The sequence below is a fragment of the Pseudomonas sp. WS 5071 genome, assembly GCF_012985765.1.
GTDB lineage: Bacteria > Pseudomonadota > Gammaproteobacteria > Pseudomonadales > Pseudomonadaceae > Aquipseudomonas > Aquipseudomonas lundensis_A.
In genome coordinates this window covers 1-114667 of record NZ_JAAQWY010000009.1, presented here as the reverse complement: position 1 = coordinate 114667, position 114667 = coordinate 1, and the positions used below count along the sequence as shown (strand labels likewise).

At 59.2% G+C, this 114667-nt stretch carries 100 protein-coding genes and 4 pseudogenes (1 of these 104 cut by a window edge); 78 read left to right on the top strand and 26 right to left on the bottom strand.

What is annotated here, in order from left to right; translation table 11 throughout:
* From HBN61_RS08025 to purT, 5 genes are all read left to right on the top strand, one after another.
* Positions 1-312, top strand: partial view of a CoA pyrophosphatase gene (locus HBN61_RS08025; RefSeq protein ID WP_047277378.1) — the 3' portion only. It extends 291 nt beyond the left edge of the window; only the last 312 of its 603 coding nucleotides appear in the window; its start codon lies off the left edge, out of view; the stop codon is at positions 310-312.
* Between the two features lie 41 nt (positions 313-353).
* On the top strand, positions 354-878 hold the full coding sequence (locus tag HBN61_RS08020; protein WP_047281170.1) for a gamma carbonic anhydrase family protein: 525 nt from the start codon (positions 354-356) through the stop codon (positions 876-878).
* A complete protein-coding gene (locus HBN61_RS08015; protein ID WP_083333286.1) occupies positions 875-1084 on the top strand; it encodes a DUF1289 domain-containing protein in 210 nt (69 codons plus the stop codon). Before HBN61_RS08020 ends, HBN61_RS08015 begins: the two co-directional genes overlap by 4 nt.
* Positions 1085-1170: 86 nt before the next feature.
* Positions 1171-1635, top strand: a complete 465-nt coding sequence (locus tag HBN61_RS08010) for a 7-cyano-7-deazaguanine/7-aminomethyl-7-deazaguanine transporter (RefSeq protein WP_047277372.1) — start codon at positions 1171-1173, stop codon at positions 1633-1635.
* A 99-nt stretch (positions 1636-1734) separates the two neighbouring features.
* Complete coding sequence (gene purT, locus HBN61_RS08005) at positions 1735-2916, top strand: formate-dependent phosphoribosylglycinamide formyltransferase (protein ID WP_083333287.1); 1182 nt, start codon at positions 1735-1737, stop codon at positions 2914-2916.
* A 55-nt stretch (positions 2917-2971) separates the two neighbouring features.
* On the opposite strand, the gene HBN61_RS08000 is transcribed toward purT, so the two are convergent.
* The 3 genes and pseudogenes from HBN61_RS08000 to HBN61_RS07990 form a co-directional block, all read right to left on the bottom strand.
* Positions 2972-4288: an MFS transporter gene (locus HBN61_RS08000; protein ID WP_170046468.1), complete on the bottom strand. Its 1317-nt coding sequence runs from the start codon at positions 4286-4288 to the stop codon at positions 2972-2974.
* Positions 4289-4544: 256 nt separating this feature from the next.
* Positions 4545-5399, bottom strand: a pseudogene (locus HBN61_RS07995) (transporter associated domain-containing protein); the annotation flags it as partial.
* A 33-nt stretch (positions 5400-5432) separates the two neighbouring features.
* A complete protein-coding gene (locus HBN61_RS07990; RefSeq protein WP_047277368.1) occupies positions 5433-6245 on the bottom strand; it encodes a cytochrome C assembly family protein in 813 nt (270 codons plus the stop codon).
* Positions 6246-6452: 207 nt separating this feature from the next.
* On the opposite strand from HBN61_RS07990, the gene ffh reads away from it, so the two are divergent.
* The 6 genes from ffh to HBN61_RS07960 all read left to right on the top strand — a co-directional run bounded on the left by ffh (position 6453) and on the right by HBN61_RS07960 (position 10537).
* Positions 6453-7829, top strand: coding sequence for a signal recognition particle protein (ffh, locus tag HBN61_RS07985; RefSeq protein ID WP_047277366.1), 1377 nt, complete (start codon positions 6453-6455; stop codon positions 7827-7829).
* A gap of 250 nt (positions 7830-8079) precedes the next feature.
* On the top strand, positions 8080-8331 hold the full coding sequence (gene rpsP, locus HBN61_RS07980; protein ID WP_047277364.1) for a 30S ribosomal protein S16: 252 nt from the start codon (positions 8080-8082) through the stop codon (positions 8329-8331).
* A gap of 5 nt (positions 8332-8336) precedes the next feature.
* Complete coding sequence (gene rimM / locus HBN61_RS07975) at positions 8337-8876, top strand: ribosome maturation factor RimM (RefSeq protein ID WP_047281167.1); 540 nt, start codon at positions 8337-8339, stop codon at positions 8874-8876.
* A 2-nt stretch (positions 8877-8878) separates the two neighbouring features.
* Complete coding sequence (gene trmD, locus HBN61_RS07970) at positions 8879-9631, top strand: tRNA (guanosine(37)-N1)-methyltransferase TrmD (RefSeq protein WP_047277360.1); 753 nt, start codon at positions 8879-8881, stop codon at positions 9629-9631.
* 45 nt (positions 9632-9676) lie between these two features.
* Positions 9677-10027, top strand: a complete 351-nt coding sequence (rplS, locus tag HBN61_RS07965; protein ID WP_003440273.1) for a 50S ribosomal protein L19 — start codon at positions 9677-9679, stop codon at positions 10025-10027.
* A 96-nt stretch (positions 10028-10123) separates the two neighbouring features.
* The gene (locus tag HBN61_RS07960) at positions 10124-10537 is read left to right on the top strand and encodes an acyl-CoA thioesterase (protein WP_047277358.1); all 414 of its coding nucleotides are present in this window, start codon (positions 10124-10126) and stop codon (positions 10535-10537) included.
* A gap of 15 nt (positions 10538-10552) precedes the next feature.
* Here HBN61_RS07960 and HBN61_RS07955 read toward each other — a convergent pair whose 3' ends face one another.
* Complete coding sequence (locus HBN61_RS07955; RefSeq protein ID WP_048376612.1) at positions 10553-12349, bottom strand: cation:proton antiporter; 1797 nt, start codon at positions 12347-12349, stop codon at positions 10553-10555.
* Between the two features lie 132 nt (positions 12350-12481).
* On the opposite strand from HBN61_RS07955, the gene xerD reads away from it, so the two are divergent.
* From xerD to HBN61_RS07925, 6 genes are all read left to right on the top strand, one after another.
* The gene (gene xerD / locus HBN61_RS07950; protein ID WP_047278332.1) at positions 12482-13378 is read left to right on the top strand and encodes a site-specific tyrosine recombinase XerD; all 897 of its coding nucleotides are present in this window, start codon (positions 12482-12484) and stop codon (positions 13376-13378) included.
* A gap of 146 nt (positions 13379-13524) precedes the next feature.
* On the top strand, positions 13525-14256 hold the full coding sequence (locus HBN61_RS07945; protein ID WP_047277353.1) for a DsbC family protein: 732 nt from the start codon (positions 13525-13527) through the stop codon (positions 14254-14256).
* Between the two features lie 136 nt (positions 14257-14392).
* On the top strand, positions 14393-15697 hold the full coding sequence (locus HBN61_RS07940; RefSeq protein ID WP_083333288.1) for a homoserine dehydrogenase: 1305 nt from the start codon (positions 14393-14395) through the stop codon (positions 15695-15697).
* 105 nt (positions 15698-15802) lie between these two features.
* On the top strand, positions 15803-17212 hold the full coding sequence (gene thrC / locus HBN61_RS07935) for a threonine synthase (protein ID WP_047281165.1): 1410 nt from the start codon (positions 15803-15805) through the stop codon (positions 17210-17212).
* A 119-nt stretch (positions 17213-17331) separates the two neighbouring features.
* On the top strand, positions 17332-19431 hold the full coding sequence (locus tag HBN61_RS07930; protein ID WP_083333289.1) for a transporter substrate-binding domain-containing protein: 2100 nt from the start codon (positions 17332-17334) through the stop codon (positions 19429-19431).
* 143 nt (positions 19432-19574) lie between these two features.
* Positions 19575-19982, top strand: a complete 408-nt coding sequence (locus tag HBN61_RS07925) for a response regulator (RefSeq protein ID WP_080960241.1) — start codon at positions 19575-19577, stop codon at positions 19980-19982.
* Positions 19983-20156: 174 nt separating this feature from the next.
* Here the strand turns inward: HBN61_RS07925 and HBN61_RS07920 are convergent, their stop codons facing one another.
* Positions 20157-21035 (bottom strand): TIGR02285 family protein, encoded by an 879-nt coding sequence (locus tag HBN61_RS07920; protein ID WP_082149871.1) that lies wholly within the window; start codon positions 21033-21035, stop codon positions 20157-20159.
* 48 nt (positions 21036-21083) lie between these two features.
* Complete coding sequence (locus HBN61_RS07915) at positions 21084-22283, bottom strand: CaiB/BaiF CoA transferase family protein (protein WP_083333290.1); 1200 nt, start codon at positions 22281-22283, stop codon at positions 21084-21086.
* 134 nt (positions 22284-22417) lie between these two features.
* Between HBN61_RS07915 and HBN61_RS07910 the strand changes: the two genes are divergently transcribed.
* From HBN61_RS07910 to HBN61_RS07855, 12 genes are all read left to right on the top strand, one after another.
* Positions 22418-22960 (top strand): YaeQ family protein, encoded by a 543-nt coding sequence (locus tag HBN61_RS07910; protein WP_047277342.1) that lies wholly within the window; start codon positions 22418-22420, stop codon positions 22958-22960.
* Between the two features lie 55 nt (positions 22961-23015).
* Positions 23016-24725, top strand: a complete 1710-nt coding sequence (recJ, locus tag HBN61_RS07905) for a single-stranded-DNA-specific exonuclease RecJ (protein ID WP_047277341.1) — start codon at positions 23016-23018, stop codon at positions 24723-24725.
* Between the two features lie 120 nt (positions 24726-24845).
* Positions 24846-25952, top strand: a complete 1107-nt coding sequence (locus HBN61_RS07900) for an NADH:flavin oxidoreductase/NADH oxidase (protein WP_047277339.1) — start codon at positions 24846-24848, stop codon at positions 25950-25952.
* A gap of 180 nt (positions 25953-26132) precedes the next feature.
* Positions 26133-26849, top strand: a complete 717-nt coding sequence (locus HBN61_RS07895; protein WP_070412528.1) for a tellurite resistance TerB family protein — start codon at positions 26133-26135, stop codon at positions 26847-26849.
* Between the two features lie 362 nt (positions 26850-27211).
* On the top strand, positions 27212-27481 hold the full coding sequence (locus tag HBN61_RS07890) for a hypothetical protein (RefSeq protein ID WP_047277335.1): 270 nt from the start codon (positions 27212-27214) through the stop codon (positions 27479-27481).
* A 1776-nt stretch (positions 27482-29257) separates the two neighbouring features.
* On the top strand, positions 29258-30880 hold the full coding sequence (locus tag HBN61_RS07885; RefSeq protein ID WP_083333291.1) for a methyl-accepting chemotaxis protein: 1623 nt from the start codon (positions 29258-29260) through the stop codon (positions 30878-30880).
* Complete coding sequence (locus HBN61_RS07880; RefSeq protein ID WP_083333292.1) at positions 30880-31395, top strand: chemotaxis protein CheW; 516 nt, start codon at positions 30880-30882, stop codon at positions 31393-31395. The genes HBN61_RS07885 and HBN61_RS07880 overlap by 1 nt, the downstream gene beginning before the upstream one ends.
* Positions 31392-32666, top strand: a complete 1275-nt coding sequence (locus HBN61_RS07875; protein ID WP_047281126.1) for a CheR family methyltransferase — start codon at positions 31392-31394, stop codon at positions 32664-32666. The genes HBN61_RS07880 and HBN61_RS07875 overlap by 4 nt, the downstream gene beginning before the upstream one ends.
* Complete coding sequence (locus tag HBN61_RS07870; RefSeq protein ID WP_047277282.1) at positions 32663-33349, top strand: chemotaxis protein CheW; 687 nt, start codon at positions 32663-32665, stop codon at positions 33347-33349. Before HBN61_RS07875 ends, HBN61_RS07870 begins: the two co-directional genes overlap by 4 nt.
* On the top strand, positions 33346-35643 hold the full coding sequence (locus tag HBN61_RS07865) for a hybrid sensor histidine kinase/response regulator (RefSeq protein WP_170046467.1): 2298 nt from the start codon (positions 33346-33348) through the stop codon (positions 35641-35643). Before HBN61_RS07870 ends, HBN61_RS07865 begins: the two co-directional genes overlap by 4 nt.
* A complete protein-coding gene (gene cheB, locus HBN61_RS07860; protein ID WP_047283006.1) occupies positions 35640-36653 on the top strand; it encodes a chemotaxis response regulator protein-glutamate methylesterase in 1014 nt (337 codons plus the stop codon). The genes HBN61_RS07865 and cheB overlap by 4 nt, the downstream gene beginning before the upstream one ends.
* A gap of 52 nt (positions 36654-36705) precedes the next feature.
* Positions 36706-37707: a response regulator gene (locus HBN61_RS07855; protein WP_047277277.1), complete on the top strand. Its 1002-nt coding sequence runs from the start codon at positions 36706-36708 to the stop codon at positions 37705-37707.
* A gap of 126 nt (positions 37708-37833) precedes the next feature.
* Here HBN61_RS07855 and HBN61_RS07850 read toward each other — a convergent pair whose 3' ends face one another.
* Positions 37834-38622, bottom strand: coding sequence for a class I SAM-dependent methyltransferase (locus tag HBN61_RS07850; protein WP_159434369.1), 789 nt, complete (start codon positions 38620-38622; stop codon positions 37834-37836).
* A gap of 327 nt (positions 38623-38949) precedes the next feature.
* Here HBN61_RS07850 and prfB point away from each other — a divergent pair.
* The 7 genes from prfB to HBN61_RS07815 all read left to right on the top strand — a co-directional run bounded on the left by prfB (position 38950) and on the right by HBN61_RS07815 (position 45668).
* Positions 38950-40045, top strand: a protein-coding gene (prfB, locus tag HBN61_RS07845) for a peptide chain release factor 2 (RefSeq protein ID WP_097191388.1) whose coding sequence is annotated in 2 segments (ribosomal slippage) — positions 38950-39021 and positions 39023-40045 — 1095 coding nt in all. Because the reading frame shifts where the segments join, the coding sequence is not laid out codon by codon here.
* A gap of 114 nt (positions 40046-40159) precedes the next feature.
* The gene (gene lysS, locus HBN61_RS07840; RefSeq protein WP_047277273.1) at positions 40160-41662 is read left to right on the top strand and encodes a lysine--tRNA ligase; all 1503 of its coding nucleotides are present in this window, start codon (positions 40160-40162) and stop codon (positions 41660-41662) included.
* A 105-nt stretch (positions 41663-41767) separates the two neighbouring features.
* Positions 41768-42484, top strand: a complete 717-nt coding sequence (locus HBN61_RS07835) for a TetR/AcrR family transcriptional regulator (RefSeq protein WP_047277271.1) — start codon at positions 41768-41770, stop codon at positions 42482-42484.
* 12 nt (positions 42485-42496) lie between these two features.
* Positions 42497-43045, top strand: a complete 549-nt coding sequence (locus HBN61_RS07830; RefSeq protein ID WP_047277269.1) for a hypothetical protein — start codon at positions 42497-42499, stop codon at positions 43043-43045.
* A gap of 23 nt (positions 43046-43068) precedes the next feature.
* A complete protein-coding gene (locus HBN61_RS07825; protein WP_047295153.1) occupies positions 43069-44346 on the top strand; it encodes a flavohemoglobin expression-modulating QEGLA motif protein in 1278 nt (425 codons plus the stop codon).
* A gap of 69 nt (positions 44347-44415) precedes the next feature.
* Positions 44416-45345, top strand: a complete 930-nt coding sequence (locus HBN61_RS07820) for an alpha/beta hydrolase (protein ID WP_186347841.1) — start codon at positions 44416-44418, stop codon at positions 45343-45345.
* Positions 45342-45668 (top strand): PA3694 family proteiin, encoded by a 327-nt coding sequence (locus HBN61_RS07815; RefSeq protein WP_047277265.1) that lies wholly within the window; start codon positions 45342-45344, stop codon positions 45666-45668. The genes HBN61_RS07820 and HBN61_RS07815 overlap by 4 nt, the downstream gene beginning before the upstream one ends.
* Positions 45669-45747: 79 nt before the next feature.
* Here the strand turns inward: HBN61_RS07815 and lptF are convergent, their stop codons facing one another.
* Both lptF and HBN61_RS07805 read right to left on the bottom strand, forming a co-directional pair.
* Positions 45748-46527 carry a lipotoxin F family OmpA-related lipoprotein LptF gene (gene lptF, locus HBN61_RS07810; RefSeq protein ID WP_047277264.1) on the bottom strand — a complete coding sequence of 260 codons (780 nt, stop codon included), beginning with the start codon at positions 46525-46527 and terminating at the stop codon, positions 45748-45750.
* Positions 46528-46590: 63 nt separating this feature from the next.
* Entirely contained in the window at positions 46591-47004 is a 414-nt protein-coding gene (locus HBN61_RS07805) for a DUF4398 domain-containing protein (RefSeq protein ID WP_047277262.1), read from the bottom strand.
* 416 nt (positions 47005-47420) lie between these two features.
* On the opposite strand from HBN61_RS07805, the gene ppc reads away from it, so the two are divergent.
* From ppc to HBN61_RS07780, 5 genes are all read left to right on the top strand, one after another.
* Positions 47421-50051, top strand: a complete 2631-nt coding sequence (gene ppc, locus HBN61_RS07800) for a phosphoenolpyruvate carboxylase (RefSeq protein WP_047277260.1) — start codon at positions 47421-47423, stop codon at positions 50049-50051.
* 286 nt (positions 50052-50337) lie between these two features.
* Entirely contained in the window at positions 50338-50985 is a 648-nt protein-coding gene (gene adk / locus HBN61_RS07795) for an adenylate kinase (RefSeq protein WP_047277258.1), read from the top strand.
* Between the two features lie 92 nt (positions 50986-51077).
* On the top strand, positions 51078-51755 hold the full coding sequence (gene tsaB / locus HBN61_RS07790) for a tRNA (adenosine(37)-N6)-threonylcarbamoyltransferase complex dimerization subunit type 1 TsaB (RefSeq protein WP_047277256.1): 678 nt from the start codon (positions 51078-51080) through the stop codon (positions 51753-51755).
* 211 nt (positions 51756-51966) lie between these two features.
* Positions 51967-52263 carry a hypothetical protein gene (locus HBN61_RS07785; RefSeq protein ID WP_047277254.1) on the top strand — a complete coding sequence of 99 codons (297 nt, stop codon included), beginning with the start codon at positions 51967-51969 and terminating at the stop codon, positions 52261-52263.
* Positions 52264-52266: 3 nt separating this feature from the next.
* Positions 52267-53136, top strand: a complete 870-nt coding sequence (locus tag HBN61_RS07780) for a DUF72 domain-containing protein (RefSeq protein WP_083333294.1) — start codon at positions 52267-52269, stop codon at positions 53134-53136.
* Here the strand turns inward: HBN61_RS07780 and HBN61_RS07775 are convergent.
* Positions 53133-53753, bottom strand: coding sequence for an energy transducer TonB (locus HBN61_RS07775; RefSeq protein ID WP_170046466.1), 621 nt, complete (start codon positions 53751-53753; stop codon positions 53133-53135). The two genes, HBN61_RS07780 and HBN61_RS07775, sit on opposite strands and share 4 nt — an antisense overlap.
* Before the next feature lie 93 nt (positions 53754-53846).
* Between HBN61_RS07775 and HBN61_RS07770 the strand changes: the two genes are divergently transcribed.
* Positions 53847-54629, top strand: coding sequence for a class I SAM-dependent methyltransferase (locus tag HBN61_RS07770; protein WP_047277248.1), 783 nt, complete (start codon positions 53847-53849; stop codon positions 54627-54629).
* Positions 54630-54677: 48 nt separating this feature from the next.
* Here HBN61_RS07770 and HBN61_RS07765 read toward each other — a convergent pair whose 3' ends face one another.
* Complete coding sequence (locus HBN61_RS07765; RefSeq protein ID WP_083333296.1) at positions 54678-55316, bottom strand: TetR/AcrR family transcriptional regulator; 639 nt, start codon at positions 55314-55316, stop codon at positions 54678-54680.
* 90 nt (positions 55317-55406) lie between these two features.
* Here HBN61_RS07765 and HBN61_RS07760 point away from each other — a divergent pair, with 90 nt between their 5' ends.
* Together HBN61_RS07760 and HBN61_RS07755 are read left to right on the top strand one after the other, a co-directional pair.
* Complete coding sequence (locus tag HBN61_RS07760; RefSeq protein ID WP_083333297.1) at positions 55407-56507, top strand: efflux RND transporter periplasmic adaptor subunit; 1101 nt, start codon at positions 55407-55409, stop codon at positions 56505-56507.
* Between the two features lie 5 nt (positions 56508-56512).
* Positions 56513-59578 carry an efflux RND transporter permease subunit gene (locus HBN61_RS07755; protein ID WP_170046465.1) on the top strand — a complete coding sequence of 1022 codons (3066 nt, stop codon included), beginning with the start codon at positions 56513-56515 and terminating at the stop codon, positions 59576-59578.
* Positions 59579-59634: 56 nt separating this feature from the next.
* Here the strand turns inward: HBN61_RS07755 and HBN61_RS07750 are convergent, their stop codons facing one another.
* Both HBN61_RS07750 and plsB read right to left on the bottom strand, forming a co-directional pair.
* On the bottom strand, positions 59635-60036 hold the full coding sequence (locus tag HBN61_RS07750) for a YbaY family lipoprotein (protein ID WP_047277239.1): 402 nt from the start codon (positions 60034-60036) through the stop codon (positions 59635-59637).
* A 93-nt stretch (positions 60037-60129) separates the two neighbouring features.
* On the bottom strand, positions 60130-62643 hold the full coding sequence (gene plsB / locus HBN61_RS07745; RefSeq protein WP_047278282.1) for a glycerol-3-phosphate 1-O-acyltransferase PlsB: 2514 nt from the start codon (positions 62641-62643) through the stop codon (positions 60130-60132).
* 239 nt (positions 62644-62882) lie between these two features.
* Between plsB and HBN61_RS07740 the strand changes: the two genes are divergently transcribed.
* Positions 62883-63092, top strand: a complete 210-nt coding sequence (locus HBN61_RS07740; RefSeq protein ID WP_047277236.1) for a cold-shock protein — start codon at positions 62883-62885, stop codon at positions 63090-63092.
* 99 nt (positions 63093-63191) lie between these two features.
* Here HBN61_RS07740 and HBN61_RS07735 read toward each other — a convergent pair whose 3' ends face one another.
* From HBN61_RS07735 to HBN61_RS07720, 4 genes are all read right to left on the bottom strand, one after another.
* Positions 63192-63572 (bottom strand): hypothetical protein, encoded by a 381-nt coding sequence (locus HBN61_RS07735; RefSeq protein WP_083333299.1) that lies wholly within the window; start codon positions 63570-63572, stop codon positions 63192-63194.
* 79 nt (positions 63573-63651) lie between these two features.
* Positions 63652-64461 carry a putative RNA methyltransferase gene (locus HBN61_RS07730; protein WP_047278278.1) on the bottom strand — a complete coding sequence of 270 codons (810 nt, stop codon included), beginning with the start codon at positions 64459-64461 and terminating at the stop codon, positions 63652-63654.
* The gene (gene dapE / locus HBN61_RS07725) at positions 64461-65612 is read right to left on the bottom strand and encodes a succinyl-diaminopimelate desuccinylase (RefSeq protein ID WP_083333300.1); all 1152 of its coding nucleotides are present in this window, start codon (positions 65610-65612) and stop codon (positions 64461-64463) included. The genes HBN61_RS07730 and dapE overlap by 1 nt, the downstream gene beginning before the upstream one ends.
* A 140-nt stretch (positions 65613-65752) precedes the next feature.
* Complete coding sequence (locus HBN61_RS07720) at positions 65753-68344, bottom strand: glycosyltransferase (RefSeq protein ID WP_170046464.1); 2592 nt, start codon at positions 68342-68344, stop codon at positions 65753-65755.
* Between the two features lie 277 nt (positions 68345-68621).
* Between HBN61_RS07720 and tcdA the strand changes: the two are divergent.
* Positions 68622-69416 (top strand): annotated as a pseudogene (gene tcdA / locus HBN61_RS07715) (tRNA cyclic N6-threonylcarbamoyladenosine(37) synthase TcdA); the annotation flags it as partial.
* A 90-nt stretch (positions 69417-69506) separates the two neighbouring features.
* On the opposite strand, the gene HBN61_RS07710 reads toward tcdA, so the two are convergent.
* From HBN61_RS07710 to HBN61_RS07695, 4 genes are read right to left on the bottom strand one after another with little or no spacing between them, the layout of a single operon-like run.
* Complete coding sequence (locus tag HBN61_RS07710; protein ID WP_083333301.1) at positions 69507-69914, bottom strand: SufE family protein; 408 nt, start codon at positions 69912-69914, stop codon at positions 69507-69509.
* On the bottom strand, positions 69911-71116 hold the full coding sequence (locus HBN61_RS07705) for an aminotransferase class V-fold PLP-dependent enzyme (protein WP_047277226.1): 1206 nt from the start codon (positions 71114-71116) through the stop codon (positions 69911-69913). The genes HBN61_RS07710 and HBN61_RS07705 overlap by 4 nt, the downstream gene beginning before the upstream one ends.
* A gap of 59 nt (positions 71117-71175) precedes the next feature.
* Positions 71176-72210, bottom strand: coding sequence for a 2,3,4,5-tetrahydropyridine-2,6-dicarboxylate N-succinyltransferase (gene dapD, locus HBN61_RS07700; protein ID WP_047277225.1), 1035 nt, complete (start codon positions 72208-72210; stop codon positions 71176-71178).
* Between the two features lie 42 nt (positions 72211-72252).
* Positions 72253-72624: an ArsC family reductase gene (locus HBN61_RS07695; RefSeq protein WP_047278272.1), complete on the bottom strand. Its 372-nt coding sequence runs from the start codon at positions 72622-72624 to the stop codon at positions 72253-72255.
* Positions 72625-72873: 249 nt separating this feature from the next.
* Between HBN61_RS07695 and HBN61_RS07690 the strand changes: the two genes are divergently transcribed.
* Positions 72874-74520 (top strand): Na+/H+ antiporter, encoded by a 1647-nt coding sequence (locus HBN61_RS07690; RefSeq protein ID WP_169836364.1) that lies wholly within the window; start codon positions 72874-72876, stop codon positions 74518-74520.
* A gap of 55 nt (positions 74521-74575) precedes the next feature.
* Here the strand turns inward: HBN61_RS07690 and dapC are convergent, their stop codons facing one another.
* Genes dapC through map form a run of 3 tightly spaced genes read right to left on the bottom strand, consistent with a single transcriptional unit; the run spans position 74576 to position 79343 of the window.
* Complete coding sequence (gene dapC / locus HBN61_RS07685; protein ID WP_048376659.1) at positions 74576-75775, bottom strand: succinyldiaminopimelate transaminase; 1200 nt, start codon at positions 75773-75775, stop codon at positions 74576-74578.
* 26 nt (positions 75776-75801) lie between these two features.
* On the bottom strand, positions 75802-78504 hold the full coding sequence (locus HBN61_RS07680; RefSeq protein ID WP_047277218.1) for a [protein-PII] uridylyltransferase: 2703 nt from the start codon (positions 78502-78504) through the stop codon (positions 75802-75804).
* A gap of 56 nt (positions 78505-78560) precedes the next feature.
* Positions 78561-79343 (bottom strand): type I methionyl aminopeptidase, encoded by a 783-nt coding sequence (gene map, locus HBN61_RS07675; RefSeq protein ID WP_047277216.1) that lies wholly within the window; start codon positions 79341-79343, stop codon positions 78561-78563.
* Positions 79344-79721: 378 nt separating this feature from the next.
* Here map and rpsB point away from each other — a divergent pair, with 378 nt between their 5' ends.
* The 23 genes and pseudogenes from rpsB to ispD all read left to right on the top strand — a co-directional run bounded on the left by rpsB (position 79722) and on the right by ispD (position 105745).
* Entirely contained in the window at positions 79722-80462 is a 741-nt protein-coding gene (gene rpsB, locus HBN61_RS07670; RefSeq protein WP_047277214.1) for a 30S ribosomal protein S2, read from the top strand.
* 206 nt (positions 80463-80668) lie between these two features.
* The gene (gene tsf, locus HBN61_RS07665) at positions 80669-81541 is read left to right on the top strand and encodes a translation elongation factor Ts (protein WP_047277212.1); all 873 of its coding nucleotides are present in this window, start codon (positions 80669-80671) and stop codon (positions 81539-81541) included.
* A 205-nt stretch (positions 81542-81746) separates the two neighbouring features.
* Positions 81747-82490, top strand: a complete 744-nt coding sequence (gene pyrH, locus HBN61_RS07660; protein WP_047277210.1) for a UMP kinase — start codon at positions 81747-81749, stop codon at positions 82488-82490.
* Complete coding sequence (gene frr / locus HBN61_RS07655; protein WP_047277208.1) at positions 82487-83044, top strand: ribosome recycling factor; 558 nt, start codon at positions 82487-82489, stop codon at positions 83042-83044. The genes pyrH and frr overlap by 4 nt, the downstream gene beginning before the upstream one ends.
* A 15-nt stretch (positions 83045-83059) precedes the next feature.
* Positions 83060-83815 (top strand): polyprenyl diphosphate synthase, encoded by a 756-nt coding sequence (uppS, locus tag HBN61_RS07650; RefSeq protein ID WP_047277206.1) that lies wholly within the window; start codon positions 83060-83062, stop codon positions 83813-83815.
* Positions 83815-84621, top strand: coding sequence for a phosphatidate cytidylyltransferase (locus HBN61_RS07645; protein WP_047277204.1), 807 nt, complete (start codon positions 83815-83817; stop codon positions 84619-84621). The genes uppS and HBN61_RS07645 overlap by 1 nt, the downstream gene beginning before the upstream one ends.
* On the top strand, positions 84618-85805 hold the full coding sequence (gene ispC / locus HBN61_RS07640; protein ID WP_047277202.1) for a 1-deoxy-D-xylulose-5-phosphate reductoisomerase: 1188 nt from the start codon (positions 84618-84620) through the stop codon (positions 85803-85805). Before HBN61_RS07645 ends, ispC begins: the two co-directional genes overlap by 4 nt.
* Positions 85806-85849: 44 nt before the next feature.
* Positions 85850-87202, top strand: a complete 1353-nt coding sequence (gene rseP / locus HBN61_RS07635) for a sigma E protease regulator RseP (protein WP_047277200.1) — start codon at positions 85850-85852, stop codon at positions 87200-87202.
* Positions 87203-87277: 75 nt separating this feature from the next.
* Positions 87278-89605, top strand: coding sequence for an outer membrane protein assembly factor BamA (gene bamA, locus HBN61_RS07630; protein ID WP_047277198.1), 2328 nt, complete (start codon positions 87278-87280; stop codon positions 89603-89605).
* 43 nt (positions 89606-89648) lie between these two features.
* A complete protein-coding gene (locus HBN61_RS07625; RefSeq protein WP_016781988.1) occupies positions 89649-90152 on the top strand; it encodes an OmpH/Skp family outer membrane protein in 504 nt (167 codons plus the stop codon).
* A 2-nt stretch (positions 90153-90154) separates the two neighbouring features.
* A pseudogene (gene lpxD / locus HBN61_RS07620) lies at positions 90155-91209 on the top strand (UDP-3-O-(3-hydroxymyristoyl)glucosamine N-acyltransferase).
* A gap of 109 nt (positions 91210-91318) precedes the next feature.
* Complete coding sequence (gene fabZ / locus HBN61_RS07615) at positions 91319-91759, top strand: 3-hydroxyacyl-ACP dehydratase FabZ (protein ID WP_047277196.1); 441 nt, start codon at positions 91319-91321, stop codon at positions 91757-91759.
* Positions 91756-92532 (top strand): acyl-ACP--UDP-N-acetylglucosamine O-acyltransferase, encoded by a 777-nt coding sequence (gene lpxA, locus HBN61_RS07610; RefSeq protein ID WP_047277194.1) that lies wholly within the window; start codon positions 91756-91758, stop codon positions 92530-92532. Before fabZ ends, lpxA begins: the two co-directional genes overlap by 4 nt.
* Positions 92533-92534: 2 nt before the next feature.
* Positions 92535-93665, top strand: a complete 1131-nt coding sequence (gene lpxB / locus HBN61_RS07605; protein WP_047277192.1) for a lipid-A-disaccharide synthase — start codon at positions 92535-92537, stop codon at positions 93663-93665.
* Positions 93666-93676: 11 nt separating this feature from the next.
* On the top strand, positions 93677-94294 hold the full coding sequence (gene rnhB / locus HBN61_RS07600; protein WP_047277190.1) for a ribonuclease HII: 618 nt from the start codon (positions 93677-93679) through the stop codon (positions 94292-94294).
* Between the two features lie 78 nt (positions 94295-94372).
* Positions 94373-97894: a DNA polymerase III subunit alpha gene (dnaE, locus tag HBN61_RS07595; RefSeq protein ID WP_170046463.1), complete on the top strand. Its 3522-nt coding sequence runs from the start codon at positions 94373-94375 to the stop codon at positions 97892-97894.
* Between the two features lie 184 nt (positions 97895-98078).
* Complete coding sequence (locus tag HBN61_RS07590; RefSeq protein ID WP_047277186.1) at positions 98079-99026, top strand: acetyl-CoA carboxylase carboxyltransferase subunit alpha; 948 nt, start codon at positions 98079-98081, stop codon at positions 99024-99026.
* A 57-nt stretch (positions 99027-99083) separates the two neighbouring features.
* Positions 99084-100400, top strand: coding sequence for a tRNA lysidine(34) synthetase TilS (gene tilS, locus HBN61_RS07585; RefSeq protein ID WP_047277184.1), 1317 nt, complete (start codon positions 99084-99086; stop codon positions 100398-100400).
* Positions 100401-100671: 271 nt separating this feature from the next.
* Positions 100672-102303, top strand: a complete 1632-nt coding sequence (pyrG, locus tag HBN61_RS07580; protein WP_047277182.1) for a CTP synthase — start codon at positions 100672-100674, stop codon at positions 102301-102303.
* Between the two features lie 5 nt (positions 102304-102308).
* Positions 102309-103154 carry a 3-deoxy-8-phosphooctulonate synthase gene (gene kdsA, locus HBN61_RS07575; RefSeq protein WP_047277180.1) on the top strand — a complete coding sequence of 282 codons (846 nt, stop codon included), beginning with the start codon at positions 102309-102311 and terminating at the stop codon, positions 103152-103154.
* 153 nt (positions 103155-103307) lie between these two features.
* Entirely contained in the window at positions 103308-104597 is a 1290-nt protein-coding gene (gene eno / locus HBN61_RS07570) for a phosphopyruvate hydratase (RefSeq protein WP_047277178.1), read from the top strand.
* 168 nt (positions 104598-104765) lie between these two features.
* Positions 104766-105044: a cell division protein FtsB gene (ftsB, locus tag HBN61_RS07565; protein WP_047277176.1), complete on the top strand. Its 279-nt coding sequence runs from the start codon at positions 104766-104768 to the stop codon at positions 105042-105044.
* Positions 105041-105745 carry a 2-C-methyl-D-erythritol 4-phosphate cytidylyltransferase gene (gene ispD / locus HBN61_RS07560; RefSeq protein WP_047277174.1) on the top strand — a complete coding sequence of 235 codons (705 nt, stop codon included), beginning with the start codon at positions 105041-105043 and terminating at the stop codon, positions 105743-105745. The genes ftsB and ispD overlap by 4 nt, the downstream gene beginning before the upstream one ends.
* A 117-nt stretch (positions 105746-105862) precedes the next feature.
* Here ispD and HBN61_RS07555 read toward each other — a convergent pair whose 3' ends face one another.
* Positions 105863-106768 (bottom strand): LysR family transcriptional regulator, encoded by a 906-nt coding sequence (locus HBN61_RS07555; protein WP_047277172.1) that lies wholly within the window; start codon positions 106766-106768, stop codon positions 105863-105865.
* Between the two features lie 108 nt (positions 106769-106876).
* On the opposite strand from HBN61_RS07555, the gene HBN61_RS07550 reads away from it, so the two are divergent.
* The 8 genes from HBN61_RS07550 (at position 106877) to rpoS (ending at position 114035) form a co-directional block, all read left to right on the top strand.
* Entirely contained in the window at positions 106877-107989 is a 1113-nt protein-coding gene (locus HBN61_RS07550; RefSeq protein WP_047277170.1) for an S-(hydroxymethyl)glutathione dehydrogenase/class III alcohol dehydrogenase, read from the top strand.
* 50 nt (positions 107990-108039) lie between these two features.
* Positions 108040-108885 carry an S-formylglutathione hydrolase gene (gene fghA / locus HBN61_RS07545; RefSeq protein ID WP_047277168.1) on the top strand — a complete coding sequence of 282 codons (846 nt, stop codon included), beginning with the start codon at positions 108040-108042 and terminating at the stop codon, positions 108883-108885.
* A gap of 62 nt (positions 108886-108947) precedes the next feature.
* Complete coding sequence (gene ispF, locus HBN61_RS07540; RefSeq protein ID WP_047281100.1) at positions 108948-109421, top strand: 2-C-methyl-D-erythritol 2,4-cyclodiphosphate synthase; 474 nt, start codon at positions 108948-108950, stop codon at positions 109419-109421.
* Positions 109418-110476, top strand: coding sequence for a tRNA pseudouridine(13) synthase TruD (gene truD, locus HBN61_RS07535; protein WP_047281099.1), 1059 nt, complete (start codon positions 109418-109420; stop codon positions 110474-110476). Before ispF ends, truD begins: the two co-directional genes overlap by 4 nt.
* On the top strand, positions 110464-111213 hold the full coding sequence (gene surE, locus HBN61_RS07530) for a 5'/3'-nucleotidase SurE (RefSeq protein WP_047278250.1): 750 nt from the start codon (positions 110464-110466) through the stop codon (positions 111211-111213). Before truD ends, surE begins: the two co-directional genes overlap by 13 nt.
* A gap of 41 nt (positions 111214-111254) precedes the next feature.
* Positions 111255-111890, top strand: coding sequence for a protein-L-isoaspartate(D-aspartate) O-methyltransferase (locus tag HBN61_RS07525; RefSeq protein ID WP_162199714.1), 636 nt, complete (start codon positions 111255-111257; stop codon positions 111888-111890).
* A gap of 207 nt (positions 111891-112097) precedes the next feature.
* Entirely contained in the window at positions 112098-112925 is an 828-nt protein-coding gene (locus tag HBN61_RS07520; RefSeq protein WP_047277158.1) for a peptidoglycan DD-metalloendopeptidase family protein, read from the top strand.
* 105 nt (positions 112926-113030) lie between these two features.
* Entirely contained in the window at positions 113031-114035 is a 1005-nt protein-coding gene (gene rpoS / locus HBN61_RS07515) for an RNA polymerase sigma factor RpoS (protein WP_047277156.1), read from the top strand.
* A gap of 504 nt (positions 114036-114539) precedes the next feature.
* On the opposite strand, the pseudogene HBN61_RS07510 reads toward rpoS, so the two are convergent.
* Positions 114540-114667: pseudogene (locus HBN61_RS07510) on the bottom strand (IS5/IS1182 family transposase); the annotation flags it as partial.

The window sequence follows — 114667 nt, the reverse complement described above, 5'->3', positions numbered from 1 at the left end:
TTGATCTCCCTGCACGGCATTCGTGTGACGCCCTTCGTCGGGGTTGTGCCGGACTATGTGGAATACCTGGCCAACGATGCGGAAATCGCGGCCGTGTTCAGCGTGCCCCTGGATTTCTTTCGCCAGGACCCGCGCGAACACACGCACCGTATCGACTATCAGGGCCGCAGTTGGTACGTGCCGAGTTACCGCTTCGGCGTGTACAAAATCTGGGGGCTGACCGCGATCATGATCGTTGAGTTAATGAACCTGCTCTACGACGACGTGAACATCAACCTGCACACCCCGCCAGAACGCTTTATCACCTTCTAGAACCCTGCTCACAGGGTCATGCCTGCCTTGAGGACTTTGCCATGAAATACCGTTTGGGCGACGCGTGCGTCGACACTCACCCTGACAGCTGGATCGCGCCCACTGCCACGTTGATCGGTCGCGTCCGGCTCGAAGAGGGCGCCAGCGTGTGGTTCAACGCCGTTTTACGCGGCGATAACGAGCTGATTCTCATCGGCAAGGACAGCAACGTGCAGGACGGCGCCGTGATGCACACCGACATGGGCTACCCGCTGACCCTGGGCACGGGCGTGACCATTGGTCATAACGCCATGCTGCATGGCTGCACGGTCGGCGACTACAGCCTGATCGGGATCAACGCCGTGATCCTCAACGGCGCAAAGATTGGAAAGCACTGCATCATCGGAGCCAATTCCCTGATTGGCGAAGGCAAGGTCATACCCGACGGTTCGCTGGTCATGGGGTCGCCCGGCAAAGTGGTCCGCGACCTCACTGACGAGCAGAAAGCGTTGCTGCAAGCCAGTGCGGCCCATTATGTGAAAAATGGCCAGCGGTACGCCCGCGACCTTGAAGAGCAGTCATCGTGAATGATCCGCAGCGCCCGGTGGCGTCCCCCTGCGTGAACATTTGCGCACTGGACGACGATGACGTGTGCACGGGCTGCCAACGCACCGTGACTGAAATCACCCGTTGGAGCCGCATGACCAACGCTGAGCGTCGCGACGTGCTGGTGTTGTGCCATGAGCGGGCCACCTCCCGTGGCGTGATGTGGATGCTGAACGGCCCGGTCTGAGCGGCGTAGTCGCTGCGCCAGCGACTACAAATACAGGCATGACTCAAGTACCCTGTGCGCCTTGCCCACAGGTGTCTCCCGTTACCATGTTGTTTCTCGTCGCTTATATCGCCAGCGTTGTGCTCATCAACTACGCGTTTTCCACGGCGCCGCACCTGGACATCATCTGGTCGGCCTGGGGCGGGCTGGTATTTGTCCTGCGCGACATGGTGCAAACCCGCTTTGGTCATGGCGCCATTGCGGCCATGCTGGCGGCACTGGTGTTGTCGTACGTCACTTCAGACCCTTCCATTGCCCTGGCCAGCGCCACCGCGTTTGCCGTGTCCGAGTGCATTGACTGGCTGGTGTTCAGCCTCACCAGGCGCCCGTTGCACGACCGGCTATGGATCAGCTCCGCGCTGAGTATCCCGATCGATACCTTCATTTTCTTCGGCATGATCGATGCGTTTACCCCCGGCGTGATCCTGACCGCCATGGGCTCCAAGTTCGCAGGCGTGACCTGCGTGTGGCTGGCCATGGCCTGGCGAATGCGCAAAGCAGCGGCCCGATAAGGTCTCGCGGCCCGGATCATGTAAAATGCCGGCCTTTCTCCCCCAGCAGGCGCTGGCCTGGCGAGCGCCTTCGATGATTTGTTTCCTTGAGGACCTGAAATGACCCGTATCGGAACTCCACTGTCGCCGACCGCGACCCGCGTATTGCTGTGTGGCTGCGGCGAGCTGGGTAAAGAAGTTGTCATCGAACTGCAGCGTTTGGGTGTCGAAGTGATTGCCGTTGATCGCTACGCCCATGCCCCGGCCATGCAGGTGGCGCATCGCAGTCACGTGGTCAACATGCTCGATGGTGCAGCCTTGCGGGCCGTGATCGAAGCTGAGAAGCCGCACTTCATCGTGCCGGAAATCGAAGCCATCGCGACCGCTACGCTGGTCGAGCTGGAAGCGCAAGGCTTTACCGTCATCCCGACTGCCCGCGCCACGGCGTTGACCATGAACCGTGAAGGCATCCGGCGTCTGGCCGCTGAAGAACTGGACCTGCCGACCTCGCCTTATCACTTTGCAGACACATTTGAAGACTACAGCCGTGCCGTGCAAGACCTCGGCTTCCCGTGTGTGGTCAAGCCGGTCATGAGTTCGTCGGGCAAAGGCCAGAGCCTGCTACGCAGTGCGGATGATGTGCAAAAAGCCTGGGATTACGCGCAAGAAGGCGGCCGTGCCGGGAAAGGTCGGGTCATTATCGAAGGCTTTATCGACTTTGATTACGAAATCACCTTACTCACCGTGCGCCACATCGGCGGCACCACATTCTGTGCGCCAGTGGGGCATCGTCAGGAGAACGGCGATTATCAGGAGTCGTGGCAGCCGCAGGCCATGAGCCCGATTGCGCTGGCTGAATCCGAGCGCGTGGCCAAAGCTGTGACAGAGGCGCTGGGCGGACGCGGCTTGTTCGGCGTTGAGCTGTTTATCAAGGGCGATCAGGTCTGGTTCAGCGAAGTGTCGCCGCGCCCGCATGACACAGGGCTGGTCACGCTGATTTCTCAGGACCTGTCGCAGTTTGCGCTGCACGCGCGCGCTATCCTCGGTCTGCCGATTCCCCTGATTCGTCAGTTCGGGCCGTCAGCGTCGGCTGTGATTCTGGTGGAAGGGCAATCCACCCAGACGGCTTTTGCCAACCTGGGCGCCGCCCTGAGCGAGCCTGATACCGCGTTGCGCCTGTTCGGCAAGCCAGAAGTCAACGGTCAGCGTCGTATGGGCGTAGCCCTGGCCCGTGACGAATCGATCGAGGTCGCACGCGCCAAAGCCACACGTGCCGCCAAGGCCGTGGTCGTCGAGCTGTAAATCGTTGGGGTCGCTGCCGCACCGGGCGGCAGCGACCCCAAGCTCCCAAGCTGCTTCACGCGACCTTGTTCAGGTCAGCTTCCCTCGTTTCCTTCAGGCACAGCACGGCGATCAGGCTGAGCAGCGCCGCACCTGATACGTACCCGCCAACCCAGCTCAAACCACCCATGCTGACCAGCTTTTGCGCGAAGAACGGTGCGGCAGACGCGCCGACAATCCCGCCCAGGTTGTACGCGGCCGACGCGCCGGTATAGCGCACGCGGGTCGGGAACAGCTCGGGCAGCAGGGCGCCCATCGGCGCAAAGGTCACGCCCATCAAAAACAGTTCAATACACAAAAACAGCGCCACGCCCCATGTGGTGCCGTGGGTGAGCAATGGCTCCATCAAAAAACCTGACAGCAACGCCAGTACGCCACCGACGATGAGCACCGGTTTGCGTCCCCAGCGGTCGCTGGCCCAGGCTGAGAGTGGCGTGGCGGCCGCCATGAACAGCACGGCAAAGCACAGCAGGCCGAGGAAGGTTTCGCGGGTGTAGCCCAGGGTCGACACCCCGTAACTCAGGGAGAACACCGTCGAGATGTAAAACAGCGCGTAACACACCACCATCGACGCTGTGCCCAACAGCATCGGCGCCCAGTACTGGCTGAAAAGCTCGATGATCGGCATCTTCACCCGTTCGTGTTGCGCCACGGCTTTGGCGAATACGGGGGTTTCTTCAAGTTTGAGGCGCACATACAGCCCCACCATCACCAGCGCCGCGCTCAGCAGGAATGGAATTCGCCAGCCCCAAGCGCGGAACTGCTCATCGCTCAGGGTCATGGCCAGCGTCAAAAACAAACCATTGGCCGCCAGAAAGCCAATTGAGGGGCCCAGCTGCGGGAACATGCCGAACCAGGCGCGTTTGCCCTTTGGCGCGTTTTCAGTGGCCAGCAAGGCAGCGCCACCCCGTTCCCCGCCCAGACCCAGGCCTTGGCCAAAACGTAGCACACACAACAGGATGGGCGCCCAAGCACCGATCGTGGCATAGCCCGGCAGCACGCCAATCAGCGTGGTGCACACGCCCATCAGCAACAGCGAGGCCACCAGTGTCGACTTGCGGCCAATGCGGTCACCGTAATGGCCGAACAGAAATGAGCCCAGCGGGCGTGCGAGAAAGGCGATGCCGAAGGTCAGAAAAGCCGACAGCATTTGTGCGGTGCCGGATGTCTGCGGAAAGAACACCGGCCCGATGACGAGCGCGGCGGCCGTCGCGTACACATAAAAGTCGTAGAACTCGATGGCGGTTCCGATAAAGCTGGCGGTGGCCACGCGGGCGGCTGAGTTGGCCGGTTTTTCGGATGAGGCTTCGCTGTAAGTGGTGCTGGAGGTCATGTGCATATCCCTGACAGTTATGTGCTCATGGCTGGCCTGGGCGGGGAGCGAGGCGAGGCTGAGCGATTGTTATGGTCGTTGGCCCCGAGGGATATCAGGGTGCAAGCGCCGTTCGGGATGGGAACGCACGCAGGTACTGCGAACAACAACCCGCCGGGGACGCAGCGCGCGGGTAGCACGCCTGTTGGCGGGGCTTGGGTAAGCGGGAGTGATTATAGGGAGCCCTGCCGGAATCGAACAAGGCCCGGCGCGGCCATCAGGCCGCGGGCTTGACGCTGTTGTGCCAGATCAGCACGCGGCTGACACGGTTATCTTCGGTGTCGAGGATTTCCAGTCGGTAGCGGCCAATTTTCAGGCATACCGTGGTTTCCGGGATGGTTTCCAGGGCCTCGGTGACCAGTCCGTTCAGGGTTTTGGGCCCGTCGCAGGGCAGTTGCCAACCCAAGCTTTTATTCAGCTCGCGAATCGATGCCGCGCCGTCCACCACGTAACGGCCATCGGGCAGCGGCTCAATGTGCGGGTTATCGACGTTTTGCTCGTTTTCGAATTCGCCCACGATCTCTTCGAGGATGTCCTCAAGAGTCACAATGCCGAGCACTTCGCCGTATTCATCCACCACGATGCCGATACGGCGCTGCTGTTTGTGAAAATTCAGCAGCTGCAAATGCAGCGGGGTGCTTTCAGGGATGAAGTAGGGTTCGTGGCAAACGGCCAGAATCGCCTCTTTGGTCAGGCTGGCGTCCGGCAGCATGTGCTGGATGTGGCGCGTGTTGAGGATCGCTTCAACCTGATTGATGTCGTTATGGAACACCGGCAGGCGCGTGCGTTTGGTCTGGCGTAACTGCTCGATCAGGTCTTCAATCGGGTCGTCGAGGTTAAGGCCTTCGACCTCGCTGCGCGGGATCAGGATGTCATTGACGGTGATGTTATCCAGCGCGTGGATGCCGGCCAGCAAGGGCGGGCGATGATTGGGTTCGTCGTCCTCGTGGGGCAGGGCGCTGTGAGGCGAGTGGGGTTCGGCACGCTGGACCACGGATCGCGACCTGCGCGACAGCAGTCCAATACAGAAGCCCAGTCCTGCAAACACCAGGGCCAATAAGGCCAGCAGCGGCCCGGGGGGCAAGCTATCCATAATCATCGCCCGTCAAATATGCAGAATGTATTCACGAACCAGCTTGCTACCAAAGTAGGCCAGCATCAGCAGGCAGAACCCGGCAAACGTCCAGCGGATGGCTTTGTGGCCGCGCCATCCGAGGTGATGGCGACCCCACAGCAGCACGCTGAACACGATCCAGGCCAGGCACGCCAACAGCGTTTTGTGCACCAAGTGTTGAGCAAATAGATTGCCCAGGAACAGCCAGCCCGAGATCAGCGACAGCGACAGCAACGTCCAGCCCGCCCACAAGAAACCAAACAGCAGGCTTTCCATGGTTTGCAGCGGCGGGAAGTTTTTGATCAGGCCCTTGGGGTGCTTGTGTTTGAGCTGATGGTTTTGCAATGACAGCAGCAGCGCCTGAAACACCGCAATGGTGAACATGCCGTAAGCCAAAATCGACAGCAGGATGTGGGCGAGGATGCCGGGCTGTTCATTAATGACTTGCACCGTGCCGGGCGGGGCAAATTCAGACAGCAGCACGGTCAGGGCGCCCAGCGGGTATAGAAGCAGCAGCAGGTTCTCGACCGGAATGCGGGCGCAGGCGACCAGCGTGACGGCAATCACGGCGACCGCAATCAGACTGGCGGCGCTGAAAAAGTCCAGCTCCAGCCCGGCGGGGGTCATCAAATGGGTAAAAAGGCTCGCGGCGTGGGTGATGACGGCAAGGATGCCGAGCGTCACCAACAGGCGTTTGTTTGCCTTTGCGCCGTGGCGCAAGCAATTGCCTTGATAGAAAGTCGCAGCGGCGTATAGACATGCGGCGGCGAGGCTGGGGAGCAAACTCGGTGACAAGGGGAGCATAAATCCTGTTAGGCAAGCCCGAAAGGGCTGAGTTTGGCATACAACCGCCTGAACACGAAAGCCACATAAGCTGACGGTAAGGTGTCCGCCGCGATCAGTCTTCGCTATAATCCGCGACCTGCCCACGCCGCAGGCTCGCCGAGCATCAGTTTTACACGGGCTGGGCCGCAATAACCCCGGTCTACTTTGGGCCTGAAAGGATCGCGCATGTTTGAAAATTTAACCGACCGTCTCTCGCAGACGCTGCGCCATGTCACCGGCAAGGCCAAGCTGACCGAGGACAATATCAAAGACACCCTGCGCGAAGTGCGCATGGCGTTGCTGGAAGCCGACGTGGCTTTGCCAGTGGTCAAAGACTTCGTCAACGCGGTCAAAGAGCGCGCTGTCGGCACTGAAGTGTCGCGCAGCCTGACGCCGGGCCAGGCGTTTGTGAAGATCGTCCAGGCTGAACTCGAAAGCCTGATGGGCGCGGCGAACGAGGATCTGATCCTCAACGTCACGCCGCCTGCCGTGATCCTGATGGCCGGTTTGCAGGGTGCGGGTAAAACCACCACCGCCGGCAAGCTGGCGCGCTTCCTCAAAGAGCGCAAAAAGAAAACCGTCATGGTCGTGTCCGCCGACGTGTATCGTCCGGCCGCGATCAAGCAGCTGGAAACCCTGGCTGGCGAAGTGGGCGTGACCTTCTTCCCGTCCGACATCAGCCAGAAGCCGGTGGCGATTGCTCAAGCGGCTATTAATGAAGCGCGGCTCAAGTTCATTGATGTCGTGATCGTCGATACCGCCGGTCGCCTGCACATCGACGCCGACATGATGGCCGAGATTCAGGAACTGCACGCGGCGGTCAAGCCAGCAGAAACCTTGTTCGTGGTGGACGCCATGACGGGCCAGGACGCCGCCAACACGGCCAAGGCCTTTGGTGATGCCCTGCCGCTGACCGGTGTGATCCTGACCAAGGTCGATGGTGACGCCCGTGGCGGTGCCGCGTTGTCCGTGCGCGCCATCACGGGTAAACCGATCAAGTTCCTCGGCATGGGCGAGAAGAGCGATGCGCTCGACCCGTTCCACCCCGACCGTATTGCGTCACGTATTTTGGGCATGGGCGATGTGCTCAGCCTTATCGAGCAGGCCGAACAGACCCTCGATAAAGAAAAAGCCGACAAGCTGGCTAAAAAGCTCAAGAAAGGTAAAGGCTTCGACCTCGAAGATTTTCGCGATCAACTGCAACAGATGAAAAACATGGGCGGCCTCGGCGGCCTCATGGACAAGCTGCCGAACATGGGTGGCGTGAATCTGGCGCAAATGGGCAATGCCCAGGGCGCAGCAGAAAAGCAGTTCAAGCAAATGGAAGCCATCATCAACTCCATGACCCCGGCCGAGCGTCGTGACCCTGAGCTGATCAGCGGTTCGCGCAAACGTCGTATTGCCATGGGTTCCGGCACGCAAGTGCAGGATATCGGTCGCTTGATCAAGCAACACAAGCAGATGCAAAAGATGATGAAGAAATTCTCTTCCAAAGGCGGCATGGCCAAAATGATGCGCGGCATGGGCTCGATGATGCCCGGCGGCGGCATGCCGAAAATGTAATTTACCTGCGCAAGCGCTCGCGTTTGCGCAGCTCGCAGCCCTGCGAGACCTCCAGCAAACCCGCACTGTGCGGGAGCTGACCTGTCGCCATTCGTGGCGGCCTTATAGCAGATCTGGATGTAACGCCACGTAGGCGCCAGAAAAAGACATTTGCAAAAGTCCGGATATTCCTTAGAATATGCGGCCTTTCGGGCACCTATGCCCGCTGTGCATTTAGATTTGCAGCACCGACTACAGGAAAGATCTACACATGCTAACAATCCGTCTTGCCCTTGGCGGCTCCAAAAAGCGCCCGTTTTACCACTTGACCGTTACCGATAGCCGTAACCCACGTGACGGTTCCCACAAGGAACAAATTGGCTTCTTCAACCCGGTTGCCCGTGGTCAGGAAGTTCGTTTCTCCGTTAAAGAAGACCGCCTCGCTTACTGGTTGAGCGTTGGTGCACAAATGTCTGAGCGCGTTGCTCAGCTTGTGAAAGTCAATGCCAAGGCTGCGGCCTGAGCAATATGAGCGTGACGCCAGAAATTGCTGATGATTTGATCGTTATCGGCAAGATTTTTTCGATTCATGGCGTTCGCGGCGAAGTGAAGGTGTATTCCTTTACGGATCCAATTGACAACCTGCTGGATTACAAGACCGCAACGCTTCGGCGTGGTGGCGATGTACGGCAGGCAGAGCTGGTCAGTGGTCGTTCCCAGAACGGCAAGTTTCTGGTTGTGAAGCTCAAGGGTCTTGATGACCGTGATGAAGCAGGCCTTCTTCGCGAATTCGAAATCTGCGTGCCCCGTAACCTGTTTCCTGAACTGACCGACGGCGAGTACTACTGGTACCAGCTTGAAGGCCTCAAGGTCATCGATACACAAGGGCAACTGCTCGGAAAAATCGATCACCTGCTAGAGACTGGCTCTAACGATGTGATGTACGTCAAACCTTGCCCAGGTAGCCTGGATGACCGTGATCGCTTGTTGCCCTATACAGAGCAATGCGTGTTGAGCGTCGACCTGGCAGCCAGCGAGATGAAGGTGGATTGGGATGCGGACTTCTAAGCGTGGCTAATTTGCGCGTAGAAGTGATCAGTTTGTTTCCCGAAATGTTTTCCGCCATCAGCGACTACGGCATCACGAGTCGCGCGGTGAAACAAGGGCTCTTGCAGCTCACCTGTTGGAATCCGCGAGACTACACAACGGACCGGCATCACACTGTGGACGATCGCCCATTTGGCGGTGGTCCGGGCATGGTGATGAAGATCAAGCCTCTGGAAGATGCACTGGTTCAGGCCAGAAATGCAGCCGGAGAGGCGGCGAAGGTAATTTACCTGTCGCCCCAAGGCCGCCAGCTGAATCAGTCGGCGGTACGCGAACTGGCGAATGAGGAAGCATTAATCCTCATTGCAGGTCGTTATGAAGGCATTGACGAGCGTTTTATTGACGCTCATGTCGATGAAGAGTGGTCGATTGGCGACTATGTATTGTCTGGCGGCGAGCTGCCGGCAATGGTTCTGATTGATGCGGTTACACGACTGCTGCCTGGAGCTTTAGGGCATGCGGACTCCGCCGAGGAAGATTCCTTTACGGATGGTCTGCTGGATTGCCCGCACTACACCCGACCGGAGGTGTATGCGGATCAGCGTGTTCCCGACGTATTGCTTAGTGGCAATCATGCACACATCCGGCGTTGGCGTTTGCAGCAGTCCCTTGGGCGGACCTACGAACGACGCGCCGATCTTCTGGAAAGCCGCTCGCTTTCTGGAGAAGAGAAGAAGCTGCTCGAGGAATACATCCTCGCGCGGGACGATAGTTAACAACGTATCGATGGTAGATCCGACGATCTACCTTAGGAGCACAGCATGACTAACAAAATCATCCTTGCACTCGAAGCAGAGCAGATGACTAAAGAGATCCCTCCTTTTGCCCCGGGCGACACCATCGTCGTTCAGGTGAAAGTGAAGGAAGGCGATCGTTCGCGTCTGCAAGCTTTCGAAGGTGTAGTGATTGCCAAGCGTAACCGTGGCGTGAACAGTGCTTTCACTGTTCGTAAAATCTCCAACGGTGTTGGCGTAGAGCGTACTTTCCAGACCTACAGCCCGCAAATCGACAGCATGGCTGTGAAGCGTCGCGGTGACGTTCGTAAAGCCAAGCTGTACTACCTGCGTGACCTGTCCGGTAAAGCAGCTCGCATCAAGGAAAAACTGGCTTAAGTCCAGCTTCCCGATGCAGAAAAAAGCAGCCTTCGGGCTGCTTTTTTGTTGCCTGAGATTTATCAGACCTTTGTCCAGTTGTAGGTAGTAAAAAGCATGACACCGCGTGAGCAAGAGATTCAACGCCGTACAGAACTGTCTGTTACCCGCATCACCAAAGCCGTATTCCCTTCGACCACCAATCACCACAACACCCTGTTTGGCGGCACCGCATTGGCCTGGATGGATGAAGTGTCGTTCATCGCCGCGACCCGTTTCTGTCGCCTGCCGCTGGTGACCGTGTCCACTGATCCCATCAACTTCAATCACCCGATAGCGGCGGGCTCAATCGTTGAGCTGGTCGGACGCGTGGTGAAAGTCGGTAACACCAGCCTCAAGGTTGAAGTGCAGGTCTACGTTGAAAGCATGAGCAGCGACGGACGTGAACTCGCGATCCAGGGCTTGTTCAGCTTCGTGGCCATCGACGACGACAAGCGGCCTGTTCCCGTATTGCCAGGGTTTGCCCAGTAACGGCGAGTGCCCCCTCTAAGCGGGCCTGATCAATGCCAGTAACGTCCAGCCTGGCTCGGGGCTCACGTCGCTTTGCGGCGTGATTACGTGTACCCAGCCTGACGTGTCCTTGGCAAACAGCAGGTTCGCTCGCTCCCCGTGGAGCGCCTGATAGTCTTGCCACGTGAACTCATTCGTCAGGTGCGTGCTGTACAACTGCGCGCCCTGATTGAACTCGCCCACCAACTGGCCGTAGGTCAGCGCCGGGTCGCCCAGTGCGCGGCCGCGATGCTCATGGCTGGCCCGGTGTTTATCCGTGCGGCGGCTCTCCTGGCTGTTGGCCAGCGCAAACAGGCGATGCGGCCCGAACTCATGACGAAAACGCATGGCGGCCAGCGCATTGAGTTCGCCTGAGGGGGACAGCCCTAGCAGATGCCCTAAACCAACCAGATCCAGGTGCGATTCGGCATGCTCCGATGCCGGGTTGCCGAAGTAGGTCGGCAGGTTTTCCATGCGGGCCGCGCGAATGTTTTCCCAGCTCGAATCCGTTAGCAGCACCCGGCTGCCCAACTGCTGCAAGGCTGTGCCGATCAGGCGGGCCGGGCCGTTGGCGCCGACAATCAAAAAGCCGCTGGGAGGCGGTTCCGCCACCTTGAGCAAGCGCGCGAGCGGGCGTGCCGTAGCGCTTTGCACCACGACAGTGCCGATGATCACGGCGAAGGTCAGAGGCACCAATAACAGCGCACCCTGGTGACCGGCTTCGTCCAGGCGAATGGCAAAAATGGCCGAAACCGCAGCGGCCACAATGCCACGCGGTGCAATCCAGGCGAGGAGGGTGCGCTCGCGCCAGTTGAGTTTTGAGCCAAATGTCGAGAGCAGTACATTCAAGGGGCGTGCAATAAATTGAATGATCAGCAGCAAAACCAGCACCGCCGGGCCCAGCCCGATCATGGCGTCCAGATCAAGGCGCGCGGCGAGCAGAATGAACAGGCCGGAGATCAGGAAAACGCTGAGGTTTTCCTTGAAGTGCAGAATATTGCGCACATCCACGCCTTTCATGTTGGCCATCCACATGCCCATCAGCGTGACAGCCAGCAGGCCGGACTCATGCATGACCTGATTGGAGGCAATGAACACGGCCAGCACTGTCGCCAACGTGCCAAGGCTTTGCAGGTATTCGGGCAGCCATTGCTTGCGCAGCACATGCCCGGAGACCCAGCCGCCCACGATCCCGAACAGGCTGCCGCACACAATCACACCGCCAAAGGTCAGCAAGCTGTGGCTCAAGCCATCGCCCGAAGCACGGGCAATGATGAAGCTGTAGACGACCACGGCGAGCAGGGCGCCAATCGGGTCAATGACGATCCCTTCCCAGCGCAAAATGTTCGCAATCGACGCCTTGGGCCGCACCACGCGCAGCATCGGCACAATGACCGTCGGCCCGGTAACCAGCGTCAAAGTGCCGAACAGCAATGCCAGGAGCCAGTCAAAACCCAGTAGCCAATGCGTGGCCACGGTAATGACGGCCCAGGTCGACAGAGCACCCAGGGTGACGAGGCGGCGCACAACCGTGCCAATTTCTCGCCATTCGGACAGGTGCAGCGTCAGGCTCCCCTCAAACAGGATCAAGGCCACCGCCAACGACACCAGCGGCATCAGCAGCGGGCCAAACAGTGTTTGCGGATTTAGCCAGCCGAGCACCGGGCCGAGCAGGATGCCCGCCAGCAATAAGAACAGGATGGCCGGCAGTTTCAGGCGCCAGGCCAGCCATTGGCAGCCCAGCGCAGCGATTCCGATGCCCCCAAACGCCAGCAGGATCTGTTGTTCATTCATAAGGAGCCCCTTGGGGGTGGGTGATGAGTGCTTTCTATTTATGCGGCGAGCCGGCTATGAAAGACTAGCGGCCACTTTCACTGTTCACTTTTTATTTGCGCGCGGCTCAGTGCCTGCGCGTTTCGAGCGCCAATGCCAGCTATCGATGACCCGCTTATTGACCGTTTTCTGGATGCCCTGTGGCTGGAAAAAGGCCTGTCCGACAACACCCGTGATGCCTATCGCAGTGATTTGGCACTGTTCAATGGCTGGTTACGCGAGCGCGGGATCGAGCTGCCCCATGCGGGCCGAGAGCTGATCCTCGACCATTTGGCCTGGCGTCTCGATCAGCATTACAAACCGCGATCTACGGCGCGCTTCCTGTCGGGTGCGCGTGGGTTCTATCGTTACTTGCTGCGTGAAAAATTGATTGCCGTTGACCCGACCTTGCAAGTCGACATGCCACAGTTGGGGCGGCCGTTGCCCAAGTCCTTGTCAGAAGCGGACGTTGAGGCGTTGCTGGCTGCCCCTGATTTGAGCGACGCCATCGGCCAGCGCGATCGCGCCATGCTGGAAGTGTTGTATGCATGCGGGTTGCGGGTGACCGAGCTGATCAGCCTGACGCTGGAGCAAGTCAACTTGCGTCAGGGTGTGCTGCGGGTCATGGGCAAGGGCAGCAAGGAACGCCTGGTGCCGATGGGGGAGGAGGCGATTGTCTGGGTTGAGCGCTACCTGCGCGACGCCCGGCATGAGCTATTGAACGGGCGTCCCAGTGACGTACTGTTCCCCAGCCAGCGCGGGGAGCAAATGACCCGCCAGACCTTTTGGCACCGCATCAAGCATCAGGCCACAGTGGCCGGTATCGACAAGTCGCTGTCGCCGCATACGCTGCGCCACGCTTTCGCCACGCACCTGCTCAACCACGGGGCGGACTTGCGAGTGGTGCAAATGCTGCTGGGGCACAGCGACCTTTCGACGACCCAGATCTACACCCATGTGGCGCGTGCGCGTTTGCAAGACCTGCACGCCCGGCACCATCCCCGCGGCTGAGGTGCTTTGTCAGCTGTTGCATCCGCCACAGTCGGCCTTGCGGGCCAACTGTGGTAGGCTTTGCCGGTTCAGAAAACGAGCCACTAAAACCCTTTTTGCCTTGGGGTAGTGAGGTTTGGCCGTTTTGTCCGCCTTCAGGAGTTCTCATGCGCGTGACCCAACTTTTCGCCGCCGCAGCCATTGCGTTGGTCAGTACCTTTTCGTTTGCCGATACCGGCGCCGAGCAAGCCATTCGTAAAAGCCTCGAAACACTGCAACTGGATGTGCCGGTCGAAAGCATCAGTGCCAGCCCGATGGCAGGCCTGTATGAAGTCAAACTCAAAGGCAGCCGAGTGCTGTATGCCAGTGCCGATGGTCAGTTCATCGTGCAGGGCTATATGTTCCAGCTCAAGGACGGCAAGCCGGTCAACCTGACCGAAAAGGCCGAGCGCGTCAGCGTTGCCAAGCTGATCAACGGGATTCCTGCCGCAGAGACCGTGGTGTACCCGGCCGTTGGCGAAACCAAGTCGCACATCACCGTGTTTACCGACACCACCTGCCCGTACTGCCACAAGCTGCACGAAGAAGTGCCTGAGCTGAACAAAATGGGCATTGAAGTGCGCTATGTAGCGTTCCCGCGTCAGGGCTTGGGCTCGGCCGGTGATCAACAGCTGCAAGCGGTCTGGTGTTCCAAGGACAAGAAAAGCGCCATGGACAAAATGACCAATGGCAAAACGGTCGACGCGCCCAAGTGCGCCAACCCTGTGTCCAAGCAGTTCGCATTGGGCCAATCCATTGGTGTGAACGGCACGCCGGCCATTGTCCTGGCCGACGGTCAAGTGATTCCGGGCTATCAGCCAGCAGCACAGGTTGGCAAGCTGGCACTCAGTGTTAAATAATCCTGCCTCGTCACAGTAAGCCTTTGACGAGCATGCTCGGGCCGTTCAACGGCCCGGGCATTAATAGAGAACCGTGGCAGACCACGGTTGTTTTCCACGGCCGACCTTGCGTCGGCCGTTTTATGGGGAGTTCAGCGTGAATCCGGTCAAAGTAGGCATCTGTGGACTAGGGACCGTCGGTGGCGGCACCTTCAACGTACTTAAGCGTAACGCCGAGGAGATTGCCCGCCGTGCCGGGCGTGGTATCCAGGTTGCGCAAATTGCAATGCGTACGCCAAACCCGCAGTGCGACATTACCGGTACCCCCATTACCAACGATGTATTCGCTGTTGCAACCAACCCTGAAATCGACATCGTGATCGAGTTGATCGGCGGTTACACCATCGCCCGGGAACTGGTGCTCAAAGCCATCGAAAACGGCAAGCATGTGGTCACGGCCAACAAGGCCCTGATTGCCGTTCATGGCAACGAAATCTTCGCCAAAGCCCAGGAAAATGGCGTGATCGTGGCGTTCGAAGCAGCGGTCGCGGGCGGTATTCCGGTCATCAAGGCAATCCGTGAAGGCCTGTCCGCCAACCGCATCAACTGGGTTGCGGGCATCATCAACGGCACGGGCAACTTCATCCTCACCGAGATGCGCGAGAAAGGCCGGACCTTCGAAGACGTTCTGGCAGAAGCGCAAGCGCTGGGGTACGCCGAAGCCGATCCGACCTTCGACGTTGAAGGCATTGACGCCGCCCACAAGCTGACCATTCTGGCGTCTATCGCGTTCGGTATTCCGCTGCAATTCGACAAAGCCTACACCGAGGGCATCACCAAGCTGACCACCGCTGACGTGAACTACGCCGAAGCGTTGGGCTACCGCATCAAGCACCTGGGCGTCGCCCGCAGCACGGCCAGCGGCATTGAGCTGCGGGTTCACCCGACCCTGATCCCGGCCGACCGCCTGATCGCCAACGTCAACGGCGTGATGAACGCCGTGATGGTCAATGGCGACGCCGCCGGTTCGACCTTGTTCTACGGGGCTGGCGCCGGCATGGAGCCCACCGCGTCCTCGGTCGTGGCGGATCTGGTCGACGTGGTCCGCGCCATGACCTCCGACCCCGAGAACCGTGTGCCGCACCTGGCCTTCCAGCCGGACTTGCTGTCTGATCATCCGATCCTCCCGATCGAAGCATGCGAAAGCGCTTACTACTTGCGCATTCAGGCCAAGGACCATCCGGGCGTGCTGGCGCAAGTGGCCAGTATCCTGTCCGAGCGCGGCATCAACATTGAATCGATCATGCAGAAAGAAGTCGAAGAGCATGATGGCCTGGTGCCAATGATTCTGTTGACCCATCGCGTGCTTGAGCAGCACATGAACGACGCCATCACCGCGCTGGAAGCGTTGCAAGGCGTTGTCGGTTCAGTGGTCCGCATCCGCGTGGAACATCTAAATTAATGACCAGCGGTACGCTGTAGGCGTCTGCTCCCCGTTAACGTGCCATCTGGCGTTGACGTGGGGGCCATCGCCACGGCTTGCCGCTCACCTCGAAGGTTCGCCCTAATGCGCTATATCAGTACCCGCGGCCAGGCACCGGCCCTGAATTTTGAAGATGTCCTGTTGGCCGGTCTGGCCAGTGATGGCGGCCTGTATGTGCCGGAAAACCTGCCACGCTTTACCCAGGAAGAAATCGCCTCGTGGGCCGGTCTGCCGTACCACGAGCTGGCATTTCGCGTGATGCGTCCGTTCGTGACGGGCAGCATCCCGGATGCCGACTTCAAAAAGATTCTCGAAGAAACCTACGGCGTGTTCTCCCACGCGGCGGTCGCGCCGCTGCGTCAGCTCAATGGCAATGAATGGGTGTTGGAGCTGTTCCACGGCCCGACCCTGGCCTTCAAGGATTTCGCCCTGCAACTGCTGGGTCGCTTGCTCGACTACGTGCTTGAAAAGCGCGGCGAGCGGGTGGTCATTGTCGGCGCTACCTCGGGGGACACTGGCTCGGCGGCGATTGAAGGCTGCAAGCACTGCGAGAACGTGGACATTTTCATCCTGCACCCCAATAACCGGGTGTCTGAAGTGCAGCGTCGCCAGATGACCACGCTGTTCGGTGACAATATCCACAACCTGGCCATCGAAGGCAACTTCGACGACTGCCAGGAAATGGTCAAGGCCAGCTTCGCGGACCAGGGCTTCCTCAAGGGCACGCGCCTGGTTGCCGTCAACTCGATCAACTGGGCGCGAATCATGGCCCAGATCGTCTACTACTTCCACGCAGCCTTGCAGTTGGGCGGGCCGCACCGTTCCGTGTCGTTCTCGGTGCCCACCGGCAACTTCGGCGACATCTTCGCCGGTTACCTGGCGCGCAACATGGGCCTGCCAATCAATCAATTGATTGTCGCCACCAACCGCAACGACATCCTGCACCGCTTCATGAGCGGCAATCAGTACGCCAAAGAAACCCTGCACGCGACCCTGTCGCCATCGATGGACATCATGGTGTCCTCGAACTTCGAACGCTTGCTGTTCGACCTGCACGGGCGTAACGGGGCGCTGGTTGCCGAGCTGATGGACACGTTCAAGCAAACCGGCCACTTCAGCGTTGAAGACGATCGCTGGACCGAAGCCCGCCGCCTGTTTGACTCGTTGGCCGTCGACGACACCCAGACCTGTGAAACCATTGCCCAGGTGTTCGCAGAGACCGGCGAAGTGCTGGATCCGCATACGGCCATCGGCGTCAAGGCTGCACGTGAGTGCCGTCGTAGCCTGGACACCCCCATGGTGATTCTAGGCACTGCTCACCCGGTCAAGTTCCCCGAGGCGGTTGAGAAGGCAGGCGTAGGAAAGGCATTGCAACTGCCAGCGCATCTTTCTGATTTGTTTGCACGAGAAGAGCGTTACACCGTTCTGGCAAATGACCTGAAAGCGGTTCAAGCCTTTGTGGGCCAGCATGGCAACCGAGGCAAAGCCTTGTAACAGGTCTTGTCCTACAGATATTGAAGCCCGTCGCCTGACGGGCTTTTTTGTTTGTGCGTGGCAAACTTGCGCCGTTCTCGCCCTCCAAGGCTGGCGAGTTGTCGGTCAAGGAAGCTGCAATGTCACGTACTTTTCAGGCATTTGGATCATGGATAAACGCCGTGCTGATTCTCGGTGTGCTGGGCTTTATGCCGTCTGCCGATGCCGCACACGGCTTACCCTTCAAGTTGCCTCCCAGCTTTGCCAGTTTTAAACCCCTGCGTCTGGACAGCGAAGAAAAACGCTGGCTGCAGGAGCGCGGCAAACTACGCGTGGGCATCACCCTCGATGGTTACGAGCCCATCGATATCACCAACGATCGAAACCGTTATCAAGGCATCAGTGCCGATTACCTGAGCATCATTCGTGACACGTTAGGGGTCCAGGTCGAGGTGCTTGGCTTTCGCAAGCGCGATCAGGCCGTAGCCGAGCTGCTGGCTGGCAAGATCGATGTATTGACCAGCGCCAGCGGGTTTGAGCGCGGGATCGAGGGCATCGAGTTCTCGCAGGATTACATGGTGGATCAACCGGTGATTGTCGGACGTGATATTGAGTCTGAATCCATAGATGACTGGTCGGGCAAAAAGATCGGCTTCCTGGACGGTTACATCGACATACCCGCCGCCCATGCGTTTTACCCTGACAGCGAAATCATCATCACCCCCACGATGCACAGCGCCATGGAAGCCCTGATAGAAGGGGACATCGATGCCTTCATCGGCAATGAGGTCATCGTCCAGGCGTTCAATAGCATTCGTCCTTATTCAAGGTTGCGCATCATCGATGACAGCGCCATACCGGTATCGGGCTTCGCCTTTGCGACGCGTCTGGCAGACCGCCAGTTGACGAGCCTGATCAATCAGGTACTCAACAGTGTGGATCAGACGCTCTCAGAACTTATTCTTTCTCGCTGGACCCAAGGCCTTGAGGGCAGCATTGCCCAGCAACACATCGACTTGCTCCCCGCCGAGCGCGAGTGGATCAAGGCTAACCCCGTGGTCACGGTGGTGAGCCAGCAATATCCGCTCTATACCTTTCGCAACGCCAGGGGCGAGTGGGAAGGCTTGAGCATTGACATCCTTGCGCGCATATCACGCATGACCGGGCTGCAATTCGTCCATGAAGAGTCGTTTTCGACCGCCCAAACGTTGGGCCTGCTCAAGAGTGGTCGAGGCCAAATGAACGCCACGCTGTCTATCAGTCCGGAGCGAAAGGAGTTTCTGAACTTCACGTACTCCTACGGCGGTGCGCCCTGGGTTTTCATCGTTCGCACCCACGACTCACGGCTCGGATCATTGGAGCAGTTGTCCGGCAAGGTGTTGGCACTTCCCGCCAGGCATGCCCTTGAAGCCATGATCCGGCGCGACCATCCGGAGATCGAAGTGCACACGGTCGCGAGTTTCGATCAGGCCAGGAGCCTGGTGGAAAAAGGCGAGGCCGACGCGACGATTCAAAGCGAGACACAGGCGTACCTGTATCCGCCGGGTCGTCTCAAGGTGGGCCGTACCGTCGAAGGCCGCTGGTCAGCCGATACGTTTTCGGTGCATGCAAAGCACCCCGAACTCTTGAGCACCCTGAACAAGGCGCTTGAAGCCATGACCATGACCGAAATCCGCACCTTGAGAAGCAAGTGGTTGGGCGGGGTAAGGAAGGCGCCGCTTGTTGAGAGGCCCCTTCATCACTCGCCATGGCTGTATGGACCAATGGCAGCTCTGCTGGTGGTGGGCCTGTTGTTGTTTTTGTGCAATCGGCGCCTGCATAACCAGATTGTGCTGGGGCATGCACGCGAAGCTCAATTACAGGAGGCTATCGAGTTTCAGCGCCGTTACCTGGACGGCATTCCCAGCCCCATTTTTGTAGTCGGTGTCAAAGGTGAAATAGTCACCTGCAACCGCAGTTATGAAGAGCGTTTATCCATCAAGCTGGAGCGCATCCAGGGTTTAAACAGCCTTGAAGCGAATCTTTATCCCCCCACCCTGGCCGAGCAGTTACATCGAGAGTTGCTGGACGTTATCCGCAGCCGAAAGCCGTTTTACATAAAGCGTGTCATGGAATTCAAAGCCTGCAGTACAGAGGTGTATCAGTGGACTGTCCCTTTTTACTCATCGACCGGGCAGTTGGAGGGGTTGGTGGGAGGCTGGTTTGACGGGTCGGAAGGGAGGAAGTGGGATATCCCTTGATTGGCCCCTTCGCGTTTCAAAGTGGCTGGTTTTCGTAGGAGTGTTCTTACCGTAATTCAAGATTTGTCTTATGTTCTGTTCAGTTTGAGCCTTCTACAGTGCGCTCCATTCGAGCAATCGTCCCGCAGCTGTAAAGGTTCATGATGCAAAACCTGAAAGTACTGATCCTTGAAGACAACCCTTTTCAGTTGATGACCCTGCATCAAATGTTGAATGCATGCCGCATTTTCGACGTGCTGACCGCTTCAAGCCTGGAGGCGGCACGTCACTCACTTGCGGTACGCGGTGCTATCGATATCGCCATTTGCGACCTTTACCTGGACACCACCTCGGGGCTTGACCTGATCACTGAGCTGGCCCAGCAGCGCCATGCATCGGCGTTGATCATCCAGACCTGCGCCGCGCCGCATGTTGTTGAAAAGGCCGCCAGCCGGGCGCGCCGCGAAGGCCTCAAGGTATTGGGCTCTCTGACCAAACCCGTCAGTGTGAGTCGCTTGAACCAGCTGTTGCAGGCCTACCAGGTGCCATGTTTCAACACGTTGGGCCGCTGAGGCAAATTGATTGCAGGCCTGAGGGAACCTTTTTTCTTACCGGCTTGTCAGATTTTTCATCGACGGGATCAAGCGTTTTGCTCCGATGCCTGACGCCCGTCGAGCGGATCACCTGATCCTGTTAAACCCCGAGTTGACTCCCCACTGCTCGGGGTTTTTTTTGAGCGCAATTTGTCAGCGTGGGCGCTTTGGCGGACTTGCTTGTCCATTCACGTAGTCGTCAGGGTGGCCGGGCTCCTGCCACTGAGCTTCAGCCTCACGCAACGCGTCCGGCTCCAACGTGGCTAATGCCCGGTTAATCCGGCCCAACGCTTCGTGGCCCGCAGGGGTGTCGGAGCACCCGATATAAATCGGCTGATACGTGGGCGCGCCCAAAATCCGGTAGAACAGCAGTGTTTCAAACGGCAAGCCTTGCTGCCGGGCCTTGGACTGAATCTCGGGCCAATACCCCAAAACACCTTCCAGCCGGCCGGCATGCTGCATTTGCAACAGGCTGCCCAAGGCATCATTGCCATGGTGAACAAACAGCTGGCGGTCCTCGCTATGCGCCAGCTGCTCATCGATCCACATGCCATAACTGCGTTTGGCCACCACCCCCAGCCGGACGCCTTGTGCATTGAGCATGCGCTTAAGGTCCACCGACTGATCCGTGACATAAGGCGCGATCTTCGGCTCATCGCTTTGGCGGATCACCAGCCCGTTGCTGTGTAAGCCCATGACCGGCGCCGAGTAGGCAATCGATTGTGCGCGTGAGGGATTCCACACCAGCGCCGGGTCGCACGTCAGCGTCGGGTCCTGCAGCATTTGCATGGCACGGGCCCGATTGACTTTGACCACCACATGTTCGTATTCGGGCAGGCTGGCGATCAGTAAGGGCATGAGCTGATCAATCACCCCCTGACCTTTTTGCGGGCCCTCAAAGACGGTTAGCGGCGGTAAATCGCGCATCAGCCATGTGAGTTTTTCGGCCCCGGAACTCATGCACGCCCAGCCCAGCATCGCCCAAGGAATGAATTGAGCCCAACGGCTTGGCCGCCATGAGCGAATCGTCATGGTGCGGTGTTCCTTCTACAGCGTTTGAAAAGGGGCCGAGCCCCTCTGCTAAATGGCACCGTCGTGTTTCAGTGCCGCAATGGCCGAGGCGTCGTAGCCCAACGCGCCCAGCACTTCATCGTTATGGGCGCCCAGCTCGGGGCCCACCCACTCGGCCGACCCAGGGGTCTCGGAGAGCTTGGGCACAATGCCCGGCATTTTAAAGTCGTTGCCGTCGGGCAATTTGGCACTCAGGAACATCTCCCGCGCCAGAAACTGCGGGTCGCTGAACATGTCTTGCGCCGAGAAAATACGACTGGCCGGCACCTGCGCGGTATTCAGTTGCTCAAGCACCGTGTCCAGCGGCAGCGAGGCCACCCAGCGATCAATCACGCCATACAGTTCATCGCGTCGTGCGTCACGCCCGTCATTGCTGGCCAGCTGCGGGTCGTTTGCCAAGTCGTCACGGCCAATCAGCTGCATGAACCGTTTGAAAATCGCATCGCCGTTGGCGCCAATCTGGACGTGCTTGCCGTCCAGGCTGGTATGGATCGAAGAGGGGGTAATGCCCGGCATGATATTGCCCGTGCGTTCGCGAATAAAACCGAACACATCGAACTCCGGGACCATGCTTTCCATCATCGCGAAAATGGCTTCATACAACGCCACATCCACCACTTGGCCTTGGCCGCCATTCACCTCGCGGTGCCTCAAGGCCATCAATGCACCGATCACGCCCCACAGCGCGGCAATCGAGTCGCCAATGGAAATACCAGTGCGCACGGGCGGGCGGTCTTCGAAGCCGGTGATGTAACGCAGCCCGCCCATCGATTCACCCACGGCCCCGAAGCCCGGCTGATCCTTCATCGGCCCGGTCTGGCCAAAGCCCGACAGGCGGACCATGACCAGCTTGGGGTTCAAGGCATGCAACACGTCCCACCCCAGCCCGAGCTTTTCGAGCACACCGGGGCGAAAGTTCTCGATCAGGATGTCCGCGTCGGCCAGCAACGCCTTGAGCACCTGAAGGCCATCAGGGTGCTTGAGGTTCAGCGTCAGGGATTTCTTGTTACGCGCCTGCACGAACCACCACAGCGACGTGCCCTCATACAGCTTGCGCCATTTGCGCAGCGGATCGCCCCCGTCCGGGGATTCAACCTTGATCACCTGAGCCCCGAATTCGGCGCAAATACGCGAAGCGAACGGCCCGGCGATCAGCGTTCCGAGTTCGACGACCTTAAGGCCCGAAAGGGGTTTGGCAGCGAGGGGCATGAGTAATCCTTGTCCGGGAGCGTGCGAGTACAGCCTTTTAACATAGGAGCGGGCGCGCAAGAAGCCGCAGAGTTCGTTGATCCTTGGCGTATCGGGTAGACTTGCCGCCTTTCTCCGTATCAAGAAGCCCGTTCATGGCCCAGCCGTCCACGACTTACAAGTTTGAACTCAACCTCACCGACCTTGATCGCGGTGTGTATGAGAGCGTAAAACAGACCATCGCCCGTCACCCTTCGGAAACCGAAGAGCGCATGACCGTGCGTTTGCTGGCGTATGCCTTCTGGTACAACGAGCAACTGTCCTTTGGACGCGGCCTGTCTGATGTAGACGAACCGGCGCTGTGGGAAAAAAGCCTGGATGACCGTGTTTTGCACTGGATCGAAGTCGGCCAGCCGGACGCCGAGCGCCTGACCTGGTGTTCGCGCCGCACCGAACGCACCAGCTTGCTGGCCTACGGCAGCCTGCGCGTCTGGGAAGGCAAAGTGATTCCGGCGATCAAAAACCTGAAAAACGTCAACGTGGCGGCCGTGCCGCAAGAGGTCCTCGAAACCTTGGCCAAAGACATGCCACGGGTGATCAAGTGGGACGTGATGATCAGCGAAGGCACGATCTTCGTGACCGACGACCGCGGCCAGCACGAAGTGCAATTGCAGTGGTTGACCGGCGAACGCGGTTAATCCTCGGCCTGCTTCAATCTTTCCACCTTCAGACTCAGAGACACATCCCCCGCTTATGCGCATCGAACCTCGTCCATTGCCTGAAACCCTGCCTTTTCTGGGCGAAATGCCGACGTTGCTGACACGGTTGTACGCCGCCCGTGGCGTGCAATCACAGGCTGAACTGGACAAGCGCCTGGCGCGGTTGATCCCGTACCAGCAGCTCAAAGGTATCGAGGCCGCGGTGGATTTGCTGGTGCAGGCGCTGGACCAGCGTCAGCGCATCCTGATCGTCGGTGACTTCGACGCCGATGGCGCGACGGCCAGCACCGTCGGCATGCTGGGCTTGCGGTTACTGGGGGCGGCGCATGTCGATTACCTGGTGCCCAACCGCTTTGAGTACGGCTACGGCCTGACCCCGGAAATCGTCGAAGTCGCCCTGACCCGCGAGCCGCAGTTGCTCATCACGGTCGACAACGGCATCTCCAGCGTCGAAGGGGTCGCCGCGGCGAAAAAGGCCGGGCTCAAGGTGTTGGTCACCGACCACCACTTGCCGGGCACAGAACTGCCCGCCGCCGATGCCATCGTCAACCCCAACCAGCCGGGCTGCGCGTTTCCCAGCAAGGCCTTGGCCGGGGTGGGGGTGATTTTCTATGTGCTGATCGCGCTGCGCGCGCGTTTAAACAGCCTGGGCCGATACGAACACAGCCAGGCGCCCAACATCGCTGAACTGCTGGATCTGGTGGCCTTGGGCAGTGTGGCGGACGTGGTGCCACTGGACGCCAACAACCGGATTCTGGTGCATCAGGGCTTGGAACGGATTCGCGCCGGTCGCGCCCGGCCGGGGCTCAAGGCCATTCTGGAAGTGGCCAAGCGCGATCATACGCGCATCACCTCGACCGACCTTGGCTTCATCCTCGGCCCGCGGCTCAATGCGGCGGGGCGTCTGGACGACATGAGTCTGGGCATCGAATGCCTGCTCACCGACGACGCCAACGCCGCGCGCGCCATGGCCGCCCAACTGGACGAGATGAACCAGGACCGCAAATCCATCGAGCAAGGCATGCAGCGCGAAGCACTGGCCCAGCTCAAGGAACTCCCGGTCGACTCGATGCCGTTCGGGTTATGCCTGTTCGACCCGGACTGGCACCAAGGGGTCATCGGGATTTTGGCCTCGCGCCTCAAAGAGCGTTATTTCCGGCCCACCTTTGCGTTTGCCGATGCGGGCGACGGCCTGCTCAAAGGGTCGGGGCGCTCCGTGCCGGGCTTTCACATCCGCGACGCACTGAGCGTGGTCGCAGCGCAACACCCTGACCTGATCGCCAAATACGGCGGCCACGCCATGGCCGCCGGGCTGACCTTGCCGGTGGCGAACTTTGAACAGTTCAGCCAGGCGTTCGATGCCGAAGTGCGGCGTCAACTGCGTGAAGAAGACCTCACCGGGCGCCTGCTGTCCGATGGCAGCCTGACTGTCGAAGAGTTCCACCTTGAGCTGGCGCGTGCCTTGCGCAACGCCGGCCCCTGGGGGCAACACTTCCCCGAACCGCTGTTTCACGGGGTATTTGAGCTGGTGGAACAACGGATCGTCGGTGAACGGCACCTCAAAGTGGTGCTCAAAACCGAATGCGGCAGCGTCAAACTCGACGGCATTGCGTTCGGCATCGACCGCGACGTGTGGCCCAACCCGACCATCCGTTGGGTTGAACTGGCCTACAAGCTCGACCTCAACGAGTTCCGGGGCAACGAAACCGTGCAACTGATGATCGCCCACATCGAACCGCGCTGACCCGCCAGCGGATTTGAACCCCACCTCTTTCAGTGTTGTCGACTAATCTCTGGTAAGCGCTTGGTCGGCACACCGACGTCAAGCCGTCTGGCGTTTGCCCACTGACATGAGAGGTGACCCATGAGCCTGCTGCTCGAACCCTATACCCTGCGCCAACTGACCTTCTTGAACCGCATCGCGGTCTCGCCCATGTGCCAGTATTCCAGTGTCGACGGGTTGGCCAACGACTGGCATTTGGTCCACTTGGGCAGCCGCGCCGTGGGCGGCGCCGGGCTGATCTTCACCGAAGCCACCGCCGTCACCGCTGACGGTCGCATCACCGCACAAGACCTTGGGCTGTGGAACGACCAACAGATCGAACCGCTGCAACGCATCACCCGTTTCATACGCGCCCAGGGCGCCGTCGCCGGTATTCAACTGGCCCACGCCGGGCGTAAGGCCAGTACCTGGCGTCCGTGGTTGGGCAAACAAGGCAGCGTCAGGGTAGAAGAGGGCGGCTGGGTGCCGGTCGGGCCATCGCCCATTGCCTTCGACCCGCGCCACACCGTGCCCACGCAACTGGACGAACGCCAGATCCAGGACGTCATCCAGGCCTTTGCCGACGCCGCCAAACGCGCGCTCGAAGCCGGGTTTTCGGTGGTTGAAGTGCATGCGGCGCACGGCTACCTGTTGCATCAATTCCTCTCGCCATTGAGCAACCAGCGCCGCGACCAATACGGCGGTTCGTTCGAAAACCGCATTCGCCTGGTGCTGCAAGTGACCGAAGCGGTGCGCGAAGTCTGGCCGCAAGAACTGCCCCTGTTCGTGCGGGTATCGGCCACCGACTGGGTAGAAGACGGCTGGAACCCCGACGAAACCGTCGAACTGGCGCGCCGCCTCAAAGCGCTGGGCGTCGACCTGATCGACGTGTCCTCGGGAGGCACCTCGGCCAATGCTGAAATCCCCGTCGGGCCGGGGTATCAGACGCGTTTTGCAGAAAGCATCCGCAAGGCATCGGGCATCGCCACCGGCACGGTCGGCATGATTACCGAACCGGCCCAGGCCGAGCACATCCTGCGCACCGGCCAGGCCGACCTGATCCTGCTGGCCCGCGAACTGCTGCGCGACCCTTACTGGCCCTTGCATGCCGATGACGACCTGGGCGGCAAACAGGCGACCTGGCCGGCGCAATACCAGCGCGCCACGCATCGCGATCAACCCATCCACGAATCCGACCTGCGCGAATGACCCCGCCCCGGCGTATCCCGCGTGTTTGCGGCGTGCGCCGGGCCACCTTCAGGTTCAATTAAGGTGGGTTTGGCAAGCTCGGTGCAACATCTGGAAGCAAACGAACTGACTGCGTTGCGTGGCCGCGAACTACTCTGTCGGCCTGCTGACTTCCCCCAACCCTGTTGCTAGAGGCTGTGTATGAATACGCGTGGATTGCTCGATCAGTTACTCAAGTCTGGCCAAGAGTTGTTGCAAAACAAAACCGGTGCTGCAAAACCCGGCGCGGGTGCTGACAAAGGCGCACTCGGCGGCTTACTCAGTGGTTCGGGCGGGTTAGGCAGCCTGCTCTCGGGCGCGGGGGGCGGGGCACTGGCCGCTGGCGCCATGGGCCTGCTGCTGGGCAACAAAAGCGCACGCAAAATCGGCGGCAAAGCCATCACCTACGGCGGTTTGGCGGCGCTGGGCGTCCTGGCCTACAAAGCCTACGGCAACTGGCAGGCCAGCCAGGGCACCGCGCCGCAAACCGAACCGCAAACCATCGACCGCATCCCGCCTGTGCAAGTGGAACAGCACAGCCAGGCCATCCTCAAGGCGCTGGTCGCGGCGGCCAAAGCCGATGGCCACATCGACGACCGTGAGCGGCAATTGATCGAAGGCGAGTTCCACAAAATCAGTGGCGACTCGGGTGTGCAGGACTGGTTAAAAGCCGAGCTGAACAAACCGCTGGACCCGGCCGAAGTGGCACGAGCGGCAAGCACCCCGGAAATGGCGGCCGAAATGTACATCGCCAGCGTGATGCTGGTGGATGAAGAACACTTTATGGAACGTGCCTACCTGGACGAACTGGCCAAACAGCTCAAGCTGGAGCCGGGGCTCAAGGCCGAACTTGAGCGTCAGGTTCACCAGGCGGCCTAGCCGCCGTGTGCTGCACGGGCGTGACGGCGCACTACGATTTGTACGCACGCAATTGCGGGAGGTTTCGTACAGGTTTGCTGATTGATGAGGCTGTTCGGTCACGCCTATAGTTTGCGCTCGCCCCTCGGGGCGACCGGGTTTGGCGACCTGGACAGGATTTTGGAAGCGTAATGGTTGTTGTATCTGGCGAAGCGTGTATTTTGCATCGCCATCCTTTATGGCTGCTGTGCGCGGGAGATCTTCGGGTCTGCCGGGTTTTCCTAGATTCTGCCGGTTCGCCAACCCGCGTACAGCAGCCACCTTTGATTTCGTTTGGCGACGGGAAGTGGGTGGCCTAATCGCAAGATCTAGGAGTTGTCTCAATGATTAAGTCCCCGTATATCCCGCTAACCGCTATCGACTGCACCATCCCCGCCTTGCTGATTGACCGAAACGCCCCGCTTGATGTGTTGCATGCCAATGCCACGGCCCGTGTGCTGGCGGTTACCCAATTGATGGAAACCTTTTCCAGCCGCGAGGTGCAGGAGGCAGATGCCGTTGACCTCAAGCATCTGGCAGCCACCGCAGCCGTGTTGCTGCGTGACGGGTGTGATCTGCTCAATGTGTTGGGGTGGCGATTGCAGCCGAGTTGAGTCTTTGCAGACGGCGTTTTTAAACGCTATCTCCCCAGCCGTTTTGCGGCTACCACTCAAAACCTGAAAACACCCCAAAGGCCCTTTGCTTAAAAACACGGCAAAGGCCTTTTACTGCTGCCACTCAAGCGTGAGAACGCCACAGAAGGTCTGTTATTGCTGCCACTCAACCCTGAGAACACCGCAAAGGCCCCTCACAGAAGGCCGAGCGCAGGGGGTATGACGGGGGTGACGAGGCAGGATGCCGAGACAGCCGTGCTGGGCCATGGATGGCCCGTCACGGCGTGCCCCCGTCATATCGCCGGAGCGAGGGCACCGTCGAGCCTAGGCGAGGCGGCCGTATGGCAGGGCAAGGACCTTTTGCTTACTTTTGGGGCTGTTTGCCAAAAGTGAGCCGCCGTAAGGGCGGAACCCGTAGAAGGCCCTCACACATCAAACGGATATGTACCCGGTTGCTTAACAGGGACAGGGCGTACATATCCGGCATCAGCATTTAACTGGACGATGGGTTTCGCTCTTACAGCGAGTCCCTTTTGTCAAACAGCCACAAAAGGAACCAAAAAGGCCTTGCCCTGCCATACGGCCGTCTCGCTCTGGCTCGACGGTGCCTTCACTCCGGCACTGTTGCGGGGGCACGCCGTGACGGGCCATCCATGGCCCAGCACGGCTGGCTCGGCTCCTGCCGACCCACCCCCGCACCAGCACCTGCGTTCAGCCTGCTGTGAGGGGCCTTTGCGCTGTGCCTGCAATCGCGTGGCAGCAGGAAGACTTTTCAAGATCAAGATCAAGATCACTTGGGTTTTTCGCTCATCCGTTCGGATGTAACCCGTAGAAGGCCCTCACACATCAAACGGATATGTACCCGGTTGCTTAACAGGGACAGGGCGTACCTATCCGGCATCAGCGTCTAACTGGACGATGGGTTTCGCTCTTACAGCGAGTCCCTTTTGTCAAACAGCCACAAAAGGAACCAAAAAGGCCTTGCCCTGCCATACGGCCGCCTCGCTCTGGCTCGACGGTGCCTTCACTCCGGCACTGTTGCGGGGGCACGCCGTGACGGGCCATCCATGGCCCAGCACGGCTGGCTCGGCTCCTGCCGACCCACCCCCGCAACAGCACCTGCGTTCAGCCTGCTGTGAGGGGCCTTTGCGGTGTGCCTGCAATCGCGTGGCAGCAGGAAGACTTTTCAAGATCAAGATCAAGATCACTTGGGTTTTTCGCTCATCCGTTCGGATGTAACCCGTAGAAGGCCCTCACACATCAAGCGGATATGTACCCGGTTGCTTAACAGGGACAGGGCGGCACCTATCCGGCATCAGCGTCTAACTGGACGATGGGTTTCGCTCTTACAGCGAGTCCCTTTTGTCAAACAGCCACAAAAGGAACCAAAAAGGCCTTGCCCTGCCATACGGCCGTCTCGCTCTGGCTCGACGGTGCCTTCACTCCGGCACTGTTGCAGGGGCACGCCGTGACGGGCCATCCATGGCCCAGCACGGCTGGCTCGGCTCCTGCCGACCCACCCCCGCAACAGCACCTGCGTTCAGCCTGCTGTGAGGGGCCTTTGCGGTGTGCCTGCAATCGCGTGGCAGCAGGGAGACTTTTCAAGAGTACGAGCACGATCAAGATCCCTTAGGTGCTTCGCTCATCCGTTCGGGATGTAACCCTGTGTACGTTTTTTTAACTGATCCATGTGAGATCGGTCTCAAACCCCGTACGAATCCTCCCTTACCCTCGGCTATACTCCCCCTCATTTCAACGGCACCCCGAGGATCGACTGTGAAGAACTGGACGTTACGCCAACGCATCTTGGCGAGCTTTGCCGTAATCATTGCCATCATGCTGTTGATGATCGTCGCGGCGTATTCACGCTTGGTCAAAATCGAAACCAGCGAAGACAAAGTCCGCACCGACTCGATCCCGGGCCTGTACCACAGCTCCATGATCCGCAGCGCGTGGGTCGACAGTTACGTGCAAACCCTGCACCTGATGAATGAAGGCGAGGGCCGTCCCCTGACCAAGGACGAACAAGACCTCTACAGCTCCTACGAAAGCCGCCTGGCCAACGAACTCGCCGGCTATCGCGCCACCATCAGCGGTGACGGGGATGAGACGTTGTATGAAGAGTTTGTCGCGCTGCATAAAAAATACGACCAGTCGCTGAACACGGTTCTCGCGCTGTTTGAAAAGAACGACATGCCCCAGGCCCGCACGGTGTTGAACGCGCAATTGACCCCCGACTGGAGCGCCGGTCGGGTGCAGCTCAATAAGGTGATTCAGGACAACCAGAACGCCGCGATTCGGGCCAGTAACAACATCTCCGATGCGGTGCTGACGGCTAAGGCCAGTATGTTGATTTCGCTGGCCATTGCGGTGCTGGCGGCGGGGCTGTTGGGCTTTTTGTTGTTGCGCTCGATCATGTCGCCGATGCAGCGCATTGTCTCGATCCTTGAGGTCATGCGCTCCGGGGATTTGAGCAAGCGGTTGAACCTTGAGCGTAAAGATGAGTTCGGGGCCGTCGAAACTGGCTTCAACGACATGATGGCCGAGCTGACGGCGCTGGTGTCGCAGGCGCAGCGTTCTTCGGTGCAGGTCACCACCTCGGTGACCGAGATTGCCGCCACGTCCAAGCAGCAACAGGCCACCGCTACCGAAACCGCCGCCACCACCACGGAAATCGGCGCCACGTCTCGCGAAATCGCGGCCACGTCTCGGGATCTGGTGCGCACCATGACGGAGGTCACGTCGGCCGCCGATCAAGCGTCGATTCTGGCCGGTTCCGGCCAACAAGGGCTGGCGCGCATGGAGGACACCATGCACTCGGTCATGGGCGCCGCCGATCTGGTGAACGCCAAGTTGGCGATTCTCAATGAGAAGGCCGGCAATATTAATCAGGTGGTGGTGACCATTGTGAAGGTGGCCGATCAGACCAACCTGCTGTCGCTCAACGCCGCGATTGAGGCCGAGAAGGCCGGTGAGTACGGGCGCGGGTTTGCCGTGGTCGCCACCGAGGTGCGCCGCCTGGCGGATCAGACGGCCGTCGCCACGTATGACATCGAGCAGATGGTGCGCGAGATTCAGTCGGCGGTGTCGGCCGGTGTGATGGGCATGGACAAGTTCTCCGAAGAGGTGCGCCGCGGCATGTCCGAGGTGCAGCAGGTGGGCGAGCAGTTGTCGCAGATCATCCATCAGGTGCAGGCGCTGGCGCCACGGGTGTTGATGGTCAACGAAGGCATGCAGGCCCAGGCCACCGGCGCCGAGCAGATTAACCACGCGTTGGTGCAATTGGGGGATGCCAGTAGCCAGACCGTTGAGTCCCTGCGTCAGGCCAGCTTTGCCATCGATGAATTGAGTCAGGTGGCGGTCGGGCTGCGCAGCGGCGTTTCGCGTTTTAAAGTCTGATGAGCGTGCCTCTCGCGCCGCGCGAAGCCGTCAAGGCGTCGAAGCAATGCCTGTTTCTGGTGTTTTTTATCGGCACCGAACGCTATGCCCTGCAAGCGGTGGACGTGGTGGAAGTGTTGCCGCGTTTGCCGCTCAAGCCCATTGCCCATGCACCGGCGTGGGTGGCCGGTGTGTTTGCTCATCGCGGGCAGATGGTGCCGGTGATTGATGTCAGTGCCATGACCTTCGGCCAGAGCGCCGTGGCCCGCACCAGCACGCGTTTGGTGTTGGTGCGCCATCACGGTCATTTGCTGGGCCTGGTGCTGGAGCAGGCCAGTGAAACCCTGCGCTGTGAGGTGGCAGATTTTCAGTCATACGGGCTGGATAACCGCGAGGCGCCGTATTTGGGGCCGGTGCGTAAAGACAAGGATGGCCTGTTGCAGTGGATTCGCGTGGATGACCTGTTGACGCCTGCCGTGCGCGGGTTGTTGTTCCCTGAACAGCGTATTGACCTGACCCGGCAGGCCCGCCCATGAGTGCCGATCAACGGTTTTTCGATTTTCTGAAACGGCGCATCGGGCTGGATGTGGCGTCGGTGGGCCCGGCGATTATTGAGCGGGCGGTGCGTCAGCGCTGCACCGCGCTGAACATGCAGGATCACGATGAGTATTGGCAGCGGCTCAATGCCTCGGCCGACGAGCAGCAGGCGCTGATCGAGTCGGTGATCGTGCCCGAGACCTGGTTTTTCCGTTACCCCGAATCATTTGCCACGCTGGGTCGCCTGGCCCGCGAGCGGCTGGCCGCGCAAACGGCTCCGCGGGTGCTGCGCCTGCTGAGCCTGCCGTGTTCGACCGGCGAAGAGCCGTATTCGATAGCGATGGCGATGTTTGACGCCGGGTTTGCCGCGCACCAGTTCAGGGTCGAGGCGCTGGACATCAGCCCGCTTTCGATTCAGCGCGCCCAGCGTGCGGTGTATGGCAAGAATTCGTTTCGCGGTCAGGACATCGGTTTTCGCGAGCGGCATTTCACCCTCGAAGCCGACGGGTATCACGTGTCGGCGCGGGTGCGTGAGCAGATCGAGTTTAAGGTCGGCAATGTGCTGGACCCGGCCCTGACGGCGAGTCAGCCGCCTTATGATTTTGTGTTCTGCCGCAATTTGTTGATTTATTTCGACCTCAAAACCCAACAGCAGGCGCTCGACGCCCTCACGCGTATGACGCGTCTGGACGGGGTGCTGTTCATCGGCCCGGCTGAGGGCAGTTTGCTGCACGGGCTGGGCATGCGTTCGATCAACGCCCCGCAATCCTTCGCCTTTTGTCACAGCCAAGAGCCGCCCGCCGTGTTGCCGAGGCCGGTTGAGCGTACAGCGCCGGTCAAACCTTTGCCGCTGCCGATGGCGCCGGTCAGTCGCCCGTTTGCGGCGCGCCCTCACACACCGCCCCCGCCGCCGGCTCAGGTCGCGCGTGTGCCCGACGAGGCGCCGCGCGGGGTGCTGGAGACCATTGCGCAATTGGCCAATGAAGGCAAAAGCCGTGAAGCCCGCGCCTTGTGCGAACAGGCGTTGCAGCAGCATGGGCCGCAGGCTCAGGTGTTTTATTGGCTGGGCCTGCTCAGCGATGTCGAAGGCCAGACCGCACAGGCCCAAGGCTTTTATCGCAAGGCGTTGTACCTGCAACCCCAACATGCCGAGGCGCTGGCGCATCTGGCGGCACTGCTGGCCTCGCAGGGCGATGTGGCAGGCGCTCAGCGTTTGCAGGCCCGGGCTGCGCGCAATGAGCGGGCCCTTCACAGTGAGCGCAAATCATGAACGGTCTGTCCGCCCAGAGTTTGATCCACACCGAAGCCCAGACGATTGATGATTGCTGGAACCGTATTGGCGTGTACGGCGATAAATCCTGCCCGCTGCTGCCAGCACACATTCATTGCCGTAACTGTTCGGTGTATGCGGCGGCGGCCACGCGTTTGCTCGATCGCTATGCCTTTGTGCAGGACGAGCAGGATTTTGCCGCGCCGCAGGACCTTGAGCACGCCCACGCGACCCGTTCACTGGTGGTGTTTCGCATGGGCGGCGAGTGGCTGGCGCTGGCGACCCGTTGCCTGGATGAAGTCGCGCCTTTGCAGTCGATTCACTCGCTGCCGCACCAACGCTCCCGGGCCCTGATGGGCGTGGCCAATGTGCGCGGCGCGCTGGTGCCCTGCCTGTCGCTGGTCGAGCTGCTGGGGCTGGACCCGACGGTGAGTGTCACGCCCGCGCAGCGGGTGATGCCGCGCATGCTGATTGTGGCCGCGCCCGGTGGGCCGGTGGTGGTGCCGGTGGACGAGGTCGATGGCATTCACAACATTGAAGAGCGTGTGCTCAATACCGCGTCGTTGTCGGGCGAACACGCCAGCGCCATTTTCACCCGGGGTGTCTTGCACTGGAAAACCCGCAGCCTGCGCTGGCTGGATGAAGAGCAGTTGCTCGGCGCGATTACCCGGAGCCTCACATGACCCCCGAGCAAATGCGCGACGCCTCGTTGCTGGAGTTGTTCAGTCTGGAGGCCGAAGCCCAGACCCAAGTGCTCAATGCCGGTTTGCTGGCGCTGGAGCGTAACCCGACCCAGGCCGATCAGTTGGAAGCCTGCATGCGCGCGGCCCACTCGCTCAAGGGCGCGGCGCGGATTGTCGGGGTCGAGGCCGGGGTCAGCGTGTCCCATGTCATGGAAGATTGCCTGGTCAGCGCGCAGGAAGGGCGCTTGTACCTGCAACCCGAGCACATTGATGCCTTGTTGCAGGGCACTGATTTGCTGATGCGCATTGCGACGCCGGGCAATACGGTGACCTCGGCCGACATCGAGGCCTACGTGGCCTTGATGAACCGGCTGGTCGAGCCTTCTGCCCCGACGGCACGGGTGGCGCCACCGCCGTTTGATGTGTCGCAACTGCTGCTTGCGCCTGAGCCCGTGGTGCCTGAGGCGCCTGCGCCGGTCGAGCTGGCGCCGCTGCCCGAGCCGGCGGCAGAACCGGCGCGTCGCCCGCAACGCCTGACTGAAGGCGGTGAGCGGGTGTTGCGCGTCACCGCCGAGCGCCTTAACAGTCTGCTGGACTTGTCGAGCAAGTCGCTGGTGGAAACCCAGCGGCTCAAGCCTTACCTCGCCACGATGCAGCGCCTCAAACGCATGCAAAACACCAGCTTGCGGGCGTTGGACCATTTGGGCGATCAGCTCAAGGTGCTGACGCTCACCCCTGAGGCCGAAGAGGCGCTGGCCGAGGCGCGGCGTTTATTGGCCGAGTCGCAGCACGTGCTCAGTGAGCAGACCGCTCAACTGGACGAGTTTGGCTGGCAGACCAGCCAGCGCGCGCAGTTGCTGTATGACACGGCGCTGGCGTGCCGCATGCGTCCGTTCGCGGATGTGCTGGCCGGGCAAGAGCGCATGGTGCGTGATCTGGGGCGCAGCCTGGGCAAACAGATCCGTCTGGAAATTGAAGGCGAGAAAACCCAGGTGGACCGCGACGTGCTGGAAAAGCTCGAAGCGCCCCTGATGCACCTGTTGCGTAACGCGGTGGACCACGGCATTGAACCCCCCGAGCAGCGTTTGCGCGCTGGCAAGCCGGCCGAAGGGGAGATTCGCTTGCGCGCCTCGCATCAGGCCGGGCTGCTGGTGGTGGAGTTGAGCGATGACGGCGGCGGCGTCGACCTTGAGCGTTTGCGCCGCTCCATCGTGCAGCGCCAACTGTCCACCGAGGCCACGGCCGCGCAGTTGAGTGAAGAAGAACTGCTGACGTTTTTGTTCCTGCCGGGCTTCAGCCTGCGCGACACCGTGACCGAGGTGTCCGGGCGCGGTGTCGGGCTGGATGCGGTGCAGCACATGGTGCGCCTGCTGCGTGGCTCGATTGTGCTGGAGCAGGTCAGCGGGCAGGGCAGTCGTTTCCATCTGGAAGTCCCGCTCACCCTGTCGGTGGTGCGCAGCCTGGTGGTGGAAGTCGGCGGCGAAGCCTATGCCTTTCCGCTGGCGCACATCGAACGCATGCGCGATCTGGCGCCTGACGACATCGTGCAGGTCGAAGGCCGCCAGCACTTCTGGCACGAAGGGCAGCACGTGGGCCTGGTGGCCGCCAGCCAGTTGCTGCAACGTCCGCCCGGCCAGAACGATGACGACACCCTCAAGGTGGTGGTCATTCGTGAGCGCGAGGCGGTCTACGGCGTGGCGGTTGAGCGGTTTATCGGGGAGCGCACTTTAGTGGTATTGCCTCTGGACCCGCGCTTGGGCAAGGTGCAGGACATTTCGGCCGGGGCGCTGCTCGATGATGGCTCGCCGGTGTTGATTGTGGACGTCGAAGACATGCTGCGTTCGGTCGACAAGCTGCTTAACACCGGGCGTCTGGAGCGCATCGACCGGCGTAACCGGCACACTGCCGAGGTGGCGCGTAAACGCATTCTGGTGGTCGACGACTCGCTCACCGTGCGCGAGCTGCAACGCAAGTTGTTGCTCAATCGCGGTTATGAGGTGGCGGTCGCGGTGGACGGCATGGATGGCTGGAACGCGCTGCGCGCCGAGCATTTCGATTTGCTGATTACCGATATCGACATACCGCGCATGGACGGCATCGAACTGGTCACCCTGTTGCGGCGCGACAACCGGCTGCAATCGATGCCGGTGATGGTGGTGTCCTATAAAGACCGTGAAGAAGACCGTCGGCGCGGCCTGGATGCAGGGGCCGACTATTATTTAGCGAAAGCCAGTTTCCATGACGATGCGCTGCTTGATGCAGTGGTTGAGCTCATTGGAGGAGCCCAGACATGAGAATTGCCATCGTCAACGACATGCCCCTGGCGGTAGAGGCCTTGCGCCGGGCGTTGGCATTCGAGCCCAAGCATCAGTTGGTGTGGGTGGCGGGGGACGGTGAAGAAGCCGTGCGCCTGTGCGCCGAGGACACCCCGGACCTGATCTTGATGGACCTCATCATGCCGGTCATGGATGGCGTGGAGGCCACGCGTCGGATCATGGCGCAAAGCCCGTGTGCGATTGTGATCGTCACGGTCGACCGCCAGCAAAATGTGCACCGCGTGTTTGAAGCCATGGGCTTTGGCGCGCTGGACGTGGTCGATACGCCCGCTTTGGGCGCGGGCGATGCCAAGGAGGCAGCAGCGCCGTTGTTGCGCAAGATCATGAACATTGGCTGGTTGATGGGCCAGCAGCCCCCGAAACGGGTGCATCCCGTCGAGAACCCGCCGCGCAAATCCCTGGAGCAGCGCAGGTTAGTGGCCATCGGCTCGTCGGCGGGCGGCCCCGCGGCGCTGGAAACCCTGCTCAAAGGCCTGCCGCGCTCGTTTCAGGCGGCCATTGTGCTGGTGCAGCACGTGGACCAGGTGTTCGCCGCCGGGATGGCCGAATGGCTGAGCAGCTCGTGCGGGGTGAATGTCCGGCTGGCCCGTGATGGCGAAACGCCCCAGGCCGGTACGGTCCTGTTGGCCGGGACCAATCATCACATTCGTCTGTTAAAAAACGGCACGCTGGCTTACACCGCCGAGCCGGTGAACGAAATTTATCGGCCCTCGATTGATGTGTTTTTCGAGAGTGTGGCCCGGTACTGGGACGGTGAGGCCGTGGGCGTATTGTTGACCGGCATGGGTCGCGATGGCGCGCAGGGGCTTAAACTCATGCGCCAGCAGGGGTTTCTGACCATCGCCCAAGACCAGCACAGCAGTTCGGTATACGGCATGCCCAAAGCGGCAGCGGCAATTGATGCGGCTGTTGAAATTCGACCCTTGGACACGATTGCGCCACGCTTGCTGGAGATCTTTCATACATGACTGACACAACCCGGCAGGACTGGCTTGAAGGTGGTAATTCAGGTGAACGCGCATGAATGACTTGCAGATGGACGACGTCAAAACTGACGAAAACGCCGCCATGGTATTGCTGGTGGACGATCAGGCGATGATTGGCGAAGCCGTGCGCCGGGGCTTGGCCCTTGAGCAGAACATCGACTTTCACTTTTGCGCCGACCCGCACGATGCCATTGCCCAGGCCATTCGCATCAAGCCGACGGTGATCTTGCAAGACCTGGTCATGCCGGGGCTCGATGGTTTGACGCTGGTGCGCGAATACCGCAACCACCCGGCCACCAAAGACATCCCGATCATCGTGTTGTCGACCAAAGAAGACCCGTTGATCAAGAGTGCGGCCTTTGCGGCCGGGGCCAACGACTACCTGGTGAAATTACCGGACAACATTGAGCTGGTGGCCCGCATTCGCTATCACTCGCGCTCTTACATGACCCTGTTGCAGCGCGATGCCGCTTACCGCGCGCTGCGGGTCAGCCAGCAACAACTGTTGGACACCAATCTGGTGTTGCAGCGCCTGATGAACTCTGACGGCCTGACCGGGCTGTCCAACCGCCGCCATTTCGACGAGTACCTGGAGCTGGAATGGCGCCGGGCCCTGCGTGAGCAAACCCAGCTGTCGTTATTGATGATCGACGTGGACTACTTCAAGTCTTACAACGACACCTTCGGTCATCTGGACGGTGACGAAGCCCTGCGCAAAGTGGCGGCCTCGATCCGTGATGCCAGCTGCCGGCCTTCTGACCTGCCAGCGCGTTACGGCGGGGAGGAGTTTGCGATTGTATTGCCCAACACCTCTCAGGGCGGTGCGCGGCTGGTGGCTGAAAAGCTGCGTCAAGCGGTGGCGGCGCTGAAAATCCCGCACATTTCACCGGCCGATGGCAGCAGCCTGACCATCAGCATCGGCCTGTCTACCATGACCCCGCAGCACAGCGGCAACTGCCGCGACTTGATTTCGGCGGCCGACAAAGGCCTGTACCTGGCCAAAAACAACGGGCGTAATCAGGTCGGAATCGAATAAGGCTCCCGCTCTTGCGCGGCGGCTTCACGGGCGTAAGCCCGCCCGTAGTCGCTGACGGGCTGTGCAAGGCGTTGATCCGGTCGCGCAGTCGCGTGCCTGTTCAGCGGCTGCACCGTGGGTATGCGTTCAAGGACTTTTTTTCCTGAGCAGCAGCAGGCCCGTGGAGTACGCCGTTTTGTAGCGGCCCACGCAATAGTGGGCGTAGAGCTTCTGGTAGTAGTCCGTGATGGCCAGTTCGCGGATGGTTTCGTCAAACTGGTTGCGCACCTTCGCGCTCGCGCCCCAGTGCCAGTCCCGGAAGTCATTGAGGTTCTCGAATTCGACGGTTTCTTCAATGCGCTGTGAGCGGATGATTTCAAAGTCGCGCAATGTGTCCAGCAGGGCTGGGCGGCTGAGCCGGAAATCATCAAACACCACGGGCTCGCCGATGCACGGGTATTGATGGCGAATCTCCATCAGCGCCCGCTCCTGAATGAAGCGCTCATCGGGCAAGTAATCGAAGTCGAACGCGCAGGATAAAAACACATGACCGCCCGGTTTGACGGCGGCCGACAGTTTGTCGATCGCCGCTTGTTCGTGGGGCATGAAGCCTTGCAGGCAACCGGCACACACCACGGCGTCGAACACCGGCAAGCGGTCAAGGTTGCACGCCAGAAAATCGCTGACGATAAAGCGCACGTTGGGCGCGGCATGCACCAGATTGGCGTAGGCGATCTTGTCTTTGGAGTGATCGATGCCGACGTATTGCTCGATATTGTTGGCGTCCACAAACAACAGGCTGTTGCCTGTGCCGCAGCCGATGTCCAGCACATTGCCCTGCGGCGTGGCGAACGACAGCAGCAGTTCGAGGCTGCGCTTTTTCACATGCCTTGAATTGCGTTGAAAGCCGTGCGGGCTGGGCCTCGGGTTGTTCATCGTCATGCTCCTGGGGGGAGGTCGCAGGATCAGCCCATACGGGGGCCAATGGGCAGGCCGTGTGTGTTCGGGGCGGTCATGTTTTAGGTATAGCGAGCCGGGTTTGATGTGCAATGCGCGGGCGCGTAGTCCATTTCCCTTAAATCGGGTAACTATTCCCAAGTAACGCTGCGATGAGGTTTGAACGGGCAGGGGGATTGCAGAGGGCGATAACGCCTGCAGGCTGCGGCAAATGGCCTGCATTCCACCGCTGGGCGGGCTGCTGTAACGGTATATTTTCGGTATACTCTTTGGCTTTGTAAAAATCGCCTACGAGTGCCGCCAGCCATGGAAATCAACCCAATCCTTAACAGCATCAAGGACCTGTCAGAGCGCTCCGAAACCATTCGGGGGTATCTTTGACTACGATCAAAAGCATGAGCGTCTGACCGAAGTCAATCGCGAGCTTGAAGATCCGAGTGTCTGGAACAACCCTTCGTACGCCCAGGAACTGGGGCGCGAGCGCTCCCTGTTGGCGCAAATTGTAGAAACCCTCGACGAGATGCACACGGGCCTGGCCGATGCCAAGGACCTGCTGCTGATGGCCGCCGAGGAAGAAGACCAGGCCGCTGTAGATGACGTGTCGGCTGAAGTCGAACGCCTGCGCGAGTCCCTTGAAAAACTCGAATTCCGCCGCATGTTCAGCGGTGAGATGGACGCCAACAACGCTTACCTGGACATTCAGGCAGGCTCTGGCGGCACCGAAGCGCAAGACTGGGCCAATATCCTGTTGCGGATGTATTTGCGTTGGGCCGACAAGCGCGGCTTCGATGCCACCATCATGGAATTGTCCGCCGGTGAAGTGGCCGGAATCAAAGGTGCGACCGTGCACATCAAGGGCGAATACGCCTTTGGCTGGCTGCGCACCGAGATCGGCGTCCATCGTCTGGTTCGCAAAAGCCCGTACGACTCGGGCAACCGTCGTCATACCTCGTTCTCGGCCGTGTTCGTTTCGCCGGAAATCGACGACAACATCGAAATCGACATCAACCCCTCGGACCTGCGGATCGACACTTACCGCTCCTCCGGTGCGGGTGGTCAGCACGTAAACACCACTGACTCGGCCGTGCGTATTACCCACGTTCCGACCAACACCGTGGTGAGCTGCCAGAACGAACGTTCCCAGCACGCAAACAAAGACACCGCGATGAAAATGTTGCGGGCGCGTCTTTACGAGCAGGAAATCCAGAAGCGCAACGCCGCTTCCCAGGCGCTGGAAGACACCAAGTCCGACATCGGCTGGGGTCACCAGATCCGCTCGTACGTACTTGACGCGTCGCGCATCAAGGATTTGCGGACCAACATCGAGCGCAGTGACTGCGACAAAGTGCTCGACGGCGACATCGACGAATACCTGGTGGCCAGCCTGAAACAAGGGCTGTAAGTCGCGCAACAAACGTAAAGTGCGCCGCTGACGCGATGCCTTGAGGGCGCGCCGAAGCCCGCTTCCCCCTGCCGCAAGGCGGGGGCAACGAACCTGTGATGGAATTTTTAAAACATGAGCGACCAACAACTCGACCCGCAAGATTTGCAACAGGAAGAAAACGCCCTGATCGCCCTGCGCAAGGAAAAACTTGCTGCCGAGCGCGCCAAAGGCAACGCCTTCCCGAACGATTTCCGTCGTGACAGCTACTGCGCCGACCTGCAGAAGAAGTACGCCGAAGCGACCAAGGAAGAGCTGGCTGAAGCCGCCATCCCGGTCAAGGTTGCGGGTCGCATCATGCTTAACCGTGGTTCGTTCATGGTGATTCAGGACATGACCGGGCGCATCCAGGTCTATGTCAACCGCAAGACCCTGCCGGAAGAAACCCTGGCCGAAGTCAAAACCTGGGACCTGGGCGACATCATCGCCGCCGAAGGCACCTTGGCCCGCTCCGGCAAAGGCGACCTGTACGTTGAAATGACCCACGTGCGCCTGCTGACCAAATCCTTGCGTCCGCTGCCCGACAAGCACCACGGCCTGACCGACACCGAGCAACGCTATCGCCAGCGTTACGTTGACCTGATCGTCAACGAAGACGTGCGCCACACCTTCCGTGTGCGTTCGCAAGTCATCGCCCACATCCGCAACTTCCTGATGGCGCGCGACTTCCTTGAAGTTGAAACGCCGATGTTGCAGACCATTCCGGGCGGCGCGGCAGCCAAGCCGTTTGAAACCCACCACAACGCGCTGGACATGGAAATGTTCCTGCGTATCGCGCCTGAGCTGTACCTCAAGCGTCTGGTCGTGGGCGGCTTCGAGAAAGTCTTCGAAATCAACCGCAACTTCCGTAACGAAGGGGTTTCGACGCGCCACAACCCTGAATTCACCATGCTTGAGTTCTACCAGGCGTACGCCGACTACGAAGACAACATGGACCTCACCGAAGAGCTGTTCCGCGAGCTGGCGCAGCTGGTTCTGGGCAGCACTGACGTGCCGTACGGCGACAAGGTGTTCCACTTCGGCGAGCCGTTTGTGCGTCTGTCGGTGTTTGACTCGATCCTCAAGTACAACCCTGAGCTGACCGCTGACGACCTGAACGACATCGACAAGGCCCGTGCCATCGCCAAAAAGGCCGGCGCCAAGGTGCTGGGCTTCGAAGGCCTGGGCAAGCTGCAGGTGATGATTTTCGAAGAGCTGGTCGAGCACAAGCTGGAACAGCCGCACTTCATCACCCAGTACCCGTTCGAAGTGTCGCCGCTGGCCCGTCGCAACGATGAAAACCCGAACGTGACTGACCGTTTCGAGCTGTTCATCGGTGGCCGTGAAATCGCCAACGCCTACTCCGAGTTGAACGACGCGGAAGACCAGGCAGAACGCTTCATGGCACAAGTGGCCGACAAAGACGCCGGTGACGACGAAGCCATGCACTACGACGCCGACTTCGTGCGTGCGCTGGAGTACGGCATGCCGCCAACGGCCGGTGAAGGCATCGGCATCGACCGTCTGGTGATGCTGCTGACCAACTCCCCGTCGATCCGCGACGTGATCCTGTTCCCGCACATGCGCCCGCAAGCGTAACGCTGCTGACTAAAAAGCCGCCGCCAAGGGCGGCTTTTTATTGCCTGTCGAACAGGGGCTAGCCGTAACCACCCGACTTAAGGTCCTCAACAAAGGGAAACATGCGTGAACCTGCCCAAGGCTCAAACGGGTGCCGTCGACGTCGCCACGGCGGTGGCCGAGAGTGTTCAATACCAGGGCCGCAAAGCCAGTCGCCATGGCAGTGAACAGCGGCGGCAACTGATTCTGGATGCGGCCATGCGTATCGTGGTGCGCGACGGTGTACGCGGCGTCCGGCATCGGGCAGTCGCCGCCGAAGCCGGGGTGCCGCTTTCGGCCACCACGTATTACTTCAAGGACATCGATGACCTGATCAACGACACCTTTGCGCAGTACGTCGAACGCAGTGCCGCCTTTATGGCCAAGTTATGGCAAAGCACGGAAGGCAAGCTGCGCGAGCTGGTGGCGTACGGGGACGGCAGCCCGCAGTCACGTTCACAACTGGCTGACGAGATTGCCGCCATGACCGCCCACTACGTGGAGCACCAGTTGGTGACCCGTCGCGATCAGTTGCGCGCCGAGCAGGCGTTCCATCAGGCCGCGCTGCTTAACCCGCGGCTGGCGGTGCTGGTGCGCGCCCACGAGCAGATTTTTCTGCAGGGCACGTGTCAGATCTTCCAGGTGCTGGGCTCCAAACAGCCGCAGCACGATGCCAATGTCTTGACGGCGATTATCGGTCGGATGGAATATCAGGCCCTACTTAATGGCGCGCAGCCAGCAGCCGATGCACAAAGGCTCGCTCTCCTTACGCGCTACATGCACTTGGTGTTGGCCGCTCTATAGAAGGATGCAGGCATGAAAGGTTGGCGCGTAATGCTGTTGGCGGTGTCGTTTTTACTGTTGAACGGGTGCCTGGTCACGTTCAAGGAAGCGCCGCTGGTGGCTCAAACGGCGCCTCAGGCCTTGCTCGGCAAATGGACCAGCAAGGACGCCTGGGGGCAGGCGCGACGCCTGAGCATCAGCGCCATCGATAAAACCCACTATCAGGCCGAGGTGTACCCCAAAGGCGAACCCAAGGCGCGTCAACGTTATCGGTTCATCGTCGCCAAACACGGCAGCCGCTGGTACGCCTCGGCCGCCATACCGGCTCGGCTGGGCGGTAATTTCACGCTGAACGGGTTTGAATTGACCGACGGCGGCGAGTTGGTGATCTACGAGCTGGACCTTGAGCAAATCCGTCAGGCCATCGGTCAGTCGGCGCTGGCCGGCGACACGGTTGAAACCGCCGAAGGCGCAGGCGTTCAGATCGACAGCCCATCGTCTACAGTCTTTGCTTATCTGGATGACCCGGCGAATTCCGACGTCTTTGTCGAAACCGCCCGCTATCAGCGCGCGGCCAAGTAACCGCCTTTTTCAAGGAGCACCGGGTGGACGATTACCAACGCACGATTCGCACATTGTCAGACCGCATCGTGCTGGCCCAGACCCCGATCCGCGTGCTGGATGCGGTGAAGTGGGACGACAGCATCCGTCAGGGCTTTCTCAAGGCCAAGGGTAAACAAATGCCGGCGGTGGATCGGGATTATTACCTGGGGCGGCCGTTGTCCTTCGATTCGGGCGCCGTGAAGCTCGAATTCCAGAACATCGAGCGCGACATCACCCGCCAGTTGGGCCAGTTCAACCCGGTCGGGCAAATCATGCGCCGCATGTGCAAGGAATACCGCATGGTGGTGCGCATGCTCGAAGCGCGCGGCACCGAAGACTTCGGGCTGATCTCGCAAGAGCTGTATGGCGCCGCGTCCGATGCGTTTCATGCGGGCGACCCGACGCTGGCCGACCTGGGGTTGATGATGTCCGATTACCTGGACAACATCGACGACCGTGGCGCGCTCAAGGACGAAGCGAAAACCCTCACCGCCAAAGATGCCGTGCACCTGTTGCAAACGCGGCTGAACAAGGTGTTTGGCGAGGCCGAAGAAACCATCCGGGTGTTTGAGTCCGACGGCATCGTCGCGGACGCGGCGGCGGGTGCCGATTACATCAAGATCCGCACCGATGCGATGTTCAACCACCGCGACGTGCGTGCGCTTGAAGTCCACGAAGGGCTGGTGCACGTGGGCACAACGCTCAACGGCCTGAACCAGCCGATCTGTACGTTTCTGGCCAAAGGCCCGCCATCCTCGACGGTCACTCAGGAAGGGTTGGCCATCCTGATGGAGATCATCACGTTTGCTTCCTACCCCAGCCGCCTGCGCAAACTGACCAATCGCACCCGCGCCATTCATATGGTGGAGGAGGGCGCGGACTTCATGCAGGTGTATGAGTTCTTCCGTGAGCAAGGCTTTGAAATGCCTGAAAGCTATGGCAATGCGAGTCGGGTTTTCCGTGGCTCGGTGCCCAATGGCCTGCCATTTACCAAAGACTTGTCCTACCTCAAGGGCTTCATCATGGTTTACAACTACATTCAGCTGGCCGTACGTAAAGGCAAGCTGGAACAAGTGCCGCTGCTGTTTTGTGGCAAAACCACGCTGGAAGACATGCGCACCTTGCGCCAACTGGTCGACGAAGGCCTGGTGGTCGCGCCCAAGTACCTGCCGGAGCAGTTCCGTGACATGAATGCGCTGGCCGCCTGGATGTGCTTCTCCAACTTCCTCAACCACTTGAGCCTGGACCGGATCGAAGCCGATTACTCCAACATCTTGTAACCCGGTCAGCGGATTCAGGGCCGCTGGGGCCTCGACCGCGACTGCGCCGCGAGGTGCAACCTTTCACACATGGTGGCTCGTTTGATCAAAACCCTGGCTGCATGCTGCCTGCTGCTGGCACTCGGCGGCTGCAGCTCCCTGTTGTTTTATCCGGAACCCGGCCAGCCGATCACACCGACGGCGGCGGGTCTGGACTATCGCGATGTGACGCTGACCGCCGCTGACGGTACACGGCTGCACGGCTGGTGGCTGCCCGCTGCGCCGGGCGTACCGCTCAAGGGCACGGTGCTGCACCTGCACGGCAACGGCGGCAACCTCGCTTACCACTTGGGCGCCACGGCCTGGCTGCCCGCGCAGGGCTATCAGGTGCTGATGATCGACTACCGCGGTTACGGATTGTCACAAGGCGCGCCCCGGTTGCCTGAGGTGTATCAGGACATCGACGCGGCGTTCGACTGGCTGCAAAAGGAGCCGTCGGTCAAAGGCCTGCCGCTGATTGTGCTGGGGCAGAGTCTGGGCGGCGCGATGGGGGTTCACTACCTGAGTGAGCACCCGCAGCAACGCCAGCGCATCACGGCGATGGTGCTCGACGGGGTGCCCGCCAGCTACCGCGAGGTGGGTCAATTTGCCCTGAGCACGTCCTGGCTGACCTGGCCTTTGCAAGTGCCGCTGTCCTGGCTGGTGCCGGACGCGGACAGCGCCTTGTATGCCATCGCGAACATGAGGCCGGTGCCGCTGTTGATCTTCCACAGCCTGGACGATCCGGTCGTGCCGCTTTCCAATGGCATCCGACTGTATCAAGCTGCGCCGCCGCCCAAGGTGTTGCAATTGACCCGTGGCGGGCATGTGCAGACCTTTGCCGACCCGACCTGGCGCGAGGTCATGCTGCGCTACCTGCAAGACCCGCAACATTTCACGGGCGTGAGGCGCCTGGGGGAAATCCCCAACTACCCCGCCCCCCCGAATTCGAAAAACGTTGAACCAGAGAGCCAACCATGAGTGAAGAACGTAACGCCATCCCGCTGATCATTACCGGTATTTGCACCATCATCGGCACCGTCGGGGCCCTGTGGTACTACGGCTACCTGCATTTCGCCAAGCCGCAAGACGCCTTGCTGCTCAACGACTTCACCATGCTCAAGACCGTCCCCGGCGAAGACTACAAAATTTCCCTGACCCCGGCCAATCAGGTCGCCCAGTGCGTGGACGGTATCATCGTGCTGTTCGACACCGAGCAAAAAGGCCTGACCGGCGTGCTGGTGAACAACAAGAAGCAAGCCGTTCACTGCATGGGCCAGGAAACCCCGAAACTGCAACAGTAACGTCGCAACGCTCCCGAACGCGCAGCAAAAAGCCCCGCCTGATCACTCAGGCGGGGCTTTTGTTTTTACGCGTACAGACTTACTGCATCGACGAACGCGGCGCGACTGGCTGGTTGTCGTTGGAGATGGTCACTTCAACGCGACGGTTCTGGGCGCGGCCAGAGTTGGTGGCATTGCTGGCCACCGGGTATTCCTTGCCATAACCCTGAGCGACGATGCGCGAAGGATCGACACCGGCACGTACCAGTGCGTTTTTAACCGCATTGGCGCGACGCTCGGACAGGCCCTGGTTGTAAGCCGCCGACCCTTTGCTGTCGGTGTAGCCTTCAACGATCACTTTGCGATCCGGGTTTTTGATCAGGTAGTTGGCCAGCGTGGTGATGCTGTCACGGCTGTTGGCTTTCAGGCTGGCCTGATCGAAATCAAACAGCACGTCGCCGAAGGTGACCAGCGTACCGCGCTCGGTTTGCTTGGCGTTCAAGCCACGCAGTTGCTTGATTTGTGCATCACGGGCATCCAGCAGTGCCTGGGCACGGTCGGAGCCAGCGTTTTTGATCTGGTTTTCAGCGGTGCGCAACGCGATGGTTTGCTTGGCCACTTCAACGCGCTGGTTGGTCAGGTAAGCCAGTTGGTCAACCGTGGACTCGTCTTCTTTGTCCAGGTAAGCCTTCTGGGCTTTGTCCAGCCACTCGCTGGCGTCTTTGGTTTCCAGCGCCGCGACTTTGGTCGCTTCAGGGTTGGTTTGCAGTGCCGAGAAGTTAGTCTTGGCATTTTCCAGGTTTACGTTCGGCTGGTGCGAGCACGCCGCCAGGCCAACGCTTAGAGCCAACAGGGCAGGGATCAGTACGGTATTGCGCATAATATTTAGTCCTTTCAATCGATGAGGAATGCTGTGTCGTCAGCCGCAGTCAAAAGAGGCGACTTACTGCAGCGGGCGCATGCCTTCCTGACGCAGTTGCTGAACGGCTTTCTGAGCATCCTGAGCGGCCTTCTCGGCTTTGGCGGCCTGGGCTTTGCGCTCTGCTACACGAGCGTCCCACTCGGCTTGTTCAGCCAGACGCTTGGCGTCCTTGTAGTTCTTGTCGTGCATGGCCAGTTCGGCTTGCTTGAGCTTGTCTTGCGCGGCCTTCATTTCAACCGGGGCGTATTCAGTGCCGCCAGCGCTCACGGCGTTGTTCACCGCCGATTGAGTCACCGCGTACTGCTCCGTCGGTGGGTTGCCTGCACAACCGGCCAGAACGAAGCTGGTACCGATTGCCAGCGCAGCCAGTTTTAGCCCGCGCAGGCGAGGTGAGGTGGTTTTGACAGTGCGGGTCATCATGGTCTTCAACTCCATTAGGTAACTCCTGAAAAACTTCAAATTCCATCACGTCAGTGGCGTCAAACAGGATTGCCTGTGATGTCACCCGGAGTGTTGATTTCCCTGCCCCGGCAGTGATGGTTACTGGGTGTGACCGAAGCGATTTTTGAATAGTTCAAAAAAAAAGGTGGCAAATTGCCTAAAAACTTGTGACTGCTCAGTCAGTTATTTCTGAGGGGCAGCACCTTTGCCAGAGCCCCGATTTAGAGCGCGCGCGAGCGGGAGCAAGGGTTTGCTCGGCCCAAGGAGCTATTAAAGTGCCATCGCGGGAGTGGTGCTGAAACGCGTCAGCCTACGACTATTTTTATCCGGCTTGCGGCTTGCCACGGATGACGCTTGCGACGCACTCTTGGGGCAGGAGCTGTCCCCGGATACCGCTGGAGAAATTGCTGATGACCGATATTGATGCACGCTTGCGCGATGACGTTCACCTGTTGGGTGAACTGTTGGGGAATACGATCCGTGACCAGTACGGCGAAGCGTTTCTCGCCAAGATCGAACGTATTCGTCAGGGCGCCAAGGACGACCGCCGTGGCACCACGGGCGAAGAGTTGAGCACGATTCTGGGGGACTTGAGCGACGATGAAGTGCTGCCGGTGGCCCGCGCCTTCAACCAGTTCTTGAACCTGGCCAATATTGCTGAACAGTACGAACTCATTCATCGCCGCGAAGAGGGGCAGCCCGAACCCTTTGAAGCCCTGGTCTTGCCCACCTTGCTCGAACGCTTGCTGGCCGAAGGGCACAGCCCTGAATCGCTGGCGCAGCAGGTCAGCACGCTGCACATCGAACTGGTGCTCACGGCGCACCCGACTGAAGTGACGCGCCGCACGCTGATTCAAAAATACGATGCGATCGCTGCGCAACTCGCCGCGCAAGATCATCGCGACCTCACCCTCAGTGAAAAATCCCACATCGAGCAGCGCCTGCAACGACTGATTGCCGAAGCGTGGCACACCGAAGAAATCCGCCGCACGCGCCCCACGCCGGTGGATGAAGCCAAGTGGGGGTTTGCGGTCATCGAGCATTCGCTGTGGCACGCCGTGCCGAACATGATGCGCAAGGCCGACGAAGCCTTGCACGCGGCCACTGGCCAGCATCTGCCGCTGGAGGCCGCGCCGATCCGTTTTGCCTCGTGGATGGGCGGGGACCGTGATGGCAACCCGAATGTCACGGCCAGTGTGACCCGCGAAGTATTACTGCTGGCGCGCTGGATGGCCGCTGATCTGTACTTGCGTGACCTCGATAAACTGGCCGCCGACTTGTCGATGCAACAGGCCACACCCGCCTTGCTGGCCGCAGCGGGGGACAGCGCCGAGCCCTATCGCGCCGTGCTTAAACAACTGCGCGATCGCCTGCGCATCACCCGTCATTGGGCCCACGGGTCGTTGGCCGCCAACCCACCGGCGCCTGAGGGCGTGCTCCAGGACAACCACGATCTGCTGGCCCCGTTGCAGCTGTGTTATCAGTCGCTGCATGCGTGCGGCATGGGCGTGATCGCAGACGGCCCGTTGCTGGATTTCCTGCGGCGCGCCGTGACGTTCGGGTTGTTTCTGGTGCGCCTTGACGTGCGACAGGATGCGGCCCTGCATGCGTCAGCGATGACTGAAATCACCGATTATCTGGGGCTTGGGCGGTACGAAGACTGGGATGAAGACACGCGCCTGACGTTCCTGATTCGTGAACTGGCCAACCGTCGGCCCTTGTTGCCCAGCTATTTCAAGCCGGGTGCGCAGACCGCTGAAGTGCTGGCCACGTGCAAGGAAGTGGCCGCGGCGCCGGGGGCTTCGCTGGGCTCGTATGTGATCTCGATGGCCGGTGCGGCCTCGGACGTGCTGGCGGTGCAGTTGCTCCTTAAAGAGGCGGGTCTGGAGCGCCCGATGCGGGTGGTGCCGTTGTTCGAAACCCTGGCGGACCTGGACAATGCCGGCCCCGTCATAGAGCGGCTGTTGCTGCTACCCGGCTACCGTTCGCGGCTGCACGGCCCGCAGGAAGTGATGATCGGTTATTCAGACTCGGCCAAGGACGCGGGCACCACGGCAGCGGCCTGGGCGCAGTACCGGGCACAAGAAACATTGGTCAACATTTGCCGCGAGCAACAGGTCGAATTGCTGTTGTTCCATGGCCGTGGCGGCACGGTGGGGCGTGGCGGCGGCCCGGCCCACGCGGCGATTTTGTCGCAGCCGCCGGGCTCGGTGGCGGGTCGCTTCCGCACCACGGAGCAGGGCGAGATGATCCGCTTCAAATTTGGCCTGCCCGACATTGCCGAGCAAAACCTCAACCTGTACCTGGCCGCCGTGCTGGAAGCCACTTTGCTGCCGCCACCGTTGCCTGAACCGGGCTGGCGTGTGCTGATGGATGAGCTGGCCGCCGACGGGGTGAAGGCCTATCGCGCGGTGGTGCGCGACAACCCGCAGTTCGTTGAGTATTTTCGCCAGTCCACCCCGGAACAGGAACTGGGGCGTTTGCCGTTGGGCAGTCGGCCCGCCAAGCGGCGTGCGGGCGGCATTGAAAGCCTGCGAGCCATCCCGTGGATTTTCGGCTGGACACAAACGCGCCTGATGCTGCCCGCCTGGCTGGGCTGGGAAACCGCACTCAACCATGCGCTGGCGCGCGGTGAAGGCGAGCAGTTGGCGCAGATGCGCGAGCAGTGGCCGTTCTTCCGCACCCGCATTGACATGCTCGAAATGGTGCTGGCCAAGGCCGACGCCGACATTGCACGGCTGTATGACGAGCGTCTGGTGGCGCCTGAGCTGCTGCCGTTGGGTGCGCACTTGCGCGACTTATTGTCGCAGGCGTGTGAGGTGGTATTGGGTTTGACCGGGCAGTCGCAACTCATGGCGCACAGCCCTGAAACCTTGGAATTCATACGCTTGCGTAACACCTACCTCGACCCGCTGCACCTGTTGCAGGCCGAATTGCTGGCGCGTTCGCGACGCCAGGAGGCCACGCAAGACAGCCCTCTGGAACAAGCATTGTTGGTCACTGTGGCCGGAATTGCGGCGGGCTTGCGTAACACCGGCTAGAGAAAAGCCGGTTCAGTTAGCGTGCCCCGGTGTGTGCGGCAGAGGACCGATCTTCTGCAATGGCCTCCGGGGCGCGACACTTTATTGTGAGGTTGCGACCTGTGACACCCCGTCGCAAGGGCGTATGAGGCTCTGATTATTCCTACTTTTGCTGTCTTGTGTGGGCCGGGCCTGCTGTGTATCTTGGTCAGCCCTTGGCCATTTTGATGGCCATCACCCGATTCTGAGATTGGCCCAAAGAGGCGAGTCTGTTGTCATTTAAATAAAAAATTTGAGGAGCACATCGATGCGCGTCATTCTGCTGGGAGCTCCCGGGGCCGGTAAAGGTACTCAGGCAAAGTTCATCACTGAAAAATTTGGCATCCCGCAAATCTCCACAGGCGACATGTTGCGCGCAGCTGTGAAGGCCGGAACCGAGCTGGGCCTGATCGCCAAGAGCGTCATGGACAGCGGCGGCCTGGTCTCCGACGACCTGATCATCAACCTGGTCAAAGAGCGTATCAGCCAGCAAGACTGCAAAAACGGCTTCCTGTTCGACGGCTTCCCGCGCACCATTCCGCAAGCTGAAGCCCTGGTCAAAGCCGGTGTTGAACTGGACCACGTGCTGGAAATCGCCGTAGAAGACGAAGAAATCGTTCAGCGCATTGCTGGCCGCCGTGTTCACGAAGCGTCGGGCCGTGTGTACCACATCGTCTACAACCCGCCAAAAGTGGAAGGTAAAGACGACGTGACCGGTGAAGACCTGGTTCAGCGTAAAGACGACACCGAAGAAACCGTGCGCCATCGCCTGTCGGTCTACCACTCGCAGACCAAGCCGCTGGTGGAGTTCTATCAGAAGCTGTCCGCTGCCAACGGCAAGCCGAAGTACAGCCACGTTGAAGGTGTGGGCTCGGTTGAAGCCATTACCGCCAAGGTGCTTGCAGCACTGAGCTGATCGTCGATTTGCTCTGATACAACAGCCCGCTTGCGGGCTGTTGTTGTTTATACTGCTGCACTTTTTTAATTCTGATTCTGACGGGAACACCGATGAGCACCTTGCTGGCCCTGGATACCGCGACTGAAGCTTGCTCTGTTGCCTTGCTGCACGATGGCAAGGTCACGAGCCACTACGAGGTGATCCCGCGCCTGCATGCGCAAAAGCTGTTGCCGATGATCCAGACCTTACTGGCTGATGCGGGGGTTGAACTGTCGGCGGTCGACGCCATTGCGTTCGGTCGCGGGCCGGGTGCGTTCACCGGTGTGCGGATTGCCATTGGCGTGGTCCAGGGGCTGGCCTTCGCACTGGAGCGCCCGGTGTTGCCGATTTCCAACCTCGCGGTGCTGGCACAGCGTGCCCACCGTGAGCATGGCGCTACTCAGGTCGCGGCCGCGATCGATGCGCGCATGGACGAGGTGTATTGGGGCTGCTACCGCGCAGACGCGGGTGAGATGCGCCTGGTGGGGGCTGAAGCGGTACTGGCGCCTGAAGCCGCGCAACTGCCTGAAGACGCCAGCGGTGACTGGTTTGGCGCGGGCACCGGCTGGGGCTATGCCGAGCGCCTGAACCCCACGCCGTACGCCCTGGAGGCTGGCATGTTGCCACACGCGCAAGACCTGCTGACCCTGGCCCGTTTTGCCTGGGACCGTGGCGAAGCTATCGTTGCCGACGAGGCGCAGCCGGTGTATCTGCGCGACAAAGTCGCGACCCCCAAAGCCCGCCCCTGAACGGTTCGCTCCTTTGCAGTGCGAGCGGGTGTACAGCACCCGCCCGGCCACCTCGATAGGCGCGCAGCCTATGCCCGCCCCGCCAGCATCTACACTGATTGACAGCAGGCTTTAAACCTTTTCAGGGTTTTGCAGTCTAGTGTTCACTTGGGCAATTGCTTAGTTCGGCCGGTGCCGCTAAATTGCCATCATTGCTACCGAGCTTGCAGCCATGCGTATAGACGGCTTTTCCTCACAGTCCTACCCGATCAAGCGCAAGCCGCGTAAAGGCAATGCGCTGGTTGACGAGTCGGTGGAAGACAGTGAAATCGTCTTTGAAAACGCGCCGCAACCTTCCCGTGCCTCGTCCTCGGGCGAACGTGTCAGCCAAGTGCCTGCGCGTCAGCAAGACATGATTTTTCAGCGGGTGATGAACAGAAAAGTCGCCAGCGCCCTGACCAGTTACCTGACCACCGCCGGTTTTGTTGAGTGGGACACCGAAGTGTTGGGGCTGGACCTGTACATTTGAGCCATGACCCACCCTTTACTTCCGTATTACCTCGGTTGCCCGTCCTGGAGTGATCACTCCTGGCGCGAAGGCCTGTACCCGCAGAATGCCCGGTCCTCGCAATTTCTCAGCCTGTACGCCCACGTGTTCAATGCGGTCGAAGGCAATACCACGTTCTACGCCAACCCCAAGCCGAGCACTGTCGAGCGCTGGGCGCAGAGCCTGCCCGAACACTTCCGTTTTACCGCCAAGTTGCCACGTGAGATCAGCCACGGCGGTGATTTGCGCACCCAACAACCTGCCGTCGACGCCTTCTTGCAGCTCATGCGGCCCCTGGGAGCGCGTGTCGCCCCTTTGTGGCTGCAATTGCCTGCGAGCTTCGGCCCTGAGCGGCTCGCCGAGCTGGTGGGCTTTATAGACGCGTTGGAGCGGCCACTGGCCGTGGAGGTGCGTCATCCGGCGTTCTTTGACCGGGGCGACGCGGAGCGGGTGCTCAATCGGGTGTTGATGGAGCGGGGCGTGGAGCGCATCTGTCTTGATTCACGCGCGCTGTTCAGTTGCACCTCCACCGACCCTGCGGTGCTTGACGCGCAATCGAAAAAGCCCCGTGTGCCGCCCCGGCCGGCAGCGTTTACCCAATGCCCGCAGGTGCGCTTTATTGGTCGCCCTGAGCTGCACGCCAACGATGAGTTTTTAGTGCCGTGGATTGAGAAGGTGGCGGGCTGGATCGAGGAGGGGCGCACGCCCTATGTGTTTCTTCATACGCCGGACAATCACTTGGCGCCTGAACTGGCGCGGCGTTTTCACGCGCAATTAAGCGAACGGTTACCGGGCTTGCCGGCATTGCCCACGCTGTATACCCCGCAAACCACCGAACAGCTGGGGCTGCTTTAAGCCGCCAGGCGCAGGTTGTTGACGATCAGCGGGCGTGCCCACGCCAGATCGAAGTCCATGGCCCGCTGTTGCTCGATCAGCGTCATGGCATCGAACGGTACGGCGGGCTTGTCCAGCAAGTCCAGTTCGAACTCGGCAATCGGCAGGTGCAACGGACGTGGGGCGGGGGCCGGGCCCGGTTCAGGCAATGGATGACCGGCCGCCATCACGAGCGGGCGCACCCAGTGGCTGTCGAAGTCTTGTTGATGCTGTTGGGCAAACAGCTCATCCGGTGGATACGGCTTGGCAATGGGCGGCAGCAAATCCAGCTCGAATTCGGCGATCGGCAAGAACAGCGCTTCAGGCGGATGCAATTCGGTGTCTTTCACCTCGCAATGGCGCTGCGTCACGATGTTGCTTAGCAGGTCGCTGCCACCGCGCGGCTCGACGTCTTCCTCCACCTCAAGCGGCTCGGTGTCGAGCGCCACACATTCGTCAGTGCCGGACTGCTCGACCAATGCCTGGGCGTAGAAGTCCTTCCACAGGTGATTGACGCTGCCTGTGACTTGCGAATTGTGACGGCCAAAATCGCCAATGGGCGCGATAAAGCCTATCGATGTGGAATGAATGTCTGACATAGCTCTCGGTCGACGCCCGGGTCTGGCAAAATGCCGGATATTTCATTTATCGGCAGCGTTTGCCGATCATTAAATTTTTGAGCGTGTTTTTAAATGAGTGAGCAAACAGCGGGCTGTCGCATCATCGTCGAGGCACTGGACGAGGGGTCTCAAGCCTTGGCCGAGCAGTGGGCCGGGCGCCTTGGCTTGCCGATGGGCCAGGAGCAGGCCGAGTTCGCCCTGCAAGTGTCGGCCCAGGGTTTGCAGTTGCAGCAGTTGGGGCCGGATGCACCCGGCCCGGTGCGGGTTGATTTCGTGGAAGGCGGCGCGGCGCACCGACGCTTGTTTGGCGGCGGCACCGGGCAAATGATCGCCAAGGCGGTGGGCATCCAGCAGGGCGTGCGGCCGCGGGTGCTGGACGCCACGGCAGGGTTGGGCAAGGACGCGTTTGTTCTGGCCACCCTTGGCTGCGAAATGAGCCTGATCGAGCGCCAGCCCTTGATTGGTGCCTTGCTCGAAGATGGCCTGGCGCGCGGGCTGAATGACCGTGAGGTGGCGCCGATTGTGTCGCGCATGACGCTGCTCAAAGGCAACTCCATTGACGTGATGCGCAACTGGGAAGGCGAACCGCCGCAGGTGATTTACCTGGACCCCATGTTTCCGCATCGTGAGAAAACGGCATTGGTGAAGAAGGAAATGCGCCTGTTTCGCCCATTGGTGGGTGACGACAACGATGCGCCAGCCCTGCTGGAGGCCGCGTTGGCACTGGCCTCCCACCGTGTCGTGGTCAAGCGCCCGCGCAAGGCGCCCTGCATCGCAGGCCCCAAGCCGAGCCATGCGCTGGACGGCAAGTCGAGCCGTTACGATATTTACCCAAAGAAAGCCCTGAAGCCCTGACGGTCGTGACGCCAGCGCACTGCTGGCGAGAAGGCGTGCGTGAGGCGCTCAATCCTGGCGGTAAGCCCGCATAAACAGCGCCACCACGTCTTGCACGTGGGCTTCGGCTTCTTCTGGACTCAACGGGTCGCCGCAGCCATAGAGCACGCGAAAGTTCGGCGCGCCCTTGAGCAGGCAAAAAAAGTGCTCGGCCGCCTGATGGGGGTGGTTGAACTGCAACACGCCCAGTTGCTGGATGCGCTCCAGCAGGCCTTCCATCTCCCGCACCACGCGGTGCGGTCCGGCCTCAAAGAAAATGTTCGACAGTTTTGGGTCCTGACTGCCCAGCGTCATCATCAAACGGTGCAGGTTCAGGGAGGCCTGGCTGTTAATCAGGGTATGAAATCCCCGGCCGATGTTGAGCAGCACCTGCTCGACCGGCACACCCTCAGGCAATGAAAAAAACAGGTCCGGCAGTTGTTCGGAGCACGTGGCCTTGATCGCGGCCGAGAACAGGTTTTCCTTGTCGGTGAAATGGCTGTAGACCGTCAGTTTTGACACGCCGGCGTGGCTGGCGACCGCGTCCATGCTGGTGCTGGCAAATCCTTTGCTCAAAAAAAGACATTTGGCCGCCTCAAGGATCGCATGGCGTTTGGCCATGTCCTTGGGGCGTCCGGCGGCATTGGGCATTAAAGGATGATCAGACATTTCCGTTTATTACTGGACTGGTGAGTTTGGTATTAATAACATGCCGGCCAGTATAAATATTCCAAGCCCCATAAGCGAAAGGTCGTCTCCATGCTGCGTCATGCCTTGCCCCGCGCTGTGCCTGTCTGTCTGGTGTTTTTGTTAGCTGCGTGCGGGCATGAGGAGCCTGTTCAGGTGAGCATCAGCCCCGCCATCGTGGTGCAACCTCAGCCTTCGGCAGTGGCCACCCAGAGTTATCCCGGCGAAGTCCGTGCCCGCTTTGACCCGCAACTGGCCTTTCGTATTGGCGGCAAGGTCACTAAACGGTGGGTGGATGAAGGCGAGCGGGTCAAGGCCAACCAGTCGCTGGCCGAACTGGACCCCCAAGACGTTCGCCTGCAACTGGAAGCCACCCGCGCTCAGATGGCGGCCGCGCAGGCCAACCTGAGCCTGGTGCGATCGGAGCGCGACCGCTACAAAACCCTCTTGGAGCGGCAGATGGTCAGCCGCTCGCAGTTCGATAACGCAGAAAACCTCTACCGTGCGGGCGAAGCCAAGCTGCAGCAGCTTAAGGCTGAACAGGATGTGGCCAGTAATCAGGCCAGCTACGCGGTGCTGCGCGCCCCGCAAGATGGCGTGATTGCCCAGCGCCAGGTGGAAGTCGGGCAAGTCGTGTCGGCCGGTCAGACCGTTTTCTCGTTGGCCGCCGACGGAGAGCGTGACGTGTTGATCAGCCTGCCCGAACAGGCGTTCGGCCGTTTCAAGATCGGGCTGCCGGTGTCGGTTGAGCTGTGGTCACAACCCGGTCAGCGTTTCAGCGGGCGGATTCGCGAACTCTCACCTTCGGCTGACCCCAAATCCCGGACCTTTGCCGCGCGCATCGCCTTCACGGCGGGCGAAGTGCCTGCTGAGTTGGGCCAGAGTGCGCGGGTGTTCATTGCGCAGGAGGGGGTGAATGCGTTGTCCGTGCCGCTGTCAGCCTTGAGTGCGGAAAACGGCGCGACGTACGTCTGGCGTGTGGGTCAGGGCAACAAGTTGCAGCAGGTAGCGGTGCGGGTCGGCCCGTATGGCCAGAGCAGTGTGCCGGTGCTGGAAGGCTTGACGCCCGCCGATTGGGTGGTGGCGGCTGGCGTGCATGTGCTGCACGACGGGCAAGAGATCCGGCCGATTGATCGCTCCAATCGAACGATCAATACCGCGGCGAAGGAGTAATACCCATGGGCTTTAACCTGTCTGCGTGGGCATTGCGCAATCGCCAGATCGTGCTGTTTTTAATGTTACTGCTGGCCATCGTTGGCGGGCTTTCCTACACCAAATTAGGCCAGAGCGAAGACCCGCCGTTCACCTTCAAGGCCATGGTCATTCGTACGCTGTGGCCAGGCGCCACGGCAGAAGAAGTGTCACGTCAGGTCACTGAGCGGATCGAAAAGAAGCTGATGGAAACCGGGGAGTACGAGCGCATCGTGTCGTTCTCGCGCCCCGGTGAGTCGCAAGTGACGTTCATGGCCCGGGACTCCATGCACTCCAACCAAATCCCCGAGCTGTGGTATCAGGTCCGCAAAAAGATCAGCGACATTCACCACAGTTTGCCGCCGGGGATTCAGGGGCCGTTTTTCAACGACGAATTCGGCACCACATTCGGCAATATCTACAGCTTGAGTGGCGAAGGGTACGACTACGCGGTGCTCAAGGACTACGCCGACCGCATCCAGATCCAGCTGCAACGGGTCAACGATGTGGGCAAGGTCGAATTGCTCGGCTTGCAGGACGAAAAAATCTGGATCGAACTCTCCAACCTCAAGCTGGCCACCCTGGGGCTGCCGCTGGAGGCGGTACAAAAAGCACTCGAAGAACAAAACGCTGTCTCGACCGCCGGTTTTTTTGAGACACCGACCGAGCGTGTGCAACTGCGGGTCAGCGGTAATTTCAAAACGGTTGAAGAGATCGAGCGTTTCCCCATACGCGTGGGCGAACGCACCTTGCGCATCGAGGACGTGGCGGATGTACGCCGCGGGTTCAATGATCCACCCGCGCCGCGCATGCGCTTCATGGGGCAGGACGCGATTGGTCTGGCCGTGGCGATGAAAGACGGCGGCGACATTCTGGTGCTGGGCAAGGCGCTGGAGGCCGAGTTTTCCCGCCTCCAGAAAAACCTGCCCGCCGGCCTGCAATTGAGCAAAGTCTCGGATCAGCCGGCAGCGGTGAGCACCAGCGTCGGTGAATTCGTGCAGGTGCTGATCGAGGCGCTGGTGATTGTGTTGCTGGTGAGTTTTTTCTCGCTGGGTGTGCGCACCGGCATGGTGGTGGCGCTGGCCATTCCGCTGGTGCTGGCCATGACGTTTGCCACCATGCATTACTTCGGCATTGGCTTGCACAAGATCTCGCTGGGGGCTCTGGTACTGGCGCTGGGTTTGCTGGTGGACGACGCCATCATCGCAGTGGAAATGATGGCCATCAAAATGGAGCAGGGTTACGACCGGTTCAAGGCGGCGAGCTTTGCCTGGACCAGCACGGCCTTCCCGATGCTCACCGGTACGCTGATTACAGCGGCAGGCTTTCTGCCGATTGCCATGGCGCAGTCCAGCACCGGGGAATACACGCGTTCGATTTTTCAGGTGGTGACCATTGCGTTGCTGGCGTCGTGGATCGCGGCCGTGGTGTTCGTGCCCTACCTGGGCGCGTTGTTGCTCCCGGATCTGGCCAAGCGCCATGTCGCCCGACATGGTACGGGCGAGGGCGCTCCCGACCCCTACGGGACACCGTTTTACCAGCGGATCCGGCGCCTGGTGGAGTGGTGCGTGCGCCGCCGCAAAACCGTGATTGCCCTGACCGTGTTGCTGTTCATCGGCTCGGTGGTGCTGTTCAAGTTTGTGCCGCAGCAGTTCTTCCCGGCTTCCAGCCGTCTGGAGCTGATGGTGGACCTCAAACTGGCCGAAGGCGCATCACTGAGCAACACCACTGAACAGGTGCAGCGCCTCGAAGCCTTGCTCAAAGACCATCCCGGCATTGTCAATTACGTGGCTTACGCGGGTACTGGCTCACCGCGCTATTACTTGCCGCTGGATCAGCAATTGCCCGCGGCCAGCTTTGCGCAATTTGTGGTACTGGCAAAGACCATCGAAGACCGCGAGCGCTTGCGCACCTGGCTGATCGATACGCTCAACGAGCAGTTCCCGACGGTGCGCTCGCGGGTCACCCGTCTGGAAAACGGGCCGCCCGTGGGTTACCCGGTGCAGTTTCGCGTGACCGGTGAGCACATTGAAGAGGTGCGGGCGCTGGCGCGTAAAGTGGCGGCCAAGGTGCGTGAAAACCCGCATGTGGTGAACGTGCACCTGGACTGGGAAGAGCCGAGCAAGGTCGTGTACCTGAACGTCGATCAGGACCGCGCACGGGCCTTGGGTGTCAGCACTGCCCACCTGTCGCGGTTTTTGCAAAGCACGCTGTTGGGCTCGACGGTCAGCCAGTACCGCGAAGACAACGAGTTGATTGAAATCCTGTTGCGCGGCACGCCCCATGAGCGCACCGAACTTGCGTTGCTGCCGAGTCTGGCGGTGCCCACCGATAACGGCCAGAGCGTCGCCTTGTCGCAGATTGCAACGCTGGAATATGGCTTCGAGGAAGGCATCATCTGGCACCGCAACCGTCTGCCCAACGTCACCGTGCGCGCCGATATTTATGGCAAGGAACAACCGGCGACCCTGGTGCAGCAGATTCTGCCCACCCTTGAACCGGTGCGGGCTCAATTGCCAGACGGTTACTTGCTGGACGTGGGCGGCACAGTGGAGGACTCCACACGCGGCCAGAACTCGGTGAAGGCCGGGGTGCCCCTGTTTATCGTGGTGGTGTTGACCTTCCTGATGGTGCAGCTGCGCAGTTTTTCGCGCATGGCGATGGTGTTCCTGACCGCGCCGCTGGGCCTGATCGGTGTGACGCTGTTCCTGCTGGTGTTCAATCAGCCGTTCGGGTTCGTGGCGATGCTGGGGACGATTGCGCTCTCGGGGATGATCATGCGCAACTCGGTGATCCTGGTGGACCAGATCGAGCAGGACAAAGCGGCGGGGCTGGATACCTGGCAGGCGATTATCGAGGCGACGGTACGGCGGTTCCGGCCGATTGTGCTGACCGCGCTGGCGGCGGTGCTGGCGATGATTCCGCTGTCACGCAGTGTGTTCTTCGGCCCGATGGCCGTGGCGATCATGGGTGGCCTGATCGTGGCGACTGCGCTGACATTGCTGTTTTTTCCCGCCCTGTATGCGGCGTGGTTCCGGGTGAAGAAAGGCTGACCCGCCTGGCTGTGCAAGCCCTGCCGTCAGGTACGGCAGGGCTTGGCGCGGGTTGATCAGTGTGCCACTTGATCGACGCGCAGACGCAGCGGCTGCAGCGTTTTGGCGTTTAGGTCCACGCTGTTGCGTTCAGTGTTGATGAACAGCAGTTGGCCGTTGTCTTCAATGCGAGCGCTGATGGCATAAGTATGGCCGGGTTTGACGCTCGCCGGGTCATAGCGCAAGTGAAACGGCAGCGGGACCTGGCCTTTGACCGGGCCGCTTTGTTTGGCCAGCGTGACTGCCGGCGCGTCGGCCAGCGATACGTCCTGCAAGCTCACTTCCAGTGTGGCGGTGGGCGGCAGGGCGATGCGTTGCAGGTAGAACACTTCGCCGTCGAGGGTGGCTTGAGGTGTGGAGTTCATTGAGCTGCAGGCTCCGAGCAGGGCCGTGAGGCTGAGGATCAGGATTTTTTTCATAAAGAGGCTTCCCTTCAGTAGGCATCAAGACGATGCGGTGAATAGGGCAAGCCTGCGTGACGCATAGGGCATCAGCACAGGCTTAACCGCGTTTTACAGGTGTTTCTCAAGCGAGAGCGGCGGGTGCTCCTGCTCATCGGCGTCTTCGGCCCGGTGCAGCGCCACTTGGCGGATCGACAGGCGAATCTCGGCAGGCAGTACGCGTTTGGCGGCGCCTTCGGCCAGCTCCCCGAGCAACGCGTGGTAGCTCAACTTGCCATTGGCATCGCGTCGCAACACGTCTTCTTCCAGCAAGGTCTGGATAAAGTGACGGAACAGGCTCTTGTCGAAAAACTCCGGGGCGTTCAGGCCGTGCAGGATCGACAGGCGCTGAGCCATCATCGTGCACAGGTCTTCCAGCTCCTCGGCGCTGAGGGTGTTTTGGCCGCTGTTAAGCAGCAGCGAAATGGCCATGTAAAAACGTTGCAGGGTTTGCGCGATGCTTTTGGACAGCAGCGTCAGCAACACAAAGTGCCGCGAACTGGGCGCCGGGCGCAGGTACACGTCATTTTCGAAGCGCAACAGACCTTGCTCGACAAAGGCCTCAAGCCATTGATCGACCACGCCGTCCAGCTCGTCCAGCGACCAGCGGATAAACAGCTCCGATTGCAGGTACGGGTACAGGGCGCGGGTGTAGCGCAGGATCTGTTCGCGGGTCATGCGCGACGCGCTCTGGAAGAAACTGGCCAGCAACGACGGCAAGGCAAAGATGTGCAACACGTTGTTGCGGTAGTAGGTCATCAGGACGGCATTTTGCTCATCCAGGTACAGGATCTTGCCCAGTGCATCACTTTGTTCGGACAGCAGGTCCATGTCCTTCACGTGTTCAATCAGCGCCCGTCCGTCGCCTTCGGGCAAGGTGGTGTGCGGCGAATATGGCACGCGACGCAGCAACGCGAGGTACAGGTCCAGCACCCGCGCCATGGCGCGATCGTCCAGCGCCAGCTTGCTGGTGGAGAGCAACGCCAGCGCCACCAGATTGACCGGGTTGATCGCGGCCGCTTCGTTCAGGTGCTGCGCCACTTTCTCACCCAGACGATGGGTCGTGGCGTTCAACCATTCAGGACGATACGTCGGCCCCAATGCTTGCTGGCGCCAGTCCGGCTGCTCGTGGTCGAGAAACTCGGCCAGTTTGATCGGCTCGCCAAAGTTGACGGCCACTTGGCCAAAACGCTGCTTGAGGGCACCGATGACTTTGAAAATGTCGAAGATTGACTCTTTCTTCTTGCTCGCCCCGCGCAATTCGCCCAGGTAAGTACGGCCTTCAAGCACACGCTCGTAACCGATGTACACCGGCACGAACACGATGGGCATGCGCGACGAGCGCAGGAAGCTGCGCAGGGTGATGGCCAGCATGCCGGTCTTGGGTTGCAGCATGCGTCCGGTGCGCGAGCGCCCGCCTTCGACGAAGTACTCCACCGGGAAGCCCTTGGTGAACAAGGTGTGCAGGTATTCGTTGAACACCGAGGTGTACAGCGGGTTGCCCTTGAACGTGCGACGCATGAAGAACGCGCCGCCCCGGCGCAACAGGCTGCCGATGACCGGCATGTTGAGGTTGATCCCGGCCGCGATGTGCGGCGGGGTCAAGCCGTTGCGAAACAGCAGGTAGGACAGCAGCAAATAGTCGATATGGCTGCGGTGACAGGGTACGTAGATGATCTCGTGACCTTGCGCGACGTCTTGTACGCCTTCGATGTGGTTAACCTTGATCCCGTCGTAAATCTTGTTCCAGAACCAGCTCAGCACCACCTCCAGAAAGCGGATCGCGGTGTAGGTGTAGTCGGAGGCAATTTCGTTGGCGTAACGCAGCGCCTGTGCCTTGGCTTTGTCGGCCGAAATGTTTTCGCGCTGGGCTTCTTCGAGGATCGCCTGACGCACGGCCGGTTCGTTGATCAGGCCTTTGACCAGGTTGCGGCGGTGCGACAGGTCGGGGCCGATCACGGCGGTTTTCAGGTTGCGAAAGTGAACCCGCAGGATGCGCTGGGCCATGCGCACGGTGCGCTCGTGACCTTTGTTGTGATCGACCAGCTCGCGCAAGTGAATGGGCGCAGAAAACTGCACGCGGGTCTTGCGCCCCAGAATCAGGATGCGCAGTAAACGGCGCAGACGCCCGGTAACGGCCCAGCTGTCGGCAAACAAAAGCTTCCAGGGGCTCGATTCGCTGTCAGGGGATTGGCCCCAGAACACGCTGACCGGGATGATTTGCGCGTCTTCGCCGGGGTGCAGTGTCAGGCTGTCCACGAGCCGGGTCAGGGTGGGCGGAGCGCCGCGCTTGTCCTGACGGCCCAGCCAGTCGGGCTCGGGCGTCAGGTAGAAGAACGCGGCAGGCTCGACCATCTGCCCGACGGCCACCGGCAGTACCGGGCGCGGCAGGCCGGCCTTGGTGCACTCGGCGTCGACCACGGCCAGTTCGGTAATGGAGGGCGTTTGCAGGACGTAGAACACCGGCCGGCTGCGGTCCAGATTCAGGGTGAAGGACGACTGATTAATGGTCTCCGAGCGTACCCACAGGTACAGCAAGCGACGCAGGGCGCCAAACACAAGACGGCGAAACGGGGAACGGGTCATACGGCTTCTGCATTAGTGGATTAAAACGAGTGTTTACTCGGTCGCGTAGTGTGCCGTATCTCTGGAAAATCGGCAAAAAAGCAGCGAACTAATATTGATTGAGTGTTTTTCTCGCTGACTTATACTCGGTGCTCTTTCGCCATGAAGTGTAAGACGTTTTCAGCAAACTATAAGTTCGAGCGAAAGTTCTCAACGGGCTGAATGAGCAAGCCCATTAAAAACAATAAGGGGATGCAAGTATGACGACGCGGTTAACCGGCAATGTGAAATGGTTCAACGACGCCAAAGGCTATGGCTTCATTCAGTGCGACGGTGGCGCTGATGTGTTTGTGCACTACCGCGCCATTCGTGGCGAGGGCCATCGCTCGCTGGCTGAAGGGCAGCAGGTTGAATACACCCAGGTCAAGGGTGACAAGGGGCTACAGGCCGAGGATGTGGTGGGCCTGTAATCGCCCCGTGTAGCCGCTGCTTCAGGCCGGGTTCCTAGCCGCAGGACTTGCCCCGCTGGCCTGTCCCGTCCTGCAGCAGCCGCTACGCGTTTGAGTGTTTCAGGAACCGGTTTTCCAGGTGATTTCTTCTTTACCGTCTGCGCTGATGCGAACCCAGCGGTCAGCGTCTGCTTCGCCCTGTTCTTCTGCCCAACTGCCCGGCGCGCACCGCACTTCGATGTTCAGTGCCGCAAACGCGGCCTGGGCGCAGGCGATGTCGTCTTCCCATGGCGTTTGGTCACTGTCCAGATACAGGCTGTTCCATTTGCCGACGGCTTTGGGAATCCATGTCACAGGCACGTTGCCCGCCGTGCATTGGTACGTACCGCCTTTCTTCTTCCATTCCGAGCATTCGCCCAGAACGTCTGACAGCCAAGCTTCGACGTCTTTGTAAGTAACGTCGGAATCTTTCAGGTAAATCTCGATATCGGGCTGGCGCATGGATGTCCTCACTGCGTGTCTGAAAAATCCATTCGCGGATTAGTCGGGCCAAGGGGAGCGCCCTTGGCCGTTAAGTCGGTTATTGAAGCACGAAAAAATCGTAACGCATGGAGACGGTCACGATTAACGGCTCGGGGTGTTCGATGACGGCAGTGCGACGTTCGGCACTGGCGCGCCAGCCGTGGGGCGTCATGGCCAACAAGTTGGCGCGGTCCTGAGGCTCGCTCAAGTGCAGTTCAAACGACAGTGTTTCACTGTGTTGCAACTGCATGCCTTCGGGAATCAGCGCCAGGTGCTTGTCGTCGGCGTAATCGCGCACTTCGTCGTACAGGCGCTCACGCAACTCCATCAAGTGCCCGCGGGTCGGCCCGACACGCATCAAGCCGCCGCCGGGGCTGAGCAGGCGCTTGGCTTCCAGCCAGTCCAGCGGGCTGAAGACGCTGGCCAAAAACTGACAACTGGCGTCCGCCAACGGCACGCGGGCCATGCTGGCGATCAGCCAGGTCAGCTGCGGGTTGCGTTTGCAGGCGCGTTTAACGGCCTCGCGGGAGATATCCAGCGCATAGCCATCAGCGTGAGGCAAGGCTTCAGCGATTTGCGCGGTGTAGTACCCCTCGCCACAGCCGATGTCGAGCCAGCGTTGCGGCGCGCGCTCGGCTGCCAGTTCCGCCAGCCGCTTGGCCACGGGGGCGTAATGCCCCGCGTTAAGAAAGTCGCGACGGGCTTCAACCATGGCCTGATTGTCGCCGGGGTCGCGGCTGTTTTTGTGCTGCACCGGCAGCAGGTTCAGATACCCCTGACGCGCACGGTCAAAACGATGGCCTGCCGGGCAGACCACGCCATTATCGACCGCCGTCAGCGGCTCGGAGCAAATAGGGCAGGCAAGCATCAGGCGAGCAACTTGATCAGGGTTTGGTAGTAGATTTCGGTCAGCACGTCGAGGTCGCGGGCCAGCACGCGTTCGTTGACCTGGTGGATCGTCGCGTTGACCGGCCCCAGCTCAACCACTTGCGTACCGAGGGTGGCGATAAAGCGCCCGTCAGAGGTGCCGCCGCTGGTGGAGGCTTGGGTATCGCGGCCGGTCACTTGCTTGATGCTCGACGAGACGGCGTCCAGCAAGGCGCCCGGTTCGGTGAGGAACGGCAAGCCCGACAAGGCCCATTCGATGTGCCAGTCCAGGCCGTGTTTGTCGAGTATGTCAGCGACGCGCTGCTGCAACCCTTCGACCGTGGACTCGGTGGAGAACCGGAAGTTGAACACCGCGACCAGTTCGCCCGGAATCACGTTGGTCGCGCCGGTCCCCGAGTTGAGGTTGGAGATCTGGAAGCTGGTCGGCGGGAAGAAGTCGTTGCCGTTGTCCCAGTGTTCGGCGGCCAGTTCGGCCAGTGCTGGCGCGGCCAGGTGAATCGGGTTTTTCGCCAGGTGCGGGTAGGCCACATGACCTTGCACGCCGCGCACCGTGAGCTTGGCGCCCAGAGAGCCGCGGCGACCGTTTTTAACCACGTCGCCCACCAGCGTCGTGCTCGACGGTTCGCCCACGATGCACCAGTCCAGACGCTCCTTGCGTGCAGCAAAACGCTCAACCACGGCTTTAGTTCCGTGGTGGGCCGGGCCTTCTTCGTCGCTGGTGATCAGAAAGGCGACCGAGCCCTTGTGGTCCGGGTAGTCCGCCACGAAGCGTTCGGCGGCCACCAGCATGGCGGCCAGGCTGCCTTTCATGTCAGCGGCGCCGCGCCCGCACAGCATGCCGTGCTCGTCGATCAGCGCATCGAACGGGTCGTTTTGCCAGGCTTGCACCGGGCCGGTCGGCACCACGTCGGTGTGACCGGCAAAGCACAGCACCGGGCCGTCATGACGACCGTGGGTGGCCCAGAAGTTGTCCACGTCTTCAATACGCATCGGTTCCAGTGTGAAGCCGGCATCACCCAGGCGCTGCATCATCAGCTTCTGGCAATCGGCGTCGATTGGCGTCACGGAAGGGCGACGGATCAGATCGCAGGCAAGTTGCAGGGTCGGCGAGAGGTCGGCGTGGGCCGTCATGGTGGTGGACTCCGAAGCTGGGCGTGTAAGGGCGCAGGTGTCATCGCGAGCACGCTCGCGCCTGCAGGGCTGGCGCCAAAGGGCGGTTATCTTAAAGCAAAACGGCGACCAGAGGCCGCCGTTTAGTGGTTGCTGTCAATTTAGGCAGCAGGCAGTTCTTCAGGCGCTTCCACCGGTTTTGGCAGAGAAGACATAAAGGCCATCACCAGCGCCGCCAGATACGGCAACGATTGCACCAGCAGCATCACCACCCAGAAACGCATGTCGTTGCTCGGCAGGCCCTGGACGAAAAAGATCCCGACCGCGGCGCCCCAGAGCAGCAGCATGATGAACACTTCTTCCCGTGCTTCCGAGATGGCGACCCAGAAGCCGTGGTTATCAGCATTCTTGGGTGTACGGAAAAACGGAATGCTGGTGGTGAAAAATCCGTACAGCACCGCTTTGGCGATGGTGTGCGACAGCGCCAGCCCGGCCAATGCCGCCGCAAACGCATCTTTGAGGTTGACCCCCACGGCGCGGCGGTACAGGAAGATGATTTTGCCGACCTTGAACACAAACAGCGCCAGCGGCGGAATCGCGAAAATCAGCAGCGGCGGGTCGACCCGCGTCGGCACGATAATCATCGCCGCCGACCACAGCAGTGCCCCGACGGTGAAGAAGATGTTCATGCCGTCCGCGACCCACGGCAACCAGCCCGCCAGGAAGTGATAACGCTGGCCACGGGTCAACTGAGAACCCTTGCCCCAGAGCAGGCTGGCCGCGTGACGCTTGATAATCTGAATCGCGCCGTAGGCCCAGCGGAATCGCTGTTTCTTGAAGTCGATAAAGGTATCGGGCATCAGCCCTTTGCCGTAGCTGTTGTGGGAATAGGCGGCGGAATAACCCTTTTCGAACACCCGCAAGCCCAGCTCGGCATCTTCGCAAATGCACCAGTCTGCCCAGCCCAGTTCTTCGAGCACCGAGCGGCGGGTCATGGTCATGGTGCCGTGCTGGATGATCGCGTCACGGTCATTACGGGTCACCATGCCGATGTGGAAGAAACCCTTGTACTCGGAATAGCAGAGTTTTTTGAAGGTGCTTTCAGTCTGGTCGCGATAGTCCTGAGGCGACTGCACGATGGCGATTTTCGGGTCCGCGAAGTGCGGCACCATGTGTTTGAGCCAGTTGCGGTCCACACAGTAATCGGAGTCGATGACCGCAATCACTTCGGCATCCGGCGCGGTATGCGGGATCAGGTAGTTCAACGCGCCACCCTTGAAGCCTGCGAGCGGGGCGACGTGGAAGAACTTGAAACGTGGGCCCAGGGTGGCGCAGTAATCGCGCACCGGCTCCCAGACCGCCGGGTCCTTGGTGTTGTTGTCGATGATCAACACTTCGAAGTCCGGGTAATCGAGGTTGGCCAGCGCGTCCAGGGTCTGTTTGACCATGGCGGGCGGCTCGTTGTAGCACGGCACGTGAATCGAGACTTTTGGTCGGTAGGCGTTGTCGCTATCGATCGGTAAAAACTCCCTGCGCCTCTTGCGAATCCACACGGCTTCCGCCAGTTCGTGGGCCTCGGTCAGCAGGACGATAAACACCCCGAGGGCGCCGAGCCCCAGCAAGAAGCCCACGGTGAGGCTGAACCAGGTGCTGTATTGCTGACTGTAGTCGTAACCGATCCATACCAGCACCGACCCGCACAAAAAGGCCGTGAAGGTCAGGAAGGTGCGACCGCGCTGGCGCAATGCCGAACCATCAATCAGCAGCAATGCCAGGGACAGCAAGCCCATGACGACCGAGCCAATGGCCAGGACGCGCCATTGCGGGATCGCCACGACCGGGCCTTCGAAGTTGAATTTCTGTTGGCGAGCGGCGTTGTACACGCCCCAGTACGCGCCCACAGAGCCTTCGTCACTGGCCTTCCAGGGTTGGTCGAAGGCTTCGATCACGAAATAGTTGTAACCGCGACGGTTCAGGGTGTTGACCAGGTTACGCAAGTAAATCGCCTGATCGGCCGGGCTGGCATCCGCACCGCCGCGCATGCGGCCGTTGCTCGGCCAGCCCACTTCCGACAGCAGCAATGGTTTTTTCGGGAACAGTTTTTTCAGGTCCCGGGCACGGTCCAGTACAAATTCGCCAGCCTTGTCTACCGGGATAAATTCCCAGTACGGCAGGATGTGCGCGGCAATCAGGTCTACGTGCTTGGCCAGTTGCGGGTATTTCTCCCAAATGTGCCATTGCTCGGACGTGGTCACGGGCACCTTGACGGCCGCGCGCACGCGATCGAGCAGCACGATCAGCTCTTCTGGCGTGATCTCTTCACGGAACAGGGCTTCGTTGCCTACTACCACGCGTACAACGCTGCGCGAATTGTTGGCCAGCTCGATGGCTTTCTGGATTTCGCGCTCATTGCGCGCTTGGTCAGGGCTGATCCAGATACCGATGGTGACGCGCAAGCCGAACTCTTCCGCCAACTTGGGGATGTCACCCAGCGTGCCGTCGACCGAATAGGTACGGATGTTGTCGGTCAGCTTGCTCATGATCTCCAGGTCGCGACGCATTTCATCGTCGGACGGGTATTGGTCTTTCTGCGGGTACTGGCCTTGCTGAAACGGCGAGTACGAAAAACCGGAGATTTGCTCGGGCCAGTTGGGCGCGGAGACCGGGCGATTGATCAGCGCCCAGAAGCCGGTGAAGAGGGCGGCAATGGCCAGAACCACCACCAGGTTGAGTCCAAATTTACGCGATGACATAACTGTTTTGGGTTCCAAAGGGTGTGGAACGAAGATCGGTCGGCACGTGCCAAACGGCGCGCATCCTACACTGGCTCTTAACGATGCGTACAGCAGGCGGCATATGGTTCGGCGTTTGGCAGCGATAGTCGACTTAAGTTCTTTCTTTATTACTTGTAGCTCTTATCTTGCGACTTAGTCGGCTATTAAAACAGGCTTGGTCGGAAGTCTCGCAGGAAATGTACTCAAGCACAGTGTGAGACCCCTATAATGCGCGCCGGTTTTTGGGGTGGTGGTTATGAGTACAGAAGATCCGCGGTTTGCCGGTGTCGCCCGGTTGTATGGTCTGGAAGGCATGGACCGTCTGCGTCGCGCCCATGTGGCAATCGTTGGTGTGGGCGGTGTCGGGTCGTGGGCTGCCGAAGCCATTGCCCGTTGTGGCGTGGGTGAAATTTCGCTGTTCGACCTCGATGACGTGTGCGTCAGCAACACCAACCGCCAACTGCATGCCTTGAGCTCGACCGTTGGTCGGGACAAGGTCGAGGTGATGGCCGAGCGCCTGCGTGAGATCAACCCGGCCTGCACAGTGCATGCTGTGGCGGACTTCGTGACCCGTGAAACCATGGCCGAGTACATCACCCCGGACATCGATTGCGTGATCGACTGCATTGACAGCGTGAATGCAAAAGCGGCGCTGATTGCCTGGTGCAAGCGCCGCAAAATCCAGATCATCACCACCGGCGGTGCGGGCGGGCAAATCGACCCTACGTTGATCCAAGTGTGCGACCTGAACCGCACCTTCAACGACCCGCTGGCCTCGAAAGTGCGCTCCACGTTACGTCGCGATTATGGGTTCTCGCGCACAGTGACCCGTCACTACAGCGTGCCTTGCGTGTTTTCCACTGAACAACTGCGCTATCCCAAGCCTGATGGCAGCATTTGCCTGCAGAAAAGTTTCGTCGGGGACGGCGTGAAGCTGGACTGTGCGGGCGGCTTTGGCGCGGTGATGATGGTGACGGCGACCTTCGGCATGGTCGCGGCCACCAAGGCGGTGGACAAAATCGTGGCGGGCGTGCGTCGGCCCTCAGAAAAGCTCAAGCAACCGCCACGTGCTCAGCCAGACCCGACCCCGTCGAGCGAGGCGGGTGAGTGCGTCAATTCAGATAAGCCGGCCGCCTGACCATTAACCGAGCGCCAGTTCACGCATCCGCTGCAACACGGCGTTCAGGCCATTGCTGCGGGAGGCAGACAGTTGGCGGCTGAGCCCCAACTGTTCGAACCACGCCGGTAAATCCACCTGCTGGAGTTCTTCGGTCGTTAAACCGTTTACCCGCGCCAGCAGTAAAGCAACCAGCCCGCGAATCAAGCGAGCATCGCTGCTGGCAGCAAACTGCCAGCGACCGTCTTTGAGCTCTGCGACCAGCCACACCAGGCTTTCACAGCCGTGCACCCGATTCGCATCGGTCCTGGCGTGCTCATCCAGTGCCGGCATGCGCTGGCCCCATTGCATCAGCAAGCGGGCGCGCTGCTCCCAGCCTGAGCACTGCTCAAAACTGTCGAGCGCTGCTTGCGCCTCTGTGGGTAAGTTCATCGCAGTAACTCCAACGCCTGGTCGAGCGCGACGAAGAATCTCTCAAGGTCTTCAGAGTCGTTGTACAGCGCCAAGGACACGCGAATGGCGCCTGCCAAGCCCATGCCTTTTAGAAGGGGCATCGCGCAATGATGGCCAGCGCGAACGGCGATGCCTTGTTCTGTGAGCAAATGCGCCAGATCGGCGTTGTGCACGCCATCGACGACAAAGCTCACCAGGGCCAGTTGCGGCTTGCCCAGCAGGCGAACGCCCTCGCGCTGCTTCAAGCCTTCGACCAGCAGGGCGTGCAAGGCCGCTTCGTGAGCTTCAACCGCCCGCTGATCCAGGCTCGCCAGATAGCTCAAGGTCGCGCCCAGGCCGATCACGCTGGCAATCGGCGGGGTGCCCGCTTCAAAACCCAGGGGCGCCGGGCGGAAGGTTGCGTGGTGGTAGTCGGCGTCTTGCACCATCTCGCCCCCCAATTGCCAGTGCCGCAGGCGGGCCAAGGCTTCATGGCGCCCGAACAGCACGCCCAGCCCGTCCGGACCATAGAGCTTATGACTGGAGAACACGTAGAAGTCGCACCCCAGCGCCTGCACGTCGTGGCGACCATGCACCACGCCCTGTGCGCCATCGACCACGGTCAGCGCATTTTGTGCCTTGGCCAGGGACAGCAAGGCGGGCAAAGGTTGCCAAACGCCGAGGACGTTCGACAACTGACTCACGGCCAGCAGACGGGTGCGCGGGGTGATGAGTTTGGCGGCGGCGTGCAGGTCAATGAGGCCGTCGTCGTCAAGCGGCAGAATCACCAGTTTCAGGTGTTGCCGCTGGGCCAGCTGTTGCCAGGGCAGCAGATTGGCGTGGTGTTCAAGGGCGCTGATGACGATTTCATCGCCCGCCGTAAAGTGGTGCTCCAGCCCATAGGCCAGCAGGTTGAGTGCCGAGGTGGCGCCGTGGGTGAAAACCACGGTGCCGCAGTCGCCAGCGTTGAGCCAGTGAGCGACTTTTGTGCGGCTGTGTTCGAACGCCTGAGTGGCGTGGGCGCCCGGTAAATGTTGGGCCCGGTGTACATTGGCGGCGCCACTGGCGTAGTAATGCGTCAGTGCGTCAAGCAGGGCCTGGGGTTTTTGTGTGGTAGCAGCGTTGTCCAGATAGGTCTGGTCCTGACGTTGCAAAGCGGCGATGGCCGGAAAGTCCGCACGCCAGGGAGAAGGCAAAAGCATGGTGTTCAGGGCTCAGTTGACGAGGCCGGAAACCGGCCCCGTCAGTGGCAGACAGACGCTTAGTTGTGAGCGTGCAGGGCTTCGTTCAGCTCGATGGCCGACTTGTGGGTTTTGCATTCCACGGCGCCGGTTTCGGAGTTGCGACGGAACAGCAGGTCAGGTTGACCGGCCAGCTCGCGAGCCTTGACCACTTTGACCAGCTGGTTGTTTTCGTCCAGCAGGGCCACTTTGGTGCCAGCGGTCACGTACAGGCCCGACTCCACGGTGTTACGGTCGCCCAGCGGGATGCCGATACCGGCGTTGGCGCCGATCAGGCAGCCTTCGCCCACCTTGATCACGATGTTGCCGCCGCCCGACAGGGTGCCCATGGTCGAGCAGCCGCCGCCCAGGTCAGAGCCCTTGCCGACAAACACGCCCGCCGAGACACGGCCTTCGATCATGCCCGGGCCTTCAGTGCCTGCGTTGAAGTTGACGAAACCTTCGTGCATCACGGTAGTGCCTTCGCCGATGTAAGCACCCAGACGCAGGCGGGCTGCGTCGGCGATGCGCACGCCAGCCGGGACCACGTAGTCGGTCATTTTCGGGAATTTGTCGACCGAGAACACTTCCAGCAGTTCGCCACGCAGGCGGGCTTCGAGTTGACGCTCGGCCAGTTCGCTCAGGTCGATGGCGCCCTGGCTGGTCCAGGCCACGTTTGGCAGCAGCGGGAACACGCCCGCCAGGCTCAGGCCGTGGGGCTTGACCAGACGGTGCGACAACAGGTGCAGCTTGAGGTACGCCTCGGGGGTGGACGTCAGGGCGGCGTCTTCTGCCAGCAATGTGGCAACCAGCGGCTTGTGGCTTTCAGCCAGACGGGTCAGCAGGGCAGCCTGGGCCGCGTCCACAGGTTTGGCGGCTTCGGCCATCTGTGCGGCTTGAGCCGTGGTGAAGGTGATTGCCTGATTGCCGCCGGTGTAACCCAGAATCGGGGCGATGGCTGCGATCAGCTCGGCCGACGGGTTGAGCAGGGGCTGTGCGTAAAACACTTCCAGCCATGCGCCTTGACGGTTTTGGGTGCCGACGCCGAAGGCTGCGCTGAACAGGGTAGTAGACATGCAATTACCTCTTACAAAAATAAATGGGCGGAACCATGGCCTTTAAGCCTTTTGAAGAAGGGCCGCCGCATAAAGATCTGGCTTGAAGCCAATCAGGGTTTTGTCACCGAGATCGAGCACCGGGCGCTTGATCATCGAGGGTTGGGCGAGCATCAGTTCAACGGCTTTGGCTTGGTCGAGATCGGCTTTGTGTTCGTCGTCGAGTTTGCGAAAGGTTGTTCCGGCCCGGTTGAGCACCACTTGCCAGCCGTGTTCGTTGCACCACTGGTTCAGGTGATCGCGGTCGATGCCGCTGCTTTTGTAGTCGTGAAAATCGTAAGGCACCCCATGTTCATCCAGCCAGGTGCGAGCTTTTTTCATGGTGTCGCAGGCTTTAATGCCAAAAAGGTGCAACGTCTTGCTCGAGTCGGTCACGGAAATTGCCCCTCCTTTGGAGATGCTGAAAATGAGCGGTCGCGGATTATGCCACGACCGGCGCGCCGGATGCGCCAGCCGTAGAGGTTGCCACAGTGTTGTGACATGTCATCACGCCATTGCGACTTTTGTTCAGCGGTCAGAGTTAGTGGTTAAAGGCTACTATGGCTCTTGATGGAAAAGTGTTGCTACTTATGTTTAGTTTAAAGCCGTTCTGATTAAAGCGGCGTGTCCGGGAACCTTGCTGATATGCAAACCGCCTATACCGTCCTCATCCTGCTGATGCTGGTGGGGGTCTCGCGTCTGTTGGGGCGTTTGATTCCGTTGCCGCTGCCCTTGGTGCAAATCGCCGCGGGCGCTTTGCTGGCCTGGCCTACTCTGGGGCTGCACGTGGCGCTGGACCCCGAGCTGTTCCTGTTTCTGTTCTTGCCGCCGTTGCTGTTTTCGGATGGCTGGCGCATCCCCAAGCGCGAATTCTGGCGCCTTAAGGGGCCGATCCTGACGCTGGCCGTGGGGTTGGTGTTATTTACGGTGGTGGGCGCGGGGTACTTCATTCACTGGTTGCTGCCGACCATTCCTTTACCCGTTGCCTTCGCGCTGGCTGCCGTCCTGTCGCCGACCGACGCCGTGGCGGTCTCAGCCATTGCGCAAAACCGTTTACCGGCGCCCTTGATGCATATGTTGCAAGGGGAAGCGTTGATGAATGACGCGACGGGCCTGGTGACGTTCAAATTCGCGTTGGCGGCAGCGATCACGGGCGTTTTTTCGTTGGCCAATGCCAGCGTCACCTTCCTGTTGGTGGCCTGTGGCGGCCTGGCCATTGGTGTGGCGTTGAGCTGGGTGGTCGGGCGCATGCGCTCGTGGATGATCGCTCGCGGTTGGGACGACCCGGCAACGCACGTTGTGTTCATGTTGCTGCTGCCCTTCGCCGCCTACGTACTGGCCGAGCGTCTGGGCGCGTCCGGGATTTTGTCGGCCGTGGCGGCGGGGATGATGCAGAGCTGGCTGGACCTGTTGCCGCGTCAAACCAGTACCCGTTTGCTGAACCGCAGCGTCTGGGGCTTATTGGAATTTGCGTTTAACGGGCTGATCTTCTTGCTGTTGGGGCTGCAACTGCCTGACATCATCAAGGCGGTTGTCAGGCTGGAAACCCACCTCTGGCCCACGTTGATGTATCGCATCCTGGATGTGGTGGTGATCTTCCTGGTCTTGATCGCACTGCGCTTTATCTGGGTGCAGAGCATCTGGCGCTTGTCCGGCTTATTGCGGCGCTGGCGCGGCAAGCAAGAACTGACGATGGTGCCGACGGCCCGTTCCTGCTGGATTCTGACCGTAGGCGGTGTGCGCGGGGCAGTGACGCTGGCGGGCGTGATGTCGATTCCCTTGTTGCTCAATGAAGGGCTTGATTTCCCCGAGCGTGAGCTGCTGATCTTTATTGCGGCCGGGGTGATCTTGCTGTCGTTGATCGTGGCTTGTATTGCCTTGCCGTTATTGTTGCGCGGCATCGCCCAAAGCTCGGATGACGCGATGCGCACTGAAGTGCGTGAAGCCTGGCGCCGTACGGCGGAGGCCGCCATCCATGCGCTGGAAACCGAGGAGGTGATTGACCCAGACCATCCGCCGGACGCTGCCCAGGCGGCGTTGGCCGCAGAGCTGAAGGCGCGGATCATGTCTGAATACCGGCATCAACTTGACGTGTTCAATGATTCTGCAGAAGCGCAGGCATTGGCATCGAAGATGGATGAACTGGAAGGCCGCCTGCGCCTTAAAGCACTCAGGGCACAGCGCCTGGAGCTCTACAGCCTGCGTCGACATCACGATATTGGCGATGACGTGCTCAGCGAAATCCTGCGCGATCTGGACTTGAGTGAAGCCAATCTGGGGACAGTGAAGTAACGCGGTGCGTGCCGGTGTGCAGGAGCGAGCGTGCTCGCTCCTGCAGCTTCAGGGGTTATGTGCGGCGTTCAATAAACGCGCGAATCCGCCCTGCGGCTTCCACGCATTCAGCCAGTGGGGCGACCAGCGCCATGCGCACGCGGCCCGCGCCCGGGTTGAAACCATCGACTTCACGTGACAGGTACGAGCCCGGCACCACAGTCACGTGTTCTTCGGCAAACAGGTCGCGGCAGAACGCGGCGTCGTCACCTTTCACATTCGGCCACAGATAAAAGCCGCCATCCGGGCGTTGTACGTCCATGACCGGGCTCAGAATCTCCAGCACAGCGTCAAACTTCTCGCGGTACAGGTCGCGGTTGGTGCGCACGTGGGCTTCATCGTTCCAGGCGGCAATGCTGGCCAATTGGGTTTGAACAGGCATGGCGCAGCCGTGGTAGGTGCGGTAGAGCAAGAACGCCTTGAGGATGTCGGCATCACCGGCAACGAAGCCGGACCGCAGCCCTGGCAGGTTCGAGCGCTTGGACAGGCTGTGGAACACCACGCACCGTTTGAAATCTTCGCGGCCCAAGGCTACGCAGGCGCTGAGCAGGCCGACGGGCGGGGTGGTTTCGTCGAAATAGAGTTCGCTGTAGCACTCATCGGCGGCAATCACGAAGTCGTGTTCGTCGGCCAGCGCAATCAGCTTTTTCAGGGTTTCAAGCGGGATCAGGGCGCCGGTCGGATTGCCCGGCGAGCACAGGAACAGGATCTGGCAGCGCTGCCACGTGTCGGCCGGGACAGCGTCGAAATCGGGGTTGAAGCCGTGTTCAGCCAAGCATGGCAGGTAGTGCGGCGTGGCCCCGGCGAGCAAGGCCGCGCCTTCGTAGATTTGATAGAACGGGTTCGGGCTGATGACCAGCGCGTCGTCGCCACGGTTGACCACGGTTTGAGTGAAGGCAAACAGCGCTTCACGGGTGCCGTTGACCGGCAGGATGTTACGCGCCGGGTCGAGCCAGCCCGCAGGCACGTTGAAACGGCGCTCAGCCCAGTGGGCAATGGACTCGCGCAGGGCCGGGATGCCCAGCGTGGTCGGGTAGACCGCCATCTGGTCGAGGTTGTCGGCCAGGGCTTTGGCCACGAAATCGGGGGAGCGGTGCTTGGGCTCGCCAATCGACAGCGCAATCGGGCGTTTGTCGGCATTGGGCTGCACGCTGCCCAGCAAGGCGCGCAATTTTTCGAACGGGTAAGGCTGCAACTGGTTCAGAGCGTTGTTCATCGGGTGCGGATCTCACTCGGCGGCGCTTAAATGCTCAGGCGCCACGGTTCTGGGGCGGAATCTTTATTGACCGTTAATTGCTCCACGATTGCTTCCTGCAGGCGTATGCACAGTTGGGGGTCAGACAAGGGTTGGTTGTTTTCATCGGTAATGAAAAAAACGTCTTCGACGCGCTCGCCTAACGTCGCGATCTTGGCGTTTTGCAGCGACAGATCGAATTCCAGGAAGATCATGCCGATGCGGGCCAGCAGGCCGGGGCGGTCGGGTGCGCTGAGTTCGAGCACCGTTACGGGGCGTTGTGCATCGTTATGGATCGTGACCTGTGGCGCAAAGGCGAAGTGCTTGAGCTGGCGCGGCACGCGGCGCTGGATGATGGTCGGGTAGTCATCCGGGTTGCGCAGGGCTTCGGTCAGGCCCTTGCGGATCTTTTCGATGCGCTCCGGGTTGTTGCCAATCGAGTCGCCATCGTTATCGAGCACGATGTAGGTGTCGAGGGTGAACTGGCTGCTGGACGTGATGATGCGCGCGTCGTGGATGTTCAGGTTGAGCTGGTCCATTGCCGCCACTGTCACGGCGAAGAAGTCGTGTTGGTCGGGGGCGTAGATGAAAATCTGCGTGCCGCCTTCGAAGTCGCGCTGGGTGGTTTCCTTGATCAGCACCAGCGGGCCGCCGTCGGCCGGCTGTTGCAGGATGGCCTCGGTGTGCCACGCCACATCGGAGGAGGTGTGGCGCAGAAAGTAGTCATCCCCCAGCTGCGACCAGAGCTGCTCGACATCGTCTTGATCGTTGCCGTTGCGCACCAGCGTGTCGAGGGCCGCGCTTTGGGTCTGGCGGATTTGCTCTTCGCGGTCGACAGGGTTTTCCAGCCCGCGACGCAGGGCGCGCTTGGTCTCGGTATAGAGCTGGCGCAACAGGCTGGCCCGCCACGAATTCCATAGGGTCGGATTGGTCGCGTTGATGTCGGCCACGGTCAGTACATACAGGTAGTCAAGGTGGGTTTCATCGATGACTGTCTGGGCGAAATCGTGGATGACTTGCGGGTCGGACAGGTCTTTGCGTTGGGCGGTGGTCGACATCACCAAGTGGTTTTGGACCAGCCACACGATCAGGCGCGTGTCCCACTGGGGCAGTTGATGACGGATGCAAAACGCTTCGGCATCCACGGCGCCAATCTCGGAATGGTCGCCATGGCGGCCTTTGCCGATGTCGTGGTAAAGGCCTGCCAGGTAAATGAGTTCCGGTTTCGGCAGCTTGGCCATCAATTTGCTGGCCAGCGGAAATTTGTCCGACACCTGGGTGTACTGCAATTTGCGCAGGTGCTTGATCAGGTTCAGCGTGTGGGCGTCGACGGTGTAGATGTGGAACAGATCGTGCTGCATCTGGCCGACGATAAAGCCGAATTCAGGCAAATAGCGCCCGAGAATGCCGTAGCGGTTCATTCGCCGCAGGTTGCGGTGAATGCCGATTTTGCATTTGAACAACTCGATAAACAGGCTGGTGTTGCGGATGTCGTTGCGGAAATCGTCGTCGATCAGGTAGCGATGTTCACGCAGCAGGCGAATCGTATCGGCGCGCACGCCCTTGATTTCCGGGCGCTGGGCCATCAGCAGGAAGATTTCCAGCATGGCGAACGGTGTGCGTTTGAACACGTTGTCGCTGGTGGCTTCGATGTAGCCGTCGTGCAACTGGAAGCGCGAGTTGATCGGGGCGGGTGGCGCTTCGTCTTCGGGGGCGAGGATCACCTCTTCGAAGTGCTGGATGATCAGGTCGCTGAGCTGCGCGATGCTCATGACCACCCGGTAATACTGTTGCATGAAGTTTTCGATCAGGTGCTTGGTGTCATCACCGGTGAAGCCCAGCAGTTCAGCGATGCTGCGCTGATGGTCGAACAGCAGGCGATCTTCGGCGCGCCCGGCCAGCATGTGCAGGGCGTAGCGAACCTTCCACAAAAACTCCTGGGAGGAGGCGAGCAGGGCGTGCTCGCTCTCCACCAGAAACCCCTGTCCGGCCAGTGCGCGCAGGCTCAGGGTGCCGTATTGGCGTCGCGCTACCCACAAGATGGTCTGGATATCGCGCAGGCCGCCGGGCGAGCCTTTGACGTTGGGCTCCAGGTTGTATTCGGTGTCGTTGTATTTGTGATGCCGGGCTTTCTGTTCGGCATGCTTGGCCAGGAAGAAATCCTTGCTGGGCCACATGTGTGCCGTGCTGGTGACATCCAGCATGCGCTGGCGCAGATGTTCAGGGCCCGCCACGGTGCGGCTTTCCATCAGGTTGGTGATGATGGTCAGGTCGGCCCGGGCCTGCTCGGCACACTCGTCCACCGAGCGCACGCTTTGACCGACTTCCAGACCAATGTCCCAAAGTAATGTCAGAAAGCGCTCAATGGAGTCGCGAAAAATTTCGTGATCGGCGTTATCCAGCAGGATAAGCAGGTCAATGTCGGAGTAGGGGTGCAGCTCGCCACGGCCGTAGCCGCCCACGGCCACGAGGGCGATGTCGGCGTCGGTGCTCCAGCTGAACTGGTCCCAGGCCTGATTCAGGATGCAGTCGACGAACCAGGCGCGATCTTCGATCAGGCGACGAATGTCGCGCCCTTTGCGAAAACGGTCGTCGAGCACTTCACGTGCCTGGCGGATCGCCTTTTTGAATGCGGCAATGGGGCTGGCTTTTAAGGCCAGCTCGGCCTGGAACTGGCCACGGTCAAAAAGTTCGGGATCCACCTGCGGCATCGATTGGCTTTCCTATGGCTGGGTTGTGGCTATCTATAAAGAAGCGACTGCAAACATCAGGCCGAAACGCGGGGGATGGTGTCATCGCTGCGCAGGGTGAAAATCTCGTAGCCCGTCTCGGTGACCAACAGGGTGTGTTCCCACTGTGCCGACAGCTTGCGGTCCTTGGTGATTGCGGTCCAGCCATCACCCAGTACTTTGGTGTCTGCCTTGCCCTGGTTGATCATCGGCTCGATGGTGAAGGTCATGCCAGCTTTAAGTTCCATGCCGGTGCCGGCGCGGCCGTAATGCAGGATCTGCGGCTCTTCGTGGAATACCTTGCCGATGCCGTGGCCGCAGAACTCACGCACGACGGAAAACCCGTTCTTTTCGGCGTGCTTCTGGATGACTTCGCCGATATCACCCAGGCGGCAGCCCGGTTTGACGATTTCGATGGCTTTGTACATGCATTCCTGGGTCACTTGCGACAGGCGCTCGGCCCAGACCGGCACTTTGCCGACGTGGAACATGCGGCTGGTGTCGCCGTGGTAGCCATCCTTGATCACCGTGACGTCGATGTTCAGGGTGTCACCGTCTTTCAGGGCCTTGTCGCCCGGAATGCCGTGGCAGACAACGTGGTTGACCGAGGTGCAGATCGACTTCGGGAAACCTTTGTAATTGAGCGGGGCCGGGATGGCCTTTTGCACATTGACAATGTAGTCGTGGCAAATGCGGTCGAGCTCTTCGGTGGTGACGCCGGGCTTGACGTGCTCGGCGATCATTTCCAGGACTTCGGCGGCCAGTTTGCCGGCGACGCGCATCTTTGCGATGTCCTCGGGGGTTTTGAGGGTGACGGTCATACAGGCTCTCTTTGCGCGTTAGCGCTCATCAACGGAATTGCAGGTGCGAAGTGACGGCTGGCGTCGCGCACCGCGAAAAAACGCGATTCTAACAGACGGTCGGCGTTAATCATGAGCCTTGCGCCATCGCTTCTCTTGATAGAAAGGGGCATTCTGGCGCTATTGCGCGGCTTGCGCAAAAGCGCGTGGAAGAAAGTCAGAATCCGTGTTTCGTTTTTTGGCCGTCTTGTGTTATAAAATGCGCCGCTTTCCGGGTATAGCCCGGTGAGCACAAACCCACACACGTGTCGACACGATGACCTGGGTGCCTTCAGCTCGAAGCTGCTGGTTGGTCATTGGGATACGTGGAGGCCTAACCCGACTTACTAAGGAACTATCATGTCCCAAGTCACTATGCGCGATATGCTGAAGGCCGGTGTGCACTTCGGTCACCAAACCCGTTACTGGAACCCGAAGATGGGTAAATACATCTTTGGCGCGCGTAACAAGATTCACATCATCAACCTTGAAAAAACCCTGCCAATGTTCAACGAAGCTCTGACTTTCGTAGAGCGTCTGGCCCAGGGCAAAAACAAGATTCTGTTCGTCGGCACCAAGCGTTCCGCTGGCAAGATCGTTGCTGAAGAAGCAGCACGTTGCGGTTCGCCGTACGTGGATCACCGCTGGTTGGGCGGCATGCTCACCAACTTCAAAACCATCCGTGCTTCCATCAAGCGTCTGCGTGACCTTGAAGTGCAGGCAGAAGACGGTACTTTCGCCAAGCTGACCAAGAAAGAGGCGCTGATGCGCACTCGCGATCTGGAAAAGCTGGATCGTAGCCTGGGTGGTATCAAGGACATGGGCGGTCTGCCAGACGCTCTGTTCGTTATCGACGTTGACCACGAGCGTATCGCGATCACCGAAGCTAACAAGTTGGGCATCCCGGTAATCGGCGTTGTCGATACCAACAGCAGCCCGGAAGGCGTTGACTACATCATCCCGGGCAACGATGACGCAATCCGCGCTATCCAGCTGTACATGGGTGCGATGGCTGACGCTGTTATCCGTGGCCGTAACCACGTTGCTGGCGGCACCGACGTTTTCGTCGAAGACGCTCCAGCTGCAGCGGTTGAAGGCTGAGTAATAAACGCCTAGCGTTTACTCAGTACGCAAAAAGGGGGCTTGGCCCCCTTTTTGCCACCTCGAAATCCATTTGTTGGACAGGCCTCTGTCGTTGCTGTATCAAATTGCGGCACACAGGGTTGCATCGAGGCAGGCTTCATACGAATTGAACGCCCGTTTGGTCGGGTGGAATGGTTGAAAACCTATCCAAGAGGAATTTTGAAATGGCAGAGATTACTGCAGCGTTGGTTAAAGAACTGCGTGAGCGTACTGGCGAAGGCATGATGGATTGCAAGAAAGCCTTGACCAAGGCTGGCGGCGACATCGAAAAAGCCATCGACGACATGCGTGCTTCGGGCGCCATCAAGGCCGCCAAAAAAGCAGGCAACGTTGCTGCTGAAGGCGCTATCGCAGTGAAAGTTGCTGACGATAACAAGTCTGCCGTTATTCTTGAAGTTAACTCGCAAACCGACTTCCTGGCTCTGCAAGAAGACTTCAAAAACTTCGTGGCTGCCAGCGTTGAAAAAGCATTCGCGGACAAACTGACCGACGCAGCTCCGCTGATCGCCGCTCAAGAATCTGCTCGTGAAGCACTGGTTGCCAAAGTAGGCGAGAACGTTAACATTCGCCGTCTGGTGCGTGTTGAAGGTGACGTGGTTGACGCTTACCTGCACGGCAACAAAATCGGTGTTGTGGTTTCGCTCAAAGGCGGCAACGCTGAGCTGGCTCGTGACATCGCCATGCACGTAGCGGCGAGCAACCCTGAGTTCCTGCTGCCTTCGGAAGTTTCTGAAGAAGCAATCGAGCGCGAAAAAGCTGTGTTCCTGCAGCTGAACGAAGAAAAAATCAAAGGCAAGCCAGAAAACATTGTTGAAAATATGGTCAAAGGCCGTATCAGCAAGTTCCTGGCAGAAGCCAGCCTGGTTGAGCAGGCGTTCGTCAAGAACCCTGAAATCAAGGTCGGTGAGCTGGCCAAGAAGGCCGGTGCTGAAATCGTTTCCTTCACTTACTTCAAAGTAGGCGAAGGCATCGAGAAGCCAGTTGACAACTTCGCTGAAGAAGTTGCTGCTCAAGTGGCTGCAGCCAACAAGCAATAAGACGGTTTCAACTGTCGACCCAAGAGGCTGCCCGCTCACGCGCGCAGCCTCTTTTCAAATGGGTGAAGGTTTTACCTCGCCCGGCGGAACCGGTGTACAAAATCGCGATCCGATGGTGCTGTTATCCGGCGCCAAGCTAGAGTAAACGCAGGCTGAAAACAGCCTCGCACAGATTTTTTATAAAACGCGGCAGGAGAGATTCGCAATGGCTCAGCAGGGCAGTGGTTATCAAGCTCGCTATAAACGCATTCTACTCAAGCTAAGCGGCGAAGCCCTGATGGGCTCTGAAGAGTTCGGGATCGACCCCAAGGTGCTCGACCGCATGGCGCTGGAAGTCGGCCAGTTGGTGGGTATCGGCGTTCAGGTAGGTTTGGTGATTGGTGGTGGCAATCTGTTCCGTGGCGCTGCATTGAGCGCTGCCGGTATGGATCGCGTTACTGGCGACCACATGGGGATGCTCGCGACCGTGATGAACGCCCTGGCGATGCGCGATGCGCTGGAACGTGCGAATATCTCCGCCATCGTAATGTCGGCCATCTCCATGGTGGGTGTGACGGATCATTACGACCGTCGCAAGGCCATGCGTCACTTGAACGCGAAGGAAGTGGTGATTTTCGCTGCGGGTACAGGCAATCCATTCTTCACAACGGATTCTGCCGCGTGCTTGCGCGCCATTGAAATCGACGCCGACGTAGTACTCAAGGCCACCAAGGTTGACGGTGTTTACACCGCAGATCCATTCAAAGACCCGCATGCCGAGAAGTTCGATCATCTGACTTACGATGAAGTGCTGGATCGCAAGCTGGGCGTGATGGATCTGACAGCTATTTGTCTGTGCCGCGACCACCAGATGCCATTACGTGTCTTTAACATGAACAAGCCCGGCGCCCTGCTCAACATCGTTCACGGCGGCGCTGAAGGCACTCTGATCGAGGAAGGTCAACAATGATCAACGAAATCAAGAAAGACGCACAAACGCGTATGCAGAAATCGCTGGAATCGCTGAGCCATGCATTTGGTCAGATTCGTACCGGCAAGGCTCACCCAAGCATTTTGGGTAGCGTGATGGTGCCTTACTACGGTGCTGATACACCGCTTAGTCAGGTCGCGAACGTAACCGTTAAAGATTCTCGCACCCTGCAGGTCGTGGCGTTTGAGCGCAACATGCTTCAAGCCGTGGATAAGGCGATTCAAAGCGCTGGTTTGAACCTCAATCCGACCAACCTGGGCGAATTGCTGCTGATCTCCATGCCAGCCCTGACGGAAGAAACCCGTAAAGTATTCGCCAAGCAGGCGCGTGATGCGGCTGAAGATGCGCGTATTGCGGTACGTAATATCCGTCGTGATGCGTTGAGCCAGTTGAAAGACCTGGTTAAAGAGAAAGAAATCAGTGAAGACGAAGAACGTCGCGCAGCTGACGAAATCCAGAAGCTGACCGACAAGGCTGTCGCGGATATCGAAACGGCTACCAAGCAGAAAGAAGCGGACCTGATGGCCGTATAAGGGTCAGGGCGTTTTATGGAAAAGACCAAGCAGGCTGTGTCGTCATCCGTGCCGCGACATGTCGCGATTATCATGGATGGCAATAATCGCTGGGCGAAAAAACGCTTTATGCCGGGTGTTGCCGGGCATAAAGCGGGTGTGGACGCAGTCCGCGCCGTGATTGAGGTGTGTGCCGAGGCCAAGGTCGAAGTGCTCACCCTGTTCGCGTTTTCCAGCGAAAACTGGCAGCGTCCTGCGGCTGAAGTCAGTGCCTTGATGGATTTGTTCTTCAAGGCGCTGCGTCGTGAGGCCAAGCGTCTCAACGAAAACAACATCAGCCTGCGCATCATTGGCGATCGCTCCCGTTTTCATCCCGAGTTGCAAGCGGCGATGCGCGAAGCGGAGGCGATCACCGCAGGCAGCGGGCGCTTTGTCCTGCAAATTGCCGCCAATTATGGTGGGCAGTGGGACATCGCGCAGGCTGCGCAACGTTTGGCGCGTGAGGTTCAGGCAGGTCATTTGCAGCCTGAAGACATCACCCCGGATTTGTTGCAAACCTGTCTGGTAACAGGCGATCTGCCGTTGCCTGACCTGTGTATCCGCACAGGGGGCGAGCACCGTATCAGCAACTTCCTGCTGTGGCAGTTGGCCTATTCCGAGCTGTACTTCTCCGACCTGTTCTGGCCGGACTTCAAACACGAAGCCATGCGTCATGCATTGGCTGATTTCGCTTCTCGCCAGCGTCGCTTCGGTAAAACAAGCGAGCAGGTTGAGGCTGGAGCCCGGGTTTAATGCTTAAGCAACGCATCATCACTGCACTTATCCTGCTGCCAATCGCTTTGTGCGGCTTTTTCCTTCTTGATGGGTCTAACTTCGCGCTCTTCATCGGGCTGGTCGTCACCCTCGGGGCTTGGGAATGGGCGCGCCTTGCCGGATTTACAGCTCAAACGGCCCGTGTCGGTTTTGCCCTCGTCGTGGCCTTATTGCTGTTTGGTCTGCACCTGTTGCCTGATCTTGCCCCGTGGGTGTTGGTGGCCGCGGTGGTGTGGTGGGCGTTGGCGACGTTTCTGGTGCTCACGTTTCCTGATTCCGCATCACGCTGGTCCAGTGCTGCAGTCAAGCTGGTCATCGGCTTGCTGATTTTGCTACCGGCCTGGCAAGGGCTGGTGATGATCAAGGCGATGCCGCTGGGTAACTGGCTGATCATGGCGGTGATGGTGCTGGTGTGGGGCGCCGATATCGGCGCGTACTTTTCCGGGCGTAAATTCGGCAAGCGCAAACTGGCCCCTAAAGTCAGCCCCGGCAAAAGCTGGGAAGGCGTTTTTGGCGGTTTGTTGCTGAGCCTGCTGATCACGGCTGTTGTCGGCGTGGTGCGCGGCTGGAGTGCCTCTCAGATGGTTGCTGCTTTGGCAGGCGCTGCCGTTATCGTATTGATTTCAGTGGTGGGCGATCTCACAGAAAGTATGTTCAAGCGTCAGGCGGGCATTAAGGACAGCAGTCAGTTGCTGCCGGGGCATGGCGGCGTACTCGATCGTATCGACAGTTTGACGGCCGCCATTCCCGTGTTCGCCGTGTTGCTGTGGATGGCTGCATCATGAGCCGTCCTCAACAGATTACGGTGCTGGGCGCTACCGGCTCGATTGGCCTGAGTACGCTGGATGTGATTGCTCGCCACCCGGATCGCTATCAAGTGTTCGGGCTGAGCGGTTATAGCCGTCTCGCGCAACTGCTGGCATTGTGCATTCAGCACACGCCTCAGGTTGCAGTGGTGCCGGATGAGCGTTCCGCGCGTCAGCTGCAAGCTGATCTGCGCGCAGCGGGCCTCAACACCGAGGTGTTGGTGGGCGAACAGGGTTTATGTGATATCGCCTCCGCGCCTGCGGTGGATGCCGTTATGGCAGCCATCGTCGGTGCTGCCGGGTTGCGTCCAACCTTGTCGGCAGTGAATGCGGGCAAGAAAATTCTCTTGGCGAACAAAGAAGCGCTGGTCATGACTGGCGCCCTGTTCATGCAGGCGGTGCGGCGTAGCGGTTCGGTATTGCTGCCCATTGACAGCGAGCACAACGCGATCTTTCAGTGCCTGCCGCAGGATTTCGCCCGTGGGCTGAGTCAGGTTGGCGTGCGACGGATTCTGCTGACCGCCTCTGGTGGGCCCTTCCGGGAAACCCCATTGGCTGATCTGGCGCATGTCACGCCCGATCAGGCGTGTGCTCACCCTAACTGGTCGATGGGGCGAAAAATCTCGGTCGACTCAGCGAGCATGATGAATAAAGGCCTTGAGCTGATCGAGGCGTGCTGGCTATTTGATGCCAAGCCCGCTCAGGTTGAGGTGGTGATTCATCCGCAAAGCGTCATTCACTCGCTGGTGGACTACATAGACGGGTCGGTGCTTGCGCAGTTGGGCAATCCTGACATGCGCACGCCGATTGCCAATGCGTTGGCGTGGCCTGAGCGTATCGATTCGGGTGTGGCGCCGCTGGATCTGTTTTCCGTGGCGCGTCTGGACTTCCAGCGCCCGGATGAGCAGCGCTTCCCTTGTCTGCGCCTGGCCCGTGAAGCGGCGGCGGCTGGTGACAGCGCGCCGGCCATGCTCAATGCGGCCAATGAAGTGGCGGTGGCGGCCTTCCTCGATGGGCGAATCCGCTACCCGCACATAGCGCAATTGATTGAAGACGTTTTAAACAACGAGCCAGTGGTGCCCGTTAATGAGTTAGAGGCAGTCTTTGCCGCCGATGCCAGGGCGCGAGAGTTGGCTGATCAATGGTTGAGCCGTCAGGGCTGATCAGTGCTGCTTGCCGTAACCGGACAGGATCACGGAGAAAGTAGATGAGTGCGCTTTATATGATTGTTGGCACCCTGGTTGCGTTGGGGGTGTTGGTCACTTTTCATGAATTCGGTCACTTTTGGGTGGCGCGCCGTTGTGGCGTCAAGGTTCTGCGCTTCTCTGTGGGGTTCGGCACGCCCTTGCTGCGCTGGCACGACCGTCAGGGCACTGAGTTTGTAGTGGCAGCGATCCCGTTGGGCGGCTACGTGAAAATGCTTGATGAGCGGGAAGGGGAGGTGCCGGCTGAGCTGCTGGGCCAATCCTTCAATCGCAAAACCGTCGGGCAGCGCATTGCCATCGTTGCAGCGGGCCCCATTGCCAACTTCATGCTGGCGATGGTGTTTTTCTGGATTCTGGCCATGCTGGGCAGCCAGCAAGTGCGCCCGGTCATTGGCGCAGTCGAAAGCGGTAGCCTGGCAGCGCAAGCCGGTCTGGTGCCCGGGCAGGAAATCGTTTCGATTGATGGAGAGCCCACTTCGGGCTGGTCCAATGTGAATCTGCAGCTCGTGCGCCGCCTGGGCGAGAGCGGTTCGATTCACGTGGCCGTTCGTGAGGCGGGGAGCACTTCGGAGTCGACTCATGAGCTGGTTCTGCATGACTGGTTAAAAGGGGCTAACGAGCCTGACCCAATCAGTTCGCTGGGGATTCGTCCATGGCGTCCAGAGTTGCCGGCCGTACTGGCTGAGCTTGATCCTGAAGGCCCGGCCCAGGCCGCGGGTCTTAAAACCGGTGACAAACTGCTGGCCATGAACGATCAACCGGTCAAGGACTGGCAGCAGGTGGTGGATTGGGTCCGGGTACGTCCTGAGGCGAAAATCGTATTGCGCGTCGAGCGTGATGGTGTGCCGATCGACATCCCCGTGGCATTGGCGGCGCGCGGTGAAGGCAAGGCCGCAACCGGTTATCTGGGGGCTGGGGTCAAGGGTGTGGACTGGCCGCCGGAGATGATTCGCGAGGTCAGTTACGGCCCGCTCGCCGCGATCGGCGAGGGCGCCAAACGGACTTGGACGATGAGCGTATTGACGCTCGACTCACTCAAGAAAATGTTGTTCGGCGAGCTCTCGGTAAAAAACTTGAGTGGACCGATAACCATTGCTAAAGTGGCGGGCGCTTCTGCCCAGTCGGGTGTCGCGGACTTCTTGAATTTCCTGGCTTATCTGAGTATCAGTCTTGGGGTTCTGAACTTGTTGCCCATCCCGGTACTGGATGGGGGGCATTTGTTGTTTTATCTGATCGAGTGGGCGCGTGGTCGTCCCTTGTCGGATCGGGTGCAGGGTTGGGGAATGCAGATCGGTATCAGTTTGGTGGTCGGGGTGATGTTACTTGCCCTGGTCAACGACCTGGGACGTCTGTAAACGCTTCGCTGAATTGCGAATCTGCCGCATTTTGCGGCAGTTTGTTTATTGCCAGTTGGAATAAGAAAGGACTTCATGAAACGTCTGCTGCTAACTGCGGTTCTCACCGTACTGATGATCGCCGAAGTTCACGCCGAGTCCTTCACTATCTCTGATATTCGTGTCAACGGGCTGCAGCGGGTTTCCGCTGGTAGCGTGTTTGGCGCGTTGCCGCTGAACGTGGGTGAGGTAGCGGATGACCGCCGGTTGGTGGAATCCACTCGTGCGTTGTTCAAAACCGGTTTCTTTCAGGATATCCAACTGGGTCGTGATGGCAATGTGCTCGTCATTACGGTTGTCGAACGTCCTTCCGTTTCGAGCATCACCATTGACGGAAACAAGGCTATTTCCACTGATGACCTGATGAAAGGTCTTAAACAGTCGGGTCTTGCCGAAGGTGAAATCTTCCAGCGTGCCACCCTTGAGGGTGTACGTAACGAACTGCAACGTCAGTATGTTGCCCAGGGTCGTTACTCGGCGACGGTCGACACTGAAGTCGTGTCCGAACCTCGCAACCGGGTCGCCTTGAAGGTCAACATCAACGAAGGCACGGTTGCGGCTATCCAGCACATCAACGTGGTGGGCAATACCGTCTTCCCGGAAGAAGACCTCGTTGACCTGTTTGAGCTGAAAACCACCAACTGGTTGTCGTTCTTCAAGAATGACGACAAGTATGCGCGTGAAAAACTGTCCGGTGACCTTGAGCGCCTGCGCTCGTATTACCTCGACCGTGGCTATATCAACATGGATATCGCCTCCACTCAGGTATCGATCACCCCGGACAAGAAAAACGTCTACATCACGGTCAACGTGAATGAAGGCGAAAAGTACAATGTGGGCGAAGTGAAGCTGAGCGGTGACCTCAAGGTTCCTGAAGATCAGATCAAGTCGCTGCTGCTGGTTCAGCCGGGCCAGGTGTTCTCCCGCAAGCTGATGACCACGACCTCCGAGCTGATCACCCGTCGTCTGGGTAACGAAGGTTATACCTTCGCCAACGTCAACGGCGTGCCTCAGCCAAACCCGGAAGACCACACCGTGGCCATTACCTTCGTGGTGGATCCAGGCAAGCGTGCTTATGTCAACCGTATCAACTTCCGCGGCAACACCAAGTCGGAAGACGAAGTACTGCGTCGCGAAATGCGTCAGATGGAAGGTGGCTGGGCGTCGACTTACCTGATCGACCAGTCCAAGGTGCGCCTTGAACGTCTGGGCTTCTTCAAGGAAGTGAACGTTGAAACCCCGGCCGTGCCCGGTACAGACGACCAGGTCGATGTGAACTACGCCGTAGAAGAACAGGCTTCCGGTTCGATCACCGCCAGCGTCGGCTTTGCCCAAAGCGCCGGTTTGATCCTGGGTGGTTCGATTACCCAGAACAACTTCCTGGGTACGGGTAACCGCGTCAGCGTGGGCCTGACCCGCAGTGAGTACCAGAGCCGTTACAACTTCAGTTATGTGGACCCGTACTGGACCGCTGATGGCGTGAGCCTGGGTTACAACGCGTTCTACCGCACGACCGACTACAAAGACCTCGATGTTGATGTAGCAAACTACTCGGTCGACAGCCTGGGCGCGGGTATCACCATGGGGTATCCGATCAGCGATACCTCGCGCCTGACCTATGGCCTGAGCGTGCAGCAGGATGAAATCAGTACCGGCACCTACACCGTTGACGAGATCTTCGATTTCATCAACAAGGAAGGCGACAAGTTCCTGAACTTCAAGGCTTCTGCCGGCTGGTCCGAATCGACCCTGAACAAAGGTGTGTTGCCGACACGCGGCAGCTCGCAAAGCTTGACGCTTGAAACCACCATTCCGGGCAGTGATCTCCAGTTCTACAAACTGGATTACCGCGCCCAGTTGTTCCAGCCGTTGACCGACACCTACACCATGCGCCTGCACACCGAGCTGGGTTACGGTGACAGCTATGGCTCGACGTCGGGGCTGCCGTTCTACGAGAACTACTATGCAGGTGGTTTCAACTCGGTCCGTGGTTTCAAGGACAGTGCGCTGGGTCCACGCAGTACCCCGAACAAGAATGACCCGGATCAAGATCCGCTGCCGTTTGGTGGTAACGTCCTGATCCAGGGCGGGGCAGAAGTTCTGTTCCCGATGCCGTTCGTGAAAGATCAACGTTCCCTGCGCACCTCCGTGTTCTGGGATGTGGGTAATGTTTTCGACACCAACTGCAAGTCGACCACAAAAGATTGCGATATCAGCTTTAGTAATATGGCCAGCTCTGTGGGTGTTGGCGTAACGTGGGTGACCGCACTTGGCCCGTTGAGCTTCAGCTTGGCCATGCCGATCAAGAAACCGGATGACGCAGATACCCAAGTGTTCCAGTTCTCCCTCGGCCAGACTTTCTAAAAGCCTGACTTTAGATAAACAACGGATTTAGTAGGAGTGCATCGTGCGTAAGTTGACTCAATTGGTTCTCCTGGCTTCGGTTCTGGTAGCAGGTCCGGCGTTTGCCGACATGAAAATTGCCGTTCTGAACTATCAGATGGCGCTGCTGGAATCTGACGCTGCCAAGCGTTACGCCGTAGATGCCGAGAAGAAATTCGGTCCGCAACTGACCAAACTGAAGTCCCTGGAAAGCAGTGCCAAAGGCATTCAGGATCGTCTGGTCAAAGGCGGCGACAAAATGCAGCAAGGCGAGCGTGAGCGTCTGGAGCTTGAATTCAAGCAAAAGGCCCGCGATTTCCAGTTCCAGTCCAAGGAGCTGAACGAAGCCAAAGCCGTTGCTGACCGTGAAATGCTGAAACAGCTGAAGCCAAAACTGGACAGCGCTGTTGAAGAAGTCATCAAGAAAGGCGCCTATGACCTGGTGTTCGAGCGTGGTGCAGTGATCGATGTCAAACCTCAATACGACATCACTCGCCAAGTCATTGAGCGCATGAATCAGCTGAAGTAATTATGACTGCGACTATAAAACTCGGCCAATTGGCCGAGTTCCTCGGTGCCACCTTGCGTGGCAGCGCGGAGAAAGAAATCACTGGGCTAGCCACTTTACAAGAGGCTGGCCCATCTCAGTTGAGCTTTCTGGCCAACCCGCAGTACCGAAAGTTCTTGGTCGATTGTCAGGCTGGAGCCGTTTTGCTCAAGTCAGCCGACGCTGAAGACTATGCCGGTGATGCTTTGGTGGTGCCGGATCCTTACCTGGCATACGCCCGTATTTCCCACCTGTTTGACCCCAAGCCCAAGGCGGTTGCCGGTGTGCATCCTTCAGCCGTGATTGCGGCGGATGCGATGGTAGACCCTGCGGCCAGCATCGGCGCCTTTGCAGTGATTGAAAGCGGTGCGCGCATTGCGGCTGGCGTGACCGTCGGGCCTCATTGCTTTATCGGTGCTCGCTGTGAAATCGGTGAGGGTGGCTGGTTGGCGCCGCGCGTGACGCTTTATCACGATGTTCGCATCGGTAAGCGTGTTGTGATTCAGTCGGGTGCCGTGCTGGGAGGCGAAGGTTTCGGTTTCGCCAACGAGAAGGGTGTCTGGCAAAAAATTGCCCAGATCGGCGGCGTGACCATTGGTGATGATGTCGAGATCGGTGTGAACACTGCCATCGACCGTGGTGCCCTGGCAGATACGGTGATTGGCAATGGGGTCAAACTCGATAACCAGATTCAGATCGCGCACAACGTGCAGGTCGGTGACCATACGGCGATGGCCGCGTGTGTCGGGATTTCAGGAAGCACTAAAATCGGCAAGCACTGCATGTTGGCCGGTGGTGTCGGTTTGGTGGGGCATATTGAGATCTGCGACAACGTTTTCCTCACCGGGATGACCATGGTGACTCACTCCATTACCGAACCGGGTGCTTACTCTTCCGGAACAGCCATGCAGCCAGCGGCTGAATGGCGCAAGAGTGCGGCACGTATTCGCCAGCTGGACGACATCGCGCGACGATTGAAACAACTGGAAAAACGCGTCGAGAAGTGACCCCTGACGGTATCGCTTCATCTGAAAGCTAATACTATTTCCATATCAAGCGCGCAGGGCCAAGGGTCTGTGTTCTTGATTTGCTAGAGGAGCGTGCCTTCGTAGCGCGCGCCCAATCTTTATTACAGGCTTCCCCACGAAATGATGGACATCAACGAGATTCGCGAATATCTGCCTCACCGTTACCCTTTCCTGCTGGTGGATCGAGTGGTGGATCTGGATGTCGAGAACAAGCGCATTCGTGCTTACAAGAATGTCAGCATCAACGAACCGTTCTTCAACGGTCACTTTCCGGCGCACCCGATCATGCCCGGCGTGTTGATCATCGAAGCCATGGCGCAAGCTGCGGGCATTCTGGGTTTCAAGATGCTGGACGTGAAACCTGCAGACGGGACGCTGTATTACTTCGTCGGTTCCGACAAACTGCGTTTCCGTCAGCCCGTGTTGCCGGGCGATCAATTGATCCTGGAAGCCAAGTTCCTGAGCTGCAAACGTTCGATCTGGAAGTTCGAGTGCCAGGCAACGGTAGATGGCAAGCCGGTATGCTCGGCTGAAATTATCTGTGCGGAACGCAAACTATGAGTTTGATTGACCCTCGCGCAATCATCGATCCGACGGCCATTCTGGCCGACGACGTCGTGGTCGGCCCTTGGTCGATCGTCGGCGCAGGTGTGGAAATCGGCGAGGGAACAGTGATTGGGCCGCATGTCATTCTTAAAGGCCCAACCAAAATCGGTAAGCACAATCGTATCTACCAGTTTTCATCAGTCGGTGAAGATACGCCCGATCTGAAGTACAAGGGTGAAGAGACACGCCTGGTGATCGGTGACCACAATGTGATTCGCGAAGGTGTGACCATCCATCGCGGCACGGTTCAGGACCGTGCCGAGACGACCCTGGGTGACCACAACCTGATTATGGCGTACGCCCACATCGGGCATGACAGCGTAATCGGCAACCATTGCATTCTGGTCAACAACGCCGCGCTGGCGGGCCATGTGCACATGGGGGACTGGGCGATCCTGTCGGGTTTCACGCTGGTGCATCAGTTCTGTCATATCGGTGCTCACAGCTTTTCAGGCATGGGCACAGCAATTGGCAAGGACGTTCCGGCCTTTGTCACGGTGTTTGGCAGCCCTGCCGAAGCCCGTAGCATGAATTTCGAGGGCATGCGCCGTCGTGGTTTTAGTGATGACGCGATTCACGCCTTGCGTCGGGCCTACAAGGTGGTTTACCGCCAGGGCCTGACGGTCGAGCAAGCACTTGCCGAACTGGCTGAACCCTCTGCGCAGTTCCCGGAAGTTGCGCTGTTTGTGGAGTCGATTCGTTCATCGACCCGCGGCATTACCCGCTGATCATGGCCAGGTTGCGTATTGCGCTGGTGGCGGGTGAGGCCTCTGGCGACATTCTGGGTTCAGGCCTGATGCGTGCGCTCAAGGCTCAGCACCCCGATATTGAATTTATCGGTGTAGGAGGCCCGCTGATGGAAGCGCAGGGCATGCGCTCTTACTTCCCGATGGAGCGTCTGTCGGTCATGGGGCTGGTTGAGGTGCTTGGCCGTTTGCGCGAGTTGCTCAAACGCCGCAAAGCGCTGATCCAGACCCTCATTGCCGAAAAGCCTGATGTGTTTATCGGCATCGATGCGCCTGATTTCACCCTCAATATCGAGCTTCAGTTACGGCGTGCTGGCATCAAGACCGTGCATTACGTCAGCCCGTCCGTGTGGGCGTGGCGGCAGAAACGCGTGCTGAAAATTCGCGAAGGTTGCGACTTGATGCTCACGTTGTTGCCGTTTGAAGCCAAATTCTACGAAGAGCATGGCGTGCCGGTGCGGTTTGTTGGCCATACGCTGGCGGACACCATTCCCCTTGAGGCCGATAAAGCCGCTGCCCGTGCCGAACTGGGGTTGCCTGACGGCCCGTTGGTCGCCTTGATGCCGGGAAGTCGTGGCGGGGAAGTGGGCAAATTGGGTGGGCTGTTCCTGGACGCTGCCCTAAAAATCCGCGAAGCTCGGCCCGACACACGTTTTGTATTGCCTTGTGCCAATGCTGCGCGCCGGGTGCAAATCGAACAGTTGCTGGCTGAGCGGGACTTGCCCTTGACCTTGCTCGACGGGCGCTCGCACCTGGCCTTGGCTGCCTGTGACGCGGTGTTGATCGCCTCGGGCACCGCCACGCTTGAGGCGTTGCTGTACAAGCGGCCGATGGTGGTGGCTTATCGCTTGTCGCGGGTTACGTTCTGGATTCTCAAGCGTCTGGTGAAAAGCCCTTACGTGTCTCTGCCCAACTTGCTGGCCCAGCGGATGCTGGTGCCCGAGTTGCTGCAAGATGCCGCCACCCCCGAGGCATTGGCCAAGACCCTGTTGCCACTGCTGGACAATGGCCAGGAGCAAACCCGGGGTTTCGACGAAATTCATCGTACGTTGCGTCTCGACGCTTCCAATCAGGCCGCCAAAGCGGTGCTTGAGCTGATTGCACACTCCAAATGAGTAAAGTGACTATGCAAATCGGATTGGACTTCAATCTGGTCGAAGACCTTGTGGCCGGTGTGGACGAAGTGGGTCGCGGCCCGTTGTGCGGCGCCGTGGTCACGGCAGCAGTGATTTTGGACCCGGCCCGGCCGATCGCCGGTCTTAATGACTCAAAAAAACTGACTGAAGCGCGTCGCGAAAAGCTGTATGACGAAATTTGCGAAAAGGCCTTGAGCTGGTGCATTGCCCGGGCTGAAGTCGAAGAGATCGACGAGCTGAATATCCTGCATGCCACTATGTTGGCCATGCAGCGCGCTGTAGAAGGGTTGAGCATCACCCCGAAACTGGCCATGATCGACGGCAATCGCTGCCCCACATTGGCCATGCCGGCCGAAGCCGTGGTCAAGGGTGACAGCAAGGTGCCAGCCATTGCGGCGGCATCGATCCTGGCCAAGGTCAGCCGTGACCGTGAAATGGCAGCCTTCGAGTTGCAATACCCGGGTTACGGTATTGGCGGGCATAAAGGCTACCCGACGGCGGTCCACCTTGAAGCCCTAGAGCGTCTGGGTCCTACGCCAATTCATCGCCGGTCCTTCGGGCCGGTGCGCCGTGCCTACGAAGCCCGTGAAGGCTTGACCGAGGTTTAGCCCCAAGGCTGATGTTTTTGCCAAGGCCCGGTACAATCCGGGCCTTGTTGTTTCCCAAAGCTAATAGACAGGATCACCATGCCGGCTTCATTCGTTCACCTGCGCCTGCACACTGAATATTCCCTGGTCGATGGCCTGGTGCGGATCAAACCGCTGATCAAAACCCTGGCGGGCATGAACATGCCTGCCGTGGCGGTGACCGATCAGAACAACATGTGTTCGTTGGTCAAATTTTATAAAGCCGCCATGGGTGGCGGCATCAAGCCGATCAGTGGCGCGGATCTGTGGCTGTCCAATAAAGACCCGGAAAACCCGTTGAGCCGCATCAGCCTGCTGGCGATGAACGGTGTGGGTTATCGCAACCTGACGGAGCTGATTTCACGAGGGTTTATTGACGGGCAGCGCAATGGCCAGGTCATCATCGAGCGTGAATGGGTCGCCGAAGCCGCCGAAGGGTTGATCATGTTGTCGGCCGCCAAAGAAGGCGAGATCGGTGTCGCGCTGATCAGTGGTAATACCGAGGAAGCCGAGGCGCTGGCCCGCGAATGGATGGAGGTCTTCCCGGACCGCTTTTACCTGGAAGTCCAGCGCACCCAGCGTCCCAACGATGAAGAGCACCTGCACGCTGCTGTGGCGCTGGCCGACAAAATCGGTGCGCCGCTGGTGGCGACCAACGATGTGCGCTTCCTCAAACAGCAGGATTTCGAAGCCCACGAGACCCGCGTTTGCATTGGCGAGGGCCGAGCGCTTGATGATCCGCGCCGCTCCAAGAACTACAGCGACCAGCAGTATCTGAAAAGCGCCGAAGAAATGGCTGAGCTGTTCAGCGATTTGCCGGAAGCGCTCGAAAATACCGTCGAAATTGCCAAGCGTTGCAATATCGAAGTGAAGTTGGGCAAACACTTTTTGCCTAACTTCCCGATTCCCGATGGCATGACCATCGACGAATATTTCCGCAAAGTCTCGTTTGATGGCCTTGAAGAGCGCCTCAGCGTTCTGCTGCCCAAGGACACCACCGAAGATTACGACGCCAAACGGCAGGTCTACGTCGACCGGCTGAATTTCGAACTGGACATCATTATCCAGATGGGATTCCCCGGTTACTTCCTGATCGTGATGGACTTCATCCAGTGGGCCAAGAGCAACGGCGTGCCGGTAGGGCCTGGCCGAGGGTCGGGTGCCGGTTCTCTGGTGGCCTATGTGCAGAAAATTACCGACCTCGATCCGCTGGAATATGACCTGCTGTTCGAACGATTCCTTAACCCGGAACGGGTATCGATGCCCGACTTCGACGTCGACTTCTGCATGGATGGTCGTGACCGGGTCATTGAATATGTGGCAGAAAAATACGGCCGCAACGCTGTAAGCCAGATCATTACCTTCGGTTCGATGGCGGCCAAGGCGGTTATTCGCGACGTGGCCCGTGTGCAGGGTAAGTCTTACGGCCTGGCGGATCGTTTGTCGAAGATGATTCCGTTTGAAGTCGGCATGACGCTGGAAAAGGCCTACGAGCAGGAAGAGATCTTGCGCGACTTCATCAAAGTGGATGAAGAAGCCGCCGAAATCTGGGAGATGGCACGCAAGCTCGAAGGCATCGTGCGTAACGTCGGTAAACACGCCGGTGGTGTGGTGATTGCGCCGACCAAACTGACGGACTTTTCGCCGATCTATTGCGATGAAGAGGGTGACGGCCTGGTCACCCAGTTCGACAAGGACGACGTTGAAGCCGCAGGGCTGGTGAAGTTCGACTTCCTCGGTTTGCGCACGCTGACCATCATTGACTGGGCGCTGAAAGCCATCAACCGCGACCGCGCCAAGGTCGACGAGCCGCCGCTGGATATTGCGTTTATCCCGCTGGATGACAAACCGACCTACCAGTTGCTGCAAAAAGCCGAGACGACGGCGGTGTTCCAGCTTGAGTCGCGAGGCATGAAAGAGCTGATCAAAAAGCTCAAGCCTGACTGCCTGGAAGACCTGATCGCACTGGTGGCCCTGTTTCGTCCGGGGCCGCTGCAATCGGGCATGGTGGACGACTTCATCAACCGTAAGCACGGGCGCGCCGAGCTTGCTTATCCGCATTCGGATTATCAGTACGAAGGCCTGAAGCCGGTTCTGGCCCCGACCTACGGCATCATTCTGTATCAGGAACAGGTGATGCAGATTGCGCAGGTGATGGCGGGTTACACCCTCGGCGGCGCGGACATGCTGCGTCGAGCCATGGGTAAGAAAAAACCTGAAGAAATGGCCAAGCAGCGTGGCGGTTTCATTGAAGGCTGTGCCAACAACAACATCGACCCTGACCTTGCCGGTAACATTTTCGACCTGGTAGAAAAATTCGCCGGTTATGGTTTCAACAAATCTCACTCGGCGGCCTACGGGCTGGTTTCCTATCAAACCGCGTGGCTGAAAGCCCATTACCCGGCGCCATTCATGGCGGCCGTGCTGTCGGCGGATATGCACAACACCGACAAGGTCGTGACCTTGATCGAAGAAGTGCGCACGATGAAGCTGCGTCTCGACGCGCCGGACGTGAATGCCTCCGAGTACAAGTTCACGGTGAACGACGAAGGTCGAATCATTTATGGACTTGGCGCGATCAAGGGCGTGGGTGAGGGGCCGGTGGAGGCGATTACCGAAGCGCGTCAGGATGGGCCGTTCAAGGACCTGTTCGATTTCTGCGCGCGGGTTGATCTCAAGCGCATCAACAAACGCACCCTTGACGGTTTGATCCGCAGCGGCGCGCTGGACCGTCTGGGGCCTTGCTTCCATGACGAGCCAAAAGCCTATCAGGCGAGCATTGATCAGAACCGTGCGATTTTGCTGGCGGCGCTGGAAGAGGCAATCAAGGCGGCCGAACAAACGGCGCGTACCCACGACAGCGGCCACGACGACCTGTTCGGCGGCGTGTTTGTCGAAGAAGACGCCGATGTGTATGCCAATCATCGCAAGGCCAAGGAGCTGACTCTCAAGGAACGCCTCAAGGGCGAGAAAGACACCTTGGGCCTGTACCTGACCGGCCACCCGATCGACGAGTATGAAGGCGAAATTCGCCGTTTCGCCCGGCAGCGCATTATCGATCTGAAGCCTGCCCGCGATACGCAGACTGTCGCCGGCATGATCATCGCCCTGCGGGTGATGAAGAACAAAAAAGGCGACAAGATGGGGTTCATCACGCTGGATGACCGTTCCGGCCGGATTGAAGCCTCATTGTTTGCCGAAGCGTTCCATTCAGCCCAGTCGCTGTTGCAGACCGATGCCATGGTGGTGGTGGAAGGGGAGGTCAGTAATGATGACTTTTCCGGCGGCTTGCGCCTGCGGGTCAAGCGGGTCATGAGCATGGAGGATGCGCGTACCAGTCTGGCCGAGAGTTTGCGCCTGAGGGTCCATCACGCGGCGCTCAAGGGTGATCAATTGCGGCAGTTGGGCGACGTGCTGAAGAAGCATCGCGGCGCCTGTCCGATCACCATGGAGTACACCGGCGGGGAGGCGAAGACCCTGTTGCAGTTTGGCGAGAACTGGAGAATCGATCCTGCAGACAGCTTGATTCAAGCCTTGCGTGACCAGTTTGGGCGAGACAACGTCTTCCTCCAATACCGTTGACGGTCAGGGGCGTGACCCGCGTCCTGATCTCGACCTGAATTTTTAATCTCGACCTGAGAGCGCCTGTCCCTTAAGGTAGGCGCGATACAGATCAACCGGCTGCCCCAGTCGGCTTGAAAGTGCCAGTCAATACTGGGCTTTCTGCCTGCTGGCATGCTTTGCCGCCGACCCAAGACGGATGCTTATGAACCCGAATTTTCTTGATTTCGAACAGCCGATTGCTGACCTGCAAGCCAAAATCGAAGAGTTGCGCCTGGTCGGTAATGACAATTCGCTGAACATCAGCGATGAAATCTCTCGCCTGCAAGACAAAAGCAAAACGCTGACTGAAGATATTTTCGGCAAGCTGACCAGCTGGCAGATCGCCCGCCTGGCCCGTCATCCGCGTCGTCCTTACACGCTGGATTACATCGACCACATCTTCACTGAGTTTGATGAGCTTCACGGCGACCGTCACTTCTCGGACGATGCCGCCATTGTGGGCGGTATCGCGCGTCTGGACGATCAGCCCGTGATGGTGATTGGTCATCAGAAAGGCCGCGAAGTGCGTGAGAAAGTTCGCCGCAACTTCGGCATGCCGCGCCCTGAAGGCTACCGCAAGGCATGCCGTTTGATGGAAATGGCAGAGCGTTTCAAAATGCCGATCCTGACCTTTATCGACACGCCGGGCGCCTACCCGGGCATCGATGCTGAAGAGCGCAACCAGAGCGAAGCGATTGCCTGGAACCTGCGAGTCATGGCGCGCCTGAAGACCCCGATCATCTCCACGGTTATTGGTGAAGGCGGTTCGGGCGGTGCGTTGGCAATTGGTGTGTGCGATCAATTGAACATGCTGCAGTACTCCACTTATGCCGTGATTTCGCCAGAAGGGTGCGCGTCGATTCTGTGGAAAACCGCTGAAAAAGCGCCGGATGCCGCCGAGGCGATGGGCATTACCGCTGAGCGTCTCAAAGGCCTGGGCATCGTTGATAAAGTTATCGGCGAGCCATTAGGTGGCGCACATCGCGACCCTGCAGCCGCTTCTGCCACGATTCGCGCAGAGCTGATTTCGCAGTTGGACATGTTGAAGAAGCTGGACAACGAAACGTTGTTGCAGCGTCGTTATGACCGTTTGATGAGTTACGGTCTGTAATCAAGGCGAGACCGACAGACGCAGGGGTGAGCCCGTTCACCCCTGCAGGATTGTGCAATGTCCAACCTGACAATCCAGTTGCTCGAAGCGCTCAAGCCGTGGCGCAATGCCCCGGCCTGGCGCATTGCCCTTTCCGGCGGTCTTGACTCGACTGTCCTGCTGCACCTTCTGGCTCACCTTCGTCCAATCCATGCACTCCCCCCGCTGACTGCCCTCCATATTCACCATGGTCTACAGGCTGTAGCGGATACGTGGCCGGCTCATTGTCAGTTGCTGTGTGATGCCCTGGGCGTGCCGCTCACGGTGGTGCGCGTGCAGGTGTCCGCCGGTGCAAGTGTCGAGCGGGCAGCACGGGAGGCGCGCTATGAGGCGTTCGAGGCCATCCTGCAGCCGCAGGAGGTGCTCTTTACGGGGCAGCATCGCGATGATCAGGCCGAAACCGTGTTGTTCCGGTTGTTGCGCGGGGCGGGTGTAAACGGGCTGTCCGGCATGCCGCGTGAGCGCAGATTGGGCCGCGGGGTAGTAGGGCGCCCGTTGCTGGATATTTCGCGTGCCGATCTTGAGGCATATGCGCACGCCCATGGTCTGCACTGGGTTGAAGATCCGTCCAATGAATACAGCGGTTTTTCCCGTAATTATTTGCGCCATGAAGTGATGCCTGTGTTGTCACGGCGTTGGCCGCAGGTGACCACAACGCTGTCGCGCGCGGCCGATCATTGTGCTGAAGCGCAAGGTTTGCTGAATGAACTCGCTGAGCAGGATCTGGCACTTGCCGCGGCCGAAGCACCTTTTGCCTGGCTGGGTTTGCCCTCTCTGCAGCTTGAACCTCTCGACCGTCTGTCGGCTGCCCGTCAGCGCAACGCTTTGCGCCAGTGGCTGGCCGGTCTTACACGATTGCCTGATACCGCGCATTGGGCCGGTTGGGAGGCGTTGCGTGATGCCGGCGTCGATGCGCGGCCTGCATGGCGTCTGGCGGATGGCGAGGTGCATCGAGCGGGCGGACGGATCTGGTGGCTGTCGGGACAATGGCTGCGCCAGCCGACTGCGCCGATCACGTGGGATGAGCCAGCTCAACCCGTGTCATTGCCCGGGAACGGGCTGTTACGCATAGAGGGCGAGGTGCCCGAGGGCGCCTTGCAGGTGCGCTATCGTCAGGGCGCAGAAGTCATGTCGCTGGCAGGACGCGGTCATCGTGATCTCAAACGCTTGCTCAATGAGCGCGGGGTGCCGCCGTTTGCCCGTGGCAGATTGCCGCTTCTGTACCAAAATAAGCGCTTATTGGCTGTGGCAAACCTCGAGGGACTGGACTCTGACCCCAATGGACGCTGGCAATTGAAGTGGCTGCCAACTTCAAGCGATCAAGGTTTGAGCTGAAAGGGGCTTTCCGGTAGACTACGCTCCCTTCTTGATACAGCTTCTGTAGATTCACCGGAATTACAGAAGTTGCCGATTACCAAGCAGTCTTTGCTGGGCGATTTTAAAAAATGTGTGGCTTGTATCGAACCGATGGTTGCCATTGGTCTGTTTCAACGCAGCAGTTTTTCGAAAGGTGCACTGTGACTAATGCTGGTGATTGGGGGCTTCGGCCTTCCTTCGCTTTCCCCGGCGGCTCTGACCGCTTTAACGCAGACTTCTAGGGTTTTTCATGACGCGCTACATCTTCGTCACGGGCGGTGTTGTTTCTTCATTGGGGAAAGGCATTGCCTCGGCTTCATTGGCAGCCATCCTGGAGGCGCGGGGACTTAAGGTCACCATGCTGAAGCTGGACCCCTACATCAACGTTGATCCGGGCACCATGAGCCCGTTCCAGCACGGTGAAGTGTTCGTCACACACGACGGCGCCGAGACCGACCTGGACTTGGGTCACTACGAGCGGTTCATCCGCACGACGATGACCCAGAACAACAACTTCACCACGGGCCGTGTCTACGAACACGTTCTGCGCAAGGAGCGCCGTGGTGATTACCTGGGGGCAACCATCCAGGTAATTCCGCACATCACTGACGAAATCAAGCGTCGAATCATCAAGGGCGCCGGCGATGCCGACGTAGCGATGGTTGAGATTGGCGGCACTGTGGGTGACATTGAGTCGCAACCGTTCCTCGAAGCTATCCGTCAGTTGCGCATCGAAGTGGGCGCCAAGCGCGCCATGCTGATGCACCTGACTCTGGTTCCGTATATCGCCACCGCTGGCGAGACGAAAACCAAACCGACCCAACACTCGGTTAAAGAATTGCGCTCCATCGGCCTGCAGCCGGACGTGCTGATCTGCCGCTCCGACCACCACGTGGATGTATCTTCGCGTCGCAAGATCGCGTTGTTCACCAACGTTGAAGAGCGCGCCGTGATTTCGCTGGAAGACGCTGACACCATCTACAAGATCCCGGGCATGCTGCACGCTCAGGGTCTGGATGACTTTGTTGTCGAGCGTTTTGGCTTGCAGTGCAACACCGCTGACCTGTCCGAGTGGGACAAGGTCGTGGATGCCAAGCTCAATCCTGAACACGAAGTCACCATCGCGATGGTCGGCAAGTACATGGAACTGCTGGACGCGTACAAGTCGCTGATCGAAGCGATGAGCCACGCGGGTATTTCCAACCGTACCAAGGTCAACCTGCGGTATATCGACTCCGAAGACATCGAAAACAAAGGCACTGAACTGCTGGAAGGCTGTGATGCCATCCTCGTACCGGGCGGCTTTGGTCTGCGCGGCGTAGAGGGCAAAATCACTGCCGTTCAATATGCTCGCGAGAACAAGGTGCCTTACCTGGGTATCTGCCTGGGCATGCAAGTGGCGGTAATCGAGTTCGCACGTAACGTATTGGGCTGGAAAGACGCCAACTCCACCGAATTCGATCGCAGCAGCGGCCACCCGGTGGTGGGTTTGATCACTGAGTGGGAAGACGCCACCGGTGCAGTCGAAACCCGTACCGAAACATCGGATCTGGGCGGCACCATGCGTCTGGGTGCGCAGGATTGCCAGCTTGCAGCCGGTTCCAAGGTGCATGATTGCTATGCCAAGGACGTGATTGTCGAACGTCACCGTCACCGTTACGAAGTGAACAACAACCTGCTGCCTCAACTGATCGAAGCCGGCCTGAAAGTCACCGGTCGTTCCGGCGACGGTGCGTTGGTAGAAGTGGTAGAAGCGCCGGATCATCCATGGTTCGTGGCGTGCCAGTTCCACCCGGAATTCACCTCCACACCCCGTGACGGCCATCCATTGTTCAGCGGTTTCGTCAAAGCAGCATTGGCGCAACACGAGAAGAAGGCGTAATCAGCATGGCGCAAAAGATTATTCGCGTAGGCAATATCGAAATTGCCAACGACAAGCCTATGGTCTTGTTCGGTGGCATGAACGTGCTGGAAAGCCGTGATATGGCCATGCAGGTGTGCGAAGAGTACGTCCGTGTTACTGAAAAGCTCGGTATCCCTTACGTGTTCAAGGCCAGCTTCGACAAGGCCAACCGTTCATCTGTCAGCTCTTACCGTGGCCCAGGCCTGGAAGAGGGCATGCGGATTTTCCAGGACATCAAGCAAGCATTTGGTGTGCCGCTGATCACCGACGTCCACGAGCCTGCGCAAGCAGCCGTGGTCGCCGAGGTGTGCGACATCATCCAGTTGCCAGCTTTCCTGTCGCGTCAGACTGACCTGGTCGTGGCCATGGCCAAGACCGGCGCCGTGATCAACATCAAAAAAGCCCAGTTTCTCGCGCCCCAGGAAATGAAACACATCCTGAGCAAATGCGAAGAAGCGGGCAACGATCAGTTGATCCTCTGTGAGCGTGGTTCCAGCTTCGGCTACAACAACCTTGTGGTCGACATGCTGGGCTTCGGCATCATGAAGCAATTTGAGTACCCGGTTTTCTTCGACGTGACCCACGCGCTGCAAATGCCCGGTGGTCGCGCCGATTCTGCCGGCGGTCGCCGCGCCCAAGTGACTGACCTGGCCAAGGCCGGTATCAGTCAAGGCCTGGCTGGCCTGTTCCTTGAAGCACATCCGGATCCTGACAACGCTAAGTGCGACGGCCCTTGCGCCTTGCGCCTGGACAAGCTTGAGCCTTTCCTGGCTCAACTGAAGTCTCTGGATGAGTTGGTTAAGAGTTTTCCGACAATAGAAACCGCTTAACCCTCGATTCTCCGGTAAAGTACCGCACGATTTCTCGGGCCTCAGGGCCCGAGCCTTATCGTCCGCAAGGCTGCCTGTTATTCGACCCTTGCCGACGGTGACCAGATTTCCCTCAGCTGCGTCGTTTTCGTCAACTTTGGAGTATTTACAACAATGGCAAAAATCGTCGACATCAAAGGTCGTGAAGTTCTCGACTCCCGTGGCAATCCCACTGTGGAAGCGGACGTGCTTCTCGACAACGGCATCATCGGCAGCGCCTGCGCGCCGTCCGGTGCTTCTACCGGTTCCCGTGAGGCATTGGAGCTGCGTGATGGCGACAAGAGCCGTTACCTGGGCAAAGGCGTGCTCAAAGCCGTTGCCAACATTAACGGCCCTATTCGTGATTTGCTGCTGGGTAAAGACCCGGTTGATCAAAAGGCGCTCGACCACGCGATGATCGCGCTGGACGGTACCGAAAACAAAGGCTCGCTGGGTGCCAACGCTATCCTCGCCGTGTCGCTGGCTGCCGCCAAGGCCGCCGCACAGGACCAGGACCTGCCGCTGTACGCGCACATTGCCAACCTGAACGGCACGCCGGGTGTTTACTCGATGCCGGTTCCGATGATGAACATCATCAACGGTGGTGAGCACGCCGATAACAACGTCGACATTCAAGAGTTCATGGTTCAGCCAGTCGGCGCCAAGACTTTCTCCGATGCGTTGCGCATGGGCACCGAAATCTTTCATCACCTCAAAGCCGTGCTCAAGGCCCGTGGCCTTAACACCGCCGTGGGCGACGAAGGTGGTTTCGCACCGAATCTGGCGTCCAACGAAGATGCACTGAAAGTGATCTCCGAAGCCATTGCCAACGCCGGCTACACCTTGGGCACTGACGTGACCCTGGCGCTGGACTGCGCGGCCAGCGAGTTCTACGAAGACGGCAAGTACAATCTGTCGGGCGAAGGTCAAGTCTTCAACTCCGAAGGCTTCGCTGAATACCTCAAAGGCCTGACTCAGCGTTACCCGATCATCTCCATCGAAGACGGTCTGGACGAGTCTGACTGGGATGGCTGGAAAATCCTGACCGATAAAATCGGTGAGAAAGTACAGCTGGTCGGTGACGATCTGTTCGTGACCAACACCAAGATCCTGAAAGAAGGCATCGATAAAAAGATCGCCAACTCGATCCTGATCAAGTTCAACCAGATCGGCACCCTGACTGAAACCCTGGAAGCCATCCAGATGGCCAAGGCGGCTGGTTACACGGCAGTGATCTCGCACCGTTCCGGTGAAACTGAAGACTCCACCATTGCCGACCTGGCCGTTGGCACGTCCGCTGGCCAGATCAAAACCGGCTCCCTGTGCCGTTCCGACCGTGTTTCCAAGTACAACCAACTGCTGCGTATCGAAGAGCAGTTGGGGGCGAAAGCCAAGTACAACGGTCGTGGCGAGTTTCGCGGCTAAGCGGTAAGTGATAAAAAGACAGCAGATTGTGTCGTAACACTCGCCAGCGCGAGGGGTTTGACACTAATCTGGTGGCTACACGTACAAGCCTGGTTCGTCCAGGCTTTGTACTATTCGTGGTTTAGGTTTGTCGGCATGGCTGTCTTTTCACTGGATACCTGATATTCGATGCGCAGTCCCAATTGGTTGTTCCTTATCTTGCTCTTGCTGCTGGCTGGCCTACAGTATCGCCTGTGGGTGGGGAATGGCAGTTTGGCGCAGGTTACTGACCTGACTCAGCAAATCGCCGATCAGCGTGCTGAAAACGAAATTTTGCTTGAGCGCAACCGCGTGCTGGATGCGGAAGTGTCAGAGTTGAAAAAAGGCATGGAGACCGTTGAAGAGCGGGCTCGCCATGAATTGGGCATGGTCAAGGAGGGTGAAACCCTCTATCAGTTGGCCCAATGAACCGTTCCTCGCCGGCCTTTTGGGCCGTGATTCCTGCCGCGGGCGTGGGTGCCCGAATGGCCGCGGACCGTCCCAAGCAGTACTTGCAGCTGGGCGGACGCAGTATTCTCGAACACAGCCTTGGCTGTTTTCTCGATCACCCCGGTCTTCTGGGGCTGGTGGTCAGTGTCGCCTGCGACGATCCTTTCTGGCCGACGCTGCCTTGTGCGGTTGATCCGCGTGTGGTGCGGGTGGATGGCGGTCGTGAACGTGCAGATTCGGTGCTCAACGCGCTGTTGCATTTACATGCATTGGGGGCCAGTGACGATGACTGGGTGCTGGTGCACGATGCAGCGCGGCCCAATCTGGCCCGAGAGGATCTGGATAAACTGCTCGGTGAGTTGTCGGATGACCCGGTGGGCGGCTTGCTCGCGGTGCCGGCGCGCGACACCTTGAAGCGGGTCGATAAGCAGGGCCGCGTAGTCGAAACCGTTGATCGTCAATGCATATGGCAGGCCTATACGCCGCAGATGTTTCGTCTCGGCGCACTGCATCGTGCGCTGGCCGATAGCCTGGTGGCGGATGCCAACATCACTGATGAGTCTTCAGCCATGGAGTGGGCAGGCTTGTCGCCGCGCTTGATCGAAGGTCGTTCCGACAACATCAAGGTAACGCGCCCTGAAGACCTTGAGTGGCTGCGATTACGGTGGGTTAACCGCTAACACCGGAGCATCCTGCGTAGGCCGATGCGGCCGCGGCATAAAGGCTGCAATCCACTGCATGGCAAACATCAATCCGTTTTCCTCCCCAAAGGCGCTCAACCCCGTGCGCAAGTGAACTCACTGCTGGGCGGTTGAGTACTCTTCGCGTGTGGCCAGTGCTGCTTTCAGATAATCCACCAACTGTCTGACTTTGGGCGATAAGTGCCGCTGTTGTGGGTAAAGGGCCCAGACGGCCGTGTTGGGGGGTTGATGCGGTTCCAGCAAGGACACCAGCGCGCCGGTTTTCAAATGCTCAAGCACGTAGTAGTCGGGCAATTGACACAACCCTACGCCAAACAGCGCCGCATCCAGCACCGCCTGCCCACTGTTACAACGCCAGTTGCCTTGTACGCGCTGCGAAAATTCCCTGCCGTCTTGTTGCAACTGCCAGAGGTCCGAGCTGCCAATCAAACAATTGTGCCGGCCCAGTTCCGACACACTGTGTGGGCGTCCGTAACGTTCCAGGTAGGAAGGGGAGCCGCACAGGTACATGCGCCGTGGGGCCAGGCGAGTGGCTACCAGGCGTGAGTCCTGCAACCGGCCGAGCCGAATGGCCAGGTCCAGGCTTTCGTGCACCAGGTCCAACGGGCGGTTACTCAGCTCAATGTCCACCCGTAACTGCGGGTACAAAGCCATAAATCGCGTGACCAGCGGCACGATAAAGCGTTCGCCATAAGCCACAGCGCACGTCATGCGCAGCAGCCCTTTGGGTTCGCTGGCCAGGTCGCCTATCGCACGTAACGCTTCTTCGCGTCCATCCTGCAAACGCTGGCAATGTTGCAGGAACGTCTGCCCGGCTTCGGTCAGTGTCACGCGCCGGGTGCTGCGGTAAAACAATCGCGTCTGCAAGCGCTCCTCCAGCCGTGCCACCTGACGGCTGATATGGGAAGACGACACCCCGAGTCGCTCGGCGGCCGCCGTGAATTGACCGCACTCTGCGACGGCAACAAATTCGTCTATACCTTCCCAGCGGTTCTCGTTCATGGAGTATTGTCCCTGCCTGGCAATAATGTTTTGCTTTTGGCTGGATTATTAATCAGCCAGCGCTGATTTACACTCCATGTCTTGTTTTTACTTTGCTGGAGACGATCGATGATCAAGTCACGTGCTGCCGTAGCCTTCGAGGCCAAAAAGCCGCTGGAAATCGTGGAAGTGGATGTTGCCATGCCCAAGGCAGGTGAAGTGCTGGTGCGGGTGGTGGCGTCGGGCGTTTGCCACACCGATGCGTACACCCTGTCGGGTGCAGACCCGGAAGGTATTTTTCCGTCGATTCTGGGCCATGAAGGCGGCGCAATCGTTGAAGCGATCGGTGAGGGCGTTACCTCGGTAGCGGTAGGCGATCACGTTATTCCGCTGTACACCCCGGAATGTCGCCAATGTAAGTTCTGCCTGTCGGGCAAGACCAACCTGTGTCAGGCGATTCGCTCGACTCAGGGCAAAGGCTTGATGCCCGATGGCACTACGCGCTTCTCCTACAAAGGTCAGCCCATTTTTCACTACATGGGAACGTCTACATTTTCTGAGTACACCGTGTTGCCAGAAATTTCGGTGGCCAAAATTTCCAAGGATGCTCCGCTGGAAAAAGTTTGCCTGCTGGGCTGCGGCGTGACCACGGGCATCGGCGCCGTGCTTAACACCGCCAAGGTCAAGCCAGGCGATACCGTCGCCATTTTCGGTCTGGGCGGGATTGGTTTGTCAGCCGTCATTGGTGCTGTGAAAGCCAAGGCTTCGCGGATTATTGCGATTGATATCAACCCGGCCAAGTTTGAAATCGCCAAGCAACTGGGCGCCACGGAGTGCGTCAACCCGAAAGACTTTGACCGTCCGATTCAGGACGTCATTGTGGATATGACGGACGGCGGCGTGGACTTCTCTTTTGAATGCATCGGCAATGTGCAGTTGATGCGTGCGGCACTGGAATGCTGCCACAAGGGCTGGGGCGAGTCGGTGATCATTGGCGTAGCAGGCGCCGGGCAAGAAATCTCGACCCGTCCGTTCCAACTGGTGACCGGTCGCGTCTGGCGTGGTTCTGCCTTTGGTGGCGTGCGCGGCCGTACAGAATTGCCGAGCTATGTCGACATGGCGCAAAGCGGTGAAATCCCGCTGGATACTTTCATTACCCACACCATGGGGCTGGAAGACATCAATAAGGCATTCGACCTGATGCATGAAGGTAAAAGCATTCGTACTGTCATCCATTTCTAATCGGCAGCGGCCAGCCTCGCGCAAACGGGGCTGGCGGCCTGGAGTTGTCCATGACACTGGAAAATATAGCCTGCCAGAAGAGCTTCGGCGGCTGGCACAAGCGCTACCGGCATCGGTCTCAGGTGCTCGGTTGTGACATGGTGTTTGCCGTGTATTTGCCGCCACAAGCCGAGCAGGGCGCCACTTTGCCGGTGCTGTACTGGTTGTCGGGGCTGACGTGTACCGATGAGAACTTCATGCACAAGGCAGGGGCCATGAAACTGGCCGCTGAGCTGGGCTTGATCATTGTGGCGCCCGACACCAGCCCCCGTGGCGACGGCGTACCGGATGACCCCGACGGGGCCTGGGACTTCGGGCTGGGAGCGGGGTTTTATTTGAACGCTACTCAGCCGCCATGGGCGCAGCACTATCAGATGCACGATTACGTGGTGAACGAATTGCCCGCGTTGGTTGAAGCGCATTTCCCGGCTTCCCAGCGACGGGGCATCAGCGGCCATTCGATGGGCGGCCACGGCGCACTGGTGTGCGCACTGCGTAATCCGGGGCGTTATCAGTCCGTTTCGGCGTTGGCACCGATCAGCAATCCGATGGATTGTCCTTGGGGGCAGAAGGCGTTTTCTCATTATCTGGGCGAAGAACGTTCGCGCTGGCGTGAGTGGGATGCCAGCGCACTGTTGGCGCAGGCGCGTGAAAAGTTGCCGCTGTTGGTTGATCAGGGCGATCGGGATGACTTCCTGGCTGTCCAGCTCAAACCTGACGTGCTGCAAAAGGCGGCTGAACTGGCCGATTACCCGCTGACATTGCGTATGCAGCCTGGCTATGACCATAGCTATTTCTTTATCGCCAGCTTCATTGATGATCACTTGCGTCATCACGCCACTGCACTGGGTGCCTAATAGCGCCCAAGGCAGGTCAAAGTAGGTAGAATCACGCCCTGACTTAATCGGGGCGTTTTTTTATGCGTATTGGCCACGGCTATGATGTGCACTGTTTTGCTGAGGGCGACTTTATTACCTTGGGCGGTGTGCGAATCCCACATAAATTCGGCCTTTTGGCTCACTCTGATGGCGACGTGCTGTTGCACGCACTCAGTGATGCGTTGCTGGGGGCTGCTGCGCTGGGCGACATCGGCAAGCACTTTCCCGATACCGACCCTACCTTCAAGGGCGCTGACAGCCGAGCCCTGCTGCGTCATGTGGTTGGCCTGATCCACGCCAAAGGCTGGAAGGTCGGCAATGTCGACAACACCATCATTGCTCAGGCGCCAAAAATGGCACCGCATATCGAAACGATGCGCGCGCGGATTGCCGCGGATCTAGAGGTTGATTTGGACCAGGTAAACGTAAAAGCCACCACCACCGAAAAGCTGGGCTTTGTCGGCCGTGAGGAAGGCATTGCCGTGCATTCGATCGCGTTGTTGGTTCGCGCATGAACGAATTTGATCTGTTGGGCCCGCGCGCGTATGGCGACGCATTGGGTACGGCGGTGCTCAAGGCTACCGCTGACGATTTTCAGGTCGATGAAGTCCTGGATATTCCCCTGTCCGGGGATGGCGAGCATCTATGGCTGTGGGTGGAAAAGCGGGGTCTGAACACCGAAGAGGCCGCGCGCCGGATTGCCAAGGCCGCCGGTGTGCCACTGCGCACAGTCAGTTATGCCGGGCTTAAGGACCGTCAGGCGCTGACCCGCCAGTGGTTTAGCGTTCAGTTACCGGGCAAGGCTGATCCGGATCTGTCTTCGGCAGAAAATGACACGCTGACCATCCTCAAGACGTCGCGTCACAAGCGCAAGTTGCAGCGCGGAGCCCACGCGGCAAACGGCTTCACGTTGCGCCTGACTCAATTGTCGGGCGACAAGGACGCGTTGCAGCAACGTCTGGAGCTGATTGCCCGTCAGGGTGTTCCCAACTATTTTGGCACCCAGCGTTTTGGCTGGCAGGGCGGCAATCTTGGGGAGGCGCGTGATTACGCTGCCCGCAAGGCGTTGCCTGAACAGCGCAATGTACGGTCACGGCTGCTGTCGACCGCCCGCAGCTACCTGTTCAATCAGGTGTTGGCGGCCCGTGTGGCAGACGGCACTTGGCAGAAAGCTCAGGTGGGCGACCTTCTGGCCTTTACCGATAGCCGGAGTTTCTTCCCCGCCGGTGAGGCTGAATGCAGCGATCCGCGTCTGGCCATTCTGGATGTGCACCCGACCGGGCCGCAGTGGGGCGAAGGGGATTCTCCTGCCCAGGGCGCGCCCCATGAACTGGAACAGTCGATCGCCGAGCGTGAAGCTGATCTGCGCGATTGGCTGGTCCGAGCGGGCATGAGTCACGAGCGACGCATTCTGCGGCTGCCCATTGGCCGGTTGACGTGGCATTATCCAGAGCCTGACATTCTGCAACTGGAATTTGTACTGCCGGCCGGATGCTTCGCCACTGTTCTGGTGCGCGAACTTGTTGATCTGGTGCCGTTGGGTCAAACGGACAGCCTATGCGTATTCTGATTTCTAACGATGATGGGGTAAGTGCCCCGGGCCTTGCAGCGCTTCACGCTGCACTGGCCGATTATGCCGAGTGTGTGGTGATTGCGCCCGAGCAGGACAAAAGCGGGGCCAGCAGCTCGCTGACGCTCGATCGCCCGCTGCACCCGCATACCTTGGCCAATGGTTTTGTCAGCATTAATGGCACGCCGACCGACTGCGTTCATTTAGGCATTCACGGCCTGCTGGACCCGCAGCCCGACATGGTGGTTTCCGGGATAAACCTTGGGGCTAACCTGGGGGATGACGTGCTGTATTCGGGGACCGTTGCTGCGGCGCTGGAAGGCCGGTTTCTGCAACGCCCGTCATTCGCATTTTCGTTTGTGTCGCGTCAGCTCGATAACTTGCCGACGGCGGCCTACTTCGCTCGCAAGTTGGTGCAAGCCCATGACCAGTTGGACCTGCCGCCGCGTACCGTGCTTAACGTGAATATTCCCAACTTGCCGTTGGACAAGATTCGCGGCATTCAGCTCACGCGCCTGGGGCATCGGGCGCGTGCTGCGGCGCCGGTGCAGGTGGTCGACCCGCGCGGCAAGGCGGGTTACTGGATTGCCGCCGCGGGCGACGTGGAAGATGGCGGGCCGGGCACAGACTTTCATGCGGTCATGCAGGGTTATGTGTCGATCACGCCGTTGCAGCTTGATCGCACGTTTGGCGAGGCATTCAAATGTCTCGAGGGTTGGCTTGAGGGCTTGGGTTGATGGGGCGTGAACAGAGTGGCCTGATGCATCGCGGTATTGGCATGACTTCCGAGCGTACTCGTGAGCGGCTGATTCAGCGCCTGGTTGACGAAGGCATCGTCAATCAAAACGTGCTTGAGGTTATTCGTCGCACCCCGCGTCACCTGTTTGTGGACGAAGCGCTGGCGCACCGGGCTTACGAAGACACCGCCTTGCCGATTGGCAACAACCAGACGATTTCCCAGCCTTATATGGTGGCGCGCATGAGCGAGCTGCTGCTCGAAGACGGCCCGCTGGACAAGGTCATGGAAATCGGCACCGGCTCCGGTTATCAAACCGCCGTGTTGTCGCAGCTGGTTGAACGCATCTTCTCGGTCGAGCGCATCAAGGTGCTTCAGGACCGGGCCAAAGAGCGCTTGCAGGCGCTCAACTTGCGCAATGTGGTGTTTCGCTGGGGCGATGGCTGGGAAGGCTGGCCAGCGCTGGCGCCCTATAACGGCATTATCGTGACAGCAGTCGCTACGGATGTGCCCCAGGCCTTGCTGGATCAGTTGGCACCGGGTGGGCGCCTGGTGATTCCGGTGGGAGCGGGCGAGGTGCAGCAACTGATGTTAATCGTGCGCGAGGAGCATGGTTTTGCGCGTCGTGTGATCGGTAATGTGCGTTTTGTACCGCTTTTGAATGGCCCGTTGGCCTGACCCTCATTCATCTGCGCTGAATTATAGGGGCGGGCGGGGGTCATATAGCCCGACGCCAAGGCTCTGTTTAGCCTCACACGTGCTTTAAACGGCGTGTTTAAGTATCGGCTTTACTGTCTGTAATAGCTGCGTTGCCAGTTATACTTGCGCCACATTTCGGCCGGTACTGGCCATCTAATATTTAGCCACCATCAAAGGGAGCGGCGGGTGAGTCTCACAGTCATTGCGCAGCGTATGAGAACCAATAGCTATCACAGACTGGTGGTCGGTTTACTTCTGAGTGCCACGCTTGCCTTGTTGGCGGCCTGCTCCAGTTCACCCAAGAATGGCGTGCGTGTTGTCGACCGTAATGGTGTGGCCCAGCGTCCGGCCGTGACCACTGGGCAATACGTTGTCCGGCGGGGCGACACGCTGTTTTCCATTGCGTTTCGATACGGATGGGACTGGAAGGCGCTGGCGGCCCGTAACAATATTGGGGCGCCATTCACCATCGTCCCGGGGCAGACCATCCGCTTTGACGGACGAGCTGGCACCCGTCCGACAGCCGTCGCGACCAGTACTGTCACGTCACCTTCATCGGGCAGTAAAACAACGGTCATCAAGCGTCAGGCCACCGCAACGAAGACCGCAGTTGCCCCGGCACCCATGCCTGCCGGTCCCGCTCCCAAAGGCTGGGGCTGGCCTGCAAACGGTATTTTGATCGGTAAATTCTCTTCAAACGGTAGTTTGAATAAAGGTATTGATATCGCCGGGGATTTGGGACAGCCTGTTTTAGCTGCGTCGGATGGCTCAGTGGTATACGCCGGGAGTGGATTGAGGGGCTACGGCGAATTAGTCATCATCAAACACAGCGATACCTACGTCAGTGCCTACGGTCACAACCGCAGGCTCTTGGTTCGGGAGGGGCAGCAGGTCAAGGTTGGACAGACAATTGCCGAAATGGGGTCAACTGGTACAGACCGGGTGAAACTTCACTTTGAAATTCGCCGCCAAGGTAAACCTGTAGATCCACTGCAATTTCTTCCACGCCGTTGATCAGTTACCAGCCCGTTCCTTGATGTAGTAAAGGAATGGGCTCCAGCATTGCCAAGGATTAGGCGAGGCTAGAGCTTGAGGTCGAACTCAACAAAGGACTATAAAATGGCTCTCAACAAAGAAGCGCCGGGGTTTGACATCGACGATGAGGTGCTCCTTATGGACCCTGATATCGTCATGGACTCGATGTCAGAAGAAGATGCTTCACCCCCTACAGTTCGTACCAAGTCCAAAACTTCATCTGCGTTAAAGCAGCATAAATACATTGATTACACCCGGGCGCTTGATGCGACTCAGTTGTACCTCAATGAAATCGGTTTTTCCCCGTTACTCTCTCCCGAAGAGGAAGTCCATTTTGCGCGTTTGTCGCAAAGTGGAGATCCGGCCGGGCGTAAGCGCATGATTGAAAGCAACTTGCGGCTGGTGGTTAAAATTGCCCGTCGCTACGTCAATCGTGGGTTGTCGCTGCTCGACCTGATTGAAGAGGGCAACCTGGGCCTTATTCGGGCTGTCGAGAAGTTTGATCCCGAACGCGGGTTCCGTTTCTCGACTTACGCCACCTGGTGGATCCGCCAAACGATTGAACGGGCGATCATGAACCAGACCCGTACCATCCGTTTGCCGATCCATGTTGTTAAAGAACTCAACGTCTATCTGCGAGCTGCGCGTGAACTCACGCAGAAACTCGACCACGAACCCTCCCCTGAAGAAATCGCCAATCTGCTCGAAAAACCCGTTGCTGAAGTCAAGCGCATGCTCGGCCTCAACGAGCGGGTGTCCTCGGTGGATGTGTCTTTGGGGCCTGACTCCGATAAAACCCTGCTCGATACCCTGACAGATGATCGTCCTACAGATCCGTGTGAACTGTTGCAGGACGACGATTTATCCCAGAGCATCGATCAGTGGCTGTCGGAACTGACCGACAAACAGCGTGAAGTGGTGATTCGCCGCTTCGGCCTGCGGGGTCATGAAAGCAGTACGCTTGAAGATGTAGGGCTTGAAATTGGCTTGACGCGTGAGCGTGTGCGCCAGATTCAAGTCGAAGGGCTCAAGCGCTTGCGCGAGATCCTTGAGCGTAATGGGCTCTCCAGTGAGTCATTGTTCCAGTAGAGCGTGCAGTACCTGAAACCCCGGCTAAAAGCCGGGGTTTTTTATGCGCGATCAGTTATGTGTTCCTGGCGTATTGAATGGAAAACTACCGCGCCATGTGTTTTTTTCCTTCTGTCGATGGGAAAAAGTAACCAGCAACGGCATACATTTTTAATTCGCTGTTCGGAATTGGGCATTTGAAATGAGGTGCTGTGAGCGAAACTGGATATTTGTTTCGCTGTTTTGTAAGCCTTTACTTACTCTTCTTGTAAGCTAAAGGTTGAGGATGGATTAAGTGGTTAGATTTTCTTACTTGTTTTGTTTTTTAAGTTATTGATATATATAGACTTTATTTTTTGCTAGGTGCCTGGCGTGTAATAAAAATCTATATATGGTGCGCTTGCAGCAAACTTGGAAATCTCTAATATCAGAACTGTATCGACGGATCGATACATCGTTCAAGGATGGACGTTGAAGGACATCGCAGGAAGCGATTCATCAGGATGATGAAAGGGAAAAAAGGGATTAGGCTCTGTACGTAAAGTATTGTCGCAAGCACCGCATAGCGCAGGCCAATGAGACCATCGCCGCAAAACTTGTTGCGAGCTTGTCGAAGCGCGTCACGATGCGACGGTTCTCCTTCAGCCAGCCAA

Bases quoted from the DNA above. Each gene is read 5' to 3' on its own strand.
- lpxB (WP_047277192.1), top strand. From the start codon at position 92,535: ATGGCCAGGTTGCGTATTGCGCTGGTGGCGGGTGAGGCCTCTGGCGAC.
- thrC (WP_047281165.1), top strand. From the start codon at position 15,803: ATGCGCTATATCAGTACCCGCGGCCAGGCACCGGCCCTGAATTTTGAA.
- HBN61_RS08020 (WP_047281170.1), top strand. From the start codon at position 354: ATGAAATACCGTTTGGGCGACGCGTGCGTCGACACTCACCCTGACAGC.
- uppS (WP_047277206.1), top strand. From the start codon at position 83,060: ATGGAAAAGACCAAGCAGGCTGTGTCGTCATCCGTGCCGCGACATGTC.
- tsaB (WP_047277256.1), top strand. From the start codon at position 51,078: ATGAGCACCTTGCTGGCCCTGGATACCGCGACTGAAGCTTGCTCTGTT.
- HBN61_RS07550 (WP_047277170.1), top strand. From the start codon at position 106,877: ATGATCAAGTCACGTGCTGCCGTAGCCTTCGAGGCCAAAAAGCCGCTG.
- HBN61_RS07750 (WP_047277239.1), bottom strand. From the start codon at position 60,036: ATGAAAAAAATCCTGATCCTCAGCCTCACGGCCCTGCTCGGAGCCTGC.
- lpxA (WP_047277194.1), top strand. From the start codon at position 91,756: ATGAGTTTGATTGACCCTCGCGCAATCATCGATCCGACGGCCATTCTG.
- HBN61_RS07525 (WP_162199714.1), top strand. From the start codon at position 111,255: ATGACTTCCGAGCGTACTCGTGAGCGGCTGATTCAGCGCCTGGTTGAC.
- rpsP (WP_047277364.1), top strand. From the start codon at position 8,080: ATGCTAACAATCCGTCTTGCCCTTGGCGGCTCCAAAAAGCGCCCGTTT.
- dapC (WP_048376659.1), bottom strand. From the start codon at position 75,775: ATGAACAACGCTCTGAACCAGTTGCAGCCTTACCCGTTCGAAAAATTG.
- HBN61_RS07850 (WP_159434369.1), bottom strand. From the start codon at position 38,622: ATGAACAACCCGAGGCCCAGCCCGCACGGCTTTCAACGCAATTCAAGG.
- lptF (WP_047277264.1), bottom strand. From the start codon at position 46,527: ATGCGCAATACCGTACTGATCCCTGCCCTGTTGGCTCTAAGCGTTGGC.
- adk (WP_047277258.1), top strand. From the start codon at position 50,338: ATGCGCGTCATTCTGCTGGGAGCTCCCGGGGCCGGTAAAGGTACTCAG.
- bamA (WP_047277198.1), top strand. From the start codon at position 87,278: ATGAAACGTCTGCTGCTAACTGCGGTTCTCACCGTACTGATGATCGCC.
- HBN61_RS07990 (WP_047277368.1), bottom strand. From the start codon at position 6,245: ATGCTCCCCTTGTCACCGAGTTTGCTCCCCAGCCTCGCCGCCGCATGT.
- HBN61_RS07875 (WP_047281126.1), top strand. From the start codon at position 31,392: ATGAGTGCCGATCAACGGTTTTTCGATTTTCTGAAACGGCGCATCGGG.
- fghA (WP_047277168.1), top strand. From the start codon at position 108,040: ATGACACTGGAAAATATAGCCTGCCAGAAGAGCTTCGGCGGCTGGCAC.
- HBN61_RS07865 (WP_170046467.1), top strand. From the start codon at position 33,346: ATGACCCCCGAGCAAATGCGCGACGCCTCGTTGCTGGAGTTGTTCAGT.
- ispC (WP_047277202.1), top strand. From the start codon at position 84,618: ATGAGCCGTCCTCAACAGATTACGGTGCTGGGCGCTACCGGCTCGATT.
- HBN61_RS07930 (WP_083333289.1), top strand. From the start codon at position 17,332: ATGTCACGTACTTTTCAGGCATTTGGATCATGGATAAACGCCGTGCTG.
- rplS (WP_003440273.1), top strand. From the start codon at position 9,677: ATGACTAACAAAATCATCCTTGCACTCGAAGCAGAGCAGATGACTAAA.
- HBN61_RS07920 (WP_082149871.1), bottom strand. From the start codon at position 21,035: ATGACGATTCGCTCATGGCGGCCAAGCCGTTGGGCTCAATTCATTCCT.
- lysS (WP_047277273.1), top strand. From the start codon at position 40,160: ATGAGCGACCAACAACTCGACCCGCAAGATTTGCAACAGGAAGAAAAC.
- rnhB (WP_047277190.1), top strand. From the start codon at position 93,677: ATGCAAATCGGATTGGACTTCAATCTGGTCGAAGACCTTGTGGCCGGT.
- fabZ (WP_047277196.1), top strand. From the start codon at position 91,319: ATGATGGACATCAACGAGATTCGCGAATATCTGCCTCACCGTTACCCT.
- truD (WP_047281099.1), top strand. From the start codon at position 109,418: ATGAACGAATTTGATCTGTTGGGCCCGCGCGCGTATGGCGACGCATTG.
- frr (WP_047277208.1), top strand. From the start codon at position 82,487: ATGATCAACGAAATCAAGAAAGACGCACAAACGCGTATGCAGAAATCG.
- HBN61_RS07730 (WP_047278278.1), bottom strand. From the start codon at position 64,461: ATGCTTGCCTGCCCTATTTGCTCCGAGCCGCTGACGGCGGTCGATAAT.
- rpsB (WP_047277214.1), top strand. From the start codon at position 79,722: ATGTCCCAAGTCACTATGCGCGATATGCTGAAGGCCGGTGTGCACTTC.
- HBN61_RS07895 (WP_070412528.1), top strand. From the start codon at position 26,133: ATGAATACGCGTGGATTGCTCGATCAGTTACTCAAGTCTGGCCAAGAG.
- HBN61_RS07910 (WP_047277342.1), top strand. From the start codon at position 22,418: ATGGCCCAGCCGTCCACGACTTACAAGTTTGAACTCAACCTCACCGAC.
- HBN61_RS07555 (WP_047277172.1), bottom strand. From the start codon at position 106,768: ATGAACGAGAACCGCTGGGAAGGTATAGACGAATTTGTTGCCGTCGCA.
- recJ (WP_047277341.1), top strand. From the start codon at position 23,016: ATGCGCATCGAACCTCGTCCATTGCCTGAAACCCTGCCTTTTCTGGGC.
- HBN61_RS07780 (WP_083333294.1), top strand. From the start codon at position 52,267: ATGACCCACCCTTTACTTCCGTATTACCTCGGTTGCCCGTCCTGGAGT.
- HBN61_RS07590 (WP_047277186.1), top strand. From the start codon at position 98,079: ATGAACCCGAATTTTCTTGATTTCGAACAGCCGATTGCTGACCTGCAA.
- HBN61_RS07880 (WP_083333292.1), top strand. From the start codon at position 30,880: ATGAGCGTGCCTCTCGCGCCGCGCGAAGCCGTCAAGGCGTCGAAGCAA.
- HBN61_RS07855 (WP_047277277.1), top strand. From the start codon at position 36,706: ATGAATGACTTGCAGATGGACGACGTCAAAACTGACGAAAACGCCGCC.
- ffh (WP_047277366.1), top strand. From the start codon at position 6,453: ATGTTTGAAAATTTAACCGACCGTCTCTCGCAGACGCTGCGCCATGTC.
- HBN61_RS07645 (WP_047277204.1), top strand. From the start codon at position 83,815: ATGCTTAAGCAACGCATCATCACTGCACTTATCCTGCTGCCAATCGCT.
- ispD (WP_047277174.1), top strand. From the start codon at position 105,041: ATGAACCGTTCCTCGCCGGCCTTTTGGGCCGTGATTCCTGCCGCGGGC.
- ppc (WP_047277260.1), top strand. From the start codon at position 47,421: ATGACCGATATTGATGCACGCTTGCGCGATGACGTTCACCTGTTGGGT.
- dapE (WP_083333300.1), bottom strand. From the start codon at position 65,612: ATGACGGCCCACGCCGACCTCTCGCCGACCCTGCAACTTGCCTGCGAT.
- HBN61_RS08000 (WP_170046468.1), bottom strand. From the start codon at position 4,288: ATGACCTCCAGCACCACTTACAGCGAAGCCTCATCCGAAAAACCGGCC.
- tilS (WP_047277184.1), top strand. From the start codon at position 99,084: ATGTCCAACCTGACAATCCAGTTGCTCGAAGCGCTCAAGCCGTGGCGC.
- HBN61_RS07915 (WP_083333290.1), bottom strand. From the start codon at position 22,283: ATGCCCCTCGCTGCCAAACCCCTTTCGGGCCTTAAGGTCGTCGAACTC.
- ftsB (WP_047277176.1), top strand. From the start codon at position 104,766: ATGCGCAGTCCCAATTGGTTGTTCCTTATCTTGCTCTTGCTGCTGGCT.
- tsf (WP_047277212.1), top strand. From the start codon at position 80,669: ATGGCAGAGATTACTGCAGCGTTGGTTAAAGAACTGCGTGAGCGTACT.
- pyrG (WP_047277182.1), top strand. From the start codon at position 100,672: ATGACGCGCTACATCTTCGTCACGGGCGGTGTTGTTTCTTCATTGGGG.
- kdsA (WP_047277180.1), top strand. From the start codon at position 102,309: ATGGCGCAAAAGATTATTCGCGTAGGCAATATCGAAATTGCCAACGAC.
- rseP (WP_047277200.1), top strand. From the start codon at position 85,850: ATGAGTGCGCTTTATATGATTGTTGGCACCCTGGTTGCGTTGGGGGTG.
- HBN61_RS07785 (WP_047277254.1), top strand. From the start codon at position 51,967: ATGCGTATAGACGGCTTTTCCTCACAGTCCTACCCGATCAAGCGCAAG.
- HBN61_RS08010 (WP_047277372.1), top strand. From the start codon at position 1,171: ATGTTGTTTCTCGTCGCTTATATCGCCAGCGTTGTGCTCATCAACTAC.
- map (WP_047277216.1), bottom strand. From the start codon at position 79,343: ATGACCGTCACCCTCAAAACCCCCGAGGACATCGCAAAGATGCGCGTC.
- pyrH (WP_047277210.1), top strand. From the start codon at position 81,747: ATGGCTCAGCAGGGCAGTGGTTATCAAGCTCGCTATAAACGCATTCTA.
- HBN61_RS07720 (WP_170046464.1), bottom strand. From the start codon at position 68,344: ATGTCATCGCGTAAATTTGGACTCAACCTGGTGGTGGTTCTGGCCATT.
- dapD (WP_047277225.1), bottom strand. From the start codon at position 72,210: ATGTCTACTACCCTGTTCAGCGCAGCCTTCGGCGTCGGCACCCAAAAC.
- HBN61_RS07740 (WP_047277236.1), top strand. From the start codon at position 62,883: ATGACGACGCGGTTAACCGGCAATGTGAAATGGTTCAACGACGCCAAA.
- rpoS (WP_047277156.1), top strand. From the start codon at position 113,031: ATGGCTCTCAACAAAGAAGCGCCGGGGTTTGACATCGACGATGAGGTG.
- HBN61_RS07900 (WP_047277339.1), top strand. From the start codon at position 24,846: ATGAGCCTGCTGCTCGAACCCTATACCCTGCGCCAACTGACCTTCTTG.
- HBN61_RS07765 (WP_083333296.1), bottom strand. From the start codon at position 55,316: ATGTCTGATCATCCTTTAATGCCCAATGCCGCCGGACGCCCCAAGGAC.
- dnaE (WP_170046463.1), top strand. From the start codon at position 94,373: ATGCCGGCTTCATTCGTTCACCTGCGCCTGCACACTGAATATTCCCTG.
- xerD (WP_047278332.1), top strand. From the start codon at position 12,482: ATGCCAGCTATCGATGACCCGCTTATTGACCGTTTTCTGGATGCCCTG.
- plsB (WP_047278282.1), bottom strand. From the start codon at position 62,643: ATGACCCGTTCCCCGTTTCGCCGTCTTGTGTTTGGCGCCCTGCGTCGC.
- HBN61_RS07680 (WP_047277218.1), bottom strand. From the start codon at position 78,504: ATGCCGCAGGTGGATCCCGAACTTTTTGACCGTGGCCAGTTCCAGGCC.
- HBN61_RS07820 (WP_186347841.1), top strand. From the start codon at position 44,416: ATGGTGGCTCGTTTGATCAAAACCCTGGCTGCATGCTGCCTGCTGCTG.
- purT (WP_083333287.1), top strand. From the start codon at position 1,735: ATGACCCGTATCGGAACTCCACTGTCGCCGACCGCGACCCGCGTATTG.
- cheB (WP_047283006.1), top strand. From the start codon at position 35,640: ATGAGAATTGCCATCGTCAACGACATGCCCCTGGCGGTAGAGGCCTTG.
- HBN61_RS07755 (WP_170046465.1), top strand. From the start codon at position 56,513: ATGGGCTTTAACCTGTCTGCGTGGGCATTGCGCAATCGCCAGATCGTG.
- HBN61_RS07805 (WP_047277262.1), bottom strand. From the start codon at position 47,004: ATGGAGTTGAAGACCATGATGACCCGCACTGTCAAAACCACCTCACCT.
- HBN61_RS07960 (WP_047277358.1), top strand. From the start codon at position 10,124: ATGACACCGCGTGAGCAAGAGATTCAACGCCGTACAGAACTGTCTGTT.
- rimM (WP_047281167.1), top strand. From the start codon at position 8,337: ATGAGCGTGACGCCAGAAATTGCTGATGATTTGATCGTTATCGGCAAG.
- HBN61_RS07770 (WP_047277248.1), top strand. From the start codon at position 53,847: ATGAGTGAGCAAACAGCGGGCTGTCGCATCATCGTCGAGGCACTGGAC.
- ispF (WP_047281100.1), top strand. From the start codon at position 108,948: ATGCGTATTGGCCACGGCTATGATGTGCACTGTTTTGCTGAGGGCGAC.
- surE (WP_047278250.1), top strand. From the start codon at position 110,464: ATGCGTATTCTGATTTCTAACGATGATGGGGTAAGTGCCCCGGGCCTT.
- HBN61_RS07890 (WP_047277335.1), top strand. From the start codon at position 27,212: ATGATTAAGTCCCCGTATATCCCGCTAACCGCTATCGACTGCACCATC.
- HBN61_RS07955 (WP_048376612.1), bottom strand. From the start codon at position 12,349: ATGAATGAACAACAGATCCTGCTGGCGTTTGGGGGCATCGGAATCGCT.
- HBN61_RS07925 (WP_080960241.1), top strand. From the start codon at position 19,575: ATGCAAAACCTGAAAGTACTGATCCTTGAAGACAACCCTTTTCAGTTG.
- HBN61_RS07760 (WP_083333297.1), top strand. From the start codon at position 55,407: ATGCTGCGTCATGCCTTGCCCCGCGCTGTGCCTGTCTGTCTGGTGTTT.
- HBN61_RS07830 (WP_047277269.1), top strand. From the start codon at position 42,497: ATGAAAGGTTGGCGCGTAATGCTGTTGGCGGTGTCGTTTTTACTGTTG.
- HBN61_RS07945 (WP_047277353.1), top strand. From the start codon at position 13,525: ATGCGCGTGACCCAACTTTTCGCCGCCGCAGCCATTGCGTTGGTCAGT.
- HBN61_RS07735 (WP_083333299.1), bottom strand. From the start codon at position 63,572: ATGCGCCAGCCCGATATCGAGATTTACCTGAAAGATTCCGACGTTACT.
- HBN61_RS07870 (WP_047277282.1), top strand. From the start codon at position 32,663: ATGAACGGTCTGTCCGCCCAGAGTTTGATCCACACCGAAGCCCAGACG.
- eno (WP_047277178.1), top strand. From the start codon at position 103,308: ATGGCAAAAATCGTCGACATCAAAGGTCGTGAAGTTCTCGACTCCCGT.
- HBN61_RS07775 (WP_170046466.1), bottom strand. From the start codon at position 53,753: ATGTCAGACATTCATTCCACATCGATAGGCTTTATCGCGCCCATTGGC.
- HBN61_RS07705 (WP_047277226.1), bottom strand. From the start codon at position 71,116: ATGCTTTTGCCTTCTCCCTGGCGTGCGGACTTTCCGGCCATCGCCGCT.
- HBN61_RS07710 (WP_083333301.1), bottom strand. From the start codon at position 69,914: ATGAACTTACCCACAGAGGCGCAAGCAGCGCTCGACAGTTTTGAGCAG.
- HBN61_RS07815 (WP_047277265.1), top strand. From the start codon at position 45,342: ATGAGTGAAGAACGTAACGCCATCCCGCTGATCATTACCGGTATTTGC.
- HBN61_RS07690 (WP_169836364.1), top strand. From the start codon at position 72,874: ATGCAAACCGCCTATACCGTCCTCATCCTGCTGATGCTGGTGGGGGTC.